72 protein-coding genes and 1 tRNA gene (1 of these 73 running past the window's edge) are annotated in these 89,211 nt (G+C 72.8%); 20 read left to right on the top strand and 53 right to left on the bottom strand.

What is annotated here, in order from left to right:
- The first annotated feature begins 521 nt into the window (after positions 1 to 521).
- Both ACZ4WV_RS02695 and ACZ4WV_RS02690 read left to right on the top strand, forming a co-directional pair.
- Entirely contained in the window at positions 522 to 5,183 is a 4,662-nt protein-coding gene (locus tag ACZ4WV_RS02695) for a hypothetical protein (protein ID WP_465742044.1), read from the top strand.
- A 117-nt stretch (positions 5,184 to 5,300) separates the two neighbouring features.
- Positions 5,301 to 6,230 (top strand): coiled-coil domain-containing protein, encoded by a 930-nt coding sequence (locus ACZ4WV_RS02690; RefSeq protein WP_313765567.1) that lies wholly within the window; start codon positions 5,301 to 5,303, stop codon positions 6,228 to 6,230.
- 118 nt (positions 6,231 to 6,348) lie between these two features.
- On the opposite strand, the gene ACZ4WV_RS02685 is transcribed toward ACZ4WV_RS02690, so the two are convergent.
- Entirely contained in the window at positions 6,349 to 6,660 is a 312-nt protein-coding gene (locus ACZ4WV_RS02685; protein WP_350744290.1) for a hypothetical protein, read from the bottom strand.
- Complete coding sequence (locus ACZ4WV_RS02680) at positions 6,657 to 7,454, bottom strand: alpha/beta fold hydrolase (RefSeq protein ID WP_465742042.1); 798 nt, start codon at positions 7,452 to 7,454, stop codon at positions 6,657 to 6,659. The genes ACZ4WV_RS02685 and ACZ4WV_RS02680 overlap by 4 nt, the downstream gene beginning before the upstream one ends.
- Positions 7,455 to 7,624: 170 nt before the next feature.
- Here ACZ4WV_RS02680 and ACZ4WV_RS02675 point away from each other — a divergent pair, with 170 nt between their 5' ends.
- Together ACZ4WV_RS02675 and ACZ4WV_RS02670 are read left to right on the top strand one after the other, a co-directional pair.
- Positions 7,625 to 8,629, top strand: coding sequence for an ABC transporter ATP-binding protein (locus tag ACZ4WV_RS02675; protein WP_465742040.1), 1,005 nt, complete (start codon positions 7,625 to 7,627; stop codon positions 8,627 to 8,629).
- 1 nt (position 8,630) lies between these two features.
- A complete protein-coding gene (locus ACZ4WV_RS02670) occupies positions 8,631 to 9,398 on the top strand; it encodes an ABC transporter permease (RefSeq protein WP_465742038.1) in 768 nt (255 codons plus the stop codon).
- A 23-nt stretch (positions 9,399 to 9,421) separates the two neighbouring features.
- On the opposite strand, the gene ACZ4WV_RS02665 is transcribed toward ACZ4WV_RS02670, so the two are convergent.
- Positions 9,422 to 9,739, bottom strand: a complete 318-nt coding sequence (locus tag ACZ4WV_RS02665) for an ATP/GTP-binding protein (protein WP_465742036.1) — start codon at positions 9,737 to 9,739, stop codon at positions 9,422 to 9,424.
- Between the two features lie 392 nt (positions 9,740 to 10,131).
- Here ACZ4WV_RS02665 and ACZ4WV_RS02660 point away from each other — a divergent pair, with 392 nt between their 5' ends.
- Positions 10,132 to 11,280 carry an LLM class flavin-dependent oxidoreductase gene (locus ACZ4WV_RS02660; RefSeq protein ID WP_465742178.1) on the top strand — a complete coding sequence of 383 codons (1,149 nt, stop codon included), beginning with the start codon at positions 10,132 to 10,134 and terminating at the stop codon, positions 11,278 to 11,280.
- Positions 11,281 to 11,346: 66 nt separating this feature from the next.
- Here ACZ4WV_RS02660 and ACZ4WV_RS02655 read toward each other — a convergent pair whose 3' ends face one another.
- Positions 11,347 to 11,739 (bottom strand): SCO5389 family protein, encoded by a 393-nt coding sequence (locus ACZ4WV_RS02655; protein ID WP_465742034.1) that lies wholly within the window; start codon positions 11,737 to 11,739, stop codon positions 11,347 to 11,349.
- Between the two features lie 489 nt (positions 11,740 to 12,228).
- Between ACZ4WV_RS02655 and nucS the strand changes: the two genes are divergently transcribed.
- The gene (gene nucS / locus ACZ4WV_RS02650; RefSeq protein ID WP_030235828.1) at positions 12,229 to 12,888 is read left to right on the top strand and encodes an endonuclease NucS; all 660 of its coding nucleotides are present in this window, start codon (positions 12,229 to 12,231) and stop codon (positions 12,886 to 12,888) included.
- Positions 12,889 to 12,891: 3 nt separating this feature from the next.
- Here nucS and ACZ4WV_RS02645 read toward each other — a convergent pair whose 3' ends face one another.
- The 5 genes from ACZ4WV_RS02645 to ACZ4WV_RS02625 form a co-directional block, all read right to left on the bottom strand.
- Complete coding sequence (locus ACZ4WV_RS02645; RefSeq protein WP_465742032.1) at positions 12,892 to 15,192, bottom strand: ATP-binding protein; 2,301 nt, start codon at positions 15,190 to 15,192, stop codon at positions 12,892 to 12,894.
- A gap of 154 nt (positions 15,193 to 15,346) precedes the next feature.
- On the bottom strand, positions 15,347 to 15,664 hold the full coding sequence (locus ACZ4WV_RS02640; protein WP_350744295.1) for an STAS domain-containing protein: 318 nt from the start codon (positions 15,662 to 15,664) through the stop codon (positions 15,347 to 15,349).
- 378 nt (positions 15,665 to 16,042) lie between these two features.
- Positions 16,043 to 16,912 (bottom strand): 3-hydroxyacyl-CoA dehydrogenase family protein, encoded by an 870-nt coding sequence (locus tag ACZ4WV_RS02635; RefSeq protein WP_465742030.1) that lies wholly within the window; start codon positions 16,910 to 16,912, stop codon positions 16,043 to 16,045.
- A gap of 299 nt (positions 16,913 to 17,211) precedes the next feature.
- Positions 17,212 to 17,862, bottom strand: coding sequence for a response regulator (locus ACZ4WV_RS02630; RefSeq protein ID WP_465742028.1), 651 nt, complete (start codon positions 17,860 to 17,862; stop codon positions 17,212 to 17,214).
- Positions 17,859 to 19,061, bottom strand: coding sequence for a sensor histidine kinase (locus ACZ4WV_RS02625; RefSeq protein ID WP_465742026.1), 1,203 nt, complete (start codon positions 19,059 to 19,061; stop codon positions 17,859 to 17,861). Before ACZ4WV_RS02625 ends, ACZ4WV_RS02630 begins: the two co-directional genes overlap by 4 nt.
- Positions 19,062 to 19,218: 157 nt before the next feature.
- Between ACZ4WV_RS02625 and ACZ4WV_RS02620 the strand changes: the two genes are divergently transcribed.
- On the top strand, positions 19,219 to 19,845 hold the full coding sequence (locus ACZ4WV_RS02620; protein ID WP_465742024.1) for a hypothetical protein: 627 nt from the start codon (positions 19,219 to 19,221) through the stop codon (positions 19,843 to 19,845).
- Here ACZ4WV_RS02620 and ACZ4WV_RS02615 read toward each other — a convergent pair.
- The 26 genes from ACZ4WV_RS02615 to ACZ4WV_RS02490 form a co-directional block, all read right to left on the bottom strand.
- Positions 19,842 to 20,414, bottom strand: coding sequence for a cob(I)yrinic acid a,c-diamide adenosyltransferase (locus ACZ4WV_RS02615; protein WP_465742022.1), 573 nt, complete (start codon positions 20,412 to 20,414; stop codon positions 19,842 to 19,844). The genes ACZ4WV_RS02620 and ACZ4WV_RS02615 overlap by 4 nt on opposite strands.
- Before the next feature lie 168 nt (positions 20,415 to 20,582).
- On the bottom strand, positions 20,583 to 21,083 hold the full coding sequence (locus ACZ4WV_RS02610; protein ID WP_359899950.1) for a DUF2550 domain-containing protein: 501 nt from the start codon (positions 21,081 to 21,083) through the stop codon (positions 20,583 to 20,585).
- Positions 21,084 to 21,231: 148 nt separating this feature from the next.
- Positions 21,232 to 21,615: a F0F1 ATP synthase subunit epsilon gene (locus ACZ4WV_RS02605; RefSeq protein WP_030282045.1), complete on the bottom strand. Its 384-nt coding sequence runs from the start codon at positions 21,613 to 21,615 to the stop codon at positions 21,232 to 21,234.
- 184 nt (positions 21,616 to 21,799) lie between these two features.
- On the bottom strand, positions 21,800 to 23,245 hold the full coding sequence (gene atpD, locus ACZ4WV_RS02600; RefSeq protein WP_465742020.1) for a F0F1 ATP synthase subunit beta: 1,446 nt from the start codon (positions 23,243 to 23,245) through the stop codon (positions 21,800 to 21,802).
- Positions 23,246 to 23,247: 2 nt separating this feature from the next.
- Positions 23,248 to 24,162, bottom strand: a complete 915-nt coding sequence (locus ACZ4WV_RS02595) for a F0F1 ATP synthase subunit gamma (RefSeq protein ID WP_465742018.1) — start codon at positions 24,160 to 24,162, stop codon at positions 23,248 to 23,250.
- Between the two features lie 32 nt (positions 24,163 to 24,194).
- Positions 24,195 to 25,769 carry a F0F1 ATP synthase subunit alpha gene (atpA, locus tag ACZ4WV_RS02590; RefSeq protein WP_465742016.1) on the bottom strand — a complete coding sequence of 525 codons (1,575 nt, stop codon included), beginning with the start codon at positions 25,767 to 25,769 and terminating at the stop codon, positions 24,195 to 24,197.
- A 157-nt stretch (positions 25,770 to 25,926) separates the two neighbouring features.
- The gene (locus tag ACZ4WV_RS02585; protein ID WP_465742014.1) at positions 25,927 to 26,742 is read right to left on the bottom strand and encodes a F0F1 ATP synthase subunit delta; all 816 of its coding nucleotides are present in this window, start codon (positions 26,740 to 26,742) and stop codon (positions 25,927 to 25,929) included.
- On the bottom strand, positions 26,739 to 27,299 hold the full coding sequence (locus ACZ4WV_RS02580) for a F0F1 ATP synthase subunit B (protein WP_350737778.1): 561 nt from the start codon (positions 27,297 to 27,299) through the stop codon (positions 26,739 to 26,741). The genes ACZ4WV_RS02585 and ACZ4WV_RS02580 overlap by 4 nt, the downstream gene beginning before the upstream one ends.
- A 37-nt stretch (positions 27,300 to 27,336) precedes the next feature.
- The gene (gene atpE / locus ACZ4WV_RS02575; protein ID WP_350511999.1) at positions 27,337 to 27,570 is read right to left on the bottom strand and encodes an ATP synthase F0 subunit C; all 234 of its coding nucleotides are present in this window, start codon (positions 27,568 to 27,570) and stop codon (positions 27,337 to 27,339) included.
- 86 nt (positions 27,571 to 27,656) lie between these two features.
- Positions 27,657 to 28,469 (bottom strand): F0F1 ATP synthase subunit A, encoded by an 813-nt coding sequence (gene atpB, locus ACZ4WV_RS02570; protein WP_465742011.1) that lies wholly within the window; start codon positions 28,467 to 28,469, stop codon positions 27,657 to 27,659.
- A 285-nt stretch (positions 28,470 to 28,754) separates the two neighbouring features.
- The gene (locus ACZ4WV_RS02565; RefSeq protein ID WP_350737784.1) at positions 28,755 to 29,198 is read right to left on the bottom strand and encodes a hypothetical protein; all 444 of its coding nucleotides are present in this window, start codon (positions 29,196 to 29,198) and stop codon (positions 28,755 to 28,757) included.
- A 297-nt stretch (positions 29,199 to 29,495) separates the two neighbouring features.
- On the bottom strand, positions 29,496 to 30,779 hold the full coding sequence (locus ACZ4WV_RS02560) for an MraY family glycosyltransferase (RefSeq protein ID WP_465742009.1): 1,284 nt from the start codon (positions 30,777 to 30,779) through the stop codon (positions 29,496 to 29,498).
- 204 nt (positions 30,780 to 30,983) lie between these two features.
- Positions 30,984 to 32,264, bottom strand: a complete 1,281-nt coding sequence (locus ACZ4WV_RS02555) for a serine hydroxymethyltransferase (protein WP_465742007.1) — start codon at positions 32,262 to 32,264, stop codon at positions 30,984 to 30,986.
- A gap of 115 nt (positions 32,265 to 32,379) precedes the next feature.
- Positions 32,380 to 33,021 (bottom strand): arsenate reductase/protein-tyrosine-phosphatase family protein, encoded by a 642-nt coding sequence (locus tag ACZ4WV_RS02550; protein ID WP_465742176.1) that lies wholly within the window; start codon positions 33,019 to 33,021, stop codon positions 32,380 to 32,382.
- Between the two features lie 32 nt (positions 33,022 to 33,053).
- A complete protein-coding gene (locus ACZ4WV_RS02545) occupies positions 33,054 to 33,701 on the bottom strand; it encodes an L-threonylcarbamoyladenylate synthase (RefSeq protein ID WP_465742005.1) in 648 nt (215 codons plus the stop codon).
- 128 nt (positions 33,702 to 33,829) lie between these two features.
- On the bottom strand, positions 33,830 to 34,696 hold the full coding sequence (gene prmC / locus ACZ4WV_RS02540) for a peptide chain release factor N(5)-glutamine methyltransferase (protein WP_465742003.1): 867 nt from the start codon (positions 34,694 to 34,696) through the stop codon (positions 33,830 to 33,832).
- Between the two features lie 63 nt (positions 34,697 to 34,759).
- Positions 34,760 to 35,836, bottom strand: coding sequence for a peptide chain release factor 1 (prfA, locus tag ACZ4WV_RS02535; protein ID WP_465742001.1), 1,077 nt, complete (start codon positions 35,834 to 35,836; stop codon positions 34,760 to 34,762).
- Positions 35,837 to 35,981: 145 nt separating this feature from the next.
- Complete coding sequence (rpmE, locus tag ACZ4WV_RS02530; RefSeq protein ID WP_396281747.1) at positions 35,982 to 36,203, bottom strand: 50S ribosomal protein L31; 222 nt, start codon at positions 36,201 to 36,203, stop codon at positions 35,982 to 35,984.
- 232 nt (positions 36,204 to 36,435) lie between these two features.
- Positions 36,436 to 37,575, bottom strand: a complete 1,140-nt coding sequence (locus ACZ4WV_RS02525; protein WP_465741999.1) for an LCP family protein — start codon at positions 37,573 to 37,575, stop codon at positions 36,436 to 36,438.
- Positions 37,576 to 37,715: 140 nt separating this feature from the next.
- Complete coding sequence (rho, locus tag ACZ4WV_RS02520; RefSeq protein WP_465741997.1) at positions 37,716 to 39,806, bottom strand: transcription termination factor Rho; 2,091 nt, start codon at positions 39,804 to 39,806, stop codon at positions 37,716 to 37,718.
- A 587-nt stretch (positions 39,807 to 40,393) separates the two neighbouring features.
- Complete coding sequence (gene thrB, locus ACZ4WV_RS02515; RefSeq protein ID WP_465741996.1) at positions 40,394 to 41,332, bottom strand: homoserine kinase; 939 nt, start codon at positions 41,330 to 41,332, stop codon at positions 40,394 to 40,396.
- Positions 41,333 to 41,680: 348 nt separating this feature from the next.
- Complete coding sequence (gene thrC / locus ACZ4WV_RS02510; protein ID WP_465741994.1) at positions 41,681 to 42,778, bottom strand: threonine synthase; 1,098 nt, start codon at positions 42,776 to 42,778, stop codon at positions 41,681 to 41,683.
- Positions 42,779 to 42,787: 9 nt separating this feature from the next.
- Positions 42,788 to 44,080 carry a homoserine dehydrogenase gene (locus ACZ4WV_RS02505; RefSeq protein WP_465741992.1) on the bottom strand — a complete coding sequence of 431 codons (1,293 nt, stop codon included), beginning with the start codon at positions 44,078 to 44,080 and terminating at the stop codon, positions 42,788 to 42,790.
- Between the two features lie 137 nt (positions 44,081 to 44,217).
- Entirely contained in the window at positions 44,218 to 45,609 is a 1,392-nt protein-coding gene (gene lysA / locus ACZ4WV_RS02500) for a diaminopimelate decarboxylase (protein WP_465741991.1), read from the bottom strand.
- A 108-nt stretch (positions 45,610 to 45,717) separates the two neighbouring features.
- Positions 45,718 to 47,379: an arginine--tRNA ligase gene (gene argS, locus ACZ4WV_RS02495; RefSeq protein WP_465741989.1), complete on the bottom strand. Its 1,662-nt coding sequence runs from the start codon at positions 47,377 to 47,379 to the stop codon at positions 45,718 to 45,720.
- Positions 47,380 to 47,484: 105 nt separating this feature from the next.
- Entirely contained in the window at positions 47,485 to 47,904 is a 420-nt protein-coding gene (locus ACZ4WV_RS02490; RefSeq protein ID WP_465742174.1) for a response regulator, read from the bottom strand.
- A gap of 169 nt (positions 47,905 to 48,073) precedes the next feature.
- Here ACZ4WV_RS02490 and ACZ4WV_RS02485 point away from each other — a divergent pair.
- Positions 48,074 to 48,145, top strand: a tRNA-Arg gene (locus tag ACZ4WV_RS02485).
- 161 nt (positions 48,146 to 48,306) lie between these two features.
- Here ACZ4WV_RS02485 and ACZ4WV_RS02480 read toward each other — a convergent pair.
- From ACZ4WV_RS02480 to ACZ4WV_RS02465, 4 genes are all read right to left on the bottom strand, one after another.
- Positions 48,307 to 49,290 carry a trypsin-like serine peptidase gene (locus ACZ4WV_RS02480; RefSeq protein ID WP_465741987.1) on the bottom strand — a complete coding sequence of 328 codons (984 nt, stop codon included), beginning with the start codon at positions 49,288 to 49,290 and terminating at the stop codon, positions 48,307 to 48,309.
- 103 nt (positions 49,291 to 49,393) lie between these two features.
- Entirely contained in the window at positions 49,394 to 50,311 is a 918-nt protein-coding gene (locus tag ACZ4WV_RS02475) for a carbohydrate kinase family protein (protein WP_465741985.1), read from the bottom strand.
- A 123-nt stretch (positions 50,312 to 50,434) separates the two neighbouring features.
- Complete coding sequence (locus ACZ4WV_RS02470) at positions 50,435 to 52,054, bottom strand: MFS transporter (RefSeq protein ID WP_465741984.1); 1,620 nt, start codon at positions 52,052 to 52,054, stop codon at positions 50,435 to 50,437.
- Positions 52,055 to 52,269: 215 nt separating this feature from the next.
- The gene (locus ACZ4WV_RS02465; RefSeq protein WP_465741982.1) at positions 52,270 to 54,027 is read right to left on the bottom strand and encodes a DUF885 domain-containing protein; all 1,758 of its coding nucleotides are present in this window, start codon (positions 54,025 to 54,027) and stop codon (positions 52,270 to 52,272) included.
- A gap of 164 nt (positions 54,028 to 54,191) precedes the next feature.
- Here ACZ4WV_RS02465 and ACZ4WV_RS02460 point away from each other — a divergent pair, with 164 nt between their 5' ends.
- Positions 54,192 to 54,953 carry a TetR/AcrR family transcriptional regulator gene (locus ACZ4WV_RS02460; RefSeq protein WP_465741978.1) on the top strand — a complete coding sequence of 254 codons (762 nt, stop codon included), beginning with the start codon at positions 54,192 to 54,194 and terminating at the stop codon, positions 54,951 to 54,953.
- Between the two features lie 53 nt (positions 54,954 to 55,006).
- Here ACZ4WV_RS02460 and ACZ4WV_RS02455 read toward each other — a convergent pair whose 3' ends face one another.
- Positions 55,007 to 55,858, bottom strand: a complete 852-nt coding sequence (locus tag ACZ4WV_RS02455) for a fumarylacetoacetate hydrolase family protein (protein ID WP_465741976.1) — start codon at positions 55,856 to 55,858, stop codon at positions 55,007 to 55,009.
- 319 nt (positions 55,859 to 56,177) lie between these two features.
- Here ACZ4WV_RS02455 and ACZ4WV_RS02450 point away from each other — a divergent pair, with 319 nt between their 5' ends.
- Positions 56,178 to 56,876 (top strand): MBL fold metallo-hydrolase, encoded by a 699-nt coding sequence (locus ACZ4WV_RS02450; RefSeq protein WP_465741974.1) that lies wholly within the window; start codon positions 56,178 to 56,180, stop codon positions 56,874 to 56,876.
- Here ACZ4WV_RS02450 and ACZ4WV_RS02445 read toward each other — a convergent pair.
- The 5 genes from ACZ4WV_RS02445 to ACZ4WV_RS02425 all read right to left on the bottom strand — a co-directional run bounded on the left by ACZ4WV_RS02445 (position 56,832) and on the right by ACZ4WV_RS02425 (position 61,898).
- The gene (locus ACZ4WV_RS02445; RefSeq protein ID WP_465741972.1) at positions 56,832 to 58,049 is read right to left on the bottom strand and encodes a serine/threonine-protein kinase; all 1,218 of its coding nucleotides are present in this window, start codon (positions 58,047 to 58,049) and stop codon (positions 56,832 to 56,834) included. The genes ACZ4WV_RS02450 and ACZ4WV_RS02445 overlap by 45 nt on opposite strands.
- A 428-nt stretch (positions 58,050 to 58,477) precedes the next feature.
- The gene (locus tag ACZ4WV_RS02440; protein WP_465742172.1) at positions 58,478 to 59,230 is read right to left on the bottom strand and encodes an amino acid ABC transporter ATP-binding protein; all 753 of its coding nucleotides are present in this window, start codon (positions 59,228 to 59,230) and stop codon (positions 58,478 to 58,480) included.
- A gap of 95 nt (positions 59,231 to 59,325) precedes the next feature.
- The gene (locus ACZ4WV_RS02435) at positions 59,326 to 59,583 is read right to left on the bottom strand and encodes a hypothetical protein (RefSeq protein ID WP_465741970.1); all 258 of its coding nucleotides are present in this window, start codon (positions 59,581 to 59,583) and stop codon (positions 59,326 to 59,328) included.
- 82 nt (positions 59,584 to 59,665) lie between these two features.
- Positions 59,666 to 60,607 carry an ABC transporter substrate-binding protein gene (locus ACZ4WV_RS02430; RefSeq protein ID WP_465741968.1) on the bottom strand — a complete coding sequence of 314 codons (942 nt, stop codon included), beginning with the start codon at positions 60,605 to 60,607 and terminating at the stop codon, positions 59,666 to 59,668.
- Positions 60,608 to 60,743: 136 nt separating this feature from the next.
- The gene (locus tag ACZ4WV_RS02425) at positions 60,744 to 61,898 is read right to left on the bottom strand and encodes an LLM class flavin-dependent oxidoreductase (RefSeq protein ID WP_465741966.1); all 1,155 of its coding nucleotides are present in this window, start codon (positions 61,896 to 61,898) and stop codon (positions 60,744 to 60,746) included.
- 637 nt (positions 61,899 to 62,535) lie between these two features.
- Between ACZ4WV_RS02425 and ACZ4WV_RS02420 the strand changes: the two genes are divergently transcribed.
- Both ACZ4WV_RS02420 and ACZ4WV_RS02415 read left to right on the top strand, forming a co-directional pair.
- On the top strand, positions 62,536 to 63,495 hold the full coding sequence (locus ACZ4WV_RS02420) for an amino acid ABC transporter permease (protein ID WP_465741964.1): 960 nt from the start codon (positions 62,536 to 62,538) through the stop codon (positions 63,493 to 63,495).
- A complete protein-coding gene (locus ACZ4WV_RS02415) occupies positions 63,492 to 65,420 on the top strand; it encodes an FAD/NAD(P)-binding protein (protein ID WP_465741963.1) in 1,929 nt (642 codons plus the stop codon). The genes ACZ4WV_RS02420 and ACZ4WV_RS02415 overlap by 4 nt, the downstream gene beginning before the upstream one ends.
- 77 nt (positions 65,421 to 65,497) lie before the next feature.
- On the opposite strand, the gene ACZ4WV_RS02410 is transcribed toward ACZ4WV_RS02415, so the two are convergent.
- Positions 65,498 to 67,273 carry a serine/threonine-protein kinase gene (locus tag ACZ4WV_RS02410; protein ID WP_465741961.1) on the bottom strand — a complete coding sequence of 592 codons (1,776 nt, stop codon included), beginning with the start codon at positions 67,271 to 67,273 and terminating at the stop codon, positions 65,498 to 65,500.
- A gap of 151 nt (positions 67,274 to 67,424) precedes the next feature.
- Between ACZ4WV_RS02410 and ACZ4WV_RS02405 the strand changes: the two genes are divergently transcribed.
- On the top strand, positions 67,425 to 69,728 hold the full coding sequence (locus ACZ4WV_RS02405) for an FdhF/YdeP family oxidoreductase (RefSeq protein WP_465741959.1): 2,304 nt from the start codon (positions 67,425 to 67,427) through the stop codon (positions 69,726 to 69,728).
- Between the two features lie 92 nt (positions 69,729 to 69,820).
- Here the strand turns inward: ACZ4WV_RS02405 and ACZ4WV_RS02400 are convergent, their stop codons facing one another.
- The gene (locus ACZ4WV_RS02400; protein WP_465741957.1) at positions 69,821 to 71,395 is read right to left on the bottom strand and encodes an NlpC/P60 family protein; all 1,575 of its coding nucleotides are present in this window, start codon (positions 71,393 to 71,395) and stop codon (positions 69,821 to 69,823) included.
- A 344-nt stretch (positions 71,396 to 71,739) separates the two neighbouring features.
- Here ACZ4WV_RS02400 and ACZ4WV_RS02395 point away from each other — a divergent pair, with 344 nt between their 5' ends.
- Positions 71,740 to 72,924, top strand: a complete 1,185-nt coding sequence (locus ACZ4WV_RS02395) for an inorganic phosphate transporter (protein ID WP_465741956.1) — start codon at positions 71,740 to 71,742, stop codon at positions 72,922 to 72,924.
- 25 nt (positions 72,925 to 72,949) lie between these two features.
- Positions 72,950 to 73,201 (top strand): hypothetical protein, encoded by a 252-nt coding sequence (locus ACZ4WV_RS02390; protein WP_465741954.1) that lies wholly within the window; start codon positions 72,950 to 72,952, stop codon positions 73,199 to 73,201.
- A 139-nt stretch (positions 73,202 to 73,340) separates the two neighbouring features.
- Here the strand turns inward: ACZ4WV_RS02390 and ACZ4WV_RS02385 are convergent, their stop codons facing one another.
- Both ACZ4WV_RS02385 and ACZ4WV_RS02380 read right to left on the bottom strand, forming a co-directional pair.
- Positions 73,341 to 74,837, bottom strand: coding sequence for an MDR family MFS transporter (locus ACZ4WV_RS02385; RefSeq protein WP_465742170.1), 1,497 nt, complete (start codon positions 74,835 to 74,837; stop codon positions 73,341 to 73,343).
- Positions 74,838 to 75,017: 180 nt separating this feature from the next.
- On the bottom strand, positions 75,018 to 75,464 hold the full coding sequence (locus ACZ4WV_RS02380; RefSeq protein WP_465742168.1) for a MarR family winged helix-turn-helix transcriptional regulator: 447 nt from the start codon (positions 75,462 to 75,464) through the stop codon (positions 75,018 to 75,020).
- A 116-nt stretch (positions 75,465 to 75,580) separates the two neighbouring features.
- On the opposite strand from ACZ4WV_RS02380, the gene ACZ4WV_RS02375 reads away from it, so the two are divergent.
- Positions 75,581 to 76,627 carry an ABC transporter permease gene (locus ACZ4WV_RS02375; protein ID WP_465741952.1) on the top strand — a complete coding sequence of 349 codons (1,047 nt, stop codon included), beginning with the start codon at positions 75,581 to 75,583 and terminating at the stop codon, positions 76,625 to 76,627.
- Between the two features lie 69 nt (positions 76,628 to 76,696).
- On the opposite strand, the gene ACZ4WV_RS02370 is transcribed toward ACZ4WV_RS02375, so the two are convergent.
- The 4 genes from ACZ4WV_RS02370 to ACZ4WV_RS02355 all read right to left on the bottom strand — a co-directional run bounded on the left by ACZ4WV_RS02370 (position 76,697) and on the right by ACZ4WV_RS02355 (position 81,986).
- Positions 76,697 to 77,920 (bottom strand): ROK family protein, encoded by a 1,224-nt coding sequence (locus tag ACZ4WV_RS02370; protein WP_465741951.1) that lies wholly within the window; start codon positions 77,918 to 77,920, stop codon positions 76,697 to 76,699.
- Positions 77,921 to 77,925: 5 nt separating this feature from the next.
- The gene (locus ACZ4WV_RS02365) at positions 77,926 to 78,492 is read right to left on the bottom strand and encodes a GtrA family protein (protein ID WP_465741949.1); all 567 of its coding nucleotides are present in this window, start codon (positions 78,490 to 78,492) and stop codon (positions 77,926 to 77,928) included.
- 67 nt (positions 78,493 to 78,559) lie between these two features.
- Complete coding sequence (gene lon, locus ACZ4WV_RS02360) at positions 78,560 to 80,956, bottom strand: endopeptidase La (protein ID WP_465741947.1); 2,397 nt, start codon at positions 80,954 to 80,956, stop codon at positions 78,560 to 78,562.
- 238 nt (positions 80,957 to 81,194) lie between these two features.
- On the bottom strand, positions 81,195 to 81,986 hold the full coding sequence (locus tag ACZ4WV_RS02355) for a rhomboid-like protein (protein ID WP_465741945.1): 792 nt from the start codon (positions 81,984 to 81,986) through the stop codon (positions 81,195 to 81,197).
- A 561-nt stretch (positions 81,987 to 82,547) separates the two neighbouring features.
- Here ACZ4WV_RS02355 and ACZ4WV_RS02350 point away from each other — a divergent pair.
- The 4 genes from ACZ4WV_RS02350 to ACZ4WV_RS02335 form a co-directional block, all read left to right on the top strand.
- Complete coding sequence (locus tag ACZ4WV_RS02350; protein ID WP_196949490.1) at positions 82,548 to 83,285, top strand: response regulator transcription factor; 738 nt, start codon at positions 82,548 to 82,550, stop codon at positions 83,283 to 83,285.
- An 83-nt stretch (positions 83,286 to 83,368) separates the two neighbouring features.
- Positions 83,369 to 84,499 carry a sensor histidine kinase gene (locus tag ACZ4WV_RS02345; protein WP_465741942.1) on the top strand — a complete coding sequence of 377 codons (1,131 nt, stop codon included), beginning with the start codon at positions 83,369 to 83,371 and terminating at the stop codon, positions 84,497 to 84,499.
- Positions 84,500 to 84,809: 310 nt separating this feature from the next.
- The gene (locus ACZ4WV_RS02340; RefSeq protein WP_465741940.1) at positions 84,810 to 88,526 is read left to right on the top strand and encodes a multifunctional oxoglutarate decarboxylase/oxoglutarate dehydrogenase thiamine pyrophosphate-binding subunit/dihydrolipoyllysine-residue succinyltransferase subunit; all 3,717 of its coding nucleotides are present in this window, start codon (positions 84,810 to 84,812) and stop codon (positions 88,524 to 88,526) included.
- A 345-nt stretch (positions 88,527 to 88,871) separates the two neighbouring features.
- Positions 88,872 to 89,211: the beginning of a serine/threonine-protein kinase gene (locus ACZ4WV_RS02335; protein WP_465741938.1), read on the top strand. The gene runs 1,619 nt beyond the window's last position; the window shows 340 of its 1,959 coding nt (coding positions 1–340); the start codon lies at positions 88,872 to 88,874; its stop codon lies off the right edge, out of view.

Here is an 89,211-nt window from a genome sequence, read left to right as displayed (position 1 = left end):
TGAGGCAAAAACAGAGGAGGGAGAAAAGAAAGCGGGGCTGTTCGTTCGCCCCCCCCCCCCCCCCCCCCCCCCCCCGGCCCCGACCCTAGCGACCCGTCAGTAACGTGGTCCGGTAGCCGGAAAACCACCACGCGGCCATTCCCCCGCCCCGCGCTCCCACTACAATGCCCAGGTGCGCGAAGACTCCGGGGGACGGAGGCGACGGGCACGGCCGATGACAGGCCCGTCCGCCCTCCGGTGGTCGGCCCGTCGCAGGGGAGTCCAGTACGCGGGCACGGCTGAACAGTCGCAAGACGGATCTGTCACCATTCTCCACAGGCAAGAGTTCGCCCAGGAGTCCACCCGGACGGGGGAACGCGGCACCCCGCGCTCCCGCACCGACGGACTCCGACGACCGCGGCGGACGATCCCGGCTTGGCGGGGAGTCGTCCAGTGGCCACGGATGCAAGGACCAGTCGGACCGGGGCAGCCCTGGACCGGTCGGGTCGAGGACGCGACCAGGAGATGGATGGGACCGCGGAGTGCGGGGCAACGACCGCTACGAGGCTGACGATCACCTCTCCCAGTTCGAGGCCGAGATGGGTCGGACTCGAAAGGAGCGGGACAAGGCAGTCGAGCATGCCGAGGACCTCGCCTACCAGGTGGAGGTGCTCCGGGCCAAGCTGCACGAGTCCCGCCGCATGCTCGCCCAGCCGCGCGCCTTCGACGCCGTCTCCGGCCAGGCCGAGCAGATGCTCCGCACCGCCGAGATGCAGGCCCAGCAGCTGCGCGCCGACGCCGAGCGCCAGCTGCGCGACTCCCAGGCCGCGACCCAGCGGATCATGGCCGAGGCCGCCGAACGCACCGCCCGCCTGGAGGCCGAGCTCGCCGCCCGCCGCCGCCAGCTGGAGGAGGAGCTCGCCGAGCTGCGCCGCTCCGCCGAGCAGCACGTCAACGGCTGGGCCGAGCAGACCCGGGCCGGCTCCGAGCAGGAGGCCCAGCGCCTGCTCCAGGAGGCCCGCGCCGAGGCCGAGCGGATGGTCGCCGCCGCCCGCGCGGAGGCCGCCGCCCTCTCCGACCAGGCCCGCGCGCAGACCGCCGCCGATGTGGACGCCGCCCGCGGCGAGGCCCGGGCCGCCGCCGAGGCCGCCCTGCAGAGGGCCCAGACCGACGCCGAGCGCCTGCTGCGGGCCGCCTCCGAGCAGGCCCAGCAGGCCGGCGCCCAGGCCGCCGCCGACGTGGACGCCGCCCGCGGCCAGGCCCAGCAGGAGCTGGCCGCCGCGCACGCCGCCGCCGAGCAGCAGCTGGCCGTCGCCCACGCCGAGATCGGCCGGCTCAAGGAGCAGGCCGCCTCCGAGCAGATCCGCGCCGAGCAGCAGCTCGCCGCCGCGAAGGCCGAGATAGAGCGGCTGCGCGCCGAGGCGATCGCCGAGGCCGAGCGCACCCGCCGGGAGGCCGCCGAGCTGCGCGCCCAGGCCGAGCAGGCCGCGGAGCAGCTCCAGGCCGACGCCGAGGCCGCCGCCGAGCGCAAGGTCGCCGACGGCGAGGCCGCGAGCGAGCAGCGCTCGCAGACCGCCCGGGCCGAGGTCGCCCGGATGGTCGCCCAGGCCACCAACGAGGCCGCCGCGATCCGGGCCGAGGCCGAGGCGATCCGCGCCGAGGCCGCCACCAAGCAGGCCGAGGCGGACGCCGCCAGGGCCGCCGCCGCCGAGGAGAGCGAGCGGCTGCGGGCCACCGCCGAGTCCGTCGCCGCCGAACTCAAGGCCGAGGCCGAGGCCGCCATCGCCGAGCTGCGCGCCCGGGCCGAGCGGGACCTCGCCGAGCTGCGGGCGCAGGCCGAGGCCGAGGCCCGGCGACTGCGCAGCGAGGCCGAGGAGGAGGGCCGGGCGGCCGGCGCCAAGGACGCCACCGTCCACCTCGCCACCGCCGCCAAGACCGCCGAGGAGGTGCTCGGCAAGGCCAACCAGGACGCCGAGGCCGCTCGCAGCGAGGCCGCCGCCGAGGCCGAGCGGATCCGCGCCGAGGCCCGTGCCGAGGCGCAGCGGCTGCGCGAGCAGGCCCAGGCCGCCGTCGAACAGGCCCAGAACGCCGCCCTGGACGACGCCGCCGCGATCCGCGAGCGGATCGAGCAGATGCAGGACGAGGCGGCCCGGCTGCGCGCCGAGGCCGAGGAGCTGCGCGCCCAGGCCGCGGCCGAGGCCGACCGGGTGCGCGGCGAGGCCCGCCGCCAGGCGGTGCTGCAGATCGAGGAGTCGGCGAAGAACGCCGAGGAGCTGCTCACCAAGGCCAAGGCCGACGCGGACGAGCTGCGCGCCGGTGCCGCCGGGGAGATCGAGCGGCTGCGCGAGCAGGCCCAGGAACAGGCCGCCGAGACCCAGGGCCGGGCCGAGCAGACCCTGGCCCGGGCTCGCGCCGAGGCCGCGAAGATCACCGCCGCCGCCGAGCAGCAGAGCCAGGACGCCCTGGCCGCCGCCAAGGCCGCGGCCGCCGAGAACCGGGCCGCCGCCGAGCGCGAGACCGCCGAACTCCGGCGCGACGCCGTCGAGTTCGACCAGCGGGTGCGCACCGAGGCGGGTGCCGCCGCGGAGGCGCTGACCGCCGACGCCCTGGCCGAGGCGAACGCCGTGCGCGACGCCGCGGTCGCCGACGCCGAGCGGGTGCGCACCGAGGCCGACACCGAGGCCGCCCGCACCCGGGCCGAGGCCGAGGCCACCGCGAAGGCGCTGCGCGAGGAGAGCCTGCGCGAGCACGAGGCGGCCGCCGCCGGGCTGCAGCGCGAGCGCGAGGAGACCGCCGAGCAGCTGGCGGCCGCCCGCGCCGCACGGGAGCAGGCCGAGCTGGCCGCCGCCGAGCTGGCCGAACGCACCGCCGAGGAGAGCGCCGAGGTCCGCGCCGCCGCCGACCGGTACGCCGCTCAGCAGCGCGAGAGCGCCGACCGCGAGACCGCGGAGCTGCGCGCCCTCACCCAGCGGCAGACCGCCGAGCAGCGCGAGAGCGCCGAGGCCTACGCGGACCGGGTCCGCACCGAGGCGGAGCAGGCCGCCGCCGAGCTCACCGACCGCACCGCCGCCGAGACGACCGCGCAGCGCGAGGCCGCCGACCGGTACGCCGCCGAGCAGCGCGAGAGCGCCGACCACTACGCCGCCGCCCAGCGCGCCGAGGCCGAGCAGGCCGCCGACGAGCTGCGGGCCGAGGCCGAGCAGTACGCGACCGACCGCCACGCCGAGGCCGACGAGCTGCTGGAGCAGGCCCGGGCCGCCGCCGAGCAGCGCCGCGCCGAGGCCGCCGAGGACGCGAAGGCCACCCGGGAGAAGGCCGCCGCCGAGCTGGCGCTGGCCGCCGAGCAGGCCGAGACGGTACGGGCCGAGGCCGGCCGCGAGCTGTCCGAGGCCCGCGCGACCGCCGACGGCATCCGCGCCGAGGCGGCCGCCGTCCTGGAGCAGGCCAAGGCCGACGGCGAGGACGTGCTCGCCGCCGCCCGCGCCGAGGGCGCCGAGCTGGTCGCCGCCGCCGAGGACGAGGCCGCCGAGGTCCGCCAGTCGGTGGCCGGCCTGCACGAGGCCGCCGCCGACCAGATCGCCGCGCTGAAGGCCGCCGCCGAGCAGGAGGCCGCCGAGACCCGTGCCCTCGCCGAGCGCGAGAGCGCCGAACAGCGCGGAGCCGCCGAGGAGTACGCCACGGAGCAGCGCCAGCTGGCCGATGCCTACGCCGCCGAGCAGCGCGAGCTGGCCGAGCAGTACAGCGCCGAGCAGCGCGAGGCCGCCGACCGGTACAGCGCTGACCTGCGGGCCCGTACCGAGGCCGAGACCGCCGCCCTGCGCGAGCAGACCGAGCTGGAGCTCGCCGCCGAGCGCGAGGCCGCCGAGGCCGAGCTGGCCCGCCGGCGCGCCGAGGCCCAGGCCTACGACGAGCAGTTGCGCGCCGAGGCCGAGGCCGAGCTGCACGCCGCCCGGGAGGCCGCCGAGCAGCTGCGCGCCGACGCCGACGCGCAGGCCGCCCGGACGGTGGCCGAGGCCGAGGAGCTGGCCGCCGGGCTGCGCGCGGAGGCCGAGGAGTACGCCCTCGCCACCCGGTCGCTGGCCGACGAGTACGACAGCGCCACCCACGCCCGCGCCGACGCCTACGACGCGCAGACCCGGGAGGCCGCCGAGCAGTTCGACCGGGCCACCCGCGAGCAGGCCAAGTCCGTCCTGGAGAAGGCCTTCGCGGACGCCGAGGCGCTCGGCGAGGACGCCCAGACCACGGCGCTGGCCACCACCGCCGCCGCCGAGGAGCAGGCGGACGCGATGGTCGCCGCCGCCCGCAAGGAGGCCGACCGGCTGGTCGCGGCCGGCGAGGCGGCCGGGCAGGCGGAGGTCGAGAAGGGCCGCGCCGACGCGGACGCGCTGCTCGCCGAGGCCCGCCGGGACGCGACCGCCATCCGCGAGCGCGCGGAGGAGCTGCGCGAGCGCACCGACGCCGAGGTGGAGGCGCTGCACGAGCGCGCCCGCAAGGAGAACGCGGCGGCCATGAAGTCGGCCGGCGAGCGGGTGGACGCCCTGGTGACGGCCGCTCAGGAGCAGCTGACCGAGGCCGAGGAGCAGGCGGTGGCCACCGTCGCCGAGGCCGAGGACCGCGCCGCCGCCCTGATCGCGGCGGCCGAGGAGCGCGCGGGCGAGCTGACCTCGGAGGCCTCCGCGGAGGCCAGCAAGGTCCGACTGTCCGCCGTCCGCAAGGCCGAGGGCCTGCTCAAGGAGGCGGAGACCAAGCTCGCCACCTCCACCGACCGGGCCGAGTCGCTGGTCGAGAAGGCCGAGACCAAGCTGCGGTCGGCCGAGGCGGAGGCGGAGGAGCGGCTGGAGGTCGCGGCCGCCGAGGCGGAGAAGCGGCTGCGGGACGCCGAACGCACCGCCGACGAGCAGATCGAGCTGGCCAAGGCGGAGGCCGAGCGCCTGGTCGCCGAGGCGAAGGCCGAGGCCAAGCGGGTCACCGACGAGGGCCGGCGCGAGCTGGACGAACTGGTGCGCCGCCGCAAGGACATCAACACCGAGATCTCCAGGGTCCAGGACGTGCTGTCCGCGCTGGAGGCCTTCGAGGCACCGACACCGGTCGCCCAGACCAACGGGGGAAGCAGCAGCAAGAAGGACGGGGGTGCCAAGGCCGGTGCCGGAGTTGGCTCCCCCCGGTCGGGTGGCAATCGCTCCAAGAACGCACCACCCGATTGAGCGGACATTGGCGGTCATTGTCCGTGAGACAGCGCCACCTCGCCGTCGACACTCCGGTACCGTGTCAGGATTCCCTCAACCACCTCAGCGGTTTGACGACAGGAAGCCCAGAGTCCCATGAGCGACAGTCACTCCCCTCACGGCTTCGACCTGGTGCGCCGTGGGTACGAGCGCGCCCAGGTCGACGAGCGGATCACCAAGCTGGTGGCCGATCGTGACAGCGCACTGACCCGGATCAGCGCGCTGGAGAAGCGCATCGAGGAGCTCCACCTCGAGACCCAGACCGCCCAGGCGGCGGTCGCCGAGCAGGAGCCCTCCTACGCCGGTCTCGGAGCCCGGGTCGAGAAGATCCTGCGGCTCGCCGAGGAGGAGGCCAAGGACCTGCGCGACGAGGCCCACCGCGCCTCCGAGCAGCACCGCGAGCTGGCTGAGGCCGCCGCCCAGCAGGTCCGCACCGAGGCCGAGAACTACGCCAAGGACCGCAAGGCCAAGGCGGAGGACGAGGGCCTGCGGATCGTCGACAAGGCGAAGAGCGACGCGGCCCAGCTGCGCGCCGAGGCCAACAAGGACGCCCAGAACAAGCGCGAGGAGGCGGACGCCCTCTTCGAGGAGACCCGCACCAAGGCCGCCCAGGCCGCGCTGGAGTTCGAGACCAACCTCGCCAAGCGCCGCGAGCAGTCCGAGCGCGACCTGGCCGCCCGTCAGGCCAAGGCCGAGAAGCGCCTCGCCGAGATCGAGCACCGGGCCGAGCAGCTGCGCCTGGAGGCTGAGAAGCTGCGCACCGACGCCGAGCGCCGTGCCCGCCAGACCGTCGAGACGGCCCAGCGCCAGTCCGAGGACATCGTCGCGGACGCCAACGCCAAGGCCGACCGCATCCGCAGCGAGTCCGAGCGCGAGCTCGCGGCGCTGACCAACCGCCGCGACAGCATCAACGCCCAGCTGACCAACGTCCGCGAGATGCTGGCGACGCTGACCGGCGCGGCCGTGGCCGCCGCCTCGCTGCCGAACGACGACACCATGGGCGTGCCCGCCCAGCAGTCGCGCTGACGCCCGGCCGACGGGCGTCGGCGAGCACGGGCCGACACGCGCCGGCACCGGCGAGCACCGGCCGCCAGGACAGGCCCTCACCCTCTCGGGTGAGGGCCTGTCGGCTTTTCGCGCGTCACTACCTCGGGTAGGCCCCGTCGGGTCGCTGGTGCCCGCTGCTGAGCTGGTTGCCCTCGTCGTCCGAGACGGTGCCGAACCAGGAGGTGCACCACACCGACACCGAGTCGGGCCAGTACTGCACCTCGAACGGGTGTCCGGGACCGTAGTCGCCGTACGAGGTGACGATGAAGGTCTCCCCCGGGCGCAGCCAGTAGTCCTCGCCGAGCGGTTCCAGCGTCAGTTCGACCAGCCCCTCGCCCCGGTTCGTCACCGGCATCCGGCCGGTGACCTCCAGGGCGGAGAAGTCCCAGCCCGCCGCGTCCCGACTCATCCGGCGGCCACCCGGGCGAGCAGTCGGCGGACGGCGGCGTCGAAGGCCCCGGGTGCCTCCAGGGCGGTCAGGTGGCCCACCCCGGGCACGACGGTCAGCTCGGCGTCCGGGCGGGCCCGGAGCATCAGTTCGGTCTCCTCCGGGGGCGCCAGGGGGTCCTGGGCACCCGTGACGACGGAGACCGGCACCCGCACCCCGGCCAGGACGTCCAGCGCGTCGGGGCGGGCCGCCATGGCCCGCTGGGCCCAGGCGACGGAGGCGGGCGGCGCCGCGGCGACCATCTCCCGCACTCGCTGCGCCAGGTGCCGGGAGTCCGGCCCGAGCAGCCCGGCCGCGACGTCCTCGTCGAGCAGCAGTTGGACGCTGTCGCGGGCGGTGACGGCGGCGGCGATCCGCTCCCGGTGCGCCCGGGCGGCGTCGCTGTCGGCGGTGGCGCGGGTGCTGGCCAGCAGGAGGCCGGCCAGCCGGTGCGGGTGGCGGCGGGCGAAGGCCAGCGCCACGTAGCCGCCCATGGAGAGTCCGCCGACCACCGCGCGCTCGATCCCGGCCGCGTCCAGCAGCAGGGCGAGGTCGTCGGCGACCAGGTCCAGCGAGGGTTCGTCGGTGCCCAGTTCGGTGCCGCCGAAGCCCCGCTGGTCGGGGGCGAGCACCCGGGCCTCGTCGCCGTTCAGGCCGGGCAGCGCGTCCAGTTGGGCGGACCACATCGAGGCGTTCAACGGAAAGGCGTGCAACAGCACCAGGGGTGTTCCGGTACCGCTCTCGCGGACCGACACTACGGAGGGGAGCCCACTCACGCGCCCACCTCACTACGCCCGGCGTGGGCGCCCGCCCACGCGTACCCCTCGATGACTGGCCCGCTTCGCTCGCTCATGGGCCCCACCGTATTCCGGTGCGCCCGGCGGGCCCACTCAGCGGGCCGCGTTATCCGCTTTGTCCTAGCCTGACAAGGAGTAAGGGAGCGCGAATGATCGAGTTGCACGACCTGACAAAGCGTTACGGCAAGACGCTCGCGGTGGACCGGCTCAGCTTCCAGGTGCCCCGGGGGGTGGTCACCGGGTTCCTCGGCCCCAACGGCGCGGGCAAGTCCACCACCATGCGCATGATCCTCGACCTCGACCGCCCGACCGGCGGCCGGGTCACCATCGACGGAAAGCGCTACGGGCAGCTCAGCGAGCCCCTCAAGTACATCGGCGCGCTGCTGGAGGCCAAGGCCGTGCACCCCGGCCGCACCGCCCGCGACCACCTGCTCTGGCTCGCCCAGAGCAACCGGATCCCCGAGCGCCGGGTGGACGAGGTGCTCGCCCTCGTCGGCCTCACTCCCGTCGCCCGCAAGCGGGCGCGCGGCTTCTCGCTCGGCATGGGCCAGCGCCTGGGCATCGCCTCCGCCCTGCTCGGCGACCCGGAGATCGTTATGTTCGACGAGCCGGTCAACGGCCTGGACCCGGAGGGCATCCTCTGGATCCGCAACCTCATGAAGCGCCTGGCCGCCGAGGGCCGCACCGTCTTCGTCTCCTCCCACCTGATGAGCGAGATGGCCGTCACCGCCGACCGCCTGGTGGTCATCGGCCGGGGCCGGCTGCTCGCCGACCTGCCGATGCCGGAGTTCATCCGGCGCAACTCCCGCTCCGCCGTCCGGCTGCGCAGCCCGCAGCCCGAGCGCCTGCTCGACGTGCTGGCCGCGGCCGGCCTACGGCACGAGCCGGGCCCGGAGGGCTCCTACGAGGTGGTCGACGGCGACCTCGCCGCGCTCGGCGAGCTGGCCGCGGCGAACGGCCTGGTGCTGCACGAACTCAGCCCTCAGCAGGCCTCGTTGGAGGAGGCGTTCATGCAGATGACGGCGGACTCGGTGGAGTACCACGCGGGCGAGGGGCCGGGCCGGGACGCGGCCGGCGCCCCGGGCACGTGGGGTGCCGGGTGGAAGGCGACCGACGGCCGGCCGGCCGCCGCGGTGCGGCAGGAGGAGAACTGAGATGGCGTACTTCCCGGCGATCGTGCGCTCCGAGTGGACGAAGATCCGCAGCGTCCGCTCCACCGTCTGGACGCTCGCGCTGACCTTCGTGGTCACCGTGGGCATCGGCGCGCTGCTGTCCCTGCTCACCAACAACAACTTCACCGAGTTCCGGCGCCACGACCAGACCCCCTTCGACGCCACCGGCACGGCCTTCTCCGGCATCATGCTCGGCGAACTGGCCATCATCGTCTTCGGCGTGCTGGCGATCGGCAACGAGTACAGCAGCGGGATGATCCGGGTCACCCTGGCCGCCGTGCCCCAGCGCGCCACCCTGCTCACCGGCAAGGCGATGGTGCTCGGCGCGCTGGCCCTGGCCGTCTCGCTTCTGACGGCGTTCGTCACCTTCTTCGTCGGCCAGTCGCTGCTGGGCAGCCACTCCACCACCCTGGGCGAGCCGAACGTGCTGCGCGCGGTCTTCGGCGCGGCGCTGTACCTGACGATGCTCTGCCTGTTCTCGGCCGGCGTCACCGCCATGCTGCACAACCAGACGCTGGCCCTCGGCGTGCTGGTGCCGTTCTTCTTCCTGCTCTCGCCGATCCTCTCGGCGGTGCCGAAGGTCAAGACCCTGGCGCACTACTTCCCCGACTACGCGGGCTCGCGGATGCTGCTCGTGTACGAGCAGAACGGCCAGCCGTACGGGCCGTGGGCGGGCTTCGCGATCTGCCTGGCCTGGACCGTGGCCGCGCTGGTCGGCGGCGCACTGGTGCTCAAGAAGCGCGACGCGTAGGCCGGTCGGGAATCGGAGGGCGGTCAGTACCGCGGCGCGCCGCGGCCTCGCAGGAGGTTGGAGGCCCGGCGATCCCGGGCTCCCCAGCACGCGCGGTGCCAGTGCCGCCGGTCGTCCACCCCGGCGCCGTGCATCGGCCACGCCACCACGTGGCCCATCCCGGGCGGGATCTCCTGGTCGCAGCCCGGGCAGCGGTAGGAGCGCCCCGCGGTGCCCGCGACCGTCTGGACCACCCAGTCGTCGCCCTGGTAGTTCTCGGTTCGGCGCAGCGATCCGCCCAGCGGGGCGGCCGGCTCGGCGCCCTCGCGGGCGGCGCTCTTGATCCGGTTGCGGCGGGGCACGGCGGACTGCCTCTCTTCCGGGGGCTCGAAGTCGTTCCAGCCTACGGCCGGCCGACCACTGGGATGGCCTCTATCACGGCTCGGGCCGATGGTCCGGCGTTTTTGCCGAGATCCACCCGATCATCGAGCAGATTCAGGGTTCCGCGTGCCATTGGCACATGACATCGGATACCCACGAAGGGAACAGGCGGGGCTCGCAGACCCTGCGTGCACCCGAGGAGGCCCCCAGGATGACCAAGACCACCCCCCGCGCCGAGACCCGTCGGCCCGTCGGCGTCCGGCCGCCCGCCCCCGGTCCGGCGTTGGCCTCCGTGCCGCCGCTGACCGCCGTCACGGGCGAGCCGCTGACCGCCGCGCAGCGCGCCGGCGCGCTGCCGCCGGACACCGCCCCGGTGCGGGTCGGCGCGTTCCTGCTGTCCGCGCAGTTCCCGGGCCAGTCCCACGGCGAGGCGCTGGAGCGCACCGTCCGGGCCGCCGTCGAGGCCGAACGCGCGGGCCTGGACAGCGTCTGGCTGGCCGAGCACCACTTCGTCCCGTACGGGGTCTGCCCCGACGCCGCGACGCTGGCCGCGCTGCTGCTCGGCCGCACCCGCCGGATCGGCGTCGGCACCGCCGTCAGCGTGCTGTCCACCCGCCACCCGGTGGTGCTGGGCGAGCAGGCCGCGTTGCTGCACCTGACCTCCGGCGGACGCTTCACCCTCGGGGTCGGCCGCGGCGGGCCGTGGATCGACCTGGACGTGTTCGGCTGCGGCGTGGAGGCCTACGAGAACGGCTTCCCCGAGCGGCTGGACCTGCTGATGCGCTGGCTGCGCGGCTCCCGGGTCGGCGCGGACGGCCCCCAGTTCTCCTTCCCCGAGGTGCCGGTGGTGCCGCAGGCCACCGAGTCGCTGCGCCGCCCGGGCCTGGGCGGCTGGCTCGGCCTGGACGAGCCCTCCGGTCCGGTGCGCTTCCCGCGCCAGCGCCAGGACCCCGACGGGCTCGCCGAGGAACTCACCAGCGCCGGACGGCCAGTGGCCGGCCCGCCGGTGGTGGTCGCCTGCACCTCGCCGAACGGCGTGAAGCAGGCCGCCGAACGCGGCCTGCCGATGCTGCTCGGCATGCACTCGGGCGACGACGACAAGCTGCGGATGCTGGAGCTCTACCGGGCCGCCTGGCTGGCCGCCGGGCGCGGCGAGGAGCAGCTGCGCCGGATCAGCCGCCAGCACGTCGCCGCCGGGGTGGCCCAGGTCGACGACCGCGCCTCGGAGGCCCGCGCCACCCTGCTGGCCGCGATGCCCGCCTGGTTCGAGCACGGGCTGGGCGCGCACCGCACCGTGGACGGCCGGGAGCGGAAGATGCGCGACCCGCACCAGTACACCGAACTCCTCTGCGACCTGCACGCGGTGGGCACGCCGAGGCAGTGCGCCGACCGGCTGCTGGCCACCGCCGAGCGCACCGGCATCCGGCGGTTCGCCCTGCTCGCCGAGGGCAGCGGAGACCGCGAGACGACCTTGCACAACATCAGCCGGCTCGGCTCCGAGGTGCTGCCGCAGCTGAGTTGAGACCGCGGGCGTGGCCGCCGCCCCTCCCCCGCACCGGGGGGACGGCGGCGGCCGACACCGCCGGGCTCAGCAGTCCCGCAGTTCCGCGGACTGGTTGAGCAGTTGCTCCCGAACGGATGTGAAGCGGCCGTAACGCGCCTCGTTGGCCTCCGACGGCAGGAACACCGCCACCCGGTGGCAGTTCTGGAACGCCAGGCGCACCCCGAAGTGGCGCTGCAGGGCGCCCCGGATGGCATCGCTGGCCAGGGCGCGCAGCAGCTGGCCGCGGGCCTGCTCACTGGGCGGCGGCACCTGGTTGTCGGCGAAGTCGGTGCCGTCGACCTTCGCCTGGGCGACCAACGAGCTGATCAGGTCCCAGGCGTACGGCAGCGAGACGCGGACGCAGTCGACGAATTCCCGCTCGTCGACCTCGCCCCGCTCAGCCTTCTCCAGCAGGGCCGGTGAGACGTCGAGCGACATGGATTCTCCTCTCGCGGTCCACCCGCGCGGCACGCGGGTGGTCGTGCGTAGTCCAAGCTCACAAGTGAGGGTGGGCGAAAATCGCAGGGGTGTCCGGAACACAGGAACACGGTGGTACGGGGTTTCCGGCACCTTTGCGAAGGCGGGGGCGCCACGGGACGTGACGTCCCGGACACCGACCGCGTCAGAACAGCGTGGCAGTCAACGGCGGAGCGGGCTGGTCATTCCTGGGGATTACTCCGGAAATACGCCTTGGTGCACCAGATTGGCCGGATCCCGTCGGATCGTTCATCGGAACTCTCCATCCCCCGTTGACAGCGACCTCGCAGTCATGCCGTCACACACCGTAGCGGCCGGATGGCGTGGGCGCCAGAGCGCGACGGGCGGCAGCGGAATCGCCGAACCTCCATGTTCGCGGGGTTCGCGGTTTCTTCACCCGGTCGTCTCGGAATCGCATCAACTGGCCCCGGTGGGCTAGCGTGGTCGACCGTGCGTCTCGTAATTGCCCGCTGCTCAGTCGACTATGCCGGTCGGCTCTCCGCCCATCTGCCCTCCGCCACCAGGCTGATCCTGGTCAAGGCCGACGGCAGCGTCAGCATCCACGCCGACGACCGCGCCTACAAGCCGCTCAACTGGATGTCCCCGCCGTGTGCCCTCAAGGAGGCCGACGGGGTCTGGACGGTGGAGAACAAGGCCGGCGAGAAGCTCATCATCACCTTGGAGGAGGTGCTGCACGACTCCTCCCACGAGCTCGGGGTCGACCCGGGCCTGATCAAGGACGGCGTCGAGGCCCACCTGCAGGAGCTGCTCGCGGACCGGATGGAGGTGCTCGGCACCGGCTGGTCGCTGATCCGCCGCGAGTACCCGACCGCGATCGGCCCGGTCGACATCCTCTGCCGTGACGCCGACGGCGCCACAGTGGCCGTCGAGATCAAGCGCCGCGGCGAGATCGACGGCGTCGAGCAGCTCACCCGCTACCTCGAACTCCTCAATCGGGACCCGCTGTTGGCCCCGGTCAAGGGCGTCTTCGCCGCGCAGGAGATCAAGCCCCAGGCCCGCGTCCTGGCCACCGACCGCGGCATCGGCTGCGTGGTCCTCGACTACGACGAGCTGCGCGGCATCGACGACGACAAGCTCAAGCTGTTCTGATCCTCAGCTCGCGGACGAGGTCGCAGTGCCCGTCCCGGACGGCGCCGTCGGCGATGCGGGCGGCGTCGGCGACGGCGACGGCGACGGCGTGGTCGGGCTGGTCGCCGTCGCCGACGGGAGGCCCGGCGACGGCTGCGAGGGCTTCGGTCCCGGCTGGGGCGGCTGCGAGTGACCCGGCGGCTGCGACGGCTGCGGCTGCCCCGGTGCGGACGGCTGCGGCTGCTGCGGGGCGTCCGAGCCGGTGGCCGCGGGCGAGGAGCCGGTCCTCCTGGTCGGCGAGGCGCTCGCCGGGCGCGAGGCGCTGCCGCTGACCGTGGGCTCCGGGCTGACGCCCGTCCCCGCCGGGCCGTCCGGCTCGCCCTCGCCCGTACCGGCCGTCCCTGGACCGCTGTCGGCGGACGGCACGGGCCTCGGCGCGTTCCCGGTGTCACCGACGTCGTCCAGCCGGCCGTGCGGGTCGTTGCCCCGGTGCTCGTCGGGCCCGCTGATGCTCATCGCCACCGCCGTGCCCAGCATGCCGAAGGTGAGCACGGCGGCGGAGGCCACCACCACCCGGCGCCGCTTGCGGGCCCGGGCCTTCAGTCCGGCCGGCACCCGGGCGGCGATCTTGCGGATCACCGGCCCGCGGCCCGGCGACGCCGCCGCGACCGCGGCAGCGGGCAGCTGCCGGCCGTCGGCGCGCAGCAGGTCGAGCATCCGGCGCGCGGCGGCGACCCCGCGCTGCTCCCCGGCGGTGACCCGCAGGGTGAGCGCGGTCTCCAGTTCGGCGATCGCCCGGGACGGCTGCTGGACGCAGAACGCGTGCACGCCCGCCTCGTGGTGGAACCAGGCCTGGTCGACCGTCGCACCGGTGCGCCGGGCGGCCTCCAGCCCGAGCTGCAGCACCCGCTCCCAGGCGCCCCAGCGCAGCGACAGCGCGAGCGCGGGCGCCGCCGCCCTGGCCAGCCGGACCACCGCCTCGTGCCGCCCGGCGGCCCGGTCGGCCAGCAGGACGCCGACGATGACCTCGGCCTCGGCGGCGATCTGCTCCAGCGTCACCGAACTGTGCCCGACCCACCAGGCGAAGTGCTGGGCGGCGCCGTCCACGCAGCCGCGGGCCGGCCAGTGCGGGACGAGCAGTTCCAACGCCCCGGCGGTCAGCCGGTGGTGCCCGCCGATGGACACCGCCAGTCCGGCGTCGGCGAGTTCGGCCAGCGCGCTCTCGCCGTGGCCGACGTCGATCAGCGCGGGCAGGTGCGGCGCGGTGGGGCACTCGCCGCCGAGCGCGACGGCGAGCCGCAGCACGGCCTGCGCCGGCTCGCTCAGCCCCTCGGCGAGCCGGACGGCGGGTGAGGCGGTCTCGGCGACCGAGGGCAGCGGGACGGTGCGGCGCAGCGCGTCCTCGCGCACCGCCGGGTCGGGGTCGCGGGAGGGCTCGTCGAGCGCCCCGAAGACGTCCAGCCGGTCCTCCTCGGCGGCGACCAGCGCGTCCACCGCGACGTCCCGCTGGCGCAGCAGCGCGGCGGCCTGGACGAAGCGCAGCGGCAGTCCCTCGGACTCGAACCAGAGGTCGACCGCCCAGGCCTTCTCGGCCGCGTCCAGGGGCCGTCCGGCCAGCCGGGCGGCGAGGGTGAGGCAGGCGGAGCGGGAGAGCCCGGCCACGGGGTGGTCCTGCAGCCGGGAGCCGGCGGGCAGCGGCGGGCTGTCGGGGGCGGCCGAGATCAGGAAGGCGCAGCCGGGGGCGGCGGCGAGCAGGTCCTCCAGCTCGGTGCCGGCCGGCTCGGCCCCGTCGATCACGACGACGGCGCCGATCCCGGCGAGGTGGGCGGCCAGCTGACCGGGGTCGGGCCGGTAGCCGGGGGCGTGGTGGGTGGCCGCGAAGAGGTCCTGGAGCAGGTCGGCGGCGGTGCGGCGGTGTCCGCAGAGCTGGACGACGCCGCCGGGGGCGAGGTCGGCCGCGGCCTCGGCGACGGCCGACAGCAGGGTGCTGCGGCCCGAGCCGGCCTGGCCGACCAGGCGTATGGACCGGCCCTCGGCGAGCAGGCCGAGCAGTTCGGCGATGTCGGCCTCGCGGTCGAGCAGCGGCAGGTCGGTGGGCCCGGCACCGAGGGCGAGCGGGCCGACGGCACGGCCGACGCCGCCGACCGGGCCGCGGGCGGGTTCGCTGCGTTCGAGCCGGCGCGGGCGGGGGCGCCACTCCTCCGGGCAGGGCCGGGCCTCGGAGCCGTCCGGGGCTCCGACACCGACCAGCAGGCCGCCGGAGACCAGTTCCCCGCCGCGGGTGCGGACGGCCTCCTGCCGGAACTCCCCGGTTGGCTGTGCCACGTTCTGCTCCGCATCGTGCTCGGCCGCCGGCGCCCCGCGCCGGGCGGCACACGTCTCGGTCGCGGCCGCGGGCGGGCCCCGGGCGGCCGTCTTCTGACGGGCAGACTCTCGCACATCCCGGGCCGCCCGTGCAGCGCGGTCCGGTCGGGCGAGGTCAGAGCACGTGCGCCTCGGCGATGCCGCCGTCGACCGCCAGGATGCGGTGCAGCTTGGTGGCCACCAGCAGCCGCTGGAGCTGTGCGGGCACGGAGCGCAGGACGAGCCGGCGGCCGATCCGGCCGGCCCGCCGGTGGGTGCCCATGATCACGCCGAGGCCGGTGGCGTCCCAGAACTCCAGGCGGGCGAGGTCCAGCACGAGGTCGCCGAGTCCGCCGTCCACGGCCTGGTGCAGCAGGGCCCGCGCGTCGGCGGCGGTGCGCACGTCGAGGCGGCCTTCGATGGCCAGCGCCGTGTGGTCGCCGGTGATGCGCATGCTCTCCTCCTTCGCCTCGGTGGCCTGGTCGGGGTGGTCCGCCCCGGCCGCACGGACTCGGGGGCGGGTGGGCCCGGATCGGGGTGGGATCGCCGGGCGGAACGCCTGTGACGGCTCGGTCCGCACCCGGCCCCGGTCGGAATGCCGGGTTCCCTCATCTGACGGTGGAGCAGTGCCGCAGGTTGCTGTTTCCGCCCTGATCTGAAGCAACTTCACTCGTCCGAGGGAATATACGCAGGAACTCTCCACACCTACGCTCGATTACCGCCCAAATCACCCGTCTGCGGCACCCGGCGTGAGGAAACTCACCCGCCCCGGCGCGGCGGGCCGTGCAGTGCCCCGATCGCACGGCCCACCAGGGCGTTCAGCGCCGTGCGCTCACTTGCCCTCGTACGGGTAGAAGCCGCGGCCGCTCTTGCGGCCGAGGTCCCCGGCGGTGACCATGCGGGCCATGATCTCCGGGGCGGCGAACTTCTCGTCCTGGGTCTCGGTGTAGATGTTGCGGGCCGCGTGCAGCAGGATGTCCACGCCGGTCAGGTCGGCGGTCTGCAGCGGGCCCATCGCGTGGCCGAAGCCCAGCCGGCAGGCGGTGTCGATGTCCTCGGCGGTGGCCACGCCCGACTCGTACAGCCTGGCGGCCTCGACGACCAGCGCGGTGATCAGACGGGTGGTGATGAAGCCGGCCACGTCGCGGTTGACCACCACGACCTCCTTGCCGACGCCCTCGGCGTAGGCGCGGGCGGTGGCCAGCGTCTCGTCGCTGGTCTTGTAGCCGCGGACCAGCTCGACCAGCTTCATCATCGGGACCGGCGAGAAGAAGTGCACGCCGACGACCGACTCCGGGCGCTGGGTGGCGGCGGCGATCCGGGTGATCGGGATGGCGGAGGTGTTGGAGGCCAGTACGGCGCCGTCCTTGGCGAGCTTGTCCAGCTCGCGGAAGACGCCCTCCTTGACGTCCAGCTGCTCGAACACGGCCTCGACCACGATGTCGGCCTCGGCGACGGCGCCCAGGTCCGTGGTGGTGGTGATCCGGCCCAGCGCGGCCTCGGCGTCCTCGGCGCTCAGCTTGCCCTTGGCGACGAACTTGTCGTACGAGGCGCGGATGCCCGCGAGGCCGCGCTGCAGCGCCTCCTCGGTGACGTCCCGCAGCACCACCGGGTGACCGGCCTGCGCGGACACCTGGGCGATGCCGGCACCCATCAGGCCGGCACCGATCACGGCGATCTGCTTGCTGGACGCATTGCTCATGGCTGGGTCTCCCGGATGCCGTCGCCGCCCCGAGGGCGGCCCCTGAAGGCGGCTCAGGGCAGGATTGCCGCCGGAGAGCCGCGTCGCTCAATTCCGGGACTCTAGTGCCCGGATCCCCCGGGCAGTAGCAATCGGGAGTGTGATCTGCAACCGACCTGGTCAGCCGCTCAGGACGCCGGTCGGACGGTCCCACGGCCTTACGGTCACACGGCCGTACGGGCATACGGGCATACGGGCATACGGTCTTACAGCCCTACGGTGTCACGGCTTTGCGGTGTCACGGCCCTACGGTCTTGTGGTCAGATGCTCAGACCGAGGTCCTGGGCCAGGATCGCCGCCTGCACCCGGCTGCGCAGCCGCAGCTTCGCCAGGATCCGGCTGACGTGGGTCTTGGTGGTCGCCTCCGCCATCTCCAGCCGGCGCGCGATCTCCCCGTTGGACAGCCCCGCCCCGATGCAGGCCAGTACCTCCCGCTCGCGGGCGGTCAGCCCGGCCACCGCCTCCTTCGCCTCCGGCCCGACCCGCCGCTCCGGGCGGGCGAAGACGCCGATCAGCCGCCTGGTCACCGAGGGCGCCAGCATGCCGTCCCCGCGCGCCACCGTGCGGATGCCCTCGATCAGGGTCTCCGCCTCCAGGTCCTTGAGCAGGAACCCGGCCGCGCCGGCCCGCAACGCGCCGTAGACGTACTCGTCCAGGTCGAAGGTGGTCAGCACGAGCACCTGGGCGGCCCCGGCGGCGACCACCTGGCGGGTCGCCGAGACGCCGTCCAGGCGGGGCATCTGCACGTCCATCAGCACCACGTCCGGCCGCAGCTCCAGCGCCAGCCGGACGGCCTCCTCGCCGTCGGCAGCCTGTCCGACCACCTCGAACCCGGGCTCGGCCCGCAGGATCATCACCAGCGCGGTCCGTACCGCCGCCTGGTCCTCGGCCACCAGCACCCGGATCGTCATGCCCGTCCCCCGTTCTCCCGGTCATGCGGCAGCACCGCGCGCACGCTCCACCTGCCGTCCTGCGGCCCGGCCTCGAAACTGCCGCCGAGCAGCCCGGCCCGCTCTCCCATGCCCACCAGTCCGGCCCGGGCGCCGGGCAGTTCGCGCCCCGGCTCGCCCCGGTACGGGCTGTCGACCGCGATCCGCAGCTGGTCGGGCCCGAACTCCAGCCGCAGGGTGACCAGTCCGGGCCCGGCGTGCTTGAGCGCGTTGGTCAGCGACTCCTGCACGATCCGGTACGCGGCCAGCCCGACCGGCACCGGCACCTCGCCGCGCTCGCCGTCCTCGGTCAGCTCGAACTCCAGGCCGACGCCCTGCCCCGCCGCCCGGGCCTTCGCCAACAGGGCGTCCACCGCGGCCAGGTCGGGTGCCGCGTAGGACGCGTCGGCCTCTCCGCCGCCGCTGTCCCGGAGCAGTCCGATCATGCGACGCATTTCGGCCAATCCCTGGACGCTGTTCTCCCGGATCACCGCCAGCACCTCGACCAGCGGATCGTCCTCGGCCAGCCGCCGCCGCTTCGCCACCGACTGCGCACCGGTGGCGTGGATCGCGATCGCCGACAGGTGGTTGGCCACCACGTCGTGCAACTCCCTTGCCATCCGGGCCCGTTCGGCGACGACCGCCTCGCGTCGGTCCATCTCCGAGAGCAGTGCGGTCTGTTCGGCCCGCAGCCGTTCGGTCTCCGCCTCCTGCCGGTGCTTGCGCACCACGTCCCCGGTCCACACCGGCGCCAGGAACACCAGCGAGCTGACCACCACGATCAACAGCCCCGCCGAGGTCCCGGCCGTGTACCAGGCCAGGCTGGAGAGCACCAACACCGTCGAGCCGCCGGTCAGGTGCAGCACCCGCGACATCCGGGGCGTGCCGTAGATCACCGCCGCGTACAGCAGATCGGTGTACATGATCATGGTCGCCAGCAGACTGCCGGCGAACAGGCTTCCCGCGAACGCCAGCCCGCCGAGCGTCACCGTGAGCACCGGCCGGGTGCGCCGGAGCAGTTCCAGCCCCGCCATCACCAGCAGCGGCAGCACGACGGACCACAGCGGCAGCCGGTCGGCGCGGTCGTACACCTTGAAGACGATCAGCACCGCGCCGCCGAGCAGCCCGGCCAGGGCGATCAGCCGGTCCAGCCGGCGCGGGGAGAGGGACGGTACGAGCACGGACCCATCTCACCATCCCCGGGCCCCACCCCGGCTCCGGTCCACGGAGGAGGCGGCTACATCGAAAGATGCAGGTGCGGTCGGCACCGGGCGACGACGACACCGCCGCACCCGCACAGCAGGCTGGTGGCACCGCCGAAACGTCCGGGAGCAGAACGTGATCGTCACCCTCATCGTCGCGGCCGAGATCTCCTGGTGGATCGTGCTCGGTCTCGCGCTCTCCGCCCGCTACCTGCTGCGGCGGCGCCGCGCCAGCACCGCGCTGCTGATCAGCCTGCCGGTGGTGGACCTCGCCCTGTACGCCCTCACCGTGCTGAACCTGCGCGGCGGCGCCGAGGCGAGCTGGATGCACGCCCTCGCCGCGAGCTACGCCGGCTTCTCCGTCGGCTACGGGCCCTCGCTGGTCGCCTGGGCCGACCGGCACTTCCTGTACCGCTTCGCCGGCGGCCCCAAGCCGCTGCCCTCGCCCAAGTACGGCCCGGAGCGGACGAGGTACGAGTGGCGGATCGCGGGCCGCACCGTCGTCTCCGCCGCGATCACCCTGGCCCTGATCACCCTGCTCGTCCCGCTCTCGGCCGGCTCGGCCCACTTCGGCACCTTCGCCCAGTGGTACTGGCGGCTGAGCATCGCGGCCGTCGTCAACGTGGTCGTGGCCGGCTGCTTCTCGATCTGGCCCAAGGAGCCGCCGGCCGGTGTGCGGGTCGAGGACGGCCGGGTGGTGGAGCCCACCCCGGCCGAGCGGGTCGGACCGGACGCGAAGTCCTGTCCGAACCCGAAATCCTAGCGGTTCTCCCCCGGCACCCACAGCACGTCGCCGCGCTCCTTGTTGGCCACCCGGGCCAGGATGAAGAGCAGGTCGGACAGCCGGTTGAGGTACTTCGCGGTCAGCGGGTTGACGCTGTCCCCGTACTCCGCGATCGCCGCCCAGGTGGAGCGCTCGGCGCGCCGCACCACCGTGCAGGCCAGGTGCAGGTGGGCCGCTCCGGGCGTGCCGCCGGGCAGGATGAAGCTGCGCAGCTTCTCGACCTGCGCCAGGTAGTGGTCGCAGTCCGCCTCCAGGCGGTCGATGTAGGACTGCATCACCCGCAGCGGCGGGTACTTCGGGTCCTCGACCACCGGGGTGGACAGGTCCGCGCCGACGTCGAACAGGTCGTTCTGGACCCGGGTGAGCACGGCCACCACGTCCTCGGCCAGCGAGCCGGCGGCCACCGCCACCCCGATCGCCGCGTTCGCCTCGTTGGCGTCGGCGTACGCCGCCAGCCGCGGGTCGGTCTTGGTGGTCCGGCTCATGTCGCCGAGCGCGGTGGTGCCGTCGTCCCCGGTGCGGGTGTAGATGCGCGTCAGATTGACCATGCGGCCAGCCTAGCCGCCGGTGTTAGGCGGCGTTAACCCCCGGCGCCGAGCCCGCCGTCCACGGGCGGCGGCCACGGCACAGGCGACGTTGACCCTCCCCGCCGCTACGCGACGCTGACCCTCCCCCAGCCTCCGGCCGGGGGCACCCCCACCCCGAGAGTCTCGCCGCTACGCGACGTTGACTCTCTGCCCGGGCGGGGCCGCCTCCAGCCAGGCCAGGAAGCCGGTGAGGGCGTCCTCGCTCATCGCCAGCTCCAGCGGCGATCCGTTGTGCAGGCAGCGCAGCACCACCGAGCCGGAGAGCAGCGCCAGTTCCTCCTGGCCCTCCGGGTAGCGCCGGCCGAGCACTTCGATCTCCCGGCGGGGCAGCACCTTGCGCGGGCGCGGGGCGTACGAGAAGACCCGGAACCACTCGATCGAGTCGCCGCTGTAGCGGCCGATACCAAAAACCCACCCCTTGCCGTCGGTCGGGGGGACCGGGGCGGAGGTGGGCTTGCCGTTCTCGTCGAGGTCGGGCTGCGTCGAGGCGTCGGCGGGCATTTTGAGCCGGTAACTGCAGTCGAACGTGCCGCCGACCCGCTGGATCAGGCGGCGGCGCACGGCGAAGGCCATCAGGCCGATCACTCCCAGCGCCACGACCGCCGCACACACCACAAGCGCGAGGACCATGCTCACCTACCTCCTCGCTACCCGCGTTCCCCGTTACGGTCGTATGAAGCGACCGCGCTGACCTACCAACTACGACGACAGTCCCGGGGTCACGCTCGCGCGTCCCCGGGACCGTCGGTCGACCCCGCTAAGCCGGGGTCCGGCGCACTCAGGCGTGGGCCTTGAGGCCGCGCGCCGCGAACAGACGGACCTCGGCGCGACGCTCGGCGTGCGCGTCCAGGTCCGACTTGGCCTGCTCCAGCGCGCGCTCGGCACGCGCGACGTCGATCTCGTCCGCCAGCTCGGCGATCTCCGCGAGCAGAGACAGCTTGTTGTCGGCGAAGGAGATGAAGCCGCCGTGCACTGCGGCGATGACGGTCCCGCCATCCACCGTGCGGATGGTGACCGGGCCGGTCTCCAGCACGCTCAGCACCGGGGTGTGGCCCGGCATGATGCCGGTGTCACCGGAGGCCGTACGGGCGACGACGATGGTGGCCGCACCGGACCACACCTTGCGGTCGGCTGCGACCAGCTCGACGTGCAGCTCAGCCAACGTGGGCTCCTAGGCTCATGCAACCCCCGATTACTCGGGAGTTTCGGTAAGAATAACGGCCCCGCGCCCCCGGCATGAAACCGGCGGCACGGATTTGACCGGAATCACAGCCGATGCGCCGTGAGGGGTGGTCCCCAGGCTCGGGGGCCACCCCTCACGGTCACTCAGCTGCTACCGGCCGCGCTTACTTCTTCGCCAGCTCGGCGGCGTTCTTCTCGAGGTCCTCGATGCCACCGCACATGAAGAAGGCCTGCTCCGGGACGGAGTCGTACTTGCCGTCCGCGATCGCGTTGAAGGCCTCGATGGTCTCCGACAGCGGCACGGTCGAGCCCTCGACACCGGTGAACTGCTTCGCCACGTAGGTGTTCTGCGAGAGGAAGCGCTCGATGCGACGGGCACGGTGGACCGTGATCTTGTCCTCTTCGGACAGCTCGTCCATGCCGAGGATGGCGATGATGTCCTGGAGGTCCTTGTACTTCTGCAGGATCCCCTTGACGCGGACGGCCGTCTCGTAGTGGTTCTGCGCGATGTACCGCGGGTCGAGGATGCGGGACGTGGAGTCCAGCGGGTCGACGGCCGGGTAGATGCCCTTCTCCGAGATCGGACGCGACAGAACGGTGGTCGCGTCCAGGTGGGCGAAGGTGGTGGCCGGGGCCGGGTCGGTCAGGTCGTCCGCGGGGACGTAGATCGCCTGCATCGAGGTGATCGAGTGACCGCGGGTCGAGGTGATGCGCTCCTGGAGGAGGCCCATCTCGTCGGCCAGGTTCGGCTGGTAGCCCACCGCGGAGGGCATGCGGCCGAGCAGGGTCGACACCTCGGAACCGGCCTGGGTGAACCGGAAGATGTTGTCGATGAAGAGCAGCACGTCCTGCTTCTGCACATCGCGGAAGTACTCCGCCATGGTCAGGGCGGACAGGGCGACGCGCAGACGGGTGCCCGGCGGCTCGTCCATCTGGCCGAAGACCAGCGCGGTCTTGTCCAGAACGCCCGAGTCGACCATCTCGTCGATCAGGTCGTTGCCCTCACGGGTGCGCTCGCCGACGCCGGCGAACACCGACACACCACCGAAGTTCTCGGCGACGCGGTAGATCATCTCCTGGATCAGAACGGTCTTGCCGACACCGGCACCACCGAACAGACCGATCTTGCCACCCTGCACGTACGGGGTGAGGAGGTCGATGACCTTGATGCCGGTCTCGAACATCTCGGTCTTCGACTCGAGCTCCGAGAAGTTCGGGGCCTTGCGGTGGATCGGCCAGCGGACCGACACCTGGGACTCGAACTCGGCCTTGTCGACGTTCAGCACCTCACCGAGGGCGTTGAACACCTTGCCCTTGGTGATGTCGCCGACCGGCACCGAGATGGCGGCACCGGTGTCGAAGACCTGCGAACCGCGGACCAGGCCGTCGGTCGGCTGCATCGAGATGCCGCGCACCAGGCCGTCGCCGAGGTGCTGGGCGACCTCGAGGGTCAGGGTCTTCTTGCCCGTGCCGTCCGGGTTGTCCACCTCGACGTGCAGGGCGTTGAACATCTCCGGGATGGCGTCGACGGGGAACTCCACGTCGACGACCGGGCCGATGACCCGCGCGACGCGGCCCGTCGCCGTGGTCGGCTCAACAGTGGTGGTCATAGTCATTCGCTCCCGCGGCTGGCGTCAGCGAGCGCGTTGGCGCCACCGACGATCTCGCTGATTTCCTGGGTGATCTCGGCCTGTCGGGCCGAGTTGGCAAGCCGCGTGAGCGACTTGATGAGCTCGCCGGCGTTGTCCGTCGCGCTCTTCATCGCGCGGCGGCGGGCGGCGTGCTCGGAAGCAGCCGACTGCAGCAGCGCGTTGTAGATCCGGCTCTCGACGTACCGCGGCAGCAGCGCGTCCAGGACGCCCTCCGCCGACGGCTCGAAGTCGTACAGCGGGAAGATCTCCGACTTGGCCGGCGTCTGGTCGCTGAGCTGGACCTCGTCCAGCTTCAGCGGCAGCAGCCGGGCCGACACCGCGTCCTGCGTCAGCATCGACACGAACTCGGTCGAGACCACGTGGAGCTCGTCCACGCCGCCGGTCTCGGCCGCGAAGGCCTCGATCAGCTCGGCCGCCACCATCTTCGCGTCGCCGTAGGTGGGCTTGTCCGAGAAGCCCGTCCACGAGTTGCCGACCGCCAGGTTGCGGAAGGTGTAGTACGACAGGCCCTTCCGACCGACGACGTAGGTCACCACGTCCTTACCCTCACCACGCAGGCGCTCGGTGAGCGTCAGCGAGGCCTTGATGGCGTTGGACGAGTAACCGCCGGCCAGACCGCGGTCCGCCGTGATCAGCAGGACGGCCGCACGCGTGGCGTCGGGGTTCTCGGTGGTGAGCGGGTGCTTGGCGTTGGACCGGGTGGCCACCGCCGTCACCGCGCGGGTGAGCTCGTCGGCGTACGGAGCGGAGGCCGCCACCGCGCGCTGCGCCTTGCCGATGCGCGCCGCGGAGATCATCTCCATCGCCTTGGTGATCTTCTTCGTCGCGGTGACAGAGCGGATCCGGCGCTTGTAGACCCGAAGCTGTGCTCCCATGGGTCGTTACGTCCTTTCCCTCGCTACCGGACTCAGGCCCGCTCGGAGAGCAGCTTGCCGTCGGCGGTCTGGTAACCCTGCTTGAACGCCTCGATCGCGCTGGTCAGCGCGTCGACGGTGCCGTCGGCCAGCAGACCGGTCTCGACGATGCCGGCCAGCAGGTCCTTGTGCTGCAGGCGGACGTAGTCGAGGAACTCGCGCTCGAAGCGGCGGACCTCGGCGACCGGGACGTCGTCCAGCTTGCCGGTGGTGCCGGCCCAGATGGAGACGACCTGCTCCTCGACCGGGAACGGCTGGTACTGGCCCTGCTTCAGCAGCTCGACCATGCGCGCACCGCGCTCCAGCTGGGCCTTGGAGGCCGCGTCCAGGTCGGAACCGAAGCCGGCGAAGGCCTCCAGCTCACGGTACTGGGCGAGGTCCAGGCGCAGACGGCCGGCGACCGAGCGCATGGCCTTGATCTGAGCGGAGCCACCGACGCGGGAGACCGAGATGCCGACGTTCACGGCCGGGCGGATGCCGGCGTTGAACAGGTCGGACTCCAGGAAGCACTGGCCGTCGGTGATGGAGATGACGTTGGTCGGGATGTACGCCGAGACGTCGTTGGCCTTGGTCTCGATGATCGGCAGACCGGTCATCGAGCCGCCGCCCAGCTCGTCGTTCAGCTTGGCGCAGCGCTCCAGCAGGCGGGAGTGCAGGTAGAAGACGTCGCCCGGGTAGGCCTCGCGGCCCGGCGGGCGGCGCAGCAGCAGGGAGACGGAGCGGTAGGCCTCGGCCTGCTTCGACAGGTCGTCGAAGATGATCAGGACGTGCTTACCGGCGTACATCCAGTGCTGGCCGATGGCCGAACCGGTGTACGGGGCAAGGTACTTGAAGCCGGCCGGGTCGGAAGCCGGAGCCGCCACGATGGTGGTGTACTCCAGCGCGCCAGCCTCCTCCAGGGCGCCGCGGACGGACGCGATGGTGGAGCCCTTCTGGCCGATGGCGACGTAGATGCAGCGGACCTGCTTCTCCGGGTCGCCCGAGCGCCAGTTGTCGCGCTGGTTGATGATCGTGTCGACGGCCACCGCGGTCTTGCCGGTCTGGCGGTCACCGATGATCAGCTGGCGCTGGCCGCGGCCGATCGGGGTCATCGCGTCGATGGCCTTGATGCCGGTCTGCAGCGGCTGCTTGACCGACTTGCGGGCCATGACGCCGGGGGCCTGCAGCTCGAGGGCGCGGCGGCCCTCAGCGGCGATCTCGCCCAGGCCGTCGATCGGGTTGCCCAGCGGGTCCACGACGCGGCCGAGGTAGCCGTCGCCGACCGCGACGGAGAGGACCTCACCGGTGCGGCGCACGGTCTGGCCCTCTTCGATGCCGGCGAACTCACCGAGGATGACGACACCGATCTCACGGGTGTCGAGGTTCAGCGCGAGGCCGAGCGTGCCGTCCTCGAACTTCAGCAGCTCGTTGGCCATGGCCGAGGGCAGGCCCTCGACCTTGGCAATACCGTCCATGGCCTCGGTGACCTTACCGACCTCTTCGATAGAGGCGGCGTCCGGCTGGTACGACTGGACAAAGTCGGCCAGCGCGTCCCGGATCTCCTCCGGACGGATCGTAAGCTCCGCCATCAGGCTTCCCTGCTCTCCTAGTTTGCGATCCTCGGCCCGCCATTGAGGGCCGCAAGTACTCGACTCTCGGCCGGGTCGTATGAACCGGCCGTACGATTTGCCGGCCCCTTGGGGAGCCGGTTTCCCGACCGAGGGTCGGATGTGCTGCTTCGGGTGCTCAGCCTTCGAGCGACTGGCGAGCGCCTTCGAGGCGGCTCGACACGGTGCCGTCGATGATCTCGTCGCCGATCTGCACCCGGACGCCGCCGACGACCTCGGGGTCGACGTCGATGTTCAGGTGGACCTGGCGGCCGTACATCCGGCCCAGAGCACCGGACAGGCGCTCCTTCTGGGCGTTCGACAGCGGCACCGCGGTGGTGACCAGGGCCACCACGCGGTCGCGGCGCGCCGCGGCGAGCTTCGAGTAGGACTCGAGGCCCTGCTCCAGGCTACGGCCACGCGGCTTGTTGACGAGGGCGGTGACCAGCCGCACGGTGCCGGCGTTGGCGCGGCCGCCGAGCAGCTTCGCGATCAGTTCGGCCTTGGCGACGGGGCCGGCCTTCGGCTCGGTCAGCGCGGCGCGCAGCTCGTGCGAGCCGCTCACCACCCGGCCGAAGCGGAAGAGTTCGTCCTCGACGTCGTCCAGGACGCCGGCCTTCTCCGCGGCGATGACCTCGGCGTACGCGGCGAGTTCCTCGATCGCGTCCACCAGGTCGCGCGCACCCGACCAGCGGGAGCGGACCAGGCCGGAGACCAGGTCGACGGCCTCGCCGGAGACCTGGCCGGTCAGCAGCGAGGCGACCAGCTGGGCCTTGTCCTGGCCCGACCGGGACGGGTCGGTCAGGACGCGGCGCAGCGACACCTCACGGTCCAGCACGGCCGTGACGGCGGTGAGCTCCTCGGCGAGCTTGGCCGCGTCCACCGAAATGGAGTCGGTCAGGCTCTCCAGGTTCTGCCGGCCGGCGGCAAGAGCCTCGCGGCTGGCGCCGATCACTTGGCCGCACCCTGAGCAACGGCGGCCTTGGCCTCCAGCTCGTCCAGGAAGCGGTCGATCACGCCGCTCTGCCGGGCGTTGTCCTCAAGGGACTCGCCCACGATGCGGGAAGCCAGCTGGGTGGCCAGCGAACCCACGTCCTGACGCAGGGCGGCAGTCGCCTGCTTCTTGTCGGCCTCGATCTGGGCGTGACCGGCGGCGACGATGGCCTCGCGCTGACGCTGGCCCTCCTCGCGCATCTCGGCGAGCTGGGCGGCACCCTGCTCACGAGCCTGCTCGACGATGCGGGCAGCCTCGTGGCGCGCCTCGGCGAGCTCGGCGCGGTACTGCTCAAGCAGGGCCTGGGCCTCCGCCTGAGCGGCCTCGGCGCGCTCCATGCCGCCCTCGATCGCGTCCCGGCGCTCCGACAGCACCTTCTCGATGCTGGGAAGGAGCTTCTTGCCGAGCAGACCGAAGACGATGAAGAAGCAGAGCAGGCCGATGATGACCTCGGGCCACGCGGGAAGCAGGGGGTTCATCTTCTCCCCCTCCTCCGCGAGCTGAGCCGCGAAACTCATATCTGGACCTTCCTCGAAAGGGTCTAACGGCGGGTGATTACTTGCCGGCGCCGAAGACGAACGGCATGACGATGCCGATGAGGGCGAGCGCCTCGGTCAGCGCGAAGCCGATGAACATGTTGGAGCGGATCAGACCGGCAGCCTCGGGCTGGCGGGCCATGGCCTGGACACCGTTACCGAAGATGAGACCAACACCGATGCCCGGGCCGATCGCGGCGAGGCCGTAACCGATCGAGGCGACGGAACCGTAGACCTCAGCGAGCTGCTGCATTTCAGCTTGTCCTTTGCGGGGTGGTGAACCGGTGGTGGTTGGCCACCGGGCGTTCTGGGGGGAGGGCAGCCGAGGGGCTGCGGGGCTCAGTGCGCCTCTTCCAGGGCACCGGCGATGTAGCTGCTGGCCAGCATCACGAAGATGTAGGCCTGCAGGAACTGGACCAGCAGCTCGAAGGCGGTCAGGCCGACGGCGACCACGAACGAGGCGGAGCCGTACAGCGCGCCCAGGGTCGGGCTGAGCAGGTACCAGGAGGCGATGGAGAACATCACGATCAGCAGGTGGCCGGCGAACATGTTCGCGAAGGCTCGGACCGCGAGCGTGAAGGGGCGCACGAAGATGTTCGAGAAGAACTCGATCGGCACCAGGATGAACATGACCCAGCCGGGGATGCCCGAGGGCCAGCAGAGGTTCTTCAGGCCGCCGACGAAGCCGTGCTTCTTGAAGGTCAGCGTCATGTAGGTGATCCACACGACGGCCGCGAGGCCGGCCGGGAACGCGATCGACGCCGTCACCGGGAACTGCGCGAACGGGATGATCGACATGATGTTCATCAGCCAGACGAAGAAGAACATCGAGACCAGCATCGGGACGTACTTCTCGCCCTTCTTGCCGATCGTCTCCATCACGATGGAGCGCTTGACGAAGTCGTAGCCGATCTCACCGACCAGCTGCAGCTTGCCCGGCACCAGGCGCGGCTTGGCGAAGGCGGCCCAGAAGAACACCACGACGAGCAGCGCGACGATGATCGACAGCAGCATCGGCTTGTTGAACTCGACGCTGCCGATCGAGAAGATCGGCTTGAACTGGAACTCGTTCAGACCCGGGGCCGGGAAGCCGCAGCCAGCGTCCCCGAAGTGGCAACTGCCTGAGGCGAGGGACGTGAGTTCAGCACTCACCACGGACTCCTTCGTCGTGACGCATGGTTACGGCAACCTCGGTGTGTCGGCGTGGCCTGCGACCACGGAGCGGCACTGGAACTTGATGGGTTTCTCGCCGACCCCGCTCGACGGCGCGCTGCGCGACTGCGGGATCATCGAAGACTGCGCGGATCCGGGGGGCGATCCGTCCACTGACCGGACAGACCTGGCCTCTTCCCGTACTCCGTTGTTGCGACGGACGATAGCAGCCCGTCAGTGCGGCATAAACACCGCCCCCCTCGTTGGGGGGACAGTCGGGGCTCGTCACTGTTGACGACCCGAGTCGGAGGGCTTGTCGCCCTTGTTTTCCGAGGCGTTGGGGTCGACGTAGAAGGTCTTGGCCTTGAGCGCACCGCGCACTTGGAAGCCCGTCCAGACCAGGACGCAGCCGATCAGCGTGAAGGCGAAGGCCTTCCGGTTGAAGAGCTCGGTGTCCTTGAAGACCAGCAGGACGACGGCGACCAGCAGGATCTGCGTCATGTAGACCATGAGCGCGGCGGCCATCATGAGGTGCGGGTTCGACCTGGTGAGCCGGTCGAGCGCGATCTGGCCGAAGCTGAAGAAGGCCATCACCAGCAGCGCACCGATCAGGGCGCCGAGCAGGCCCTTCCCACCGGCGACGGCGAAGGAGATCGCCATGGCGATGATCCCGGCGACCGCAGTGGGGATCGCGGCGCCTCGGAGGATCCGGGCGTCGGTGGACGGCATGTCGGCAGCTCCGGCGGCATGTCGATGTGGCGGGGGACGGGCACAGACGGTGGCGGGTGACACCGGACCGAGCGGGCCGCCGCCGGGCCGCCCGCGAAAGCGGCGGGCCCGTCGAGGGAGACCGACGAGGGACGGAAGTCCTCCACCTGTCAGGTCTTTCGGCGTGTTCTCGGTACTCGTGAACGGTATCACAAACTATTTGATGAGAGCTTTACCATGAATGTGTGGCTCCTGTCACACCGACGGCCCAGCGAATCGGCCGTACGGGTGAGCCCATTTGACGGAACATCAACTCATCTACGAGCGGCGGCCGGTGGCCTTGTCATGGTCTGCGGGGGCGGCGGCGGAACCCCGGCCGGCTTCACCGAGAAGTTGCTTGTCCTTCGCCGACAGTTCAGCCATCGGGGCCGAGGACTGCCGCCGGTACCGCGGCGGGACGAAGGACTGCACCGCCCGCGGGGCGCGCGGCCGGAACCGCGGGGTGAGCAGCACCACCAGACCGACCAGGCAGAGCCCGGCGAGGGTCAGCACCACGGTGCGGCCGGTGTTGGTCACCGAGAATGCCACCGTGCCGAAGGCGATCAGCGCGGCCCAGAAGTACATGATCAGTACGGCGCGGCTGTGCGAGTGCCCGACCTGGAGCAGTCGGTGGTGCAGGTGGCGCTTGTCGGCGGCGAACGGGGACTGGCCGGCCCAGGTGCGGCGCACCACCGCGAGCAGCAGGTCGGCCAGCGGCAGCGCGATGACCGTCAGCGGCAGCAGCAGCGGGATGTAGATGGGCACCAGGGCGTGCACGGTGGCGGTCTGCGAACCGGTCTCGTTGTTGATCAGGTCGGGGTCGACCCGGCCGGTGATCGAGATCGCGGCGACGGCCAGCATCAGGCCCAGCATCATCGAGCCGGAATCGCCCATGAAGATCCGCGCGGGGTGCATGTTGTGCGCCAGGAAGCCCAGGCACATGCCGATCAGCAGCACGCTGAACAGCACGGCGGGGGCCGCGTCGGTGATCGCGTAGCCGTACCAGAGCCGGTAGCTGTACAGGAAGAACGCCATCGCGGCGATGCACACCATGCCGCCCGCCAGGCCGTCCAGCCCGTCGATGAAGTTCACCGCGTTGACCATGACGACGACCAGGGTGACCGAGATGACCATGCCCTGGGTCGGGCTCACCGCGACCGAGCCCACGCCGGGCACCGGGAGGGTGATCACCGTGACGCCCTGCCAGACCATCACGCCGGCGGCGATCATCTGGCCACCGAGCTTCACCAGCGCGTCCACGCCCCACTTGTCGTCGAGCACGCCCAGCAGCCACATGATCCCGGCGCCGGACAGCAGCGCGCGGATGTCGCTGCCCTGGGAGAACACCTTGCTCAGGTTGTCCAGCTGCGAGGCGACCAGGATGCCCGCGCACAGCCCGCCGAACATGGCGATGCCGCCCAGGCGCGGGGTGGGCTCGCGGTGCACGTCGCGGGCGCGGACCGGCGGCATCGCGCCGGCGGCGATGGCGAACTTCCGCACCGGGCCGGTCAGCAGGTAGGTGACGGCGGCGGTGCAGAACAGCACCAGCAGATACTCACGCACCACCGGCCTCCTGCATCACTGTCGAACGGGGAGGTACCGAAGGTACTCCCCTGCCTTCCCGGGATTCGAGGTGCGTCGCCACGGCACACACCTTATTGAGTCGGACGCCCGGAACCCGCATCGCGGTTCGCCCTGACGGGTAGGAGATCCGAATGCCCGTGGCTGACGGCCGGCGATCAGCAGCGATCAGCAGCGATCGGCGGGTCAACGGTCCACGGCGAAGGCCGCCGACAGCTCCCGGATCCGCTGCGCGACCGGCGCGGCGGCGTCCCCGGCGAGCAGCGCGGCGATCAGCCCGGCGATCTCGGACAGCTCCGCCTCGCCCATCCCCTGGCTGGTCACCGTGCCGGTGCCCAGCCTGATCCCGGAGGCCTCGGCGACCGGCGCCGGGTCGTACGGCAGCACGCACTTGCCGAACAGCAGCCCGGCCGCCGCGCAGCGCCGCTCGGCCTCCGCGCCGGTCACCCCGAGCGGGCTGACGTCGGCGGTCACCAGGTGGGTGTCGGTGCCGCCCGTCAAGGGGCGCATTCCGGCCTCCGCAAGCCCTTGGGCCAGTGCCCGCGCCCCTGCCACCGTCCGCCGCGCGTAGGCCCGGTAGGCGGGCGTCGCGGCCTCCGCCAGGGCGACCGCCTTGCCGGCCACCTCGTTCATCGCCGCGCCGCCCTGGCTGAACGGGAACACCGCCCGGTCGACCCGCTCGGCCAGCTCGGCGGTGGACAGCAGCAGGCCCCCGCGCGGGCCGCGCAGCAGCTTGTGGGTGGCCGCCACCGTGACGTCGGCGTACGGCACCGGGGAGGGCGCCTCCCGGGCCGCGACGAGGCCGGTGGTCTGCGCGACGGAGGCGATCAGGAAGGCGTCCACCTCGTCGGCGATCTCCCGGAACGCCGCCCAGTCCGGGTGCCGGGGGTACGAGATCGAGCCCGCCACGATGGCCTTGGGCCGGTGCGCCCGCGCCAGGTCGCGCACCTGGTCGAGGTCGATCAGGCCGTCGGCCTCCCGCACGCCGTAGCCGGTGAAGGTGAACCAGCGGCCGGAGAAGTTGGCCCGCGAACCGCAGCTCAGGTGGCCGCCGTGCTCCAGCGACATCGCCAGCACCCCGTCACCGGGCCGCAGCAAGGCCGCGTACGCCGCCAGCATCGCCGAAGTCGCCGACCGGGGCTGGACGTTGGCGTGCGGGGCGGCGAACAGCTCGCGGGCCCGGTCGATCGCCAGCAGCTCCGCGGCGTCCGCCAGGGCACAGCCGGTGTGGTGCCGCCGGCCCGGATAGCCCTCGGCGTACTTGTCGATCAGCGGCCCGGTCAGCGCCGCCAGGACGGCGGGGCTGGTCAGGTTCTCCCCCGCCAGCAACTGGATCGTCTCGGCCCGCCGGTCGGCCTCGGCGGCCATCAGATCGGCGATCTGCGGATCCGCCCGGTGCAACGGTCCGGACGCCCACGGGCGCCCCCTCGTCGCGGTCGAGCCGGTCGCGGCATCGGTGACGGTCATGGCAGGCTCCCGGGCGCTGCGGATGAGGGCGCCCCCGGCCGGAGACTGGGGGGACGTCTACCCAGCGTAGGGCCGGGCCGCGCCCGGGGCCCGCCGGAATCCGCCGTTCAGCCCCTCAGCGCCGCGCCGCGGTGCCGGTGAGCGCGGTGACCACCGGGTCGACCGCGTCGAATATCTCCTCGCCGCAGTTGCGGAACATGCCGATCGGCGCCCCGTACGGGTCCTCCAGCTCGTCCGACTCCGGGGTCGCGGCCAGCAGCCAGCCGCGCAGCGCGGCGGCCGCGCGGACCAGCGCGCGGGCCCGCTCGGTGACGTCGGCACCGCGGCGGGGGTCGGGCAGGGTGCCCGGGTCGATCGTCCGCACCAGGCGGGTGAACTCCTTCAGCGTGAAGGTGCGCAGGCCCGCCTCGTGGCCCATCGAGATCACCTGGGCGCGGTGGTCCAGCGTCGCGGTCAGCACCAGGTCGGCCTCGACCACGTGCTCGTCGAGCAACTCGCGGCCGACGAAGCCGCCGCTGTCGGCGCCGTACTCGTCGAGCACCGTCGCGGCGTGGTCCTCCATCGGCGCCCCGACGTGGCCCCAGGTGCCCGCGCTCTCGACCAGGATCCGGCCGGCCACCCGGGGGCTGAGCCGGGTGTCCAGCTCACGCCGGGTGAGCCGTTCGGCGATCGGCGAGCGGCAGATGTTCCCGGTGCAGACGAACAGGATCCGGAAGTGGTCCAGCGGCCTGGGGCCCACACTCAGGTACGGCGCTATGCCGGGCCGTTCGTGGAGCGAGGCGGTGGGTGTCAACTTCCGGCCTCCAGGTCGGGGACGACCTCCCTCAGCTGCTCGATGCTGATCGCGCCGGCCCGCAGCAGCACCGGCACCTTGCCGGTGACGTCGACGATGGACGAGGCGGTGGCGTGCTCGGCGTGCCCGCCGTCCAGGTAGACCGAGATGGCGTCGCCGAGCTGGGCCTGCGCCTCGTCGCAGGTCGCCGGGGACGGCCCGCCGGTCTTGTTGGCGCTGGAGACGGCCAGCGGGCCGGTGGTGTTCAGCAGCTCGATGGCGACCGGGTGCAGCGGCATCCGGACGGCGACGGTGCCGCGGGTCTCGCCGAGGTCCCAGCGCAGCGAGGGCTGGTGCCGGGCGACCAGGGTGAGGCCGCCGGGCCAGAAGGCGTCGACCAGCTCCCAGGCCTGCTCGGAGAAGTCCGTGACCAGCCCGTGCAGGGTGGTCGGGGAGCCGACCAGGACGGGCGAGGGCATGTTCCGGCCGCGGCCCTTGGCGGCCAGCAGCTCGCCGACGGCCTCCGGGGAGAAGGCGTCCGCGCCGACCCCGTACAGGGTGTCGGTGGGCAGCACGACGAGTTCGCCGCGGCGGATGGCCGAGGCGGCCTCGCGCAGGCCGGTGGTGCGGTCCCCGGCGTCGGCACAGTCGTAGCGGCGGCTCATCGGTGCGGTCCCCTTCCGGAAAGGCTCATGAGGTTCACGGCGGAATTCACAGCGCGACCCTGCGGGCGGTCGTGCTGTGCCTGACGTTCACGACCCGACCCTCCGGGCGGTCGTGCTGTGCCTGATGTTCACGACCCGACCCTCCGGGCGGTCGTGAAGCGCGGCCGGTTGTTCAGGTCGCGGTGGTCGGCGGTGTCGGTCCAGCCGCGTTCCTCGTTGAAGATCCACGGCACCTGGCCGCCCTGCTGGTCGGCGTGCTCGATCACCACCGCGCCGCCCGGGCGCAGCAGCCGGGCGGCCACCCGCTCGATGCCGCGGATGGTGTCCAGGCCGTCCTCGCCCGAGAACAGCGACATCTGCGGGTCGTGGTCGCGGGCCTCCGGCGCGACGTACTCCCACTCGGTGAGCGGGATGTACGGCGGGTTGGAGATGACCAGGTCGAAGCGGCCGTCCCAGGAGCGGTCGTCCTCGAAGGCCCTGGTGGCGTCCCCGGCGTGCAGGGTGACCCGCGCACGGTCCGGGCTGGCCTCGATGTTGCGCCGGGTGTACGTGAGCGCGCCCTCGTCGAGTTCGAAGGCATGCACGGTCGAGCGCGGCAGTTCCTGGGCCAGGGCCAGCGCGATGGCACCGGAGCCGGAGCACAGGTCGACCACCAGCGGCTCGGCGACGTCCATGTCGCGCACCGCGTCTATCGCCCACTCGACGACCGTCTCGGTCTCCGGCCGGGGCACGAAGACCCCGGGGCCGACCGCCAGTTCGAGGTAGCGGAAGAACGCCCGCCCGGTGATGTGCTGGAGCGGTTCGCGCGCCTCGCGGCGCGACACCGCCGCCCAGTAGCGGGCGTCGAAGTCGGCGTCCTTCACCGTGTGCAGCTGGCTGCGCTTGACGTTGTGGACGTAGGCGGCGAGTTCCTCCGCGTCGAAGCGCGGCGACGGCACGCCGGCCGCGGCCAACCGCTGGGTGGCCTGGGCCACCTCGGCGAGCAGCAGGTTCATCCGTACGACCTCTTGTTTCTGCGCTCCGGCTTCAGGCTTGCGTCGGGCTGGGGCGCGCCGGTCTCAGTTCTCTTGGGCCGCGGCGAGCTTGGCCGCCGCGTCCTTGTCGACGCAGGACTGGATCACCGGGTTCAGGTCGCCGTCCAGGACCTGGTCCAGGTTGTACGCCTTGAATCCCGTGCGGTGGTCCGAGATGCGGTTCTCGGGGTAGTTGTACGTCCGGATCCGCTCGGAGCGGTCCACCGTGCGGACCTGGCTGCGACGCGCGTCCGAGGCCTCCCGCTCGGCCTCCTCCTGCGCGGCGGCCAGCAGCCGCGAACGCAGGATGCGCATCGCCTGCTCCTTGTTCTGCAGCTGGCTCTTCTCGTTCTGGCAGGACGCCACGATACCGGTCGGCAGGTGGGTGATCCGGACGGCGGAGTCGGTGGTGTTGACCGACTGGCCGCCGGGGCCGGAGGAACGGTAGACGTCGATGCGCAGGTCGTTGGCGTGGATCTCGACCTCGACCTCCTCCGCCTCGGGGGTGACCAGCACGCCCGCCGCGGAGGTGTGGATGCGGCCCTGGGACTCGGTGGCGGGGACGCGCTGCACCCGGTGCACGCCGCCCTCGTACTTCAGCCGGGCCCAGACGCCCTGGCCGGGCTCCGTGTTCCCCTTGGTCTTCACGGCCACCGAGACGTCCTTGTAGCCGCCGAGGTCGGACTCGTTGAAGTCGATGATCTCGGTCTTCCAGCCGATCCGCTCGGCGTACCGCAGGTACATCCGGAGCAGGTCGCCGGCGAACAGTGCGGACTCCTCGCCGCCCTCGCCCGCCTTGATCTCCAGGATGACGTCCTTGTCGTCGCTCGGGTCGCGCGGGACCAGCAGCAGCCGCAGTTCCTCGGTCAGTTCGTCGCGACGCTGCTCGGAGCTCTTCATCTCGGCGATGAAGTCCGGGTCCTCGGCGGCGAGTTCGCGGGCGGCCTCGATGTCCTCGCCGGCCTGCCGCCACTGCCGGTAGATCCGGGTGATCGGGGTCAGTTCGGCGTACCGCTTGGCCAGCTTGCGGGCGTTCGCCTGGTCGGCGTGGACCGACGGGTCGGCCAGCCTCTTCTCGAGGTCGGCGTGCTCGACGAGGAGCTCTTCGACTGCCTCGAACATGGGGTGGCCTTCTTCCCGGGGCTAGGAACGAACGACTGGGGGAGACGCGGGGCGCTCTCGACCGCGCGGAGGGACGCGAACGGCGCCGGTCCCCAACGCCCCCGGAACGAGTACGGGGGCGCCGGAAACCGGCGCCGAGGGAGCGCTAGGCCTTCGCGCTGTGCTGCTTGCCGAAGCGGGCCTCGAAGCGGGCCACGCGGCCACCGGTGTCGAGGATCTTCTGCTTGCCGGTGTAGAACGGGTGGCACTGCGAGCAGACCTCGGCGCGGATCTCGCCGCTGGTCTCGGTCGAGCGGGTGGTGAACTCGGCGCCGCAGGTGCAGGTCACGTGCGTGACCACGTACTCCGGGTGAACGTTGGACTTCAAGGGGTTCTCCTAGGTTTCGGGAGGGCACCGGGTCGGCGACTGGAATGCCGCTCGTGAACCGGGACCGACGTACCAGTCTGCCAGGACCGGCCGCACCTTCCAAAACCGGGGTCTTCCGCGGGATATTCCGGCCGGCGTTACGGGCTGCCGCGCGGCCGCCGCCGGGGGCCGCCGGGGCCCGTCGGGGGCTGCACGGGCCGCCCGGGGACCGTACGGGCCGGCGGGCGGCCGGTCAGCGCCGCGCGGTGGCCGTGGCGGCGGGCTTCGGGGAGGCGGGCTTGGCGGCGGCCTTCGGGGTGCCCGTGGGCGCGGCGGCCGGGTCCGTCTGGGCGGGGTTCTGCGGTTGGGCCGAGACGACCGCCTGGGGCACCGGCTGGTCGCTCCTGAGTGCCGCCCAGAGCTGCTGGGCCTGCGACTGCTGCGGGACCACCCGGTTCACGTCGCCGGGGGCCGTCTCCACCGGCAGGGTGACCATGGTCAGCTGATCCGGACCGATCCCCTTGAGCTCCTGGACGAGCCCGACCAGCGAGTTCACCGAGCCCAGCGCGGAGTCGGTGGTGACGCTCTTGGTCATGGTGTCGCCGATCGACCACAGCTTGACCGGGTCGGAGAACATCCCGATCCCGCCGGCCTGCTGGAGCAGCGACTTGACCATCTGCTTCTGGAGCTCGATCCGGCCGAGGTCGCTGCCGTCGCCGACGCCGTGCCGGGTGCGGACGAAGGCCAGCGCCTGCTGCCCGTCGAGGTGGTGCTCGCCGGCCGGGAGGTCCAGCCCGCTGTCCTTGTCGTGGATGGCCACCGTGGTGGTCACGGTGGCCCCGCCTATCGCGTCCACGACCCTGGCGAAGCCGGCGAAGTCGACCTGGAGGTAGTGGTCCATCCGCAGTCCGGTGAGCTGCTCGGTGGTCTTCACCGCGCAGGCCGCGCCGCCGGACTCGAAGGCGCTGTTGTACATCGCCCGCCGGACGCCCGGGACGGCCTTGCCGTCGGCGTCGGTACAGTCCGGCCGGTCGACCAGGGTGTCGCGCGGGATCGAGACGACGGAGGCCCGCGCGTGGTCCTGGCTGATGTGCACCACCATCGCGGTGTCCGAACGGGCGCTGTCGCCGGTGCCGCCGCCGGCCAGGTCGCCGTTCTCGCCGACCCGCGAGTCGGAGCCGAGCACCAGGATGTTGAAGGAGCCGTCGGTGGACGCCGGCGGCCGGGCGTCGCCGAGGCGGGCGTCGATGTCGACGCTCTTGATGTTGCCGTTGAGCTTGAGGTAGGCGTACCCGGCCGCTCCGCCACCGAGGACGACGAGTGCGGCGGACGCGCAGACGGCCACCCGCAGGACTTTGCGGCGGCGACTCGGGACCCTCTTGTGCTCGGCCATACGGTCCAGAGTAAAACGGACAAGATGATCGAATAGCCCCAAGTTGTCCCAACTCTGGAACAAAGCCGCCATGAACGCCCGGAACCCCGGACCGCTCGCGCGATCCGGGGTTCCGTGCTTCGACAGCCGTCCGACTACGGTCAGTCGCCGGAGCCGGGGGTGGTCTTGGCGATCTGCATCAGGAACTCGGCGTTGCTCTTGGTCTGCTTCATCTTGTCCAGGAGCAGTTCGATCGCCTGCTGCGAGTCGAGCGCGTGCAGCACCCGGCGCAGCTTCCAGACGATGGCCAACTCCTCGCTGCCGAGCAGGATCTCCTCCTTGCGGGTGCTGGAGGCGTCCACGTCGACGGCCGGGAAGATGCGCTTGTCCGAGAGCTTCCGGTCGAGCTTGAGCTCCATGTTGCCGGTGCCCTTGAACTCCTCGAAGATCACCTCGTCCATGCGCGAGCCGGTCTCGACCAGCGCGGTGGCGAGGATGGTCAGCGAGCCGCCGTTCTCGATGTTGCGCGCGGCACCGAAGAACTTCTTCGGCGGGTACAGCGCGGTCGAGTCGACACCACCGGACAGGATGCGGCCGGAGGCCGGCGCCGCCAGGTTGTAGGCACGGCCCAGACGGGTGATCGAGTCCAGCAGGATGACCACGTCGTGGCCCAGCTCCACCAGGCGCTTGGCGCGCTCGATGGCCAGCTCCGCGACGGTGGTGTGGTCCTCGGCCGGGCGGTCGAAGGTCGAGGAGATGACCTCGCCCTTCACCGACCGCTGCATGTCGGTGACCTCCTCCGGACGCTCGTCGACCAGGACGACCATCAGGTGGCACTCGGGGTTGTTGTGGGTGATCGCGTTGGCGACCGCCTGCAGGACCATGGTCTTGCCGGTCTTCGGCGGCGCGACGATCAGACCGCGCTGGCCCTTGCCGATCGGCGACACCAGGTCGATGATCCGGGTGGTCAGCACGCCCGGGTCGGTCTCCAGGCGCAGCCGATCCTGCGGGTACAGCGGGGTGAGCTTGTTGAACTCGGGGCGGCCGCGGCCGGTATCCGGGTCCATGCCGTTCACGGAGTCCAGCCGCACCATGGCGTTGAACTTCTCGCGGCGCTCGCCCTCACGCGGCTGGCGCACCGCACCGGTGATGGCGTCACCCTTGCGCAGGCCGTTCTTGCGGACCTGGGCGAGCGAGACGTAGACGTCGTTCTGGCCCGGCAGGTAGCCGGAGGTGCGCACGAACGCGTAGTTGTCGAGGATGTCGAGGATGCCCGCGACCGGGATCAGGACGTCGTCCTCGCCGATCTGCGGCTCGGGGGCGCCCGTCTCGAAGCCCTCGCGACCGCGACGGCCGCGACGGTCCCGGTAGCGGCCGCGACGGCCCCGGCGACCCTCGCCGAACTCGTCGTCCTCGTAACCGCCCTGCTGGGCCTGGGGCTGCTGCTGGGCCTGCTGCTGGCCACCCTGGCGGCCCTGCTGGCCGTCGGCCTGGCCCTGCTGCTGGCCCTGCTGGGGCTGGCGGTCGGCGCGGTCACGCCGGCCGCGGCGGTCGCGGCGCGATTCGCGCGAGTCGCCGTCCTGCCCGGCCTGGGCCTCGCCGGCGTCCTGACGCTCGCCGCGCTCGCCGCCGTCACGGCGGTCACGGCGCTCGCGACGGTCGCGGCGGGTCTCGCGACCCTCCTCGCGACCCTCGAAGGCGCGGGTCTCGCCCGCGCGCTCGGCCTGCTTGGGCTCGGCCACCGCGACGGTGGCGGCCTCCGCGCCGGCCTCGGCGACCGGGGCGGTGGGGGCGCCGGCGGCCGAGGTGGCACGGCGGCGGGTGCGCTCGCTACGGGCGGGCGCGGCGGTTTCGGCGGCGGCCTGGACCGGGATCTCGATCTGGGCCTGCGACTCGGCGGCCGGGGCCTCGACGGCGGCGGCGGCCTTGGTGCGGCGGGCCGGCTTCTCGGCCGGGGCGGCCTCGGCGTCCGCCTTGGCGGCGGTGCGCTTGGCGGCCGGGGCGCCACCGGCGGCGAGCAGCGGGTCCCCGCCGCTCTTCTCCTTGATGGTCTCGATCAGCTGGCTCTTGCGCAGGCGGCCGGTACCGGTGATGCCCAGGTCCGCGGCGAGCTTCTGCAGCTCGGCGAGGACCATGCCGTCCAGGCCCGCGGCGGCACTGCGGCGGCGGCGGGCCGGGGCAGCGGGTGCGGCGGCCGCGTCCGACGCTTCGGCGTCCGGGCGCGCGCCCATCAGATCGGTGGTGTCGCTCACTAAGGGTCCTTCCCTGGAGCGGACGTCGGCCTGTCTGGCTCGGCGACCGGTTGTGCTGTCCTGACCGACGCTCGACTGCGTCGGTCCGAGGCGGTGGTCCCTCGAATGGCGGGAGCCCGTCGAGGGAGAGCTGCGAGGTGCGGTGCGTGAAGCACGGTGGTGCTGAGGTGGCGCGTGGGCCGGTCGTGTGTCGACCTCCCCTGAGGGCTTTGCCCCCACGCTGCCTGCGAATCCCGGGCCCCCGTCGCGTGACGGTGGCCCGCGCTCCGCCCGTCCTGGCCTCGAGGTGGAGGCCGCGGGTGGGAGTCAGGTGCCGTCACGGCTTCGGGATGCGGCCGCATGTCGCGCAAGCAGGCTGCGTACGCGCTGCGGTGGGCTCCCGGAGAATCGTCGCCCCGGACATCGCCACGACTCCACGGCCGTGGAGTGCTGGGATCGGGACGCGGCGCACCGAGCCCCGGAGGGCACCTGGTGCAGCAATGAGGTTAACACTACCGACCCCCTCAGACATTCCCCGACCTCGGGCTTGCCAATCGTGTCCGGACGGCCCGGCTCGGCGCCGGGCCCGAATAGGGCGCTTCGCCTGGTCAGACGTCCAGCGGGAGCACGACGGCCCCGGTCCGGTCGACGTCGAGCCGGTGCGCGGCGAACGCCGGATTCCCGCCGTGGCCGTGGTGCCCGGCGAAGGACAGCACCTTGTCGACGCCCGCCTCGTCGGTGAGCGCCAGCACGGTCGGGCCGGCCCCGGAGATGACGGCGGGCACGCCCTCCGCGCGCAGCGCGCCGACCAGCCCGGCGCTGTCCGGCATGGCGGAGGCGCGGTAGTCCTGGTGGAGCCGGTCCTCGGTGGCCGCGAGCAGCAGCTCGGGCCGCCGGGTCAGCGCCTCCACCAGCAGCGCGGAGCGGCCGGCGTTGACGGCGGCGTCGGCCAGCGGGACGGTCTTCGGCAGCAGGCCGCGGGCGGTCTCGGTGAGCACCTCGCCGGCCGGGACGAACACCACCGGGACGACCTGCCCGGAGGGCTCCAGGGCGACGGCCTTGGCGGACTCCTCGTCGGTCCAGGCGATGGTGAAGTTGCCGCGCAGGCAGGCCGCGACGTTGTCCGGGTGGCCCTCCAGCTCGGAGGCGAGGGCCAGCAGCGCGTCGTCGTCCAGCGCGGACGGGCCGCCGATGGTGACGGCGCGGGCGGCCACGATGCCGGCGCAGATGGCGGCCGAGGAGGACCCGAGGCCGCGGCCGTGCGGTATCCGGTTGGCGCAGACCACCTCCAGGCCGCGCGGCTGGCCGCCGAGCCGGTCGAAGGCGGCCCGCATCGAGCGGATCAGAAGGTGGCGCTCGTCCCGGGGCAGCGTCTCGGCGCCCTCGCCGGCGATGTCGACGGTCAGGCCCGAGTCGGCGACCCGGACGACCACGTCGTCGTACAGGCCCAGAGCGAGTCCGAAGGCGTCGAAGCCCGGACCGAGGTTGGCGCTGGTCGCGGGAACCCGGACCCGGACGGCGGCGGCACGGAACGCTGGACCGGCCATGCGGTGGACTCTCCTGGGGAAATCGGGCGGCGCGGAGCGCGTCGTCGGTGCAGGGGTGGGGGGAAAGGGCCGAGGGCCCCAACGGGGCGGGCGGCCACAGTCGTCGGCTCGGCCCGTACGGGGACGGGCCCGGGGCATGTGCCACACGGCCGAAGCCAGAGTATCGAAGAGAGGTTCCCCAGTGGTACACCCCGTGGGCCTTCGGTCTGGTGTGTTGCCGGTTCTGGCCGGAATGCGTACCGGAATCGGATCGGAATGCGAATCAGGATTGACACAAAAGAGTCAGTGGAGAACGTTGACGGGCCGCCCCCCGAAAGGGTCGGCCCGTCGGAGCGTCAGACCCGGTCGTCAGTCGAGCAGTCCGAGCCGCTGGGCCGCGGCCTCCGGGTCGACCGGGACGACCTGCGGCTGCGGCGCGCCGGCCACCGCCCAGTCCGGGTCCTTGAGGCCGTTGCCGGTCACGGTGCAGACGATCCGCTGGCCCGGGTCGACCAGGCCGGCCTCCGCCTTGGCCAGCAGGCCGGCCACCGAGGCGGCCGACGCGGGCTCCACGAAGACGCCCTCCTGCGCGGCCAACAGCCGGTAGGCGGCGAGGATCTGACGGTCCGTCACCTTGTCGATGAGGCCGCCGGACTCGTCCCGGGCGGCGAGCGCGTAGTCCCAGGACGCCGGGTTGCCGATCCGGATCGCGGTGGCGATCGTCTGCGGCTTGAGGACGGGCGCGCCGTCCACGATCGGGGCCGAGCCGGCCGCCTGGAAGCCCCACATCCGCGGGGTGCGGGAGGACATCCCGTCGGTGGCGTACTCGCGGTAGCCCTTCCAGTACGCGGTGATGTTGCCCGCGTTGCCGACCGGCAGGACGTGGATGTCCGGGGCGTCACCGAGCATGTCGACGATTTCGAAGGCCGCCGTCTTCTGGCCCTCGATCCGCACCGGGTTCACCGAGTTGACCAGGGCCACCGGGTACTTCTCGGACAGTCCGCGCGCCAGCGTCAGGCAGTCGTCGAAGTTGCCGTCGACCTGCAGGATCCTGGCGCCGTGCACCAGCGCCTGGCCCATCTTGCCGAGGGCGATCTTGCCCTGCGGGACGAGCACGGCGCAGACCATCCCGGCCCGCACCGCGTAGGCGGCGGCGGAGGCCGAGGTGTTGCCGGTGGACGCGCAGATGACGGCCTGCGCGCCGTCCTCCTTGGCCTTGGAGATGGCCATCGTCATCCCGCGGTCCTTGAAGGAGCCGGTCGGGTTGGCGCCCTCGACCTTGAGGTAGACCTCGCAGCCGGTGCGCTCGGAGAGCACCTGGGCGGGGACCAGGGGCGTGCCGCCCTCCAGCAGGGTGACCACCGGGGTGGTCGCGGTGACCGGCAGGCGGTCCCGGTACTCCTCGATCAGGCCGCGCCACTGGTGGGTGTGCGCGCCTCGGACGACGTTCTCGGCAACGGCGTTCATGGCTGTTCCTTATTCCCCTTCGACCCGCATGATGCTGGCCACGTCCCGCACGCTGTCCAGCGCGCGGAGCTTGTCGACCGTCGCCGACAGCGCGGCGTCGGTGGCACGGTGGGTGACCACGACGAGCGAGGCGTCGCCGTCGCGGCCCTGCTGGCGCACGGTGTCGATGGACACGCCGTGCTCGGCGAAGACGGACGCGACCTGGGCGAGCACGCCCGCGCGGTCGTCGACGTCCAGGCTGACGTGGTAGCGGGTGACCACCTCGTCCATCGGCTTGGCGGGCAGCCGGGTGTACAGGGAGTCACCGGGACCGGTGGCGCCGGCCAGTTTGTTGCGGCAGACCGCGACCAGGTCCCCGAGCACCGCGGAGGCCGTCGGCGAGCCGCCCGCGCCGGGGCCGTAGAACATCAGCCGGCCCGCCGCCTCGGCCTCGACGAACACCGCGTTGTACGCCTCGCGGACGGACGCCAGCGGGTGCGACAGCGGGATCATCGCCGGGTGGACGCGCGCGGTGACGGACTCGCCGTCGGCCGCCCGCTCGCAGATCGCGAGCAGCTTGACCACGCAGCCCATCGCCTTGGCGGAGGCGATGTCGGCGGCGGTCACCTCGGTGATGCCCTCGCGGTAGACGTCCGCGGCGGTCACCTTGGTGTGGAAGGCGATGCCGGCCAGGATCGCGGCCTTGGCGGCGGCGTCGAAGCCCTCCACGTCGGCCGTCGGGTCGGCCTCGGCGTAGCCGAGCGCAGTGGCCTCCTCCAGCGCCTCCGAGTAGCCGGCGCCGGTGGTGTCCATCTTGTCGAGGATGAAGTTGGTGGTGCCGTTGACGATGCCCAGCACCCGGTCGACCTTGTCCCCCGCGAGGGACTCGCGCAGCGGGCGCAGCAGCGGGATCGCCCCCGCCACCGCGGCCTCGTAGTACAGGTCCACCCCGGCCTCGGCGGCCGCGGCGTGCAGTTCGGTGCCGTCCTTGGCCAGCAGCGCCTTGTTGGCGCTGACCACCGAGGCGCCCTGCCGGAAGGCGGAGAGGATCAGCGATTTGGAGGGCTCGATGCCGCCCACCACCTCGACCACCACGTCGATGTCGCCCCGGCCCACTAGGGCCTCGGCGTCGGTGGTGATCAGGTGCTCGGGCACTCCGGGGCGGACCCGGCCGGCCCGGCGGACCGCGATCCCGGCGAGCTCGACCGGGGCACCGATGCGAGCGGCGAGGTCGTCGGCCGTCGTCGTCATGATGCGCGCCACCTCGGAGCCCACCACACCACAACCCAGCAACGCCACCTTCAGCGGGCGCGTACGCATCATCCGACTCCGCTCTGCATTCATCGTGCTTCGGTATTTCCGGCGGCTTTTCCGGGCCGCCGGGAACTTCGGTCCGTACCAGTCTCGGGGACTTTCCGCACGGATCTACGGTCGTTCCATGATCTGAGACGAGAATTTCGTCATCCGATATCCAGGCGCAGGAGATCCTCCTCCGTCTCGCGCCGGACGATCACCCGGGCCGCACCGTCCTTGACGGCGAGCACGGGGGGCTTCAGGGCGTGGTTGTAATTGCTCGCCATCGAGCGGCAGTAGGCGCCGGTGGCGGGCACCGCGATCAGGTCGCCCGGGGCCAGGTCGGCCGGCAGGAAGGCGTCCCGTACGACGATGTCACCGGACTCGCAGTGCTTGCCGACCACCCGGACCAGCATCGGCTCGGCCTCGCTGATGCGGGACGCCAGGGCCACCGAGTACTCGGCGTCGTACAGCGCGGTGCGGATGTTGTCGGACATCCCGCCGTCCACGCTGACGTAGGTGCGCAGGCCCTCCAGCGGCTTGACCGTGCCGACCTCGTACAGGGTGAAGGCGGTCGGGCCGACGATCGCCCGGCCCGGCTCCACGCTCAGCCGGGGCGCGGCGAGGTTAGCGGCGGCGCACTCACGGCGGACGATGTCGGCCAGCGCGGCCGCGATCTCGGCCGGCTCGCGCGGGTCGTCCTCGCTGGTGTAGGCGATGCCGAGGCCGCCACCGAGGTCGATCTCGGGCAGCTCGACGCCGTGCTCGTCGCGGATCCGCGCCAGCAGGCCGACCACCCGGCGGGCCGCCACCTCGAAGCCGGCCGTGTCGAAGATCTGCGAGCCGATGTGCGAGTGGATGCCGCGCAGCTCCAGGCTGTCGTGGCCGAGCACCCGGCGCACCGCCTCGGCGGCCGCTCCCCCGGTCAGTGAGAGGCCGAACTTCTGGTCCTCGTGCGCCGTGGCGATGAACTCGTGGGTGTGCGCCTCGACGCCGACGGTGATCCGGATCAGCACCGGCTGGCGCACGCCCTGGCGGGCGGCGATCGCGGCGAGCCGTTCGATCTCGTCGTAGGAGTCGACCACGATGTGCCCGACGCCGGTCTTCACCGCGTGCTCGAGCTCGTCCGGCGACTTGTTGTTGCCGTGCAGCGCGATCCGCTCCGCCGGCATCCCGGCGGCCAGCGCGACCGCCAGCTCGCCGGCGCTGCACACGTCGAGGTTGAGGCCCTCCTCGTGCAGCCAGCGCACGATCGCCTTGGAGAGGAAGGCCTTTCCGGCGTAGTAGACGTCCGCCTCGGCGCCGAAGGCGTCCCGCCAGGCGCGGGCGCGGGAGCGGAAGTCCTCCTCGTCCAGCACGTAGGCCGGGGTGCCGAACTCGGCCGCCAGCCGCTTGACGTCGATCCCGCCGACGGTGACCACGCCCTCGGCGTCGCGGTCGACGGTGCGCGACCAGACCTTGGGGTCGAGGGCGTTCAGGTCGGCCGGCGGGGCCTGGTAGTGGCCGTCGGGCAGGACGTCGCCGTGCCGGGGGCCTGCGGGGTGTGCGGAGCGACTCATGTGTACGACGTCCTTCGAGTCCTGGGAGACCTGTGAGACCTATGGCGAGGGGCGGCGACGGTCTCCGTTGACCGTCAGCCGCCCCCGCTGTGCGCTTGGGGGTGGTGCCTACATCCGCTCGGGCGCCGTGACGCCCAGGAGCGTCAGGCCGTTGGCCATGACCGTGCGCGTGGCCTCGACCAGCCACAGCCGGGCACGGTGCGTGTCGTTGAGTTCCTCGTCGCCCTTGGGCAGGAACATGCAGTTCTCGTACAGGCGGTGGTACTTGCCCGCGAGGTCCTCCAGGTAGCGCGCGACCCGGTGCGGCTCGCGCAGCTCGCCGGCCGTGGCCAGGACGCGCGGGAACTCGCCGAGGGCGCCGAGGATGTCGTTCTCCCACTCGGTGGCGAGCAGCTCGGGTTTGAACTGCTCGGCCGTGCCCTTGTCCACGCCCAGCTCGGCGGCCTTGCGCGCCACGCCGCACATCCGGGTGTGGGCGTACTGCACGTAGTAGACCGGGTTCTCGTTGGTCTGGCTGGTCAGGACGTTGATGTCCAGCGTGATCGTCGAGTCCGTGGAGGAGCGCGCCAGGGTGTAGCGGGCGGCGTCCACGCCGATCCACTCGACCACGTCGTCGATCGTGATGATGTTGCCCGCCCGCTTGGACATGCGGACCTCTTCGCCGTCGCGAAGCATCTTCACGAACTGGCCGATCTTCACCTCGATGTTGCGGTCCATGTCGTCGCCGGCGCAGGCCGCGATGGCCTTGAGGCGGTTGACGTAGCCGTGGTGGTCGGCGCCCAGCATGTAGAGCGCGACCTCGGCGCCGCGGTCCCGCTTGGACAGGTAGTACGCGGCGTCGGCGGCGAAGTAGGTCTTGTCGCCGTCGGCCTTGACCAGGACGCGGTCCTTGTCGTCGCCGAAGTCGGTGGTGCGCAGGAAGACGGCGCCGTCCTGCTGGAAGACGTGGCCCTGCTCGCGCAGCCGGTCGATGGCCTTCTCGACGGCGCCGGAGTCGTGCAGCGACTTCTCCGAGAACCACACGTCGAAGTGGGTGCCGAACTCGTCCATCGAGCGCTTGATCTCGGCGACCATGAGCTTGAGGCCCTCGGTGCGGAAGACCCGCAGCTGCTCGTCCTCGGGCAGGTCCAGCACGCCCGGGATGGCCTCGGTGAGCGCCTTGGCGATCTCGACGATGTACTCGCCGACGTACCCGTCCTCGGGCACCGCGCGGCCGTTCGCGGCGGCCCGCAGCGAGGCGGCGAACTTGCCGATCTGCACGCCGGCGTCGTTCAGGTAGTACTCGGTGGTGACGTCGGCGCCGGAGGCCCGCAGCACGCGCGCCAGCGAGTCGCCGACGGCGGCCCAGCGGACGCCGCCGATGTGGATCGGGCCGGTCGGGTTGGCGGAGACGAACTCCAGGTTGATCTTCAGGCCCTTGAGGGCCTCGTTGCGGCCGTAGGCGTCGCCCGCCTCGACGACGGTGCGCGCCAGCGCGCCCGCGGTGGCGGTGTCCAGGGTGATGTTCAGGAAGCCCGGACCGGCGATGTCGACCGCGGCGACGCCGGTGATCCCTCGCAGGCGCCCGGCCAGGACCTCGGCAACGGCTCGCGGCGGCTTGCAGGCCGCCTTGGCGAGCTGGAGGGCCACGTTCGTCGCGTAGTCGCCGTGGTCCCGGTTCTTGGGCCGTTCGACCGTCACGTGCTCGGGCACGGCGACGGCCAGCTCGCCCGCCTCGACGGCGGAGCTCACTGCGGCCTGGATTGCCTGGGAAAGGTCTGCGGGGGTCACGACGCCAAGCGTAGGCGAGACGGGGTGCCCGCCCGCACCCGGTTTACCGGTTGAGACGCCGCCGGCGCCGGTCGGGGGGCCGTCGCGCCGCTCCGGCAGGGGAGCTCAGCCGAGATCCGTGCGCTCTGTTCGCCCAGAGCGAAACCCGTCGGGCTGTCCGGTAAGCCGCATCAGGCGCCGGACCAGCACCACCAGGTCCGCCGGGTCGAAGGGCTTGCCGAGGTAGCCGTCCACCCCCACCGTCTCCCCCAGATCCAGGTCCGCCGGAGTGCAGGCGCTCACGATCGCGATCGGCAGCCGGCTGGTGTCCGGGGTGGCCCGCAGCCGGGCCGCGGTCCGCAGGCCGTCCAGCCGCGGCATCACCACGTCCAGGGTCACCACGTCGGGCTTCACCCGGCGGATCACCTCCAGGCACTCGGCGCCGTCGGCGGCGGTCACCACCTCGAAGCCCTCGAGCTCCAGGTTGACCCTGATCAGCTGGCGGATCACCTCGCTGTCGTCCACCACGAGGACCCGCCCGGACACTCCCGACACCTCACCGAGGGTATCGGCGGCCCCGCCGCCCCGTCCGGCCTTTGGGCACTTCCGCCCGGGGCCGGCCCCGACGATCTTCCGTGAACCCGTGCACGGACCACGGCCGAAGCCTGGTAGTGTTCATTCCGTCGGAACGCGGAAGCGGCCGACAGGCCGACAGGCCCCCGTAGCTCAGGGGATAGAGCACCGCCCTCCGGAGGCGGGTGCGTAGGTTCGAATCCTACCGGGGGCACTTCGCAGCAAGTGCAATCAGGGCCCAGACCAGTGGAGTTGCTCCACGGATCTGGGCCTTCGTCATGTCCGGCCCCGGTGCGACCGGAGCCGTCCGGTCAGCGGGTCAACGGGTCAACGGGTCAGCGGGCCAGTGGGCCAGCGGGCCAGCGGGCCAGCGGGTCAGGACGCGGCGGACTCGGCCTGGGCGTACAGGTCGGCGATGGTGTGGTCGAAGTAGGCGCTGTACGAGAGGTCGTCGGTGTCACCGCCCTGCTGGTAGCCGCCGATGGCGCCGACCACCTCGCCGGTGGCGGTGTCGATCCACGGGCCGCCGCTGGTGCCGGACGGGTAGGACGGGCACTGGATGACGCGCTGGTAGGCGCTCTGCTTGTCGGTGCTGTTGGTGCAGAGGCTGGGCGTCTCGGAGTCGGCCGGGTAGCCGTAGAGGCGGACGGTGGCGTCGAAGGGCTCGTCGGTGCCCAGGCGGTTGCCGCCGACCACGTCCTCGACCTCGCGGCCGTTGCTGGGGGCGGTCTCCAGGATCGCGAAGTCCTCGTCCACATCGCCGTTCTGGGACCAGCCGCCGGCGGTGTGGACCGCGGTCACCTGCCAGGTGCCGTACGGGGCGGAGCCGTCGCGGTAGCCGGGGGCGAAGGTGATGCCGTCGGTGCCGGTGACGCAGTGCGCGGCGGTCAGCAGCAGGTTGCCGGTGGCGCTGTGCAGCACGCTGGCGGTGCAGAAGTGGTGGCCCGCCGCCACCGGGCCGCTGAACAGGGCGCCCACGGTGGCGGCTTCCTTGTCGTCGGCGGGGGCGGCGGCGGTGGTGCCGAGGGCGGCGCCGCGGGTGTCGGGGGTGGTCGGCGCGGTGGGCGCGGGGGTGTCGGTGGGGCTGGGCGCGGCGGCGGGGGTCGGACTGCCACTCGGGGTCGTGGCCGAGGCCGGGGCGGGTGCGGCGGGCTGGGCCGTGGTCGCGCTCGGCGAGGCGGTGGCGGCCGGCACGGTGACCCGGACGCTGCGGGCCGCCTTGCCGGCGGCGGACGTGTCGGACAGGTCCAGCCCGTGCGTCCCGGCGACCACCGCGGCCACCACGACGGCGGACAGCGCGGCGAACAGCGACGGGGCGAGCAGACGGCGGCGCGAGCTCGTGCGGCGGTGCTGACCCATGGCTGACTCCCCTGCCCTGGTAGTGGCGGCGTTCGGTCAACGACTATGGCGCCTCAGCCTGGAAGGGTGGTTACCGCAGGCTTGGAGGTCGATGAGAAATCGGTCACCGGCCCAACAGGTTATCCAGTGCGGCGGCCGTGACGAAGTCGGTGTGCGTACCGGCGCTGGTGCAGGCGAAGGCGCCGGCGACGGAGCCGGCCCGGGCGCAGTCCAGCGACGGGTGGCCGCGGAGCCAGGCGTAGAGGAAGCCGGTGACGAAGGCGTCCCCGGCGCCGTTGGTGTCCACCACGGGGCGGCCCGGGTCGACGGCGGGCAGGTGGTGCGGCACGCCGTCGGCGCGGGTGAGCAGGTGGCAGCCGTCGGCGCCGTCGGTCGCGATGACCACGGCGGCCCGGCCCTCGGCGAGGATCGCGCGCATCACCTGCTCGTGCCGGCCCCGGCAGCCGGCCACCGAGAGGAACACCAGGTCGGAGCCGAGCGCGTAGTCGCGGTGGTGCGGGTCGGCGCCGTCCCAGTCGTGCAGGTCGGTGGAGGTGGTGCGGCCGAGCCGGTGGAGGTCGCCGTACATGTCGCGGTTGACGCCGGTGATCGAGAGGTGGACGTGCCGGCTGCGTTCCGCGTACGGCAGGTAGAACGCGCGCGGCAGCCGCAGGTCGGCGGGGTGGCGGCCGTCGAAGAAGGAGAACCGGCGGCCGGCCGCGTCGACCAGGTTGACCCCGCGCGGGGTGCCGTGCGGGCTCACCAGGTGGGCGAAGTGCAGGCCGTGGCGCCGGTAGTGGGCAAGGACGAGGTCGCCCTGGGGGTCGTCGCCGAGGTAGTCCAGGAGGGCGGTGCGCAGCCCGAGGTGGTGGGCGCCGAGGGCGACGCCGTTGCCGGTGTGGCCGACGTAGTCGCGCACCGGCTCGACGTACCGCGAGTCGCCTGGCGGGATCTCCAGCCGGTCGACCCGGACGATGGTGTCCACGCCGGTGCCGCCCACGACGAGCAGGTCGAACTCGGCCGACTCGGTTTCCGACCGCATGACGGCGCCTCCTTGATCCCTGGACGGTGGCCAGGAGTCAAGCAGGCGCCGGAGGTTGACTGCAAGACCTTGCCGCAAGTTTCAAACTCCTCCTGTGGCAGGTTCCTGCCGACCGGGCCGCCGTCAGTCGGCCGGCGGCCGCTCCGTGCCCGCCTCCGCCCGGGTCTCGACGGGGGGCCTGACGTTGGCCTTGACGTCGGCCGCCGCGGCGGCCCTGGGGCTCGGCCGTCCGTCCACGGCCGGCACGGGCTCCGCCGTCTCGGCCCGGGCCGCGCCTGGGACGGCGGTCGCCTCACCGGGCTCGGGCCGGTGGTCGATCATCAGGAAGGCGATCAGCGCGGCCAGCAGCAGCACACCCATCGCCACCCAGGTGGCGACCACGTAGCCGTGCACCGCCCCCTGGGCCTGCACCCGTGGGTCGCTCGCGATCCGGGTGGCCAGCCACGTCGCGGTGGCGCTGGCGGCGATCGTGTTCAGCAGCGCCGTCCCGAGTGAACCGCCCACCTGCTGGGCGGAGTTGATGGTGGCCGAGGCCGCGCCGGCCTCGTTGGGGGCGACCCCGAGGGTGGCCAGGCTCATCGCCGGCATGAACACCAGGCCCATCCCGAAGCCGATCAGCAGCACGGCGGGCAGCACCATCGCCGCCCATGGGCTGTCCACCTTCATCTGGGTCAGCCAGGCCATGCCGCCCGCGGCCAGCAGCAGTCCGGGGGCGATCAGGTTGCGGGACGGCACCCTGGTCATCAGCCGGGCCGCGACGCCGGTCGAACTCAGCACGATGGCACCCGTCATGGGCAGGAAGGACAGGCCCGAGACCACCGGCGAGAAGTGCTTGATCGCCTGCAGGTAGTAGGTGAGGAACAGGAACAGCCCGAACATGCCGACCATGGCCAGGCCCACCGAGAGCGCGCCGCCGCCGCGGTTGCGCTCGGCCACGATGTGGATCGGCAGCAGCGGGTGCGCGGAACGCTTCTCGACCAGGACGAACACCACGAGCAGCGCCACGCCCAGGAGCAGCGAGCCGATCACCAGGCCGTCGCTCCAGCCCCGGGTCACCGCCTCGGAGGTGCCGAAGACGATCGCGAGCAGGCCGCCGCAGCCGAGCAGCGCCCCCGGCAGGTCGAGCTTGATCCGGCGCCCCTTGGCGATGTGGTCGCGCTTGAGCACGGTGAACGCCGCGAAGGCGGCGACCACGGCGATCGGGGTGTTGACGAACAGGCACCAGCGCCAGTTCAGGTACTCGGTCAGCAGGCCGCCGGCGATGAGGCCGATCGCGGCGCCGCCGCCGGCGATCGCGCCGAAGATCCCGAAGGCCGTACTGCGTTCCTTCGGGTTGGAGAAGGTGGTGGAGAGCAGCCCCAGCGCGGAGGGGGCGAGCAGGGCGCCGAACGCGCCCTGGAGGGCGCGGGCGCCGAAGAGCATGGCCGGGCCGTCCGCCGCGCCGCCGAGGGCGGAGGCGAGGGCGAAGCCCAGCAGGCCGACGGTGAAGACGCGCTTTCGGCCGAAGAGGTCGCCCAGCCGCCCGCCGAGCAGCAGCAGGCCGCCGAAGGCGAGGGTGTAGGCGGTGATCACCCACTGCCGGTTCGCGTCGGAGATGCCCAGATCCCGTTGGGCGGACGGCAGTGCGATGTTCACGATGGTGATGTCGAGGACGATCATGAGCTGGGCGATGGCGATGACTGCCAGGGCCCACCAGCGGCGACTGTCCGCCTCCTCATGACCGGTGGCTTGGTGCGCAGACACTGGTCGAGCCTTCCGGAGTGGGTACGGAGAGGTCACGCAGTCGCCTTCCAGCCAAGCGCCGGTGCGGACGAATGGCAAGCAAAAACCTGGTCAAAACGGCCAATACGGGACGAAATGACCAGGGCCCCGGGACTCTTGACCGAGTCCCGGGGCCCCGCCCCGGCCGCCTCCCGGCCGGCGGACGCACGCCGGACACACCGCCGGACGCAGCGCCGCTACAGCGCCGACAGCTCCGCGACCAGGTCGTCCAAGCCCAGGGAGCCCTGCGAGAGCGCCGCCATGTGCCAGGCCTTGAGGTCGAACTCCTCGCCCCGCGCCGCGTGCGCCGCCTTCGCCGCCGCCCGTCCGCGCAGCCAGGCGCGCTCGCCGAGCTTGTAGCCGATCGCCTGGCCCGGCAGGCCCAGGTAGCGGACCAGCTCGCTGTCCAGGAAGTCGGCGGACAGGCCGCAGTACAGCCCGAAGAACTCGCGGGCGTGCTCCGGGCTCACCGGCTCGCCCGGCTTGTACGGGGAGTCCGCCGGGAAGTCCAGGCCGAGGTGCATGCCGATGTCGATGATGACCCGCAGCGCCCGCATCATCTGAGCGTTCAGGTAGCCCAGCCGGTGGCCCGGGTCGGTGAGGTAGCCGAGCTCGTCCATCAGGCGCTCGGCGTACAGCGCCCAGCCCTCCATGTTGGCGCTGACCCCGCCGAGGCTCACCTGGTAGGTGGAGAGCCGGTCGGCGACGTAGTTCCACTGCGCGAGCTGCAGGTGGTGGCCCGGGACGCCCTCGTGGTACCAGGTGGAGACGAGGTCCCAGACCGGGAAGCGCTCCCTGCCGAGCAGCGGCAGCCAGGTCCGCCCCGGGCGGCTGAAGTCCAGCGAGGGCGCGGTGTAGTACGGCGCGGCGGCGCTGCCGGCCGGGGCGATCCGCGACTCGACCCGGGTGACCGGCTCGGCCAGGTCGAAGTGGGTGCCCTGGAGGTCCCGGACCGCCTGGTCCATCAGGCCCTGCAGGAACTCCCGGGTCGGCTCGGCGCCCTCGATGGCCGGGCCGTCCACCTCCAGCCACTTCATCGCCGTCATCGGGTCGGAGCCCGGGCGGACCTTCTCCGCCTCGGCCGTCATCTGCGCGTGCAGGTCGTGGAACTCGCCCCAGGCCCAGGCGTAGGCCTCGTCCAGGTCCAGGTCGGCGCCGGTCCAGTAGCGCACCCAGCGGCCGTAGCGCTCCCGGCCGACCGGGTCCGGGGTGCCGGCGGCGGCAGGGGCGTACACGTCGCGCATCCAGTCGCGCAGCGCGGCCAGGGCTTCGGCGGCGGCCACCGCGTGGGCGGACAGCTCGGCGCGCACGGCCTGCGGGGCGTCCTGGACGAACTGCCCGAACCAGCCCGCCCGGCGCCCGTCACCGCCCTCGTCCGGCTCGCCGGGCGTCGCGCCCTCGGCCGGCTCCCCGCCGCCCAGCCACTCGCCGAACTGCCCGATCACCGTCTCCACCTGGCGCGGGCCGGACAGCAGCCCGCGCTTGATGCCCTCGGCCAGGGTCTGCCGGTACTGCTCCAGTGCCAGCGGGAAGCGGGCCAGCCGGCGGCCGATCACCCGCCACTCGTCCTCGGTGCCGGTGGGCATGAGGGTGAAGGCCTCCCGGGTGTTGTGCACCGGGGAGGCCAGGTTGCGCACCGCGCGGAGGTTCTCCCCCGCGTCGTGGACGGCGAGCTCGGCGGTCAGCCGCTCGCGCAGCAGCCGGGCGCAGCGGCGCTCGGACTCGTCCTCGGCGGCGCCGGCCCGCTCGGCCTCGTCCAGCCGGGCCAGGGTGCGGCGGGCGAGGTCGGCGATCGCCCCGGTACCGGCCGGGGAGAGGTCGGGCAGCCGGTCGTCCTCGGGGTCGAGGCCGAGGTACACCGCGGTCAGCGGGTCGAGGTCGGCCAGCTCGCGGACGTACGCGTCGGCGATGCGGCGCGGGGTACCGCCGCCGGAGTTGATCAGTTCTTCAACCATTCGGCCATCATGGCGTTGCCGGGCCCGATTGCAAGCCCCTTCCGCGGACCGGTTGACCAGCACCGGCCGGGCATCCGACGGACGGTGGGCGCCGCAAACAGCCGTTCGGAAAGATCCGTGCCTGACAGGTCCCGATCGGTCCGACGCCCATTACGCTGACCGCCATGGACGCCCGCCCCACCACGGCAACCGGCCCGGTCCCCGCCCGCGCCGCACCCGCCCCTCGGCCGCGCCGCACCGGCTACCGGCGGCTGCCGGTCGAACAGCGGCGCGAGCAGCTGATCGCGGTCGCCCTGGAACTGTTCGCCGCCCGGCCGCCGGAGGAGGTGAGCCTGGACGACGTCGCCGAGGCCGCCGAGGCCTCCCGGCCGCTGGTCTACCGCTACTTCGCGGGCGGCAAGCAGCAGTTGTACGAGGCCGCGCTGCGCACCGCGGCGGACGAGCTGACCAGCCGGTTCACCGTCCCGCCGGACGGGACGCCGTCCGAGCAGCTGGCGGCCGTGCTGGACGGCTACTTCGACTTCGTGGCCGAGCACCAGGCCGGCTACTCGGCGCTGCTGCGCGGCGGTTCGGTGGTGGAGACGGCCCGCACCTCGGCGATCGTGGACGACGTGCGGCGGGTCGCGCTCAAGCGCACCCTGCGGCACCTCGGCGTCCGGGAGGCCGGACCGCGGCTGACCCTGCTGGTGCGCTCGTGGATCGCGATGGTCGAGGGCGCGTCGCTGAGCTGGCTGGACGAGGGGCGCGAGCTGCCGGTGGCACAGCTGCGGGACTGGCTGGTGGACCAGTTCACCGCGATGGCGGCGGCGACGGCGCTGCACGATCCGCAGACCGCGCGGGTCCTGGCCTCGCTGCTCGCGCTGGACGGCCCGCGGACGGACCGGGCCGAGCGGCTGCGCGCGGTGCTGGCGGGGCCACAGCAGTAGCCGCGCGGTAGACGTTCCCGACCCCCGTGCCAAGGGTCGGGCGCGCGCGGACGCTACGCCTTGCCGAGCACCTGGCGCTGGCGGCCGAGCCCGTCGATCTCGATCTCGACGATGTCGCCCGGGGCGAGGAACGGCGTGCCCGGGCGGCCCAGGGTGACTCCGGCCGGGGTGCCGGTGACGATCACGTCGCCGGGTTCCAGCACCATGAACTGGCTCGCGTACCGGACGAGTTCGAGCACCGGGAAGATCATCTCGGCGGTGTTGCCGTGCTGCCGCTGCTCGCCGTTGACCCAGAGCCGCAGCTCCAGCGCCTGCGGGTCGGCCACTTCGTCGGCGGTGATCAGCCAGGGCCCGAGCGGGGTGAAGGTCTCCGCCGACTTGCCCTTGTCCCACTGGCCGCCGCGCTCGAACTGGAAGGCCCGCTCGGTGACGTCGTTGGCGATCGTGTAGCCGGCGATCACCCCGGCGGCCTCGGCGTGCGAGTCCAGGTAGCGGGCGGTGCGGCCGATCACGATCGCCAGCTCGGCCTCGTAGTCGGTCTTCTCGCCGCCGCGCGGCACCAGCACCTCGTCGTACGGGCCGACGACGGTGGAGCTCGGCTTGAGGAAGATCACCGGCTCGGCCGGGATCGCGGCCCCGGCCTCGGCCGCGTGGTCGCGGTAGTTGAGCCCGATCCCGACCACCTTGCCGGGCCGGGCCACCGGCGCGCCCACCCGCAGGCCGTACAGGTCCACCACCGGGAGGACGCCCGCGGCCACCTCCCGGGCCAGTGCGGCGGTGTCCAGCCCGGCCAGGAACGCCCCGTCGAGGTCGCGGGCGCGCCCGGAGAGGTCGTACGCGGTGCCGTCGTCGCCCAGTACGACCGGACGCTCGGCGCCCGGGGGTCCGACGCGGAGGAGCTTCATCGATCCGTCACCAGCCTTTCGTCGCAGCTCACCGGGGCGGCGCGGACACCGCTCCCGAGTCTGGCAACGAGGTATATCAACGGGCCGGGGCGCCGGACCAGACCGTCTCGATGGGCGAATTCCCATCAAAACCCACAGGAGCCCGGGGGCCCGAATCGGTGGCCCGTACGGTTGACACGCCCGGGTCGGCCCCGGGTCGGCCCTTACTCCCCCTTGATCGCCGCCCCGGGATCGCTCCCCTCCGCCAGGCCCGGCTGCCCGGGACATGCCGAGAGCGAAACCGGGCGTGCGGCGGCGCCGGAGGGCGCAGGATCCGGGCATGGAGATCACCCGGGTACGCGACGAGTTGCACATGATCACCCTGGCGTTCGGCACCGCCTACCTCTGGCGGGACGACCAGGGACTGACCCTGGTCGACACCGGTACCGCCGGCTCCGCGGACGCGATCGAGAAGGGCATCCGCGCGATCGGACTGGACCCGGCCGCGCTGCGCCGGATCGTGCTCACCCACCACCACGAGGACCACACCGGCTCGGCCGCCGAGCTGGCCCGCCGGTGGAGCCCCGAGGTGGTGGCGCACCGGCTGGAGGCGCCGGTCATCCGCCGCGAGCAGCCGGCCGCGTCGCCCGTGCTGGACGACTTCGAGCAGCAGCTGTGGGACGGCCTGCCGCCGATCCCGCCCGCCGAGCCCTGCCCGGTGCACCGCGAGGTCGGGGACGGGGACGTGCTGGACATCGGCGGCGGCGCGGTGGTGGTGCACGTGCCCGGACACACCGACGGCAGCATCGCGCTGCACCTGCCCGGGCCCGGCGTCCTGTTCACCGGGGACATCGCGGCCAACGTCCAGGGCCTGACCAGGCCCGGAGTGTTCAACACCGACCCCGCCCTGGCCCTCGCCTCCTTCCACCGGCTGGCCGCACTGCCGGTGGAGACGGCGGTCTTCGGGCACGGCGACCCGATCGCCGCGGGCGCCTCAGCCGCCCTGCGCGCCGCCGCCGAGCAGCACCCCCAGGCTTAGGTCCGCCCCCTCGCCCTCGCCCGGGCCGAGCCGGCCCAGCTCCCGCTGCCAGTGCGCGAGGTCGCGGCGCAGGTCGGCCCGGGCCTCCTGGGTGGCGCCGGGCTCCGTCGTCAGCGCCTCCAGCAGGGCGACGGCGGCGCCCCGGTCGCCGCCCCGGGCCAGCCAGAGGGCCAGGTCGTGGCAGGTGCGCAGGGTGCGGGGGTCGGTGGGGCCGCAGATCCGGGCGAAATCGGGGACGAGCGTGCGCAGGATCTCCACGGCCGCCGCCGCGTCGCCCTCGGCGCCGCGCCGCCAGGCCTGATCGGCCCGGCGGCGCAGCTGCTCCGGGCTCGGGTCGTCCGGCCGCAGCATCCCGGGCCGGATCCGGCGCAGCCGTTCCAGCACCTCGGCGGCGTCGGCCGGCCGGTCGGCGGGTCGCTTGGCGAGCAGCTGGGCGACCAGGTCGGCGAGCGCCGGGTCGTGGCTGCGGATCCGGGGCGGCACCGCCTCCAGGTGCTTGACCATGTACCCGTACGGCGAGTCGGCGTGGAAGGGTCGCCGGCCCGTGCTGACCTCGTACAGCATCACGCCGAAGGCGTAGAGGTCGGCCCGGCCGTCCACGGCGGCGCCGGACCAGCACTCGGGTGCCAGGTACGGGACGGTGCCGACCACGCTGCCGGTGGAGGTGAGCCCGGTGGTCTGGGTGAGCAGCCGGGCGATGCCGAAGTCCAGCACCTTCGCGCGCTCCCCGCCCTCCGCGATCATGACGTTCTCGGGCTTGATGTCCCGGTGGACGACGCCGCTGCGGTGCGCCGCGTCGAGCGCCTCGCAGACCTGGCCCATCCAGGCCAGTGCCCGCCCGTGGTCCGGCCGGCCGTCCTTGAGGATCGCGGACAGCGGCCGGCCGCGGACCAGCTCCATCACCAGGTAGTGGATCTCCCCCTCGCCGTCCGCGATCCGGCCGTAGTCGTGCACCGTGACGATGTGCGGGTTGGACAGGCCGCCGGCCAGCTTGGCCTCCCGGACGAACCGTGCGACGGCCTCCGTGTCGGCGGCGTGTTCGGCCAGCAGCAGCTTGACCGCGACCTCCCGCTCCAGCCAGTCGTCGGTCGCCCGCCAGACCACGCCGAAGCCGCCCTTGCCCAGCCACTCGTCCAGCCGGAACCGGCCGTCGAGCACCTCGCCCTTGTGCATGCCCTCCCCCAACTCGACCGCGCCCGTACGTTGTTCGCCGTCGGACGGGCCACCATAGCGGCGGGCGGGGACGAACGGGTGAACGACGCGGGGCCCAAGACATTGCCGCTGCTACGGCTTGGGCTTGGGCAGGCCGGGCGGGTTGATCTCGGAGCTCTGCACTGCCTCGCCGTCCAGGCCCCAGCGCTTGAGCACCTGCCCGTACGTGCCGTTCCTGATCACCTCGTTGATCGCTCCGTTGAGCGCCCGGACCAGGCTAGGTGGCGAAGTCGTACTTCTCCTTGCGCTCCTCGGTGACGGTGATGTTGGACAGGCCGACCGCAGCCGGCCAGGGTGAGGGCGGCGGCGAGCGCGGCGGTGGCGAACGCGGGGGCGCGACGGGGTAGGGACACGATACAACTCCTGCTGGGCGAAGGGGGTTTGGGGGTTCAGAGGACCTTGGCCAGGAAGGCCCGGGTGCGCTCGTGCCGCGGGCGGTCCAGGACCTCGGCGGGCGGGCCCTGCTCGACCACCACGCCGCCGTCCATGAAGACGACGGTGTCGGCGACCTCCCGGGCGAAGCCGATCTCATGGGTCACCACGATCATCGTGGTTCCGCTGCGGGCGAGGTCCTTGATGACGTCCAGCACCTCGCCGACCAGCTCCGGGTCGAGCGCCGAGGTGGGCTCGTCGAACAGCAGCACCTTGGGCTCCAGGGCGAGCGCCCGGGCGATGGCGACCCGCTGCTGCTGCCCGCCGGACAGCTGCCGGGGGTAGCCGGCGGCCTTGTCGGCCAGCCCCACCCGCTCCAGCAGCACCAGCGCCGTCGCCCTGGCCTCGGCCCTGGGGCGGCCCAGCGCGGCGATCGGCGCCTCGACCAGGTTCTCCAGCACGGTCAGGTGCGGGAACAGGTTGAAGTTCTGGAACACGAAGCCGATGCCGGTGCGCTGGCGCAGTACCTCGCGCTCCTTGAGCTCGTACAGCCGGTCGCCGGAGCGCCGGTAGCCGATCAGCTCGCCGTCGATCGCGACGTGGCCTCGGTCGAGCTTCTCGAGGTGGTTGATCGCCCGCAGCAGGGTGGACTTGCCGGAGCCGGACGGGCCGAGCACCACGGTGACCGAGCCCGCCGGGACGTCCAGGTCGACGCCGCGCAGGACCTCCAGTGGGCCGAAGCTCTTGTGCAGGCCGCGGACCTGCACCATCGGCGCGGCCCCGGTCGCGGTCGCGGGGTCAGTGCCGGCACCGGTGCTGGTGCTGGTGCCGGCGCCGGTCGCGGTGCCGGTCCTGGTCAGGGCGGTCACGGGTTACCTCCGGTGGTGCGGACGGGCAGGCCGCGCAGGAAGGCCCGGAGGCGCTGCGGCGGGGTGGGCGGCGGGGTGCGCCGGGCACCCCGGGAGAAGTAGCGCTCGACGTAGTACCGGCCGATCCACAGCACGGTGGCCAGCACCACGTACCAGACGGTGGCGACCATCAGCAGCGGCACCACCCGGCCGGTCCGGCCGTAGATCACCTGCACCTGGTAGAACAACTCGCCGATCGCCATCGCGTACACCACCGAGGTGCCCTAGAGGAGCGAGAGCTGACGGTCATCGGGACTCCTTCGACGGGCCCTGCGCGGCGTCCCACGGCGCCGGGCGTCACGGGCGTTCGGGCGGGCTGATCTGCGACTGCGGGATGGCCGAGTCGGCGAGTCCCCACTTCCTGAGGATCCGCTGGTACGTCCCGTCCTCGATCAGCTGGTTGACCGCCGCCTGGAAGGCCGGGGTGAGCTTGGAGCCCTTCTTGAAGGCGAAGCCGACGTCCAGCCGGTGGAACTCGTTGAGGAAGCGCACCCCGGCGGCGTCCCGCGCGGCCTGGTGGCGCAGGCCGTTGATGGTGGACATCTCGACGTCCACCCGGCCCTGCTGGAGGCCGGTCAGCAGCGCGCCGCCCTCGCTGAACGCCTTGACCTCGTACGGCCTCCTCCCGGCGTCGGTGCACACCCCCTTCCTGCTGGTGAGCGTGGTCTCGAAGGTGGTGCCGGCGCCGGTGCCGACGGTCAGCCCGCACAGCTGGACCAGGTCGGTGATCGGCTGGACGGCGGTGTTGTCCTTCTTCACCGCGAAGCCCTGGCCGTCGTCGATGTAGGTGACGAAGTCGATGGACTTCAGCCGCGCGGTGGTGACCCCGAAGTTGCCGGTGCCGACGTCGAACTTGCCGCTGTCCAGGGCGGGCAGGATGGTCTCGAAGGCGGCCTCCTCGCGTTGCACGGTCAGGCCGAGCAGCTTGGCCACCGCGCCGGTGAAGTCCACGTCCACCCCGACGGGCTTCCTGCTGACCTGGTCGGCGTAGAAGGCGCTGGGCGGGGTGCCGAAGGACGAGCCGAACTTCAGTACCCCGGCCGCCCGCACCTCCTCGGGCAGCAGGGCCGCGGCCCTCTCCGACCGGGCCAGGCCGGAGACGACGTCCTCGGTGGCGGCGGACCCGCCGGCCCGCGCCGTGCCCGCGATCCTCGGGTCCGAGCCGCACGCGGCCAGCGCCAGGACGGGCAGCAGGGCGGCGGCGCCGAGCAGCCGGCAGGCGGCGGTGGTGGTTCTCACGAAGGGCCTTTCATCGGGTCGGGACCAGGGCCGGACCGTAGCGGCTGACGTACTCGTGGGTGGGCTCGCGCGCAGCAGCGGCTCGACCAGCGGGTCGTCCAGGCCGACCCGCCGGAACCCACTGCGCCGTCCTCGCTCACGCCTGCGCCGCGATCAGCTGGTTGCGCTCGTGCACGGCCCGCGCCGCCGCCTCGGCCTTGGCGGCGTCCCGCTTGGCGACCTCCTCGCGCACGATCGGGATGACGTGGCGGCCGAAGTCGATCGCATCGCCCAGCAGGTCGTAGCCGCGGGCGGAGAGGATGTCCACGCCCAGGTCGTAGTAGTCCAGCAGCGCCTGGGCGACCGTCTCCGGGGTGCCGACCAGCGCGTTGGAGTTGCCCGCGCCACCGGTGGCCGCCGCGGTCGGCGTCCACAGCGCGCGGTCGTAGCGCTCCCCGGCCTCGGCGATCTCGATCAGCCGCTGGGAGCCGGTGTTCTCCGGCGTGGCGGTGACCGGGCGGCGGCGCGCGGCGAGCTCCCCGCTCTCCCGGCGGGCCCTGATCGCGGCCACCGTGCGGTGCGCCTTCTCCCAGGCCAGCTCCTCGGTCGGCGCGATGATCGGCCGGAACGCGACCTGGATCCGCGGCACGTCGGTCCGTCCGGCGGCCCGCGCGGCCTCCTTCACCCGTTCGATCTGCTCGGCGGTGCGGGCCAGCGGCTCGCCCCACAGGCAGTAGATGTCCGCCTCGGCGCCACCGGCCGCGTAGGCCGCCTCCGAGGAGCCGCCGAAGGAGACCGCCGGGCGCGGCTGCTGGACGGGGAAGACGTCGGAGACGAAGTCGTTGAAGCGGTAGTGCGGGCCCTCGTGGTCGAAGGGCTCCCGGCTGGTCCACGCCTTCTTCACGATGCCGATGTACTCGCGGGTGCGCTCGTAGCGCTGGTCCTTGCTGAGGAAGTCGCCCTCGCGCTGCTGCTCGTGGTCGGTGCCGCCGGTGATGAAGTGGACGGTGAGCCGGCCGTCGCTGATCCGGTCCAGGGTCGCGAAGGTCTTGGCGGCGAAGGTCGGGTAGGAGACGTTCGGCCGGTGTGCGAGCAGGATCTGCAGCCGGTCGAGGTGCGAGGCCAGGAAGGCCGCGGCGGCGGCGGGTTCCGGCGAGCCGGAGCCGTACGCGAAGAGCACCCGGTCCCAGCCGTGGTCCTCGTGCGCCCGGGCCAGCCGCAGGGTGTAGTCGCGGTCGAAGGCGGCGGTGGTGCGCGGGTGGGTCTCCGAACCGTCGCCGGTGGCGGCGATGCCGAGGAATTCGACGGGCATGGCGGAACCTTTCGGGTGAACGGGCTCCGGGGGCTGCGGGCGCGCAGACCGGAGGCGGCCGCGGCGGGGCGGCCGTCGGGAACGTGACGGTGAAGGCGGAGGCGTGCGGGAGGGTGGCTGCCGGAGCGCGGTGCGAGGTCATCGGCGAGCAGCGGGCACCTGACGCGTCGTCGGTCGCGGACTACGGTCCCGGCCCGGAACGGGGTGAGCCGAGGGAGGGCTCCCCGCCGGGAGAGTCAGGCCGGACGGGCGGCCAGCTGCCCGGTCAGCCGCGACACGCCGCGGACCACACCCGACCGAAGTCGATGTGGTCGCGGGTGACCAAGGGCTGCTCGGCGTACATGCCCTCAAGTTGAGCAGTCGGCCGAGGAGTACGTCAACCACCCATCATTGCCGCACTGTTGCGATCTCCTGTCACTTTTCCGAAGCGGCCCCGACGCCGCTCGGAGCGGCTTTCGACCGCGCCCGGCCACCCTTGACAGCCGTCGATCGCGCCTGCGTACGATCGGCGCGGAGTGCAGAGTGCAGTGCGATGCGCCGGCCGTGTTGAGGGACGCGGGCCGGCGCCGAGGCCCGCGTACGTGATCACCGCCGTACCCCTGCCCCCCCGCCCGCACTCCGCCCAGGAGCCGCCGCCATGGCCACCCCGCAGGACGTCCTGCCCACCCCCGCCCGCACCGCGAGCCCCGCCCCGCCGCTGGCCCCCGACCCGGGCGCCCGGATCGTCGCCCGCCGCAAGCCCGGCCAGTGGATCGCCGCCGCGGTCGCCCTGCTGCTCGCCGCGATGGCGGTCAGCTCGGTGATCCGCAACCGGGCCTTCCAGTGGGGTGTGGTCGCCGACTGGTTCACCGCGCGGTCCGTGCTGAACGGTCTCACCCTGACGCTGTGGCTGACCGTCGTGACCCTCGCCCTCGGGTTCGTCCTCGGCACCGTCCTCGCCGTCATGCGGCTGTCCGCCAACCCGGTGCTGCGCGCGCTCAGTTGGGGCTACACCTGGATCTTCCGGTCCACCCCGCCGCTGGTGCAGCTGCTGTTCTTCTTCAACATCGGCGCGCTCTACCCGACGCTCGGCCTGGGCATCCCGTTCGGCCCCGAGTTCGTCACGGTGCGGACGGTCAACCTGATCGGCCCCACCCTGACGGCCGTCATCGGCCTCACCCTGCTGGAGACGGCGTACGCCGCCGAGGTGATCCGCGGCGGCATCCTCTCCGTCGACCGCGGCCAGTTGGAGGCGGCCGCCGCGCTCGGGCTGGGCCGCCGGCGGGTGCTGCTGCGGATCGTGGTGCCGCAGGCGATGCGCGCCATCGTGCCGACCGCCGGCAACATGCTGATCGGCGCGCTCAAGGGCACCAGCATCGTCAGCGTGCTGGCCGTGTCCGACCTGCTCTACTCGGTGCAACTGGTCTACCTGCAGTCCTACCAGGTCATTCCGATGCTGATGGTCGCCACCCTCTGGTACCTGGTGGTCACCACCGTGCTGTCCGTCGGGCAGTACTACGTCGAACGGCACTTCGCCAGGGGCGCCAGCCGGGACGGCTTGCCGCCCACGCCGTTGCAGCGCGCCCGCGCGGCCTTCGCCAAGGTGGTACGGGCATGACGGCTCTCGTCATCGTCGGCGCCGGACCGCGCGGCACCGGACTGCTGGAGCGGATCGCCGCCAATGCCGCCGAGCTCCTGCCCGCCGACCGGCGGTTGGACGTCCACCTGGTCGACCCGTACCCGCCCGGCGCGGGCCGGATCTGGCGCCGCGAGCAGTCCCCGCTGCTGCGGATGAACTCGATGGCCGAGGACGTCACCATGTTCACCGACGAACGCTCCACCATCGAGGGGCCGGTCCGCCCCGGCCCCTCACTCGCCGAATGGGCCCGGCGGCGGCGCGAGTTCGCGCCCTACCGGGAGGTCGCCGACCCGGCCGTACGGGCCGAGCTGGACGCCCTGGCCCCCACCGACTTCCCCACCCGGCGGGCCCAGAGCGCCTACCTGGACTGGGTGTTCCGTCGCGCCGTCGCCGACCTTCCGCCGCACGTCACCGTCACCGTCCACCGGGACACCGTCCACCGGCTCGACGGCCCGGCCGACGGCCCGCAGACCGTCCACCTCACCGACCGGACGCTCACCGCCGACCACGTCGCCCTCACCCTCGGCCACCTCGACTCCGCCCCGCACCCTCGCCACACCGCCGACTCCGAGTTCGCCGCCCGGCACCGCCGCTTCCACCTCCCGCCCGCCTACTCCGCCGACGTCGAGGCCGAACTGGCCGGCATCGCCCCCGGCGAGCAGGTGGTGGTGCGCGGGATGGGCCTCGCCTGCGTCGACCTCGTCACCCTGCTCACCGAGGGCCGCGGCGGCCGCTTCGAACCCATCGGGGACCGGCCCGGCCTGCGCTACCGCCCGTCCGGCCGCGAACCGGTGCTTCACCTCGGCTCCCGGCGCGGCGTCCCGTACCACTCCAAGACCGACTACCGGCTCCAGGGACCGCCCGCCCCGCTCCCCCGGTACTTCGGCGCGGCCGCCGTGGACGCCCTGCTCGCCACCGGTGGACCGATCGAACTGCGGCGCGACGTCTGGCCGTTGATGGCCAAGGAGGTCGGCTTCGGGCACTACCACGAGCTGTTCCACGCCCACCCCGAACGCACCGCCCTGCCCTGGCCCGAGTTCCTGGCCCGCTACGACCGGCACGGCTGGTACTCCCCCGACCTCGCCGCCCTCATCGCCGAGGCCGTCCCCGACCCGGCCGACCGGATCGACTTCGAGCGGCTCGACCACCCCCTCGCCGGGCTCGAACTCGGCTCCGCCGAGGAACTCCAGACCCACCTGCGCCACTACGTCACCGCCGACGCCGACCGGCGGCGCGACCCCGCGCACAGCGCCGACCTCGGCGCCTTCCTCGCCCTGCTCTCCCTGTTCGGCCAGCTCCCCCGGGTACTCGCCGCCGGCCGGCTCACCGCCCGCTCCGTCGCCGAGGAGGTGGACGAGTGGTTCTTCGGCTTCTTCAGCTTCCTCGCTTCCGGTCCGCCCGGCTTCCGGCTGCGCCAGCTGCTCGCCCTCTCGGAGGCCGGCGTGGTGTGCTTCCTCGGCGCGGGCGTGCGGGTCGAGCGGGACGAGGCCACCGGCACCTGGCGGGCCCGCGGCGCCACCGTGCCCGGCCACACCGTCACCGCCACCGCGCTGGTCGAGGGGTACTTGCCCAAGCACGCGCTGGCCCGCACCCTCGACCCGGTGCTGCGCCAACTGCACGGCGCCGGACGGCTGGTGGAGGAGGTGGTCAGCGACGGCGAACACACCCACCGCTCCGGCCTGGTCACCACCACCCCCGCCGACGGCCGGCTGCTCGACCCCGCCCTCGGCGGCGCCCCCCACCCCCGCCGCACCGCACTCGGCCCGCACACCAGCCTGCGTACGGCGGCCGCCTTCGCCCGGCCGCGCACCGACGCCCCGGCCTTCCGGCAGAACGACGCCACCGCGCGGGCACTGCTCCGGGCACTGGCCGCGCTCCCGGCGGCACCGGCGCTGGCGGCGTGACGGCGTGAGCGGCTCGTCGGTTCGGGCTCAGCGGCCGTGCGGGCTCAGGGACCGTGCGGCTCAGGGACCGGGCGGCCTCAGGGGCCGAAGATCTCCTCCACCAGGTCCTCGTCCGAGACGTGGTCGGGAGCCTCGAACACCACGTCGGCGAAGCCCTTCAGGCCCATCCCCCGGTCGAACGCGTCGATGCAGGCGTGGGCCTCCTGGTCGGTGGCGAAGTCCCACACCCGCAGCCGCCGGACCAGCACCAGCGCCTCGATCCGGTTCAGCCGCGGCGCCCGGTAGCGCTTCGCCGCCCCCTTGCGGCCGGCTGCTTGGGCGAGGCGCTGCTGGTAGCCGGCCAGGTCCTGCCAGGCCTGGAGGGTGCTCGGGTGGTGCTCGCCCAGCGTACGGGCGAGGTCGGGCAGCAGGGCGTGCAGCAGCGCCACCGCGCGCTGCAGGTCGCCCCGGTCGGCGTGGTGCGCGGCGAGGTCGTGCCGGGCCTTCAGCACCCGGACGTCCTGCGCGCCCCAGCCGGCGTGGAGGTCCGGCAGCAGGTCGTTCATCAGCCGGATCGCGGTCACGGCCGAGCCGCTCTCGCCGATGCACCACACCAGGTGGCAGCGGGCGCCGAGGGTGTCCGGGTCGGTCGGGCCGAGCGCCGCGCGCATGTCCTCCACCAGGGCGGACAGCAGCCGGATCGCGCCGTCCAGGTCCCCGGCCCGGCTGAGGTACCAGGCGAAGTCCCGCCAGGTGCAGAGGGTGTCGCGGTCGGCCGCGCCCAGCGCCGTGACGCACTCCTGGGCGATCGCCTGCAGCTGGTGCGCCGCATCGCCCGGCGTGACGGCCCGGTAGGCGGCCGCGCGGCGCTCGCGCAGCCCGGCCCGTACGGCCTCGGCGGACGGCGGGGCGGCGACCACCGGCGGCGTGGTCAACGGCGACAGCACCGACGGCGCGGGCACCACCGGGGGCGCGAGCGGCACCGGAGGTACGGCCGGCGCGGTCGGGGGCACCACCGGAGGCACGGCCGGCACGGCCGCCGGCACCGCCGCCGACTCCGCCAACCGCCGCTCGACCGCACGCGCGTCGGCCGGCCGGTCCGCCGGGTCCTTCGCCAGCAGCTCCGCGACCAGCCCCGCCACCTGCGGCGGCAGCCCGAACTGCGCCGGGTCCAGCGGCGCCGGCGGCTCGTTGAGGTGCTGGTACATCAGCACCGGCGTCGATTCCCCGGTGAACGGCCGCGCCCCGGTGAACAGTTCGACCAGCACGCAGCCCAGCGCGTAGAGGTCGGCCCGCCCGTCCACCCGGCCGCCGGTCCACCGCTCGGGCGCCATGTACGCCGGGCTGCCGACGATCGTCCCGGTGGTGGTCAATCCGCCCGCCCCGGTGTCCAGTTGGGCGATCCCGAAGTCCAGCACCTTCAGCTGCCCGGCGTCGGTGACCATGATGTTGTCCGGCTTGATGTCCCGGTGCACCATGCCCGCGTCGTGCGCGGCCGCCAGCGCGGCGCTGATCTGCCGCCCCCAGCGCAGGCTGAGCGCCGGCTCGGGCACCCCGGCCCGCAGCACCTCGGTCAGGGTGCGGCCGGTGAGCAGTTCCATCACCAGGTAGGTGACCTCCTGGCCGCCCTGCTCGCACTGCCCGAGGTCGTGCACGGTGACGATATGCGGGTGGGAGAGGTTTCCGGCCGCGCCGGCCTCCCGAACGAACCGCAGCGCGGCCTTCGCGTGGTCGCCGCCGTGGTGCCCGATGACCTTGACCGCCACCGGCCGCCCCATCCGGGCGTCCTGGGCCCGCCACACCACCCCGAAGCCGCCCTGCCCGAGCTTCTCCCGCAGCTCGTACCGGCCGTCGAGGACGTCACCGACTCGCACGCGCCCCTCCCCTCCCGTCATGGCGTCCGTCCCGTCATGACGCCCAGACTCTACCGACGGCCCTCCCGCCGGTCCGGCCCAGGTGGAAGGATGGGCCCGAGCCCCGCGACGGTGCGGCGGTTCGCCGCAGCAGAGCCCGAGGAGCGCAGTCATGGCCAAGCAGGCCCCGCAGAGCGACCCGGCGCAGGACGCCCCCGAGGTGTCCGCGCCCCAGCACGCGGCCGCCGGTCTGCCCGCCGTCGGCCACAGCCTGCGGATGGCCGCCGAGCAGATGGGCGCCCGCCGCACCCTCGCCACCCTGCTGAAGGTCAACCAGCCGGACGGCTTCGACTGCCCCGGCTGCGCCTGGCCCGAGCCGGACAGGACGCACACCGCCGAGTTCTGCGAGAACGGCGCCAAGGCCGTCGCCGAGGAGGCCACCGAGCGCCGGATCCGGGCCGAGTTCTTCGCCGCCCATCCGGTCGCCGAGCTCGCCGAGCGGTCCGGCTACTGGCTCGGCCAGCAGGGCCGGCTCACCCAGCCGATGCTGCTCGACGAGGGCGCCACCCACTACACCCCGGTCTCCTGGGACCACGCCTTCGCGCTGATCGCCGAGGAGCTGCGCGCCCTGGACACCCCGGACGGCGCCGCGTTCTACACCTCCGGCCGCACCAGCAACGAGGCCGCCTTCGCGTACCAGCTGTTCGCCCGCCGCCTGGGCACCAACAACCTGCCGGACTGCTCCAACATGTGCCACGAGTCGTCCGGCTCGGCGCTCACCGAGACGCTCGGCGTCGGCAAGGGCAGCGTCAGCCTCAAGGACCTCTACCAGGCCGACCTGATCATCGTGGCGGGGCAGAACCCGGGCACCAACCACCCCCGCATGCTCTCCGCCCTGGAGCGCGCCAAGCGGGCCGGCGCGACCATCGTCAGCGTGAACCCGCTGCCGGAGGCGGGCCTCGAGCGGTTCAAGAACCCGCAGCACGCGCGCGGGCTGGTCGGCCACGGCACCAAGCTGACCGACCTCTTCCTGCAGATCCGCCTCGGCGGGGACCTCGCGCTGTTCCGCGCGCTCAACCGGATCATCCTGGAGCAGGACGGCGTCGACCGCGCCTTCGTCGCCGAACACTGCCACGGCTACGAGGAGTTCGAGGAGCAGGCGCTCAAGACCGACCCCACGGACGTGCTCGCCGCGACCGGCCTGCCCTGGGAGCAGATCGAGGAGCTGGGCCGCCTGGTGCTGGCCTCCGAGAAGGTCATCGTCTGCTGGGCGATGGGCCTCACCCAGCACAAGCACGCCGTGCCCACCATCCGCGAGGTGGTCAACTTCCTGCTGCTGCGCGGCAACGTCGGCCGCCCGGGCGCCGGCGTCTGCCCCGTGCGCGGGCACAGCAACGTCCAGGGCGACCGGACGATGGGCATCTTCGAGCGGCCGACAACAGCCTTCCTCGACGCGCTGGGCAAGGAGTTCACCTTCGAGCCGCCGCGCGCCCACGGCTACGACTCGGTGGACACCATCCGCGCGATGCGCGACGGCAAGGTCAAGGTGTTCTTCGCGATGGGCGGCAACTTCGTCGCGGCCACCCCGGACACCGAGGTCACCGAGGCGGCGATGCGCCGCTGCCGGCTGACCGTCCACGTCTCCACCAAGCTCAACCGCTCGCACGTGGTCACCGGCGCCCGCGCCCTGATCCTGCCCACCCTCGGCCGCACCGACCGCGACGTCACGGCGCACGGCGCCCAGTTCGTCTCCGTCGAGGACTCGATGGGCCAGGTGCACGCCTCCCGGGGCGGCCTGCGCCCGCCCGCGCCCGGGCTGCTCTCCGAGACCGCGATCGTCTGCCGCCTGGCCCGTACCGTCCTCGGGCCGCAGGACACCGTGCCGTGGGAGGACTTCGGCTCCGACTACGACACCCTGCGGGACCGGATCGCCCGGGTCGTGCCCGGTTTCGAGGACTACAACGAGAAGGTCCGCCGCCCCGGCGGCTTCACCCTCCCGCACGGCCCGCGCGACTCCCGCACCTTCCCGACCGCGACCGGCAAGGCCAACTTCACGGTCAACCCGCTGTGCGCGCCCGAGGTCCCGCCGGGCCGCCTGCTGCTGCAGACGCTGCGTTCCCACGACCAGTACAACACCACGGTCTACGGCCTCGACGACCGCTACCGCGGCATCAGGGGCGGTCGCCGGGTGGTGCTGGTGAACCCGGCCGACGCCGCCGAACTGGGCCTGGCCGAGGGCCAGTACGTGGACCTGGTGAGCGAGTGGACAGACGGCACCGAGCGCCGCGCCCCGCACTTCCGGGTCGTCCACTACCCCGTGGCCCGCGCGGGCGCCGCGGCCTACTACCCGGAGACCAACGTCCTGGTCCCGCTCGACTCCACCGCCGACATCAGCAACACCCCCACCTCCAAGGCCGTCGTCATCCGCTTCGAACCCGACTCGGGCGAGGGGCATGCGCGGACCGAGCAGAACTGACCGAGCAGAACTGACGGGGCGGAACTGACGGGGCGGGCAGCGCGAAGGCCGCCCGGCGTCCGGGGACGTCGGGCGGCCTTCGGCGTGCCGGGTCAGTGCGGCAGACCGCCCAGCGGCAGCGTCGCCGTGGCGCTGCCGGGGGCCGAGGCGCCGGTCGAGGCGGTGGTGCCGGCAGAGCCCGTGGTGGTCGGCGAGCCCGTGCCGCCCGTCGGGGTCTGGGCGGGGGTGCCCGTCGGGGTCTGAGTCGGCGTCTGGGTCGGTGTCCCGGTCGGCGTGCTGGTCGGCGTCCCGGTGGGTGTGCCCGTCGGGGTCCCGGTCGGCGTGCCCGGGTTGCCCGGGGTGGCGGTGCCGGGGTCCGAGGGCGTGCCGGAGCCGGCGGGCGTGCCGCTCGGCGTCGCCGGGGTGGCCGGCTGCTGGGCCGCCGGGCCGCCCGGGGCGGGCGTGACCTGGTTGGCCGGGCTGGGCGCGATCGGGGTGACCGAGTCCCAGCCCTTCGGCAGCTCGGGCACCTTCCAGGCGCCGCCGGCGTCGTCCGCCGCTCCGTCCGGGTCGGGCCGGACGGCCCCGAGGATCGGCATCGAGCCGATCGGCGAGACCTTGATGAACGCGCCCGGCCGCGGCGCCTGGACGATCAGCCCGCCGCCGAGGTACATCCCGACGTGCGAGGCGTCCTGGAAGTAGATCACCAGGTCACCCGGCCGCAACTGGTTCAGCGGGACGTGCTGTAGCTGCGCCCACTGCTCCTGGCTGGTGCGCGGGATCGGCTTCCCGGCGTGCAGCCAGGCCTGTGAGGTGAGGCCCGAGCAGTCGTAGGAGTCCGGGCCGGTGCCGCCCCACAGGTACGGCTTCCCGAGCTGCGCCAGCGCGAAGGCGACCGCCGCGCGCCCGGCCAGCGAGGGGGTGCGCTCCCCCTTGCCGAGGGCGCCGGAGGCGAGGAAGGCGAGCTGGGCCTCGTCGGCCTTGGCCTTCTCCAGCTGCTCCAGTTCGGACCGCTGGGCGCCGGTGAGCGAGGAGACCAGCTGCTCGACGGAGGCGAGGTCGGCCGCGACCTTGGCCTTGGCGGCGTCCTGCTGGGCGACCAGCGCCTGGGAGGCCTTGAGCGCCTCCTCGGTCTGCTTCTTCAGCCCGTCGAGCGCGTCCCGGTCGGCCTTGAGCCGGTCCAGGAACTCGGACTGCGAGCGGCTGGCGGTCGTGAGCAGTTCGGCGATGGTGACCGCCTCGTACGGGTCCTTGGAGAGCAGAAGTTCGGCGTAGGCGGAGGCGGAGCCGTTGCGGTACTGGGCGGCGGCGAGCTGGGAGGCGATGTCCGTCCCGGCGTCGACCTGCTTCTGCTGCCGGTCCAGCTTGCCCTGGAGGTCGGTGAGCGCGGCCTGCTGATCGGTGACCTTGGCCACCGCGGCGTTGTACTGCTCGGTGGCGGCCTCGGCGCTCTGGTACAGCCCGTGCAGTTGGTCGAGCAGCGGCCCGAGGGTGGCCTTGGCCTGGGCCAGCGGGTCCGCCCCGGGCGACACCGCGACGCCCGTTCCCGGATCGGGTGCGGCGTAGGCGGCCTGGGCGGCGGCCGGCAGCGCGAGTGCGGCGGCCGCGAGGACGGCTCCGCACCGCAGGGCCGCCCGCACCCAGGGGCGTACGCCCGTCGACTCCGTGCCCTGTGCGGCCCCGCCCATGGGTGGTCCTCCCCGACCTGTCCTGCCCTGTCCTGCCGTCGACCCGTGCCGGATCCCGCCGATCCTCCCACGGGTCCCTCCCCGGATACAGGGCGCACTCCGACCGGGAGGTTAATTCTCCATTTGAGGTGTGAGACAGGTCTCAGCAAACGGGGGCGAAACGGGGTTTTCTCCGCGAATGCCCAGCTCAGATCAGCCGTTGACACCCCTGGGAAAGCTGCCGGACACCCATGGGTCACCATCGGAACCACGATTCCCGGCCCAGTTCACCTTCCGTTCACTCAACCCACCTACGGTCACGGCGTCATCAACGTCCGTGCGACAACTACGACGATTGTTTGGGTATGGAACACATCTCGTTCCTGGTAGCCGTGGTGATCATCGCGGCGCTCGCCTTCGACTTCACCAACGGGTTCCACGACACCGCCAACGCGGCCGCCACCGCGATCGCGACCGGGGCCCTTCGTCCGAAGGTCGCGGTCACCATCGCGGCCCTGCTGAATTTCGCGGGTGCGTTCCTCTCCGTGAAGGTGGCCACCACCATCTCCGGCGGCATCGTCAACGAGAAGGCCGGCGTCCATCCCGAGATCATCTTCGCCGCACTGGCCGGCGCGATCCTCTGGAACCTGCTGACCTGGCTGCGCGGCCTGCCGTCCAGTTCCTCGCACGCCCTGTACGGCGGCCTGATCGGCGCCACGGTCGTCGGCGTCGGCATGAACGGCGTCAACTTCGACACCGTGATCACCAAGATCATCGTCCCGGCGGTCGCCTCTCCCCTCGTCGCCGGGCTCGCCTCCTGGGGCGCCACCAAGCTCGCGTACGCGATCACCCGCAGGGGCCGCGCCGAGACCACCGAGAAGGGCTTCAAGACCGGCCAGGTCTTCTCCTCCTCGCTGATCTCGCTCGCGCACGGCACCAACGACGCCCAGAAGACGATGGGCATCATCACCCTGACGCTGGTCTCGGTCGGCGCCCTGCCGCACGGCGCGCTGCCCCCCACCTGGGTGATCATCTCGGCCGGCGCCGCGATCGCGCTCGGCACCTACATGGGCGGCTGGCGGATCATCCGCTCGATGGGCAAGGGCCTGGCGGACATCCGCCCGCCGCAGGGCTTCGCCTCCGAGTCGGCCGCCGCGACCGTCATCCTGACCTCCTCGCACATGGGCTTCGGCCTCTCCACCACCCAGGTCTGCTCCGGCGGCATCATGGGCGCCGGCCTCGGCGGCCCGAAGGGCGAGCTGCGCTGGAGCATGGTCCGCCGCATGGTCTACACCTGGGGCCTGACCCTGCCGGCCGCCGCGCTGGTCTCCGGCGGCGCCGCCCTGCTGGCCCGGCAGGGCAGCTGGGGCGTCGCCCTGGTCGGCGCCGTGCTGGTGGCCGGTTCGGGCGCGATGTGGATGCTCTCCCGCCGCCAGCCGGTCAGCGCGGACAACGTCAACGACGTCGCCGAGGTCACCCCCGTCGAGGTCACCGCCGTCGCCCCGACGAACGCCGCCCCCACCCCCGCCTCGACCACGGTCGCGGCCTGAGCGCCGACGCCGAGGAGCACTCACCATGCACATCAAGTGGAACGCACTGGCCCAGACCGCCGGCGTCAGCTTCGGCGTCACCGTCGCCGTGGTCGCCGTCTTCGCCCTCGGCATCCTGGCGCTGTCCCGCCGCGAGGCCGCGCTGAGCGCCCGCGAGGGCGAGCCCGGCCAGGCCTCCGGCGGCGGCAGGCCCGCCCTGCTGGCCGGCGCGTACGCCTGCTTCGCGCTCTGCGCCGCCGCCGTGGTCTACGGCCTGGTGCTGATCGCCGCGCCGTAGCGGCCGTCCCGCAACGCCGAACGGGCCGGGGAGTGTTCGCCACTCCCCGGCCCGCTGCGCGTATCCCCGTCCCGACGACCGGTTGTCCCGGCCGGTCGGTTGTCCGACGTCGGCTCTCCTGACGTCAGCTCTCCCGGCGTCAGTTCTCCTGGGTGGTCTTCAGCGCGGTCTCCCGGATGAACAGCACGGTGACGAAGGACAGCGCCGCGAAGGGGGCGGCCCACAGGAAGACGGTGCCGACGCCGTGGCCGAAGGCGTCCGTCACCAGCGGGACCATCGGGGCCGGCAGCTCCGCCAGGTCCGGGATGCCGCCGCCGGCCGCCGCGTGGCCGGCCGGGACGTGCGCCGCGGCCAGGTTGGCCGCCAGGTAGTCGCCGACCTTGGTGGTCATCAGCGCGCCGAGCGCGGAGACGCCCATCGCCCCGCCCATGGTGCGGAAGAAGGTGACGACGGAGCTGGCCGCGCCGAGCTCGTGCCGGGGCACCGTGTTCTGCACCGCGAGCACCAGGTTCTGGCTGGTCAGGCCGAGGCCGACGCCGGTGATCGCCATGTAGACGGAGAGCAGCACGTAGTCGGTGTCGGCCCGGGCGGTGCCGAGCAGTGCGAAGCCGATCGCCAGCAGCGCGGTGCCGGAGACCAGGTAGGCCTTCCACTTGCCGTACTTGGTGATCAGCCGGCCGGCCACGGCGGAGGACAGCGCCAGGCCGATGATCATCGGCAGGGTCATCAGGCCGGCCATGGTCGGGGACTTGGCCCGGGCCAGCTGGAAGTACTGGCTGAGGAAGGTGGTCGCGCCGTACATGCCGACGCCGACCAGCACGCTGGCGATCGCGGCCAGGGTGACGGTGCGGTACCGGAAGAGGTCCGGCGGGATGATCGGCTCGGCGGCGCGGCGCTCGACCACGACCGCCAGGGCGCCCAGCAGCAGGCCGCCGCCGACCATGGCCGCGGTCTGCCAGGAGATCCAGGCGTAGTTCTTGCCGGCCAGCGTGATCCAGATCATCAGCAGGCTGACGGCGCCGGTGATGACCAGCGCGCCCAGGTGGTCGATCTTCACCCGGCGCTTGACCACGGGCAGCTTGAGGGTGCGCTGCACCACCAGGATCGCGGCCAGCGCGAACGGGATGCCGACGTAGAAGCACCAGCGCCAGCCCAGCCAGGAGGTGTCCACGATGACGCCGCCGATCAGCGGGCCGCCGATGGTGGCGAGGGCGAAGACCGCTCCGAAGTAGCCGCTGTAACGGCCGCGCTCGCGCGGCGGAACCATCGCCGCCAGGCAGATCTGGCCGAGCGCGACCACACCGCCGGCGCCGACGCCCTGGAGGGCGCGGCAGGCGATCAGCTCGCCGGTGTTCTGCGAGAGGCCGGCCAGCGCGGAGGTGGCGATGTAGATCAGCAGGGCGATCTGCAGCAGCAGCTTCTTGCTGGCGAGGTCGGAGAGCTTGCCCCAGATCGGGGTGGAGGCGGTCAGGGTGAGCAGGGCGGCGGTGATCACCCAGGTGTAGGCGGACTGGCCGCCGTGCAGGTCGGTGAGGATGTGCGGCAGGGCGTTGGAGACGACGGTCGACGAGAGCACGGCCACGAACAGGCCTAGCAGCAGGCCGGACAGTGCCTCCATCACCTGCCGGTGGGTCATCGGTCGGTCGTCGACGCCGCTTCGGGCTGTCGCCTCGGCTGTCACGGTCATCTGCGTCCTTCGGCGGGAGGAGGGGGTACGCGGGCGGCACAAATTCGTTGCCTTAAGCAACCATAAGCTCGATGGTTGACTAAGGCAACTTTCTTCAAGCACCGGCAAAGCCCTCCCGGCCGGGCGTGATCACTCAGCCGGCGGCTCCCCCAGCACGTCGTTGAAGCGGTGCAGCAGCTCGGCGAACCGGACCACGTCCTCCCGCGACCACCCGCCCACCACCTCGCGCACCCGCCGCAGCCGCACGTCGTACGCGGTCAGGTAGCGCCTGCGCCCGTCCTCGGTCAGCGACACCAGGGCCGCCCGGCCGTCCTGCGGGTCCGCCTCCCGGGCGACCAGGCCGAGCTCCTCCAGGGCGCGGATCTGCCGGCTCACCGTGGCCTTGCCGACCGCGAAGTGCAGTCCGACGTCCGTCACCCGCACCCGCCCGGCCTGCTCCAGGTAGCCGAGCATGCTGTACGCCGCACCCTCCAGCTCCGGGTGCACCCTGCGTGAGAGTTCCGTCACTCTGGCGCGGCCCCGCCGGAACATCAGCCCGACCTCGCGCTCCACCGCCACCAGGGCTTCTTCGTCCATCACGGCGCCAGTATCGCCCAGCCGCGACGGGCCCACGGCGGTGCGGAGGTTGAGACCAGCTCAACTACTTCATAGTATTAAGTATCCGATTTCCCCCGATACGCAAGGAGATGTGGATGACCGCCCCCGGGCAGGGTTTCGTCGCGGAACTGAAGGGCGCGGTCACACCGCGTGCGGCAATGCTGGTGATCGGCGTGCTGCTGCTGCAGCTCGGCTTCATCGCCTCGTACGTCGGAGCGCTGCACCACCCGACCCCCCACAAGCTGTCGATCGCGGTGGTCGCCCCGCCGCAGGTCGCGCCGAAGGTCGTGCAGGGCCTGGCATCGGTGCCGGACGAGGCCGTCAAGCCCGTCACCGCGCCGGACACCGAGACGGCGACCCAGCGGATCAAGGACCAGAAGATCTACGCCGCGCTGGTGGTGAACCCGAACGGCACCGAGGACACCCTGCTGGTGGGCGGCGCCCGCGGCACCTCCGCCGCCAAGGCCGCCGAGAGCGTCACCACCGCGCTGGACCAGTCCCAGGGCCGGACGGTCAAGGTCGAGGACGTCGTGCCGCTGGCCAAGGGCGACACCAACGGGCTCAGCGCCTTCTACCTGGTCATCGGCTGGTGCGTCGGCGGCTACCTGGTCGCCTCGATCCTCGGCATCAGCGCCGGCTCCAAGCCGGCCAACGTCCACCGCCTGCTGATCCGCCTCGGCGTCCTCGCGCTGTACTCGGTCGGCGCCGGCCTCGGCGGCACGATCATCGCCGGACCGGTCCTGGACGCGCTGCCCGGTTCGGTCCTGGCGCTGACCGCCATCGGCGCCCTGGTGGTGTTCACGGTCGGCGCGTTCACCATGGCGCTGCAGTGCCTGTTCGGCATCATCGGCATCGGCCTCGCGGTGCTGGTCTTCGTGGTGCTGGGCAACCCGAGCGCCGGCGGCGTCTACCCGGCGCCGATGATGCCGCCGTTCTGGCGGGCGATCGGCTCGCTGATCCCGAACGGCGCCGGCACCAGCGCCACCAAGTCCATCGCCTACTTCGGCTCCACCAACCTGGGGATGCCGATCGTGGTCCTGGTGATCTGGGCCCTGGTCGGCGTCGGCGTCGCCTTCCTGGCGGTGCTGCGCGGCCCGCGCTCCGGCAGCCGCGAGATCCTCGTGGAGACCACGCAGGCCTGAGCACCGGCTGCCCACCCGCGCCCCCGGCCGCCGACGGCCGGGGGCGCGGTCGTCCGGGTACGACGCTCCTCAGCCGCCCGTGAGCGGTCCCGGGTCGGCGACGATGGCGCGCACCACGCCGACCGCCGCGCCCAGCAGCGGCCCGCGCCGGCCGAGCTTGGAGACCGTCAGCCGCTCCTCCGCCCACGGCCGCACCGTCACCCGGGCGGCCAGCTCGCGCCGCATCGCCGGCAGCAGCCAGGGCGCCAGCCGGGCGTAGCCACCGCCCAGCACCACCTCGGCCGGGTCCAGCAGGTTGACGGCGCCGGCGGCCGCGATGCCGAGCGCCGAACCGGCCCCGGCCAGCGCGGACAGCACCGGCTCGTCCCCGGCCGTGGCGCGTTCGGCCAGCAGCGTCACCCAGTCGCCGTGCGCACCGCCCAGCCCGGCCGCCCGCAGCACCGCCGCCTCTCCCGCGTACTGCTCCAGGCAGCCGCGCGCCCCGCAGGCGCAGCGCGGCCCGTCCGGGCGCACCGGCACGTGGCCGAACTCGCCCGCGTAGCCGCGCGCGCCGCGCAGCAGCCGGCCGCCGACCACGATCGCCGCGCCGACCCCGGCCTCGGCCGAGACGTAGAGGAAGTCCTCCGGGCCGTGGTCGAGCCACCGTTCGGCCAGTCCGCCGAGGTTGGCCTCGTTGTCCGCCTGGATCGGCAGCTCGGCCAGGCCCTCTCCGGCCGCGCGCAGCGCCGGGCGCAGTTCGGGGGCGAGCGGGACGTCGTGCCAGCCGAGGTTGGCGGCCCGTTGGAGCACCCCGCTGCCGCCGACCAGCCCCGGCACGGCCAGGGTGAGTCCGGCCGGGTGCAGGCCCGACTCGATGACGGCGGAGCGCACCAGCCGGGCGAGGTCGGCCATCACGGCGGCGGGCGGGCGGCCGCGGTTGGCGACCTCCTGGCGCCGCCAGGCGCGCACCTCCCCGCGCAGGTCGACCACGCAGGCGCCCAGGTGCCGGACGCCGATCTCGGCGCCGAGGCCGCCGGGCCCGAGCGGATTCAGCCCGAGCGCGGTGCCGGGGCGCCCGACCTTGCCGCTGGGCGCGGCGGGCCCCTCCTCGACGACCAGTCCGGCGGAGATCAGCTGTTCGGCGAGGGAGGAGACGGCCGCCCTGGTCAGCCCGGTCTCGGCGGCGACCTCGGCGCGCGAGCGCGGGCCGCGGGCGATCACGTCGAGCACCAGCGCCAGGTTCGCCCGGCGCATCCCCTGCTGGCTGGCGGGTCCGGTCCGGCCGGTGTCCGGCTCCCCGCGCATCACGTTCATGCGCCCTACCTCGTGTCCTGGGGAACGTCCTGCGGCATCCCGGGTGCAGCGTAACCGGGGTTCGGCCCCGGGAGCGGGTCCGGGTGCGCCCGCTCGACGGCGTGGGTGAACACCCACCGGCGCATCGCCCAGAAGCGGAACAGCATGGCGACGAACGTCCCGACGAGCATCCCGCTGACGAAGTCGGCGATCTCCTGGGTGAGCGGGCCGACGTACGGCTCGCGCAGGTCCAGGGCGTACCGGGAGAAGGCCAGCGGCAGGTCGTTGAGGCCGACCGCCACCGCGCTGACCAGGAAGAACAGCAGGGCCTCCCGCCCGCGCCCGGCGGCGCGGAAGGCCCAGCTGCGGTTGAGCAGATAGGAGACGACGGTGGCGATCACCGTCGCCACCGTCAGCGCGACCACCGGCTTGTGCTCCAGGACGGTGAACTTGAGCTCGACGTCGATCACCACGGTGAGCGCGAAGCAGCCGGCGCCGACCAGCAGGAACTTCACCAGTCGGCGGTGCCGCACCAGGGCCGGACGCAGCCTGGCCGGCACCCGGGCCAGGACGCGCTGCGTGGGGGACGGCATCTCCGCAGTGTGGCACGTGCGGATGCCGTCGGCCCCACGAGCGCCGAACCGGCCCCGGCGGCGGGGGCTACGCGGCCGCGACCAGCACCTCGGCCGGCTCCAGGGCCAGCTTCAGCACCTCGCGCACGTCCGAGACGGGGTGGACGGTGAGCCGCTCCAGCACCTCGGCCGGGACGTCGTCCAGGTCGGCCTCGTTGCGCTTGGGGATGATCACTGTGGTGACCCCGGCCCGGTCGGCGGCGAGCAGCTTCTGCTTCACCCCGCCGATCGGCAGCACCCGGCCGGTCAGCGACACCTCGCCGGTCATCGCGACGTCGGTGCGCACCTTGCGGCCGGAGAGCAGCGAGGCCAGCGCCGTGGTCATGGTGATGCCGGCACTGGGCCCGTCCTTGGGGACGGCCCCGGCCGGGATGTGCAGGTGCACGCCGCGGTCGCGCAGCGAGGTGACCGGCAGTTCCAGCTCGGCCCCGCGCGAGCGCAGGTAGGAGAGCGCGATGTGCGCGGACTCCTTCATCACGTCGCCCAGCTGCCCGGTCAGGGTCAGCCCGGTGCCGCCGGTCTCGGCGTCCGCGAGCGAGGCCTCGATGTAGAGGACGTCGCCGCCGGCTCCGGTGACCGCCAGGCCGGTGGCCACGCCGGGCACGGCCGTGCGCCGCTCGGCGGGCTCCTGGGCGGACTCCGGCACGTGGTGCGGCCGGCCGATCAGGGCGCGCAGGTCCTGCGCGCCGATCGCGGCGGGCAGCTCGCGGTCGCCCAGCTCGGCCTGGGCGGCGACCTTGCGCAGCACCCGGGCGATCGAGCGCTCCAGGTTCCGCACGCCCGCCTCCCGGGTGTACTCCCCGGCGAGCTTGCGCAGCGCCTCCTCCGCCACGGTGACCTGCTCGCCGCCGAGGCCGGCCCGCTCCAGCTGGCGCGGGAGCAGGTGGTCGCGGGCGATGACGACCTTCTCGTCCTCGGTGTAGCCGTCGAGCCGGACCAGCTCCATCCGGTCGAGCAGCGGCTCGGGGATGGCCTCCAGCACGTTGGCGGTGGCGAGGAAGACGACGTCGGAGAGGTCGAGCTCGACCTCCAGGTAGTGGTCCCGGAAGGTGTGGTTCTGCGCCGGGTCCAGCACCTCCAGCAGGGCGGCGGCCGGGTCGCCCCGGTAGTCGGAGCCGACCTTGTCGATCTCGTCGAGCAGGACGACCGGGTTCATCGAGCCGGCCTCTTTGATCGCCCGCACCAGCCGGCCGGGCAGCGCACCGACGTAGGTGCGCCGGTGGCCGCGGATCTCGGCCTCGTCCCGGACGCCGCCGAGCGCGACCCGGACGAACCTGCGGCCCATGGCGCGGGCCACCGACTCGCCGAGCGAGGTCTTGCCGACGCCGGGCGGGCCGACCAAGGCCAGCACCGCGCCGCCCCGGCGGCCGCCGACCAGCCCGAGCCCCTGGTCCGCCCGGCGCTTGCGGACGGCCAGGTACTCGACGATCCGCTCCTTGACGTCCGCCAGACCGGCGTGGTCGGCGTCCAGCACGGCGCGGGCGGCGGCGATGTCGTACGCGTCCTCGGTGCGCTCGTTCCAGGGCAGCTCCAGGACGGTGTCCAGCCAGGTGCGGATCCATGAGCCCTCGGGCGACTGGTCGGACGCGCGCTCCAGCTTGTCGACCTCCTTGAGGGCGGCCTCGCGGACCTTCTCGGGGAGGTCGGCGGCCTCCACCCGGGCGCGGTAGTCGCCCTCCTCGTCGGCCGGGTCGCCGTTCAGCTCGGCCAGTTCCTTGCGGACGGCCTCCAGCTGGCGGCGCAGCAGGAACTCCTTCTGCTGCTTGGCCACGCCCTCCTCGACGTCCTTGCGGATGGTGTCGTTGACCTCCTCCTCGGCGAGGTGGTCGCGCAGCAGGGTCAGCGCGTACTCCAGCCGGGCGACCTGGTCGGCCTCCAGCAGCACCTTGAGCTTCTGCTCGGCGGTGACGAACGGCGCGTAGCCGATGTTGTCGGCGAGCTCGCCGACGCCCTCGATCTGGGCGACCCGGTCGACGATCTGCCAGGCGCCGCGCCTGCGCAGCCACTGGGTGGACAGCGCCTTGTACTCCTTGACCAGCTCGGCGGCCCGCCCGGCCACCGGCATGCCGGCGGAGGACTCCCGGAACGGCGTGGTCTCTACCCAGAGGGCGGCGCCGGGGCCGGTGGTGCCGGCCCCGATCCGGACCCGGCGCACGGCGCGCACCAGGGCGGCCGGGTCACCGTCGGCGAGGCGGCCGACCTGCTCCACCGTGGCCAGCGTGCCGACCGCCGCGTACGAGCCGTCCACCCGCGGCACCAGCAGGACCTGCGGCTTGCCGGAGCCGTCGGCCGCGGCGCGGGCGGCCTCGACGGCGGCGCGCACCTCGGTGTCCTTCAGGTCCAGCGGAATGACCATGCCCGGAAGCACGACCTCGTCGTCGAGCGGCAGCACGGGCAGGGTGAGCGGAGTGGACGTCGATGCCATGATCTCTCCCCAGTCAGTGAAGTTGAGTCGATGTGACTAAGGCTTCACGGGTACGGGATGTTCCCGACACCTTGTTCGCCATGAGCGAACGTCACGGGCGCGGAACGGCCAAGGGGAGGCGCCGTCAAAAAGCGCGGACGGCGGGCGACGGGAGGCGTCGTCAAGAAGGTCCGGAGAGCCGCCCGACGGCCTTGTCAAGAGGCGCCCGAGAGGACCCCCCGAAGGCGGGAGCGGCTGGTCAGCGCGCGGTGGACGGCCTCGCGCCGCCGGGCACCGCGGCGGCGGCGGGCCCGGCCGCCGGGGCCGTCGCCGAGCGGGGGCGCGACCGGGGCGGGCGCCGCTCGGCCCCGCGCAGCCAGCGCCAGAGCGCCACCCCGGCGAGCAGCGCGGCCGGGTGCCCCACGGCGGTGACCACGTCCTTCTCGGCGGCGATCTGCTGGGCGATCATCAGACCGGCGCCTCCCAGCGCGAGCAGCCGGGCGGGCCGCGGCAGCAGCCCGGCCACGGCGCCCAGACAGGCGAGCACGCCGTAGCTGACCCCGATGTCCAGGTCGCGCATCGCGCCGGGCGCCATCCGCCCGGTCTCCACCGCGGTGATCACCACGCCCTGGGAGAGCAGCGTCGCGGCGACGTGCCCGATCGCGAACACCGCCGCCGCCCGGGCCGGTCCGACCCGGCGCTCCAGCGGCGCGAGGGTGAGGGCGAAGCCCCACAGGTAGGGCATCCACACGTCCCCCGCGATCCAGAATCCGCTCAGTACGAGGGCGCGCAGGGGGTGCTGGAGCAGGTTGTGGCCGTCCGAACTGGAGACTTCCCGCAGTCGCCGGACGAGTTCCGGATCGGCCAGGCCGGCGAAGGTCGTGGTGGCGCCCACCACCGCGAGGTATCCGAGCGTGAAGGGATTACGCCGGGGCGTCGGGACCCGTTCCACCAGCCACTCGAGGACGCCGGTGCGCAGCCCGTGGCGGAGCATTCCGTACGGCGCCCGCGCGGACGCGCTCCGGTCGGCGCCCCGTCGCAGCCCAGCCATGCCGCCTCCGCTCCACGCCCGCAGCCACCGGTTCCGCCGCGCCCCGACCTACCGGCGCGGGGCCCGGATTCCTCCCGGCGGAGCGTTGTCGTGGTCACGGTACGTCGAGGTTCTGAAAGGCAGCTGGGAAAAGGCCGTGAAGACGGTTGCGGTGGTAACGATTCCGTTTACCGACATTGGTCCAGACCTTCTGTCGATTAACGCGTCAGTAGAGCCCCTGACCGGCTACTTGGCGTCAACTCGACTGCATACGTACCGTTACGCAGAGAAAAATCGCCGGGTAAGGTATCGGCCCGTGCCCACTCGTGCAGTGGGTCCGAGGGCGACCCGACGGTCGGCCCACGGGCCGGAAACGTCCGGTCCACCTGCCGGAAATCATCCGCTGTCCGTACCCTGCGAGGTGCGCGGGAGAAGCGGGCGGGACACCACCCGTCCTCCACTCTCCCGGGCGCGCGACGGGACGGCGGACCCGGCACAGTCCACGACGGAACAAGACTACGAGCGGAGCCCCGCCATCCCCACAGGTGGCCGGCCCGCAGCCCTGGGGGCGGTGGCGTGACCGTGACAGAAATTCAGCAGGACAACCACAACACCGGCGGCGCGGTGAGCAGCCAGCGCAGAGTGCTGGTGGTGGAGGACGAGCCCACGATCGCCGAGTCGATCGCGGCCCGGCTGGGCGCGGAGGGCTTCAAGGTCGCCGTGGCCCACGACGGCCCGGGCGCGGTCGACGGATTCCACACCTGGCAGCCGGACCTGGTGGTCCTGGACATCATGCTGCCCGGCTTCGACGGCCTGGAGGTGTGCCGCAGGATCCAGGCGCAGCGCCCGGTGCCGGTGCTGATGCTGACCGCGCGCGACGACGAGACGGACCTGCTGGTCGGCCTCGGCGTGGGCGCCGACGACTACATGACCAAACCGTTCTCGATGCGCGAACTGGCCGCCCGGGTCAACGTGCTGCTGCGCCGCGTCGAGCGCGCCCAGCAGGCCGCCCGCACGCCCGCGCTCGGCAGCCTGCGCTTCGGCGAGCTGGAGATCGACCACGTGCAGCGCCGGGTCCGGCTGGCCTCGGGCGACGTCCACCTGACGCCGACCGAGTTCGACCTGCTCGCCTGCCTGGCCGCCCAGCCGCGCGCGGTGCTCACCCGTGAGCAGCTGCTGGCCGAGGTGTGGGACTGGACCGACGCGTCCGGCACCCGCACCGTCGACAGCCACGTCAAGGCACTGCGGCGCAAGATCGGCGCCAGCTGGATCCGCACCGTCCACGGTGTCGGGTACGCACTGGAGGCCCCGCTCTCGTAACGGCGGGAGCTTCGGGCGACGGGCCACCGGGGGGCCCGTGTCCCGGGACCGCCGTGCCACCACGCGGGGATCACAGGGGACCAATGACCTTTCCACAGCAACGCAACGGGGACGCCGACGCCGCGCGCCCGCAGACGCTGGCCGTCCGCGCCGCCCGCCGGGTCTGGGCTGACATCCGCCCGCTCGACCCGGTCCGCTCGATCAAGGGCAAGCTCGCCCTGCTGGTGATCGTCTCCGTGTTCCTGGCCACCGGGATGGTGGTCGTGGCGATCCGGTCCGAGACGCAGATCCGGATCATCATGATCTTCTCCATGATCGCCTCGCTGCTGTTCATGCAGTTCCTCGCGCACGGGCTGACCGCCCCCCTGCGCGAGATGACGGACGCCGCCCGCGCGATGGCCTCCGGCGACTACAGCCGCCGGGTCGAGGTGAACTCGCGCGACGAGATCGGCGAGCTGGCGGCCGCCTTCAACGCCATGGCCGCCGATCTCCAGGCCGCCGACCGACACCGCCGCGAGCTGGTCGCCAACGTCTCGCACGAGCTGCGCACGCCGATCGCCGCGCTGCGCGCCGTGCTGGAGAACGTGGTGGACGGCGTCGTCCAGCCCAATCCCGCGACCCTGGGGGCCGCGCTGGAGCAGACCGAGCGGCTCGGCCGCCTGGTCACCCACCTGCTCGACCTCTCCAAGATCGACGACGGCGTGGTCGACCTGGACGCCCGCCCCTTCGAGGTGCGCGAGTTCCTGGACGGCGTGCTGCGCGGCGTCACCGTGGACGGCGCGACGGCCGGCGGGGCCTTCTCCCGGCGCGGCGACGTCCGGCTGGCCCTGGAGGTCAGCCCGGCCGGCCTCACCGCGGTGGCGGACCCGGAGCGGCTCCACCAGGTGGTCGCCAACCTGGTCGACAACGCCTGCAAGCACTCCCCGCCCGGCGGCACGGTGACGGTGCGGGCCCGGCCCGAGGACGAGGAGGGCGGCCTGCTGCTGGAGGTCCAGGACGAGGGCCCCGGCATCCCGCCGGCCGACCGCACCCGGGTGTTCGAACGGTTCAGCCGCAGCGGCACCGCCACCGCCTCCGGACCGGGCTCCGACGGCGGCACCGGCCTGGGCCTGGCCATCGCCCGCTGGGCGGTGGACCTGCACGGCGGGCGCATCGCGGTGGCCGAGTCCCCGAGCGGCTGCCGGATCGAGGTCCGGCTGCCCGCGCAGCGCTGAGCGGCCGGGCCGGCGGTCGCTGGGCGGACGGGGACATTTGTCACAGATCCGACACAGACGCATACGAAGGTCGTCGGATGATCCAACCGGGACTATGTCCGGTTTTGCCCGCATATGTTGCGCGATCGGGCGCGATCGGTTCCCCTCAGATACGGCTTTCTAACGCACTTTTTCAGCCAAATCGCAGGTCAGCACTGTGATCTGGACGACGCCTGGGGCCCGGGGACTGCGCGATCACTGGTCAGGGGCGTAGCCTTAATCCCCGCTGTCCAAACATCCCAAAAGGAAGCGGAAGAGGGCGGTTGCCGCCGTGTCGCCACAGTCCCCTGAAACCCCCAACAGCTCGGCAAGCTCCACTGGCTTCGGCCCCAATGAGTGGCTCGTCGATGAGATCTACCAGCAGTACCTCCAGGACCCGAACTCGGTAGACCGAGCCTGGTGGGACTTTTTCGCCGACTACAAGCCCGGTACCGAGGTGACCCCAGTGACCCAGGCCGCGACCCAGGCCGGCCCCACGCCGACCCCTGCCGCTGCCCCCGCGCCCGCCGCTGCTGCTCCGGCCGCACCGGCCCAGGCCGCGCCCGCCGCTCCGCTCGCCGCCGCGCCCGCCGCTCCGGCCCCCAAGGCCGCCGCTGCCGCCCCGGCCCCCGCCGCCGCCCCGACCGGCCCCGAGCTGGTCCAGCTGCGCGGCCCGGCGAAGGCCGTCGCCACCAACATGGACGCCTCCCTGGAGGTGCCGACCGCGACCTCGGTCCGCGCCGTCCCGGCGAAGCTGTTGATCGACAACCGCATCGTCATCAACAACCACCTGCAGCGCGCCCGTGGTGGCAAGGTCTCCTTCACCCACCTGATCGGCTACGCCCTGGTCCAGGCCATCAAGGCCCACCCGGGGATGAACCACAGCTACAAGGTGGAGGACGGCAAGGCCTTCCTGGTCAAGCCCGAGCACGTCAACCTGGGCCTGGCCATCGACCTGGTCAAGCCCAACGGCGACCGCCAGCTCGTCGTCGCGGCCATCAAGAAGGCCGAGACCCTCGACTTCTTCGGCTTCTGGCAGGCCTACGAGGACATCGTCCGCCGGGCCCGCGCCAACAAGCTGACCATGGACGACTTCACCGGCGTCACGGTCTCGCTGACCAACCCCGGCGGCATCGGCACCGTGCACTCCGTGCCGCGCCTGATGCAGAACCAGGGCACCATCGTCGGCGTCGGCGCCATGGAGTACCCGGCCGAGTTCCAGGGCTCCGCCCCGGAGACGCTGGCCCGCCTCGGCGTCTCCAAGATCATGACGCTGACCTCGACCTACGACCACCGCGTCATCCAGGGCGCGGCGTCCGGCGAGTTCCTGCGCGAGATCCACCGCCTGCTGCTCGGCGAGAACGGCTTCTACGACGAGATCTTCGAGTCTCTGCGGATCCCGTACGAGCCGGTCCGCTGGGCCACCGACGTCGCCACCACCCACGACGACGAGGTCAACAAGACCGCCCGCGTCATGGAGCTGATCCACGCGTACCGCGTGCGCGGCCACCTGATGGCCGACACCGACCCGCTGGAGTACAAGCAGCGCAAGCACCCCGACCTGGACGTCGTCCAGCACGGCCTCACCCTGTGGGACCTGGAGCGCGAGTTCGCGGTCGGCGGCTTCGGCGGCCAGAAGATGATGAAGCTCCGCGACATCCTCGGCCTGCTGCGCAACACCTACTGCCGCACCGTCGGCATCGAGTACATGCACATCCAGGACCCGAAGCAGCGCAAGTGGCTGCAGGACCGCCTGGAGAAGCCGTACACCAAGCCCGAGCGCGAGGAGCAGCTGCGGATCCTCCGCCGCCTCAACTCCGCCGAGGCCTTCGAGACCTTCCTGCAGACCAAGTATGTCGGGCAGAAGCGCTTCTCGCTGGAGGGCGGCGAGTCGCTCATCCCGCTGCTGGACGCCACCATCGACGCCGCCGCCGAGCACCGCCTCGACGAGGCCGTCATCGGCATGGCCCACCGCGGCCGCCTGAACGTGCTGGCCAACATCGTCGGCAAGCCGTACGGCAAGATCTTCGGCGAGTTCGAGGGCAACCTCGACCCGAAGTCGATGCACGGCTCCGGCGACGTCAAGTACCACCTGGGCGCCGAGGGCACCTTCACCGGCCTGGACGGCGAGACCATCAAGGTCTCGCTCGCCGCGAACCCCTCCCACCTGGAGGCCGTGGACCCGGTCGTCGAGGGCATCGCCCGCGCCAAGCAGGACATCCTGGACCAGGGCGGCACCACCTTCCCGGTGCTGCCGATCCAGATCCACGGTGACGCGGCCTTCGCCGGCCAGGGCGTCGTCGCGGAGACCCTGAACATGTCGCAGCTGCGCGGCTACCGCACCGGCGGCACCGTGCACGTCGTGGTGAACAACCAGGTCGGCTTCACCGCCGCCCCGGCGTCCTCGCGCTCCTCGATGTACTGCACCGACGTGGCCCGCATGATCGAGGCCCCGATCTTCCACGTGAACGGCGACGACCCGGAGGCCGTGGTCCGCATCGCGCGGCTCGCCTTCGAGTTCCGCCAGGAGTTCCACAAGGACGTGGTGATCGACCTCATCTGCTACCGCCGCCGCGGTCACAACGAGGCCGACAACCCGTCGTTCACCCAGCCGCTGATGTACGACCTGATCGACAAGAAGCGCTCGGTGCGCAAGCTGTACACCGAGGGCCTGATCGGTCGCGGCGACATCACCATGGAAGAGGCGGAGCAGGCGCTCCAGGACTTCCAGGGCCAGCTGGAGAAGGTCTTCGCCGAGGTCCGCGACGCGGCCCAGGCGCCGGCCGACGCCACCGCCGGCAAGCCGGTCGCCGACTTCCCGGTCTCCATCCAGACCGGCATCTCCCAGGAGATGGTCAAGCGGATCGCCGCCTCGCAGGTCAACCTGCCGGACTGGCTGACCGTCCACCCGCGCCTGCTGCCGCAGCTGCAGCGCCGCGCCGCCTCGGTCGAGGACAACACCATCGACTGGGCGATGGGCGAGACCCTCGCCATCGGCTCGCTGCTCATGGAGGGCCACCCGGTCCGCCTGGCCGGCCAGGACAGCCGCCGCGGCACGTTCGGCCAGCGGCACGCCGTCCTGATCGACCGCAAGACCGGCGAGGACTACACCCCGCTGCAGTACCTCACCGAGGACCAGGCCCGCTACACCGTCTACGACAGCCTGCTGTCGGAGTACGCGGCCATGGGCTTCGAGTACGGCTACTCGCTGACCCGCCCGAACGCGCTGGTGATGTGGGAGGCGCAGTTCGGCGACTTCGTCAACGGCGCGCAGACCATGGTCGACGAGTACATCGCCTCCGCCGAGCAGAAGTGGGGCCAGCATTCCGGCGTCACCCTGCTGCTGCCGCACGGCTACGAGGGCCAGGGCCCGGACCACTCGTCCGCCCGCCCGGAGCGCTTCCTCCAGCTGTGCGCCCAGAACAACATGACGGTCGCGATGCCGACCCTGCCGTCGAACTACTTCCACCTGCTGCGCTGGCAGGCGCACAACCCGCACCACAAGCCGCTGGTCGTCTTCACCCCGAAGTCGATGCTGCGTCTGAAGGCCGCGGCGAGTGCGACGGAGGAGTTCCTGTCCGGCTCGTTCCGCCCGGTCATCGGCGACTCCACCGTCGACCCGGCGCAGGTCCGCAAGGTGGTCATCACCGCCGGCAAGTTCTACTACGACCTGGAGGCCGCCCGCACCGAGCGCGGCGTCACCGACACCGCGATCGTCCGGGTCGAGCGGCTCTACCCGCTGCCGGTGGCCGAGCTCCAGGAGGAGCTGGGCCGCTACGGCGACGACGTCCAGTTCATCTGGGCGCAGGAGGAGCCGGCCAACCAGGGTGCCTGGCCGTTCATCGCGATGAACCTGGTCGACCACCTGCAGGTCGCCATCGGCCGCAGCGCCGGCGGCTCCCGCCTGCGCCGCGTCGCCCGTACCGCGGCCTCGTCCCCGGCGGTCGGCTCGGCCAAGCGGCACGCCGCCGAGCAGCAGGCGCTGATCGAGGAGGTCTTCGCGCTCTGACGCGCTGAGGCCCCGCACCGCCGATACGCCCGCGGCCCCCGTCTCCCCGACAAGGGAGCGGGGGCCGCGGGCGTTCCGCCGTACGGCCGGACGTTCCGCCGTACGGCCGGACGTTCCGCCGTGCCCCGGGCGTCGTCCAGCGCCCCGCGCCTCGTGTCGTGCCCCGCGCCTCGTGTCGTGCCCCGGCAAAGGTCGCAGCTCTGCAACCAAACGGCGACCGGCCTGCACGGGTTCCTGACGGGTCGATAGGTTATGCCTCGCCGGATCGCCGCCCCGGCGCCCGTCCGTCCTCGCGCCGGCGGCCCGGCCGAACGACCTCACCGCACCTCCCAGGGGGATCACCACATGACCGCCGACACGCCGCACCCCGGCAAGCTCCCTCCGGTCTTCCAGCCGCTCCTTCCGGACGACCCCCGGGAGGTCGGCGGCTACCGGCTGTTCGCCCGGCTGGGCGCCGGCGGCATGGGTCGCGTCTACCTGTCCTACACGCCGGGCGGGCGCCCGGTGGCGCTCAAGGTGGTCCGCCCCGAGTTCGCCGAGGACGGCGAGTTCCGCCGCCGGTTCGCCCAGGAGGTCAGCAACGCCCAGCGGATCCACGGGCTGTACACCGCGCAGGTGATCGACTCCGGCGGTCTGGACTCGGACGCCCCCTGGCTGGTCACCGCGTACGTCCCCGGCCCGTCCC

This window comes from Kitasatospora sp. NPDC029312 (genome assembly GCF_055569215.1).
This window is presented reverse-complemented; position numbering and strand designations above follow the sequence as displayed.

Bases quoted from the DNA above. Each gene is read 5' to 3' on its own strand.
- ACZ4WV_RS02690 (WP_313765567.1), top strand. From the start codon at position 5,301: ATGAGCGACAGTCACTCCCCTCACGGCTTCGACCTGGTGCGCCGTGGG.
- ACZ4WV_RS02685 (WP_350744290.1), bottom strand. From the start codon at position 6,660: ATGAGTCGGGACGCGGCGGGCTGGGACTTCTCCGCCCTGGAGGTCACC.
- ACZ4WV_RS02675 (WP_465742040.1), top strand. From the start codon at position 7,625: ATGATCGAGTTGCACGACCTGACAAAGCGTTACGGCAAGACGCTCGCG.
- ACZ4WV_RS02670 (WP_465742038.1), top strand. From the start codon at position 8,631: ATGGCGTACTTCCCGGCGATCGTGCGCTCCGAGTGGACGAAGATCCGC.
- ACZ4WV_RS02655 (WP_465742034.1), bottom strand. From the start codon at position 11,739: ATGTCGCTCGACGTCTCACCGGCCCTGCTGGAGAAGGCTGAGCGGGGC.
- ACZ4WV_RS02640 (WP_350744295.1), bottom strand. From the start codon at position 15,664: ATGCGCATCACCGGCGACCACACGGCGCTGGCCATCGAAGGCCGCCTC.
- ACZ4WV_RS02635 (WP_465742030.1), bottom strand. From the start codon at position 16,912: ATGAGCAATGCGTCCAGCAAGCAGATCGCCGTGATCGGTGCCGGCCTG.
- ACZ4WV_RS02630 (WP_465742028.1), bottom strand. From the start codon at position 17,862: ATGACGATCCGGGTGCTGGTGGCCGAGGACCAGGCGGCGGTACGGACC.
- ACZ4WV_RS02615 (WP_465742022.1), bottom strand. From the start codon at position 20,414: ATGGTCAATCTGACGCGCATCTACACCCGCACCGGGGACGACGGCACC.
- ACZ4WV_RS02610 (WP_359899950.1), bottom strand. From the start codon at position 21,083: ATGGTCCTCGCGCTTGTGGTGTGTGCGGCGGTCGTGGCGCTGGGAGTG.
- atpD (WP_465742020.1), bottom strand. From the start codon at position 23,245: ATGACCACCACTGTTGAGCCGACCACGGCGACGGGCCGCGTCGCGCGG.
- ACZ4WV_RS02595 (WP_465742018.1), bottom strand. From the start codon at position 24,162: ATGGGAGCACAGCTTCGGGTCTACAAGCGCCGGATCCGCTCTGTCACC.
- atpA (WP_465742016.1), bottom strand. From the start codon at position 25,769: ATGGCGGAGCTTACGATCCGTCCGGAGGAGATCCGGGACGCGCTGGCC.
- ACZ4WV_RS02580 (WP_350737778.1), bottom strand. From the start codon at position 27,299: ATGAGTTTCGCGGCTCAGCTCGCGGAGGAGGGGGAGAAGATGAACCCC.
- atpE (WP_350511999.1), bottom strand. From the start codon at position 27,570: ATGCAGCAGCTCGCTGAGGTCTACGGTTCCGTCGCCTCGATCGGTTAC.
- ACZ4WV_RS02565 (WP_350737784.1), bottom strand. From the start codon at position 29,198: ATGCCGTCCACCGACGCCCGGATCCTCCGAGGCGCCGCGATCCCCACT.
- ACZ4WV_RS02555 (WP_465742007.1), bottom strand. From the start codon at position 32,264: ATGACCGTCACCGATGCCGCGACCGGCTCGACCGCGACGAGGGGGCGC.
- ACZ4WV_RS02545 (WP_465742005.1), bottom strand. From the start codon at position 33,701: ATGAGCCGCCGCTACGACTGTGCCGACGCCGGGGACCGCACCACCGGC.
- prmC (WP_465742003.1), bottom strand. From the start codon at position 34,696: ATGAACCTGCTGCTCGCCGAGGTGGCCCAGGCCACCCAGCGGTTGGCC.
- prfA (WP_465742001.1), bottom strand. From the start codon at position 35,836: ATGTTCGAGGCAGTCGAAGAGCTCCTCGTCGAGCACGCCGACCTCGAG.
- ACZ4WV_RS02525 (WP_465741999.1), bottom strand. From the start codon at position 37,575: ATGGCCGAGCACAAGAGGGTCCCGAGTCGCCGCCGCAAAGTCCTGCGG.
- thrB (WP_465741996.1), bottom strand. From the start codon at position 41,332: ATGGCCGGTCCAGCGTTCCGTGCCGCCGCCGTCCGGGTCCGGGTTCCC.
- thrC (WP_465741994.1), bottom strand. From the start codon at position 42,778: ATGAACGCCGTTGCCGAGAACGTCGTCCGAGGCGCGCACACCCACCAG.
- ACZ4WV_RS02505 (WP_465741992.1), bottom strand. From the start codon at position 44,080: ATGATGCGTACGCGCCCGCTGAAGGTGGCGTTGCTGGGTTGTGGTGTG.
- lysA (WP_465741991.1), bottom strand. From the start codon at position 45,609: ATGAGTCGCTCCGCACACCCCGCAGGCCCCCGGCACGGCGACGTCCTG.
- ACZ4WV_RS02480 (WP_465741987.1), bottom strand. From the start codon at position 49,290: ATGGGTCAGCACCGCCGCACGAGCTCGCGCCGCCGTCTGCTCGCCCCG.
- ACZ4WV_RS02475 (WP_465741985.1), bottom strand. From the start codon at position 50,311: ATGCGGTCGGAAACCGAGTCGGCCGAGTTCGACCTGCTCGTCGTGGGC.
- ACZ4WV_RS02465 (WP_465741982.1), bottom strand. From the start codon at position 54,027: ATGGTTGAAGAACTGATCAACTCCGGCGGCGGTACCCCGCGCCGCATC.
- ACZ4WV_RS02460 (WP_465741978.1), top strand. From the start codon at position 54,192: ATGGACGCCCGCCCCACCACGGCAACCGGCCCGGTCCCCGCCCGCGCC.
- ACZ4WV_RS02455 (WP_465741976.1), bottom strand. From the start codon at position 55,858: ATGAAGCTCCTCCGCGTCGGACCCCCGGGCGCCGAGCGTCCGGTCGTA.
- ACZ4WV_RS02450 (WP_465741974.1), top strand. From the start codon at position 56,178: ATGGAGATCACCCGGGTACGCGACGAGTTGCACATGATCACCCTGGCG.
- ACZ4WV_RS02445 (WP_465741972.1), bottom strand. From the start codon at position 58,049: ATGCACAAGGGCGAGGTGCTCGACGGCCGGTTCCGGCTGGACGAGTGG.
- ACZ4WV_RS02440 (WP_465742172.1), bottom strand. From the start codon at position 59,230: ATGGTGCAGGTCCGCGGCCTGCACAAGAGCTTCGGCCCACTGGAGGTC.
- ACZ4WV_RS02425 (WP_465741966.1), bottom strand. From the start codon at position 61,898: ATGCCCGTCGAATTCCTCGGCATCGCCGCCACCGGCGACGGTTCGGAG.
- ACZ4WV_RS02420 (WP_465741964.1), top strand. From the start codon at position 62,536: ATGGCCACCCCGCAGGACGTCCTGCCCACCCCCGCCCGCACCGCGAGC.
- ACZ4WV_RS02415 (WP_465741963.1), top strand. From the start codon at position 63,492: ATGACGGCTCTCGTCATCGTCGGCGCCGGACCGCGCGGCACCGGACTG.
- ACZ4WV_RS02405 (WP_465741959.1), top strand. From the start codon at position 67,425: ATGGCCAAGCAGGCCCCGCAGAGCGACCCGGCGCAGGACGCCCCCGAG.
- ACZ4WV_RS02400 (WP_465741957.1), bottom strand. From the start codon at position 71,395: ATGGGCGGGGCCGCACAGGGCACGGAGTCGACGGGCGTACGCCCCTGG.
- ACZ4WV_RS02395 (WP_465741956.1), top strand. From the start codon at position 71,740: ATGGAACACATCTCGTTCCTGGTAGCCGTGGTGATCATCGCGGCGCTC.
- ACZ4WV_RS02390 (WP_465741954.1), top strand. From the start codon at position 72,950: ATGCACATCAAGTGGAACGCACTGGCCCAGACCGCCGGCGTCAGCTTC.
- ACZ4WV_RS02385 (WP_465742170.1), bottom strand. From the start codon at position 74,837: ATGACCCACCGGCAGGTGATGGAGGCACTGTCCGGCCTGCTGCTAGGC.
- ACZ4WV_RS02380 (WP_465742168.1), bottom strand. From the start codon at position 75,464: ATGGACGAAGAAGCCCTGGTGGCGGTGGAGCGCGAGGTCGGGCTGATG.
- ACZ4WV_RS02375 (WP_465741952.1), top strand. From the start codon at position 75,581: ATGACCGCCCCCGGGCAGGGTTTCGTCGCGGAACTGAAGGGCGCGGTC.
- ACZ4WV_RS02370 (WP_465741951.1), bottom strand. From the start codon at position 77,920: ATGAACGTGATGCGCGGGGAGCCGGACACCGGCCGGACCGGACCCGCC.
- ACZ4WV_RS02365 (WP_465741949.1), bottom strand. From the start codon at position 78,492: ATGCCGTCCCCCACGCAGCGCGTCCTGGCCCGGGTGCCGGCCAGGCTG.
- lon (WP_465741947.1), bottom strand. From the start codon at position 80,956: ATGGCATCGACGTCCACTCCGCTCACCCTGCCCGTGCTGCCGCTCGAC.
- ACZ4WV_RS02355 (WP_465741945.1), bottom strand. From the start codon at position 81,986: ATGGCTGGGCTGCGACGGGGCGCCGACCGGAGCGCGTCCGCGCGGGCG.
- ACZ4WV_RS02345 (WP_465741942.1), top strand. From the start codon at position 83,369: ATGACCTTTCCACAGCAACGCAACGGGGACGCCGACGCCGCGCGCCCG.